The sequence below is a fragment of the Mycobacterium sp. IS-1496 genome, assembly GCF_001499995.1.
Taxonomy (GTDB): domain Bacteria; phylum Actinomycetota; class Actinomycetes; order Mycobacteriales; family Mycobacteriaceae; genus Mycobacterium.
In genome coordinates this window covers 1-102,409 of record NZ_LQIU01000010.1, presented here as the reverse complement: position 1 = coordinate 102,409, position 102,409 = coordinate 1, and the positions used below count along the sequence as shown (strand labels likewise).

Here is a 102,409-nt window from a genome sequence, read left to right as displayed (position 1 = left end):
ATGCCGGCGCTGATGTTCTGCGCGGCACCCAACTCGTTGCCGACGGCTTTTTCCGGGTCGACGAACCACGCGTCGCGGTCTTCGGGGGTGTCCAGGTCGGTGGCGCGGCCGAACAGCTCGGCCATGGTGGCCTGCTTACGCGCGGCCGCAGCCGGCTCCACCCGCGCCCACCCCGCCGCCGCCGACACCAACGCCGCATAGTCCAACCCGCGCAGGTCGGCAATCTCGGGCAGCGATCCATCAAACACACCACCGACACTCCCCACCACCCCCGACACAAACCACCGCCGAGAACCCCACCCAGAGAAACCCTGTGGATGAACTAGCCGCTGTGGACAACCCTCAGATCTTGAGATAGCCCTTGTCGGCCGGGATCTGTGCGGCGGTCACCAGCGACGAGGCGTCACTCGCCAGCCACACCACGATGTCGGAGATGAGGTCCGGCGCCGCGAGCGAGTCGGTCGGCAGCGCCCCGGGAGAGAAGCTGTGGATGTACGTCGGGTGGTCGGCGAACACCTGGTACATCGACGTGTCATTGCCCATCGGCGTGTCCGTCCCGTACGGATGCACCGAGTTCACCCGAATCCCGAACTCGCCCAGCTCGACCGCGAGCGAGTTCGTCAGGCCCACGACGCCGAACTTGCTCGCGCAGTAATGCCCGCAGCCCGGCACGGCCTTGATACCCGCCGCCGAACTGATGGTGATGATCGAACCACCGTTGCCCGCGGCGATCATCGGCGGGACCACCGCTCGCACGGTGTTCCACAGTCCGGTGAGGTTGATGTCGAGGGTGTCCTGCCATTGCTGCGGCGAGATCTCCCAGAGCCGGCCCCAGTTGAGCACTCCCGCGTTGGCGACGACGATGTCGAGGCGCCCGAACTGTTCCACTGCCTCGGACACGACGCGCTGCTGACCTTCGGCGTCGCGCACGTCCATCTGCTGCGCCAGGATCTTTCGGCCCTCACCCTCGACGAGCCGCACGGTCGCGGCCAGATCGTCGGGTTCGGCGGGCGGGTAGCCGTTGGCATCGCACACCGGCGCGCAGGCGTCGATCGCGACGATGTCCGCGCCCGCGCGGGCCAACCGCACCGCGTGCGAGCGGCCCTGCCCCCTGGCGGCACCCGTCACGTAGGCGACGCGGCCGGCGAGCGGGAGGTCCTCGTGTGTCATGCGGTGAGCTCCTCGCCGAAGGCGGGACGGGTGGTGAACTCGTAGTCCGACAGCGGCGAATTCCGGGCGAAGCGTCTGGAGCCGGCGATGGTCTGCGGCCGGTGGTAGACCGTCTCGTGCTGGGAGTTGACGAAGTAGGAGCTCAACCCCGGGTTGCAGGCGGTGAAGTACAGGTGGGCGACGCGGCCGGCCCGGCGCATCCGTTCGTTCCACCGGTTGAACGCGTCGTCGCTGACGGCGACGACCGGCGTGGTCCGGCGCCGCGCCTCGGTGATCATGCGCACCGCGTGGGCGGCCATGGTCTCGACGAAGTCCGGCCACGCGAAGCCGACGAATCCCAGCGGCCCCACGATCTCCCACCGGTTGGGCAGTCGTGGATGGGCGGTCCCCGCGTACGCGCTGAGGCCGTGGGCGCGATAGAACTCCGCCAGGTCGAAACCGTTGCCGCCTAGCACCGTTCCGGGCCGGTACGTCTCCGGATCGGTCCAGAGCTCGTAGCCGGTGGCGAGTACGAGCAGATCGGCGGGATGCTCCACGCCGTCGACGGTGCGCACCCCGGACCTGGTGACACGGTCGATCGGCGTGGTGATCAGGTGCGTGGTCGGATCGTTGAGGGCGGGCAGGAAACTGCTGGAGATGACGGGCCGTTTGGCGAGGATCCCGTAGCGGGGCACCAGGGCCCTGCGGGTGACCGGATCGCGCACCACCGCGCGCAGCAGCAGGCGGTACAGGGCCCGGCAGTAGGCGTCGTAGGCCGGCATCGCCCGGATCAGTACGCGGTCCGGCCGGCGGGAGAACAGGTGCACGATCGGTGACACCATGAACGCGTCCATCACGAAACGCCCCGCCCAGTTGACCGCCGGGACCACCCCGGGGAGGCGCAACGCCCGACGCATGGCGGCCGGGATGTCGAAGTCGACCTTGGGCAGCACCCACGCCGGCGTGCGTTGGAAGACATCGAGATTGGCGGCCTGACCGGACAACGCGGCGGCGATCTGCACACCGCTGGACCCGGTCCCGATGACCGCCACGCGCTTCCCGCGTGGGTCGTAGTCGTCGTCCCACGCGTTCGGCCTCAGGATGGTGCCGGCGAAGTCCTCGACGCCGTCGATGTCCACCCGCGGTTTCGCGTTGACGTAACCGCCGACCGAACTGACCAGGAAGCGCGTCGACACCGACTCGCCGGTCGCCAGCGTCAGCCGCCAGAGGCCCGCGGTGTCGTCCCACTGCTGGCAGGTGACCTCGCTGTTCGGCCGCAGGTGCGGGTAGAGGCCCAGCCGGCGCGCGGTGTCGCGCAGGTACCCGTAGATCTCCGGTCCGGGTGCGAACAGCCGTGACCAGTCGGGGTTCACGGCGAAGGACAGCTGATACCACAGCGTCGGAATGTCGACCGCCAGTCCCGGGTAGTGGTTGTCCCGCCACGTGCCGCCGAAGTCATGGCTGCGTTCGAGGATGACGAAGTCGTCGATTCCGTTCTGCCGCAACAGGTGTGCGGTCGCGATTCCGCCGGGGCCTGCGCCGATGACGACGACCTCGTGATCTGGTCCGGTCATGCCCGTCCTCCCAGTCCGGCGACGATGTGGTCGCAGAGGAACCTGCGCACCGCGCGTGGGTTGTCGATGTTCACGCCCATCGGTGGCAGCAGTTCGAAGCTCAGCAGCATCCGCACGATCCATTCACCGGCCCGCAGTGGGTCGACGTCGGGGCGCACTTCACCGCGAGCCTTCGCCGCTCGCACCAGTGGGCGCCACAGTTCCAGCGAGCGTGCCATCAGGTCGTCACCGATGTTCCGCAGGAGCAGGACGAGGATGCTCTCGTTGATCCCCCGTGGCGCAACGGAATCCGAGCCCTGGCGGTGCGCGCACACCAGCACTCCGGCGGCCGCCACCTGCTCGGCGAGTGTCTCCTGCCGGTCGACCTCGGCGGCCATGGCCTCGATGAACACCGACGCCAGGTGGTCCAGCGCCGTGCGGATCGCGTTCTCGCGGCTGCCCAGTGCGTTGTGGACGGTGCCGCGCGACACGCCGGCTTCCTCGGCGACGGCCGTCAGCGTGAACTGCCGGGGGCCGAGGCGGCGCAGCGTGGTCGTGGTGGCGGCGAGCAGCGCCGGGGAGACCGAACGGTCATCGGCGGGCATTTGAACACATTAGCGATATGTGTTCAATGTGGTCAATGCTCGTCGACGTCCCACGCGTGGTGCACCACGTCGTGCACGTGGTACAGGGCGATCGAGGCGACGGTGAACTCGCTGCCGTTGCTGCGCAGCCCGCGTCGCGACCATCCGTCCTGCGGCACCGAGGCGTACGTATCGGCGACCGTCACCGCGGCGTCGAACAGCTCACCGGCCACCACAGCCGGGTTCTGCCCCGCGTAGTCGTCGTCGAGCGCCGTCTGGTCCTGATCCCAGTTCGCGAACAGCGGTTCGTACTGGGTCAGCATCTGCGTCACCCGGTCGTTGAAGATCCGGTGCACATCCCGCACGTGGCAGCCGTATTCGAGTGTCGACCACACACCGGGGCGCGAACGGACCGTCGCACCCGGCGCCTCGAGCCGGCGGATCCATTCGTCGGCGTCGCGGCGGATCACCTCACCGACCTCGGTGTGGTGCAGTGCCGACGCGTCGAACCCGCACTCCGGGCACGGCCGCGACAACACCCAGGTCCAGTCCTTGGTGTCCGGTTCGATCGGATCGCCCTCGGGTGTCACGCGAGCTCGCCCACCAGCGCCGAGCGTAGTACGTCGAGCGGCAGACCCCCGAGATCCAGTGCGCGACTGTGGAATTCCTTGAGCGGCATGCTGCGCGCCACCATGGTCTCGCGCAACTGCTCCCAGATGCGTTGCCCGACCGCGTACGACGGGGCCTGACCCGGCCAGCCGAGATAGCGGTCGAGTTCGAAGCGCCGCGTCTTCTCCGACTGAGCGCAGTGCTGGGCGAGGAAATCCCATGCCCGGTCGGCGTCCCACGTCCCGCCGTCGGGCGCGGTGAGCTCACAGTGCAGGCCGATGTCGATCGCCACCCGCGCGGCACGGAACCCCTGGGCGTCGAGCATGCCCATGCGCGCGCCGTCGTCGTCGAGCCATCCCAGTTCGGCCATCAGCCGCTCGGCGTAGAGCGCCCAGCCCTCACCGTGGCCGGACACCCAGCAGCCCAACCGGCGCCACCGGTTGAGCCGCTCGGCCAGCACGACGGCGCGACCGATCTGCAGGTGATGCCCGGGCACCCCCTCGTGGAAGACCGTCGTCGTCTCCTGCCAGGTGTGGAAGGTCTCCTTGCCGCGCGGCACCGACCACCACATCCGGCCGGGCCGGGTGAGGTCTTCCGACGGGCCCGTGTAGTAGATGCCGCCGGTATGGGTCGGCGCGATCCGGCATTCCAGATTGCGCAGTGCGGGGTCGATGTCGAAATGCGTGCCCGCCAGGGCGTCCACCACACGGTCGGACAGATCCTGCATCCAGGCCTGCAGCGCGTCCGTGCCATGCACCTGATAGCGGGGTTCGTCGTCGAGACGGCGGATCGTCTCGGCCACGCCGGCACCGGGGTAGAGCCGTTCGGCGACGGTCGCCTGTTCGGCCACGATCGCCTCGAGGTGTTCGAGACCCCACGCGTAGGTCTCGTCGAGGTCCACTTCGGTGCCGAGGAACGACCGCGACATCAGGCGGTACGCATCGCGGCCGAACGCATCGCGCTCACGGGCGTGCGGGGCGATGTCGTCGCGCAGGATCTGCTCGAGATCGCGGTAGGCCGCCGCGGCCGCGGCGGCGTGCCGGTCGAGGTCGGCCTGCAGCGCCGGTGCTTCGGGCGCGGCGCCGGCGACCATGTCGACGAACAACTGCTCGATCTGCGCGGCCTGTTCGATGCCCCGCTGCACCTGCCTGATCGCCGGGGGGTGTCCCTCGGCGACGGCGGCGCGCAGCGCCTCGGCGTAGCCGGGCACCCGGTCCGGCAGCTTCGCCAGCCGCCGGTTGATCACCGTCCAGTCCTCGGCGGTGTCGGTGGGCATCAGGTCGAACACGTCTCGCATGGTCTGCAGCGGTGAGGCGATCACGTTGAGCTCACCGATGTCGAGTCCGGCCTCGTGGATGTCGATGAGCACGCCGAGCCGTTCGCGCATCGCGGCGGCGGTCACGGCGTCGGTCTCGTCCGCCGCGACGACGCCGCGCAGTTCCTTGAGTGCAGTGCGGGCGGCTTCCGCGCGGGCGGCGACGGCGTCGGGGGAGTAGTCGGTGATGTCCTCGTCGTAGTTGCGGTCACCACCGCTGATGCCGAGTTCGGTTGCGGTGCAGGGGTCGAGGGCGGCGAGGGTGTCGAGGTAGCGTTCGGCGACGGCATCGACCGCCGTGGGTTCCCTAGCCAAGGTCGTTCGTGGCGAACGTGTCGCACTTCGTCGGGTCGCCGGTCTGGTAGCCGACCGTGAACCACTTCTGCCGCTGCTCGGACGAACCGTGGGTCCACGACTCGGGATTGACGCGGCCCGTCGCGGCCTCCTGGATGCGGTCGTCGCCGACCGCCGAGGCGGCCGACAGTGCGTCGGCGATGTCCTTGTCGGTCAACGGTTCGAGGAACGGGACGCCGGTGCTCTCCTGCGTGGTGACTGCCGCGTAGTGCGCCCACACGCCCGCGTAGCAGTCGGCCTGCAGTTCGGTGCGCACCCCGCCACCGGTGGGCCCCTCCGGATCCTCCTGGGCGCGCGCGAGCGAACCCTGCAGTTGCTGCACGTGGTGGCCGAATTCGTGGGCGACGACGTACTCCTGGGCGAACGGTCCACCGCTGGAACCGAATTGATCCCTCAGGACGTCGAAGAAGTCGGTGTCGAAGTAGGCGGTCTGGTCGGCCGGGCAGTAGAACGGGCCGACCGCGCTCGTGGCCGGACCACAGCGCGTGTCCACGCTCCCGGAGAAGATCTCCACCTGCGGCCGGGTGTAATCCGGTTTCAGCTGCGACCACACCGCATCGAGGGAGTTGCCGGTCGCCACCACGCGGCACTGTACGAACTCGTTGGCGTCGGCGCCGGTCTTGCACTGGCTCAGGTCGAAGCCCGGCGTCTGGACGCCCTCGGTGCCGATCTGCTGTTGCTCCGGCAGGACCGTGCCGGGGTCCACCCCGAGGAACAGCGCGATGACCACGATCAGCAGGCCGCCGACCCCACCGCCGACGGCGATGCCGCGGCCACCGCCTCGGCCACCGCCGCTGCTCGAGCTGGTGCTGGTGTCGATCTGCATGCCCTCGTTGAAGGTCATCGCACACTCCATCCGCGCTCGGTGCGGCGCGGGTCAGCGCCGGTGTCCAGAGTCCCACACTACGATTCGGGTGTGTCCGCCGTCGTCGAAGTTCAAACCGTCGCGAACACCACGCTCGGGCGGTTGAACGGCACCCGGGAGGGCGGCGTCGGGGTGTGGCGCGGCGTCCCCTACGCCCGCCAGCCGTTGGGCGAGCTGCGATTCGCCGCTCCCGTCGCGCCCGAACCGTGGACTGGGGTGCGGGACGCACTCGAGCACGGGCCGATACCGCCGCAGGGGAAATCGTTCGTGGGCGGCGGTCGTGACGACCCGAAGAACCGTGACGAGGCGTGTCTGACGCTGACCGTCTGGTCGCCGGACACCACGGCCGCGCTGCCGGTGATGGTGTGGCTTCCCGGAGGCGCGTTCGTCTACGGGGCGGGCCAACTGCAGCTGTACAACGGTTCGCGTCTGGCCGCGAACGGCCGCGTCGTCGTCGTCAACGTCACCTACCGCATCGGGGTCTTCGGTGGGCTCGACCTGAGCGCGCTGGGCGAGGGCTTCGCCGACAACCTGGCGCTTCGCGACCAGATCGCGGCGCTGCGGTGGGTGCGGGAGAACATCGCCGCGTTCGGGGGCGACCCCGGCCGCGTCACCGTGTTCGGTGAGTCGGCGGGTGCGACGTCGGTGTTGGCGTTGCTCGCGAGTCCCGCCGCCGACGGGCTGTTCGCCAGGGCGATCGCGCAGAGTCCGGCGCTGCCGCTGATCGCCGACCGCGACACCCGCGCGGACCGGGCGACACGCTTCCTCGAACTGCTCAACCTCCACCCCGAGCAGGTCAAGTCGGCACCGCAACGGTCGTTGCGCCGGGCGGCGGGTCTGCTGCAACTCGAAAGCGTCGCCGAGACCCCGACGCTGGCGTACGGGCTGACCCACGGCGTCGATCTGCTGCCCAGCCACCCGATCGAGGCGGCCCGCGCCGGTGCGGTCCGGCCGGTGCCGTTGATCATCGGCACCAACAGCCACGAGGCGTCCATGTTCGCGTGGGGGAAGCCGCCGATGCTGCCGACGACCCTCGCCGGTGTGGATTCCTGGTTCGACAGGTGCGCGCCGGAGGCCCGCGACCGCATCCTGTCCGCATATCCGGGGTATCCCCGGCGGCAGGCGCTGGTGGCCATCGGTTCGGACGTCATGTTCGGTGCGCCGGCGTGGGCGTTCACCGACGCCTACAGCGCGCAGGCCTCCACCTACGCCTACCGCTTCGACCACACCGCGGTGGCGCTGCGGGCGCTGGGGCTCGGCGCCACCCACGGCAGCGAGATCGTGCACATCCACCACAGCTATGCGTCGTACCTCGGCCGCAAGCTCCATCCGCTCGGCAGGCACCTGCCGCCCTCGGTGGGCCGGCGGATGCAGCGCACCTGGCTCGATTTCGCCACCCGCGGGTGGGCGCCCGGCGAGAAGTGGCGCGACGACTGGCCGCGCTACGACGCCGACCGCCGGCGCACCCGGGTGATCCGCTCGATGCGCGACGAGTCCGTCGACGATCCGGACGCGGTCCGCCGCAGTGCGTGGACCGGGGTCTACTAGCCGGCGAACCGCTGGTCGGTGTACCGGCGCAGGTTGTGCAGGAACCGCTGGAACAGCCGGCCCATGATTGGCCGGCCGAGCGACATCCCGATCCGGGCTGCGGCGCCACGGGGTTTCATCGCCATCACCCAGGTCAGGTGGCAGCCACCCGGTGTCTCGACCACGCGGTAGTCCTCGGCGAACGCCGCGATACTGCTCGTCGACGCGTCGTTGAAGCGAAAAGCCATGTGGCGGAACGGTTCCCAGGCAAGGAACTGCTCGTCGCCCACGATGCCACCCCGCATGTGCACGGTGCGGGTGGTGCCGATGCCGCGCGGTTCGGGACTGGTCCACGTCACCTTGGTGATCACCGTCGCCCAGTGCGGCCACGATTCGGCGTCGGCGAGCACTTCGAAGACCTGCTCGGGGGTGATGGCCAGGTCGACGGTGCTGACGAAGCGGTACGGCGCGGAGTCGACGAACGACAGGTCGACGCGCTCGCAGGCGTGCATGGGCATACACCGTAGCCGACGGTGTCCACCCGTCAGCCCGGGCCGTCTCCGGACGCGGCGAGCAGCGGCACCACGATGTCGCTGATCGGGGTCGCGATGCCGTGGGCGGCCCCCTTGCGGGCGATCACCCCGTTGCGGATGTCCCATTCGAGGGCGCGCCCGGCCTCCCGGTCGGTGAGTATCGAGGTGGTGATGTCGGGCGGCGACGCGGCCAGCATCCCGATGACCTGGTCCACGACCTCGTCGCCGAGGGCGGCCCCCTCGGCGCGGGCGACCGCCAGGCACTCGGCGAGGTAGCGACGGCCGAGTTCGGCGATGTCGTCGCGGCGGAACATCCCCGAGCGGCGCCCCGTCAGCACCATCAGGCCGACGACGGCGTTGACCAGCAGCTTGTGCCACGCCGCGGTCAGGAAGTCGGGATCGCACTCGACGCGCAGATGTGGGGTGGCCAGCGTGTCGGCCAGCCTTTCCGCGGCATCGGTGGCGGGCAGCACCAACCGGGCGTCGGTGCGCAGGCGCACGAAGCCCAGCGGGTCGGTCTCGGCGGACATCCACACCGCGGCGGGGACCACCGTCGCGCCGGGGCAGAACCGGCCGACCCGCTCGGTCTGCTCGACACCGTTCTGCAGCGCGCAGACCACGGTGTTCTCGTCGCACAGCCGCCTCAGCCACGGTGCGGACGCCTCGTTCTGGGTGTCCTTGACCGCCAGCAGGACCACCTCGACGGGGCCGTCGACCTCCCCGGGGTCGGTGTGCACCGGCCCGGCCACCAGGATCGGCTCCCGGTCGTCGGGCCGGACCTCCAGGAAGTCGCGGGCGGTGCGACCGCACAGCAGCACGGGCCGGCCGGCCTCGTGGAGCAGCGCGGCCACCGTCGCGCCGATGGCGCCTGGGCCGACGAGGGCGATGCGGGTGGCCATGAGCGCCCAAAGTACGCCGAGGGCGACCCCACTAGACTGTGGCGGTTGTCCTCGTCCCCTCCCTCAGGAGTTCTTTGTGCTGCGCAGTCATGCCGCCGGATCGCTGCGACCCGCCGATGCCGGTCAGAACGTGACGCTGGCCGGCTGGGTGGCTCGTCGGCGCGATCACGGTGGTGTCATCTTCATCGACCTGCGCGACGCCTCCGGGGTGTCCCAGGTGGTGTTCCGCGAGGGTGCGGTGCTCGAGGCGGCCCACCGGTTGCGCGCCGAGTTCTGCGTGGCGGTCCAGGGTGTCGTGGAGGTGCGTCCGGAGGGCAACGAGAACCCCGAGATCCCGACCGGCGGCATCGAGGTGAACGCCACCTCGCTGACGGTGCTCGGGGAGAGCGCCCCGCTGCCGTTCCAGCTGGACGACGAGGCGGGCGAGGAAGCCCGGCTGAAGTACCGCTACCTCGATCTGCGCCGCGAAGGTCCCGGCAACGCGATCCGGTTGCGGTCGAAGGTGAACGCCGCCGCACGGGAGGTGCTGGCGCGCCACGACTTCGTCGAGATCGAGACCCCGACCATGACGCGGTCGACCCCGGAGGGCGCGCGCGACTTCCTGGTGCCCGCGCGTCTGCAGCCCGGTTCGTTCTACGCGCTGCCGCAGAGTCCGCAGCTGTTCAAACAGCTGCTCATGGTCGCGGGCATGGAGCGGTACTACCAGATCGCGCGGTGCTACCGCGACGAGGACTTCCGCGCCGACCGCCAGCCCGAATTCACCCAGCTCGACATGGAGATGAGCTTCGTCGACGCCGACGACGTGATCGCGGTGTCGGAGGAGATCCTCGAGGCGCTCTGGGCGCTGATCGGCCACGACCTGCCCACCCCGCTGCCGCGCATCACCCACGCCGAGGCGATGCGCCGGTTCGGCTCGGACAAACCGGATCTGCGTTTCGGCCTCGAACTCGTCGAGTGCAAGGAGTTCTTCGCCGACACCACGTTCCGAGTCTTCCAGGCACCGTACGTCGGCGCGGTCGTGATGCCCGGCGGGGCGTCGCAGCCGCGCCGCACTCTCGACGGCTGGCAGGAGTGGGCCAAACAGCGCGGCGCCAAGGGACTGGCCTACGTGCTGGTCGGTGACGACGGCACGCTGGGCGGGCCCGTCGCCAAGAACCTCACCGACGCCGAACGCGACGGCCTGGCCGCCCACGTCGGCGCCGACCCGGGTGACTGCATCTTCTTCGCTGCGGGTGGCGCGAAGGCGTCGCGCGCGCTGCTCGGTGCGGCGCGCATCGAGATCGCCAAGCGGCTCGACATGATCGACCCGAACGCGTGGGCGTTCACCTGGGTGGTCGACTGGCCGCTGTTCGAGATGGCGGAGGACGCCGCTGCCGCCGGCGACGTCGCGGTGGGATCCGGTGCGTGGACCGCGGTCCACCACGCGTTCACCGCACCGCAGCCGCAATCGCACGACGATTTCGACACCGACCCCGGCAGCGCCCTGGCCGACGCCTACGACATCGTCTGCAACGGCAACGAGATCGGCGGCGGTTCGATCCGTATCCACCGCCGCGACCTCCAGGAGCGGGTGTTCGCGATGATGGGGATCGAGCACGACGAGGCGCAGGAGAAGTTCGGATTCCTGTTGGACGCGTTCACGTTCGGTGCCCCACCGCACGGCGGTATCGCCTTCGGCTGGGACCGCATCACCGCCCTGCTGGCCGGGATGGACTCCATCCGCGAGGTGATCGCGTTCCCGAAGTCCGGTGGCGGCGCCGACCCGCTGACCGGTGCGCCCGCGCCGATCACCCCGCAGCAGCGCAAAGAGTCGGGCATCGACGCCAAGCCGAAGAAGGACAGCGACTAGTCAGCCGCCGCCGCGCACATCGCGCTGCTCGATCAGGCTGCGGTACAACGATTTCGGGGCGACCTGCGCGGCCGCGCCCGGATCCGCCGGTGCGGTCGCGTCGCGGTAGGCCGAGCGCGCGCCACGAGCGGCGGGGGAGTCCACCGGCCCCGCCGGCCGTTCGGCGAACGGGCCGGCACCGGGGCGGAACCGGTCGATCGCACTGCTCCAGCGGTCGGGTGGCGGCATCGGACCCTGCGGCGCCCGTCCGACATCCAGCCCGCCGACGAGGTCGCGGAACGGCAGACCCACGGTGCCCCAGTCGTTCTCGGGTGGCCTGATGACCTTCTGCATCTGCGCGCCCTGCTGGGTGGGGGGGTGCGCCGAGCCCCAATAGTCTGCGGGCGGCCGGTATTCGTACTCGGGCGGTTCCTTCGGTCCGGACGACGACGCCTGAGTGGTCGCCTGCCCGCCCTCCGGTTGGTGGCCGCCCGACTGTTGTGGGGCGGCCTGCGCCGTCGCGCCCGCAGCGCGCTCCAAATGCTCGCGCCAGGCCTGCAGGGAGCCGAACAGCTGCTGGGTGTAGTCGGCCGGTGCGGGCGCCGCGGCTCCGCCCGGGGCGCCCGGCGGTGCGGGCATCGGGTACGGAGAACCCACGCCGGGTAGCGAAGCGGCCAAGGCCGTCCACTGCTCGAGGAGTTGTCGCCACGCCTGCAGGTAGGCGAGCAGCTGCTGGTTCAGGTCGAACGGCGGTGTGGTCATCGGACTACCTCCTGTGGGTGCGACGAGTGCGTCGAGCGGATGTGGCAGCGACCGCTCGGAGAAGCGCGAATCGAGGACGCGCAGCGCGCGGGTGTCGGGCGGCTCCCGGTTCTCGATGTCGAAGACATAGCAGTAGTCACCGGCCGGCGTGGGCATCCGGATCGGGGTCGACTGGCCCTGGTCGAGGAACCCGTAGGGGAAGAGCCATTTGAGCGTCGTCTCGTCGCGCCGATCGTGGCCGTCCGACTCCACCCAGATGTAGTGATCGAGGATCGCGTTGACCGCGTGCCGTCCGGATTCGCACGCCGCTTCCATCGACGTCATCCTGGTGAACGTCTTGGCCCACGTGCCGGCGAAGACGAGCGAGTTGTTGTGCACCTGATAGCCGCCGTGGCGGGCCTGCCACACGTTGCGCCGCTCGAGGTCCTCGAGCCAGGTGTCCTCGGGCGGCACCCCGACGTAGGAGGTGCCGTGCGGATTCCACGGGTCACCGCCCGGACGGTTCTCCCAGTCGCCGATGATCGGGACGAGATAAGGCGTTTCGTTGAGCACCGGTGGGCCCGTACCCTGTCCCGGCCCGTCGGCCATGATCAGTCCCCGGTCGAGCGCGTACCAGGCCGGTGTCGGCAGGAGCGACTTCGGCGGGCTCTGCACGTTGTTGGTCAGCGCCGTGACGATCTGCCGCCACACCTCGGCGGCGATCTCGTCGGCCGTGCAGTCGCGCGCGGCCTTGGGCCGGCCCGCCGCGTCGACGAGATGCTCCGACGGGGCGTTGAAATCGCCGATGTCGACGGACAAGACGGAGACATGGCCGTCGCGGGCCAGGGTCGGTCTCCGCTCCCACATGCCGTGCTGATTGATCGACGACAGCGCCCATTCGCTGCCGGAGTAGTACATGTGTCCGCGCAGCAGCTGGAATTCGGTGTCGAAGAAGTACTGGATGCCCCCGAGAGTCTGGAACCGGTCCCACGGCACTCGGCCCATCTCGGCCAGCGCGTAGGGATTGCGGCTGCCCGCGGGACGGGTCGCCGCGGGTTCGAGGGGGCCGGTCGCCGGTGGGATCGACGTGGTGAAACCCTCCAGTTGCGAGACGGTCCCGCCGGAGGCTCCGGTCCGCAGGGGTGCGGTGATGCGCTCGGCTTCGGGGGCGTCGACGGCGACGACGACGTAGTCGGGAGTCAGCCGCGTCCCGTCGGCCAACGTGAGGCGAACCCGCGCCCTGCGGTGCGGCGGCACACCCGGCTCGACAGGCGAGGCGTCGATCCGGTCGGCGGCCGCCTGGACGAAACGCACACCGAGCGAGGTGAGGTGGCGGTACCAGTGGTCGAACCACGCCTCGGTGGTCGGACCGTTGAGCACCCCGTCGGCCTTGTTGTCGCGGCGGTCCATCCGCAACTGGAGTTGCAGGTATGTGGTGAGGTTGGTGCGGGCGTCACCCCAGTTCGAGTCGAACGCCGCGAGCACCTTGGGCATCTCTCGCAGCACCACGTCGAACTGCGGCGTGTAGGAGAACCGCGCGGCGCCTCCGGCGCGGTCTCGTCCGACGAAGAAGTCGTAGGCCGAGATGTTCTGCAGTTCCTCGGCCCGTCGGCGTGGGCTGGTGACCAGGTAGCGCAGCAGCCTGCCCATGAACGTCGCCACGTCGCCACCGGTGAAACCCAGTTCTCTCAGTTGGTTCACGGTGCCGAGGAACTCGGCGAGGCTGCGGGGGGCTTCGCGCGGGAACACCAGCGACGGTTTGCCTTCCACAGTGGTGCCCTGGGTGACGACTCGGCGGACGTTGTCGAGGACGGTGCGGGAGGTCGGCAGGAAACGGATGTCGCCACCGGGCAGCTCGACGCGGTCATGAACCGGGATGCGCTGGAACAGATCCCAGATGTGCAGGTAGTACGCCGGGAAGAAGCGGAACCCGTGTTCCCCCGCGACGGCGCGTCCTGGGTCACGGGGCACCCCGGGCCGGCCGGGGAACGGCCTCAGTTCGGCGTTGCTGCCATCGTGGGTGCCCGCCGTCGAGTACTGCGACGCCGCAAGACCGCCGAGCTTCACCGGCGGGTAGCACGCCGGCGGTTCGGGGCCCAGCCCGGTGCGTTCGTCACCGCGCGGCTCGTAGACCGTGACGTCGAAACCGCGGTCGGCGAGTTCATGCGCCGCGGTCAGACCCGCGACGCCACCGCCGAGCACGGCGACCGTGCGGCGCCGTCGGCAGGAGGCCGGAGTCGGAATGTGCCCGGTCACGGTGCCCCAGTACGCAGTTCGGCCAGCAAGGCGGGCTGCGACGGCGCCCGGACCGCGGCGTGCACGTAGGCCAGCAGGGTGTCATGCGCGCGCAGCACGTCCGCCAGGGCGCCTCGGACGCGGACGGCGCCTGCCTCGACGGCTTCGTCGAGTCCGGTCCGGGCGTCGATCAGGTCGAGAATGGCGGTCCGCGACGTGTTCACCCAGGCACCCGGTTGACGCGCCGGACCGTCTGACACCTCGAGCCGGTTCCCGCCGTGCATCGTGAACCGTTCCCCGTCGACGTCGAGTTCCACGACCAGCGGGCCGAGCCTGTCGAGCAGCAGCCGGTAGCTGTCGGGCACCTCGTCGGCGAGGTGGTCGACGGAGCGGCGCAACAGAGACGAGATGCGTTCAGCCATGGAGGAACTCGAATACACCGGCGCCGACGACGTCGAAGTCCGCACCGCCGACCGATCCGGTCACGTGGGCGGTGCCGCTCGTCTCACACAGGACGGTCGCACCGTCGAGGCGGACCTCGCTCGGTTGCGCCAGCCGTACGAAGGAGTGTGGGCGGAACTCGGCGTGCACCGTGTCGCCGGCCCGGTCCGCGGTGATGTCGACACGTTCCGGTACCCCGGGTGACCGCCCGTCGAGGAGTAACCGCATGGCAGGCGGCAGGGTGCAGTCCGGGCCGCGGTCGAGGATGCCGTGGTGGTGCGTGCCGAGCGCGCCATGCCGGAAGATCGCCGCGGGTTCGTCGCGGTGCCACACGTACAGCGCCTGGGACAGGCAGCGCAGCCGCGCCCGGTCGGTCATCTGCAGGAAGACGAACGACCACGGATCATCGGCGTCCGTCGGCAGCAGTGTTCCCCACGTCCAGCCGAAGTCGCCTCCCCACCGGAACCGGCCCCAGTTGTGGTCGTGGTAGGCCGGCGCGGCGAGGACGCGGTGGTCGCGGTCGCCGATCCGCAGCCATCCGTCGGCGCGCAGCCGCGGCACGAACAACCAGCACATCGTGCCGTCGCCCACCGGCTGGTTGTTGACGACGAACGGCCTGCTCACCGATGTCAGGCGCAGTTCGCCGTGCATGCCGTGCGCGGGCAGGTCGATGGTCACGTCGTAACCGTCAGGGCGCACGGTGAGGCGGTTGCCGCCGAGCGACAGCGCGCCGAGGTCGGACGAGACGTCCAGGTCGGAGGCGTCGAACCGCTCGACGGCGCCGGTCCACCGGCGGTCGTGCGCGATCACGATCACCCGCGGCGCGAGCCGTGCACCCCTCGTCGGCGACGTCTGGTCGGTGAGGCTGAAGTTCACCAACAGCCGCAGATCGGGTCCGTGGACGACGAAGTGGTGCCATTCTTTGAATCCCTCGGGGCGCGCGGCGGCGTGTACGGGGGTGCGGAGGAAGTCGCTGACGGTGAGCGCCGCGGTCATCGGAGCCACCGGATCTGTTCCGGGGTGTGCGGTGTGTTCCGCGCGGATGGGTGCACGGGCACGGCGAGGTGCTCGATGCTGCGCCCGAGGCTCGCCAGTCCGAGCAGACCGTAGACGAAGTCGTCTGCCGGAGAGCAACTCTGGGCGCGGGGTCCGTCGGTCAGGGCGCGGACGACGTGGGCGGCGCCGGCCAGGCCCGTCAGATAGCCGATGAAGCTGCTCTGTTCTGCCAGCGCCCGGCGCGGGTCGGTGAGCGTCATGCGAATCCCTCCGGGCGCAGGGGGGCCAGGAGCGCATCGTCGAGGCCGTGCCCGATGACCGCGTCCGCGAGCAGATCGGCCCACGCGTCCGGTACGCCGTCGGCGCCGGCGGGCCCGTCGAGAACGTTGAGGCTGACCGTCTCCCAGATGCGGCGCAGGTTCTCGACCGCCTCGGAGGCGACGAGCCCGTCGCGCAGTCGCGCTCCGGCCGGTGTGTCCGCGTAGCGCCGGCCCTCCGCGACGAGCAGGTCGTGCACCTCGCGGGCGGCTGCGGGGTTGCCGAGAACCGCGCGGCGCGCCCCGAGGAGCAGGTCGAACACCGCGCGGGCGGGTTCGCCGGCGTCGTCGGGTGGGGCGGGTTGCAGTGCGGGCGTGCTCTTCTCGACCAGATCCAGGGTGAGGGTGCGGATCCGCTCGAGTTCGGCGAGCAGCCGGACCAGGGTCTCGGGGGTCATCGGGTCCGCCCGTGCACGTAATCGACGAGCTGGGTCAGTGCTTCCCGGTGGCGGCTGGGTGGCAGCCAGTCGAGACCGGCGAGTACGGCCGCGGCGTGGCGTGCGTGTCGCGCGGCCACCTCACGGGCATGCCGCAGTGATCCGACATGGTGCATCAGGTCGTACAACCACTGGATGTCGTCCAGGTTCTTGGTCTGCGCGGTGTGGAACCGGGCCGCGATCTCGGCCCGCCCCGCCGGGGACAGGTCCCCGCGGGCGGTCAGCTTGTCGAGCAGGCCGGCGAGTCCCGTCTCGGTGTCGGTGGCCGGACGCCGCCTGCCCAGGATCTCCAGGGCGCGCCTGCGGTCATCGGGTTGGGCCGAACGCAGGGTGTGCAGCAGCATCAGCGTGCGTTTGCCCTCCCACAGGTCGCCGCCGATCTCCTTGCCGTACTCCTGCGGGTCCGCGCGCAGATTCAGCAGGTCGTCGGTGATCTGGAAGGCCGCCCCGAGGTGCCGCCCGAGCGCCTCCAGTGCCGCCAGCCGGTCCGGTTCGGAGCCGGCGGCGATCGCGCCCGCCTGCAGGGGTGTGATGAAGGAGTACCAACTCGTCTTCAGCTCGACCATCTCGAGGTAGTCGGCGTCGTCCAGGCGCCACGCGTTGGACCGCACCCACTCGAGCTCGATCGCCTGGCCTTCCACGGTTTTCCGGGTCATGTGGGCGACGGCCCGCAGGATGCGCAGGGCCGGTCCGAGCCCGATGCGTTCGACGTTGTCCAGCAGCGGTTGCAGCGACATCGAGAGCATGGCGTCACCGACATTGACCGCGATCGGGACGCCGTGGTCGATGTGCATCGTGGGTTTGCCGCGGCGCCACCAGGATTCGTCCTCGATGTCATCGTGGATGAGAAAGGCGTTGTGGTAAAGCTCCAGGGTCGCCGCGGTCGGCAGCACCGCGTCCAGGTGTCCGCCGAGGCCGAGGCAGACCGCGATGCTCAGCGCGGGCCGCAGCGCCTTGCCGCCCCGGCGGGGGTAGTCGAGCAGCAGCGCGGCGAAGCCCGTCCCGCGTTCGTCGGACCCGTACAACCGCTCGATCTCACGGTCGCAGGACTCCTTGCACAGCGCGAGGTAGTCCTCGAGCGGGTGCACCACGACGTGGCGGTCGGAGACGGTCGACGTCATGGTCCCTCGTGCAAGGTGACCACGCCGGTGTTGTCGGTGACCCGGGTGGCGAACGAGATCCGCACCACGGCCTCGATTTCGGCGGCCGCCTTCGCGCCGATGACTTCGAGGCTGGGCATCACCCTGACCGCGAGATCCACGGGCTCCTCACCGCATGACGCCTCTGCGGCGGCGCCGTGCGCGATCCGCTGTCGCCTGCCGAGCATGACCATCGCGGCTTTCCCCGCCACCAGGTCCAATTGGGAGCACCGGTGCAGCGAGTTGACGTTGGCGGCGGCCAGTACCAGATCCGTCACCGGGTAGCTGCCGCTGAAGGCGCTGAGGTCCTGGTATCCCTTGGTGTTGGTGAGCAGGCACGACGGGGCCCGAAAGCCGCCGTCCTCGAGTTTCGCCCGGCCGGCGATGAGCGTCTTCATGATGTTCTGCGGGTCGGTCCCGGCGAGTTCGAGGTCGTCGATCGGGTCGGTGAGAAGTGCGGTGATGACCGTGGCGTCGACGTCTGTGGCGAGCGCGGTGGCGGCGGCCACCGCAGTCGCGATCATCGAGTCCGGTGTCGGGGCGGCGATCTGGGCCAGAGCGAGATCGGACGGCTTCTCGCGGTCGGTGAACTTCAGCGACGTCGGGGAACCGGGCGGGTTCACCGTGTCGCTGCGCACCCTCGTGGCACCGGGATCGCCGATGTCCCAGTGCGGGATCGCCTGCCAGGCGACGCAGGTCTGCTCGAAGGTCCGCTGAATGGCGTTGTCGGACAGGTTCAACCGATCGGCGCTCACATGCATGTGCGTTTCCCCCTCTTGTTGTCCTACTTGTGGATGAGCACGATGTCCTGGCCGGGGGACATCTCCCCGTGGGTCACCGCATCGCAGTGGGTCAGGTGCAGCGGTGCGATCGGGTCGCCGGGCAGCAGATCGCGGCAGTGCTCGAAGGCCGCGCGCGCCTCGTCGGTGCGGCCGGCGTCGAACAGCGCGAAGGCGCGGTCGAACGCGGGCTGGGCCCGGCGTTTGGCCTCACGCAGCGGTGCCGGGTCGTCGTCGTAGACCTCGGAGATCGTCACCGGCCTGCGCCGGTTGACCACCATCACGCGCTCCATCCGGCGGATGTCGAACTGGCTTGGGTCGGTCAAGCGGGCGCACGTGGCGTCGGAGACGAGCAGCGCCGAACCGTAGCGTTTGTTGGTGCTCTCGATGCGCGCCGCCAGATTCACCGCATCGCCGATGATGGTCAACACCATGCGGTTCACCCCGCCGACGAGCCCGACACCCACGACGCCGGTGTTGATTCCGATGCCGACCCGCAGTTCCTCGGACCCGTGCGCCACCCGATCCTGGTTGTGGTCCCGCAGCGAGCGCAGCATCGCCAGGCCCGCGCGCACCGCGCTGTCCGGGTCGGAGTCGAAGACCGCGACGATCTCGTCACCACGGACGTCCTGGATCATGCCGTTGCACGAGATGATCGGCACCTCGACGGCCCGCATGAACCCCATGGCGAGATTGCTCGCCTCGGAGACGCTCATGTCCTCGAGCATCGTGGTGTAGCCACGGATGTCGGAGATGAGCACCGTCATCGTCCGCTCGACGCGGTATCCGCTGCGGACGCGGCGCAGGTCGTCGATGTCGAGGATGCGCAGCAGTTCGTTCGGCACGAACTTGGACTGCACGTCGATCAGCGAGCGTCGGTGTTCGTCGGCGGCTCGCAGACGCTGTTCGAGCTGGAAGTTCCACAGGGGCGCGGCGGCCTGATCGCAGACGAACGCGACGGCCTCCTGCTGGACCGGGGTGAAATCGTGGCCCGGTTCCCGATGTTCGGCGTAGACGATGCCGATCACCCTGTCCTGCACCAGGATCGGGGTGGCCAGGACGGCGCTGACCCGGCGGGCGGCGTCAGACGGGACCCGTAGCGGCGCGCCACTGTCCGTCGCGCGGCGGACGACGCTCCTGTCGTAACGGACCTCCGTCCACGGCCCGTCGACGATCTCGGTGGTGTCACCCTCGCGGACGGCGCGCACCGCGAGTCCCTCGCCCTCGCCGGTGAGCAGCAGGATCCGGCCTGCGTCGGTGAGGTCGGCGACCGTCCCGAGAACGACGGTCGCGAGGCGATCGGCTGTACGAGCCCCCGACAACGCGCGCATCACGTGGTGTGCCGCGGAGGGGTCGACGCCGTCGGACTCCGCCGGGACCAGTTCGCGACTCAGCAGCCAGGGATGGGTGCGGGCGAGCTTGGTGGCGCGCAGCGTCATGCCCTGGCGCAGCCATCGCTGGTGCGCGGTGCGCAGCAGGTGCTCGGCGAGGGAGCGCCGCCCGACGTCGGTGTAGTGGGTGGCGGCTTCTTCATGGGCGAGCGCCGCGATCAACGGCAGCTGATGGCGGTCCGCGAGCGTCATCGCGCGCTCGAGGTGCAGTTCCGCCTTGCGGTGATGTCCGCCCGCCCGCGCCCACACCCCCTCGAGCAACTCGCAGGGTGCCGCATAGTTGGCCGGCGCATCGACGGCCCATTTGCGGTGCAGCTCCAGGGCCCGGTGCACGCACTGGCGGGTCGCACGGTCACCGGGGGCGGCGTGGATCATGCTCAGCGCCGCGATCAGGTGATCGAGCTGGAAGATGGCCGTGCCCGCCATACCGCCCGCGTGCGCGAGGGTTTCGCCGGCGGCGTCGGCGGCGCCGGCGTAATCCGCGCACCAGAAGTACAGGCCCAGTTTCATCGTGGCGACGGTGCTCAGCGCCACCTCGTCGCCCTCGCGCCGGGCCGCGGCCAGCGCCTCGCGCTCGTCGTAGCCGCTCTCGCCCGCGAGCAGGAACGGGTCACCGCTGCGGCCCATCAGGTTCAGGCAGATCTGCTGGACGGCCTGGCACAGCGCGCTGGGCACCGGTTGGGAACGGATCTCGGGGATCAGTGAGCGCGCCAGCGCGTCGATCTCCGTCAGCGGCCTGCCGATCCAGAACGACTGGGAGAGCAGCGCGGCCGCCAGGAAACCCGCGTATTCGTGATCACCCTGGTCGAGCGCCTCGGTGACGGCGTCGCGGAGCCGGCTCAGACCGTCGCGCAGCGGGTGACGCCAGTGCCGGATGAAATTCAGGCACATGAACACCGTCTGGGGGCGCGCCTCGAGGAACTCGTCGCGGTCGGCGAGGCGCATACTCACCTCTCCGAACCGCTGACTGCCTGCGCGGTCGCCGGTCATCACCAGCAGCAGACCGAAGCTCACCAGAACGAGCGGTGAGCTCGAGGTGTGGCCATGGGCCAGGGTCAGGTCGAGTTGTCTGCGCACGATCAACGGGAAGAGGTTGGGCGCGACGATGTAGGACAGGCTGCGCAGTTCGGTGAGGATCCGCTGCGTCTCGATGACGCAGCGGTCCTCACAGTGGGGGAGCGCCAGGAGCCGTTCGTCGGGCCAGCGGCTCATCGTGAGTTTCATCCGCAGCACCGCCGCGGCCATGCGGGGTTTGCCCGCGGCGGCGGGCAGGGGTGCACCGAGTTCGTCGAGGGCACGCAGTCCGGTCTCCAGCGCCTCCTGCAACCGGTTCTGCGCTACGCAGCCCTTCAGACGGAGGTACGCGAGCCGCGCGCGGTCGGCCGGCTCGACCAGCATCACCTCGGCTTCGTCGAGCAGCGCATGCAGCCGGATCGCATCACCGACGAGCAGAGCGGCGTTCGCGCCGTCGAGGTGCAGCTGCCGCGCGAGGGCGAAATGCGCGGCCCAGCGGTCGTCGCCGAGAAGGTCCAGCGCGTTGCGACAGCATTCGAGAGCCAGCGGAAAGGACGTCTGCGCCTTGGCTTTTCGTGCCGCTCGCTGCAGTACGTCGACGAACGCTAGGCGCTCCTGCTCGTCGGCGACACCGTGACCGCCTATGCCGAGGTGTCGCGCCGCTTCGAACAGCCGGTCGTCGCCCTGGCGCATCAGTCGCCGGCCGATCCGCAGGTGGATCTGCCGTTTGTCCTCGGCGGACAGGCCCACCCGCGCCGCCTCGGCCACCCGGTCATGGCTGAAGCGGTATCGCGCGTCGCGACTGATCGCGTTGGCGATGCGGCGGCCCCCGCCGTCGACGGCCTCGAGCAGGCGGAGTTCGAGCGCCGACCAGAGCGCGTGGGCCACCACGTCCGCCGGACGTCCCGCCGCCGCCGTCGCGTCGTCGAGGTCGAACTCCCCGCCGAAGCACGACAGCGAACCCAGCACCGCGCGGTCGATCGGGCGCAGTTGGCCGAGGAGGTGGCCGAGGAATTCCGCCGTCGTCGCGGTCACCTCGATGGAGGCGAGAACCCGCAGATCCCAACAGGATCGACTGCTCGCTTCGGAGGTGGTCAGTGCGCCGTCACGCTGAGCGCGGTGCAGGAGTTGCCGCACCTGCAGCGGATTGCCGCCGGTGCGGTGGTGGAACTCGGCTGCGACATCACCCAGTTCCAGCCCCCGGCCGCACACCCCGGCCAGCAGTTCCTCGAGGTCTTCGCGGGTCAGCGGTGCGAGTTCGAGGGTGCGCATCCGCGCCGAGGCGAGCCCGGCCCCGGCCGGGTCGAACGTCCCGGCCCGGTGCGTGCCCAGGACCAGGACGTTGCGAAGCGACGTCGTCAACAGTTCCGACAGCAGGAGCAGGGAATCCCGGTCCGCCCACTGCAGATCGTCGATCGCCAGGGCCACCGGCCGGAACGACGCCGTGTCGGAGATCAGGCGGATCGCGGCGCGGTGCAGCCGGCTGCGGGCCTCGGCGGCGTGGAGGTCGGCGACCTTCGCGGTCTCGCCGAGGACCCGGGCCACGTCGGGCACGAGGTCGCCGAGGACGCCCGACAGCGCCGACATCCCGGAGGTCAGTTCGGCGCGCCACCTGTCGCGCTCGGGTGGGGCCGTGGCCTCCATGAAGCGCACGATCGCGCCGAGGCCGTCGGCCAGCGCCGCGTACGGCGCGGGTTGGCCGTCGCGGCACCGACCGTAGGCGAAGACGCAGCCGTGCTCGGTGAGCTCCGCGCCGAACGCCTGGACGAGGGTTGACTTGCCCACGCCCGGCGCTCCGCTGAGCAGGACGCACCCGCCGCCCTCGCGTTCGGCGGCCTCCACCTCCGAGCGCAGTTCGGCGAGCAGGGGGCCGCGGCCCACCACGCGGCCGTCGAGATCGAGCAGGGGAGCCGTCACGGCACCCGGCACGCCGTCGCGCGCGGCGTTTGCCAGCCGGCGCGCCACGGGGTTCGCCAGGTGATGCACATGTTCCGTCCTCCGCTGAACAGGGCAGGTCATCATCGTATTGACCGGCTCGTCAGCACGCAGCCGGGACACGGAACAGGGGATGCGCGTATTTGCGCTGTCAATCAGTGTCGGCCACGCCAGCTAACCGGCCGCGCCGCGGGAATAAGTCGGGGACGGTATGACGCTGGTCACGGCATGACCCGACCTGACTCAGCTTCGCTCAACGACTTCAACAAGGCCATCGTCGAGGAGTTCCGGAACAACGACGGTGTGGTGGGCGGCCCGTTCGAGGGTGCCACGCTGCTGCTCCTGCACACCGTCGGCGCCAAGTCCGGCGAACCGAGGTTGTCGCCGCTGGCATACCTGACCCTCGACGGCAAGATGCTCATCGTCGGGTCGTACGCCGGAGCGCCCAAGGATCCGGCGTGGGTGCACAACCTGCGGAAGAACCCGAGGGCCCACATCGAGGTCGGGACCGAGGCCTACGACGTCGCGGTGCGGGAACTGCCGCGCGAGGAACGCGACTCCGTGTACTCCAGGATCGTCGAGATGGCGCCCACGTTCGGTGAGTATCAGGCGAACACCGACCGCGTGATCCCGCTGTTCGAACTCACCCGGGTCTGAGACCCGGCGTCGTCCCACTCTCACTTTACGGCCGGGGTGGGGGCTTGCGGCAAGGCCCCTGACCTGCTGCACAATCGCCGTCCAGCTACTACGGACGGGGGTTGTCGTGCTCAAACCTTTCGAGATCCACGAGTCGGGTGCGTACCTGCACGGCACCAGGGCCGACCTCGCGGTGGGCGACCGGTTGGTGCCGGGGCGCCCCGTCGAATTTCGAGGACGGGCGCGTGTCGAACCACGTGTACGTGACGCAGACCCTCGACGCGGCGGTGTGGGGCGCCGAACTCGCCAAGGGTGCGGGCCGGCCCCGCATCTACCTCGTGGAACCCGAGGGCGAGCTGGAGGACGACCCGAACGTGACGGACAAGAAGTTTCCCCGGCAACCCGACCCGCTCGTGTACCGGACCCGTGAACCCGTCACCGTCGTCGGCGAGCTGACGGACTGGGTGGGGGGCATCCGCCCGAACAGCTCCAGGCCATGCGGGACGGGCTTGCCGAGATGCAGCGCAAGGGGCTCGCCGTCATCTACGACTGACTCCGGGTGCTTCCGCTAGAGGCGTTCGACGATCGTGGCGTTGGCCATGCCGCCCGCCTCGCACATCGTCTGGAGCCCGTAGCGGCCGCCGCGCTGTTCGAGCGCGTTGACCAGCGTGGTCATGATCCGCACGCCGCTGGCGCCGAGCGGATGTCCGATCGCGATCGCGCCGCCGTTGACGTTGGTCTTGGCGAGGTCCGCCCCGGTGTCGCGGGCCCAGGCCAGCACCACCGGCGCGAAGGCCTCGTTCACCTCGAACAGGTCGATGTCCGACAGCGCCAGGCCGGCGCGCGTGAGCACCTTCTCGGTGGCCGGAATGACCCCGGTCAGCATGTAGAGCGGATCCGAGCCGACGGCGGTCGCGGTGTGGATACGTGCCAGCGGGCGCAGCCCGAGCCGGGTGGCGACCTCGGTCGTGGTGATCATCACCGCGGCGCTGCCGTCGGACAGCGGTGACGAGTTGCCCGCGGTGATCTCCCAGCCGATCGCAGGGAAGCGCTCCTCGTAGGCCGGGTGGTAGAAGGCCGGCTTGAGCCCGGCCAGGGTCTCCGCACTGGTGCCGGGACGGATGATCTCGTCGGTGGCGAGCCCGGCGATCGGGGCCAGCTCCTGGTCGAACAGCCCCGCCTTGGTCGCGGTGGCGGCCTTCTCGTGGCTGCTCGCCGAGAACTCGTCGAGCTGGGCGCGCGAGAGCCCCCACTTCGCGGTGATCAGTTCCGCCGAGATGCCCTGCGGCACAAGCCCGTCAGGGTAGCGACGGGCGAAGTCGTCGCCGAAGGGGTGGCTGCCCGGCAGCACCGCCGAACCCATCGGGACACGGCTCATCGACTCGACACCGGCGGCGATCACGATGTCGTAGGCGCCCGAGACCACGCCCTGGGCCGCGAAACTGATGGCCTGCTGGCTGCTGCCGCACTGGCGGTCGACGGTGGTGCCGGGAACCGACTCCGGAAAGCCCGCGCCCAGAAGCGCGTTGCGGGCGATGTTGACGGCCTGGTCGCCGACCTGGGTGACCGCGCCGGCGATGACGTCGTCGATCTGCGCAGGGTCGACGCCGGTACGGACGATCAGTTCGCGCAGGCTGTGGGCGAGCAGGTCGGCGGGCAGCACCCCGTGCAACGCGCCACCCGGTTTGCCCTTGCCGATCGGCGTCCGGACCGCCCCGACGATGACGGCGTCGCGCCCGGTGAATCCGCTCATGACTGCTCTCCTCTGAGTATGGTTACGGCTACCTAGATGTGTCTACCACCTAGGTATAGTGAGAACAACTCAGAGATGGGGATGATTCCGTGGCCGTGCTGCAGGGGCCGTTGGCCGATCGCGACGCCTGGTCGGCGGTGGGGCAGTGCCCGATCGAGAAGACGATGGCGCTGCTGGGCACCAAGACGACGATGCTGCTCATGCGCGAGGCGTTCTACGGCACCACCCGGTTCGAGGATTTCTGGCGACGGGTGGGCGTGACCAAGGCCGCCGCCGCGGCGCGGCTGGCCGAACTGGTCGACGCCGGCCTGCTCGAGCGCAGGCCCTATCAGGAACCCGGTCAGCGGCGCCGCGACGAATACGTGCTGACCGACGCCGGTCGTGACTTCATGCCGGTGGTGTGGGCGCTGTTCGAGTGGGGCAGGCGTCACATCGACGACAGCAGGCTGCGGTTGACCCACCTCGGCTGCGGCGAGGAGGCGACCGTGGAGATCCGCTGCGCGGCAGGCCACGAGGTGCCCGCCGACGAACTCGGTATGAGCCTGATCAGACGCAGTCGGCCGAACACGCCCTGACGCCACCCGGGTGGGCGCTACTGTCGGCCCGTGCTGCATCTGCGGGTCGTCGCACCGGAGGATCTGCGGGATCCGGTGCTCGACGTGCTGCGCCGCGAAGTCGGCGTGGCGAACATCCTGCTGTATCCCGGCGTCTCCCTGGATCCGGCCGGTGACGAGATCACCGCGGACATCGCGCGCGAATGCGCCAACGACGTCATCAAGCACCTCAAGGATCTCGACGTGCACCATCGCGGCGCCATCACCCTGGAAATCCTCGACACCGTGCTGTCGACGCGGGCGCATCGCGCCGAGGACGAGGCCGACGGAGATCCCGCCGACGCGGTGATCTGGGACGAATTGATCGGGCGCACAAGGGAAGAAGCCACCCTGAGCGTCACCTTCCTGATGTTCCTCACACTGGCCTGTCTGCTCACCGCGATCGGTGTGGTCACCGACTCCACGGTCACCGTCGTCGGCGCCATGGTGCTGGGTCCGGAGTTCGGCCCCCTTGCGGCGCTGGCCGTCGCGCTGGTGCAGCGCAGGGCCACTCTCGCGCGGCGCGCGGCCCTGGCCCTGATCGTCGGGTTCCCCGTCGCGATGGGGGTCACCGCGGTGTGCACCATGGCGGCCGAGGCGATGGGCTGGTTGACGGTGGAGGCGGTCGCGAACGTCGACGAGGTCGACTTCATCTTCAAGGTCGGCCCGATCTCGTTCATCGTGGCGCTGCTGGCCGGTGCGGCGGGCATGCTGTCGCTGGTGTCGGCGAAGGCCACCGGTCTGGTCGGCGTGTTCATCTCGGTCTACACCGTGACCGCGGCGGGGTTCGCCGTCGTCGCGGCGACCGTCGGGCAGTGGGACGTCGCGGGCAAGTCGGCGCTGCAACTGCTGGTGAACCTGGTCGGCATCGTGGTGGCCGGCGTGCTCGTCCTGAAGCTGCGGCCGAAGGGCACGCTCATCCCGCGCGTCGCGCAGACCTGAACGCCACGGGGCGTGCGGCCCCCCGCACCATGTGATGGGATCAGCGGATGGACACCCCCGGCTCTGCGTCGGGTGCGTACCGTGCTGCGGTGATGGTCCTGCCTGCCGAGGGTTCGTCCGGGCCCGCCGATGTCGACGGCGTGCTCGCCGAGTACCGCGCCGCCCGCGCCCAGCAGGCGCTGTTCGACGTGCGGGGCGGCGCCGGTTCCGGATACGACGAGTTCGTCGACGCGGCGGGGGAGATCAGGCCCGCGTGGCGGGAGCTGGCGCAGTGTGTGGTCGAGCGCGGCCGCGGCGGGCTGGACCAGTTGCGGGCGGTCGTGCGCAGCCTGGTCGACAACGACGGCATCACCTACATCCACGTCGACCAGCACGGTGACGCGGTAACCGACGACGACGCCGTACCCGGTCCGTGGCGCCTCGACGGCTTGCCGCTGGTGATTTCCGCCGACGACTGGAACCGGCTGGAATCCGGTCTGGTGCAACGGTCCCGACTGCTCGACGCGGTGCTGACCGACCTGTACGGCCCGCAGCGGTCGATCACCAGCGGGGTGCTGCCGCCCCAGCTGGTCTTCGGCCACCCCGGCTACCTCCGCGCGGCGCGCGGCATCGAGATCCCCGGCCGCCATCAGCTCTTCCTGCACGGATGCGACGTCAGCCGCACCGCCGGCGGCTCGTTCCACGTCAACGCCGACTGGACCCAGGCGCCGTCCGGCGCCGGTTACGCCCTGGCGGACCGCCGCGTGGTGGCCCACGCCGTTCCCGAACTCTACGAACAGCTCGGGCCGCGGCCGGCGTCACCGTGGGCCCAGGCGCTGCGGCTGGCGCTGATCGATGCGGCGCCGGAATCGGCCGAGGACCCGGTCGTCGTGGTGCTCAGCCCGGGCATCCACTCCGAGACCGCCTTCGACCAGGCGTATCTCGCAAGCGTGCTCGGCTTCCCGCTGGTGGAGAGCGCGGATCTGGTGGTGCGCGACGGCAAGCTGTGGATGCGATCGCTCGGCACCCTCAAACGCGTCGACGTCGTGCTGCGCCGGGTGGACGCGGACTACGCCGACCCGCTCGACCTGCGTGCCGACTCCCGGCTCGGGGTGGTCGGTCTGGTCGAGGCGCTGCGGCGCGGCACGGTGACGGTGGTCAACACCCTCGGCAGCGGCATCCTCGAGAGCCCCGCGCTGCTGCGCTTCCTGCCCGAACTCGCCGAGGAACTGCTCGGTGAGACGCCGCTCCTCGCCACCGCGCCGGTCTACTGGGGCGGTATCGACCTGGAACGCTCACACCTGCTCGGCAAGGCCGGGTCGTTGTTGCTCACCCCGGTCACGGGCGGCGACACGATCGTCGGGCCTGCGCTGTCGCGACGTCAGCGCGACGACCTGGTCGCGCGGATCGACGCGGCCCCCTGGCAGTGGGTCGGCCGGGAACTGCCGCAGTTCTCCTCGGCGCCCACCGTTCACCGCAGGGGCGGACTGTCGGCGGCCGGTGTCGGCATGCGGTTGTTCACCGTCGCGCAGCGCGGCGGGTACGCGCCGATGGTGGGCGGCCTGGGCTACCTCCTGGCGCCGGGCAGCTCCGCATACACGTTGAACAGTATTGCGGCCAAGGACATCTGGATCCGGACCCCGGCCCGCGTCACCGCCGAGCGCGCGGTGCCGGTCGAACCGGTCGTCGTCGCACCCCCGGCACCGACCACCCCGGGCCGCACCTACGAGATCAGCTCTCCGCGTGTGCTGTCGGACCTGTTCTGGCTGGGCCGGTACGCCGAACGCGCCGAGTACACCGCCCGGCTGCTCAACGTCACCCGCGAGCGTTACCACGAATACCGGTACCGACAGGAGATGGACGGCAGCGCCTGCGTCCCGGTGCTGCTCACCGCGATCGGGGCGCTCACCGGCACCGACACCGGCGCCGAAGGCGATCACCCCGAGATGATCGCGATCGCGCCGACCACGCTGTGGGCGGTCACCGCCGACCGGCACCGCGCCGGTTCCCTGGCCCAGTCCGTCGAACGGCTCGGGCTGGCAGCCCGGTCGGTGCGCGACCAGATGTCGAACGACACCTGGATGGTGCTCGCGGCCGTCGAGCGTGCGGTGCTCCGGTCCTCCTCGGCGCCACCGGAGTCGAAGACCGAAGGTGATGCCTACCTGGCGTCGGCGCACAGCGCGACGCTGGCCGGGATGCTCGCACTGTCCGGGGTCGCCGCCGAATCGATGATCCGCGACGCCGGCTGGACGATGATGGACATCGGCAAGCGCATCGAGCGAGCCCTCGGGCTGACCGCGTTGCTGCGCGCCACCCTCGTCGAGGCACGCACCCCGGACGCCGAGCAGACGATCACCGAATCGACGTTGGTGGCGTGCGAGTCGTCGGTCATCTACCGCCGCCGGATGCTGGGCACGATCAGGGTGGCCGCCGTGGCCGACCTTCTGCTCTTGGACGCGGAGAATCCGCGCTCGCTGGTCTACCAGTTCGACCGGCTGCGGGAGGGATTGCGCGCACTGCCGGGATCGTCGGGTTCGTCGCGTCCGGAGCGGCTCGTCGACGACCTCACCACCCGGTTGCGCCGCGTCGATCCGGCCGACCTCGAGGACGTCTCCGCCGACGGTCACCGGAGCGAACTGGCCGAGCTGCTCGACGTTGTGCACCGCGACCTGCGCGCGCTGTCGAGGGTGATCACCGCGACGCACCTGTCGCTGCCGGGCGGCATGCAGCCGCTGTGGGGTCCCGCCGAACGGCGGCTGGTCCCGTGACCGACGCGGCCGCGGGCACCCGCACCTACCGGGTGACCCACCGCACGGTGTACCGCTACTCCGATGTGGTCACCAGCTCCTACGGCCGCGGCTTCCTCACCCCGAGGGATTCGCCGCGCCAGCGCTGCCTGACCCACGAACTGCTGATCGACCCGGAGGCCGCCGACAGCTCCACCAGCCGCGACACCTACGGCAACGTCAGCTCGTATTTCCATGTCACCGAACGCCATCGGACGTTGAGCGTGGTCAGCAGATCGGTCGTCGACGTGGACCCGCCGCCGGAGAACGTCTACGCGGGCGGATCGGCCAGGGCGCCGTGGGAGATCGCCCGGCCGGTCGGCGCCGACGGCGCACTGGCCACCGAGTTCACGCTCGACCTGCAGCCGCCGGAGATCACCGCGGCCGTACGTGACTACGCCGCACCGAGTTTCACGCCGGGCCGGCCGTTGATCGAGGTGCTGGCCGACCTCGCCTCGCGGATCCACCGCGACTTCACCTACCGGTCCGGGTCCACCACCGTGTCCACCAAGGTCAGCGAGGTTTTGGCGGCGCGCGAAGGGGTATGCCAGGACTTCGCCCGGCTGGCGATCGCCTGCCTGCGCGCGAACGGTCTGGCCGCCAGCTACGTCTCGGGTTACCTGGCGACCGATCCCCCTCCCGGAAAGGAACGCATGGTGGGCATCGATGCGACGCATGCCTGGGCTTCGGTGTGGACACCGCAGAACCAGTGGCTCGGACTGGATCCCACCAACGACCAGATGGAGGACGAGCGGTACATCGTGGTGGGCATCGGCCGCGACTACGCCGACGTCCCGCCGCTGCGCGGCATCATCTACACCGACTCCGACAGCAGCGAGATCGAGGTGTCGGTCGACGTGGCGCCTGTGGAGTCCGCAACCGGGGGTGTGCGCTGATGCGGGACTTCAACTGCCCCAACTGCGGTCAGCGGCTGGCCTTCGAGAACTCCCTGTGCCTCAACTGCGGAAGCGCGCTGGGGTTCTCGCTCGACGACATGGCACTCCTGGTGATCGCACCGCCGAAGGAGAGCGAGCACGCGGGTGCGGTATCGGCACGGCAGTACCGGTTGTGCGCCAATATGCACCTGGCGGAGTGCAACTGGCTCGTGGAGAAGGGGCCGGTCGCCCAGCTGTGCGAGGCCTGCGCACTGACCCGCACCCGGCCCAACGACGCCGACGCCAAGGCGCTGGCGGCGTTCGCCGTCGCCGAGCGGGCCAAACGCCGGCTGATCGCCGAACTGCGCGAACTCAAGCTGCCGATCGTCGGCCGTGACGAGGACCCGGACTACGGACTGGCCTTCGACCTGCTCTCCAGCAGGGACGAGAAGGTGTTCACCGGCCACGCCAACGGGGTCATCACCCTGGATCTCGCCGAAGGCGACGACGTGCACCGCGAACAACTGCGGGTCGCGATGGACGAACCGTACCGGACCCTGCTCGGCCACTTCCGCCACGAGATCGGGCACTACTACTTCTACCGCCTGGTCGGCCCGTCACCCGACTACCGCGAGAGGTTCGGCGAACTGTTCGGCGACCCCGACCTCGACTATCAGGCGGCGCTGGACCGCCACTACAGCGAGGGCGCCCCGGCGGGCTGGGAGGAGAACTACGTCTCCTCGTACGCGACCATGCACCCGGCCGAGGACTGGGCCGAGACCTTCGCCCACTACCTGCACATCCGCGACACGCTCGACACCGCCGCGGCCTTCGGGTTCGCCCCGGCCGGCGCCACCTTCGAACGACGGGTGCTCGGCCCCAGCGGATTCGACACCATCATCGAGATGTGGCTGCCGCTGTCGTGGGCGCTGAACATGGTGAACCGGTCGATGGGCCGCGACGACCTCTACCCGTTCGTACTGCCGCCACCGGTGCTCGACAAGATGCGCTTCATCCACAACGTCATCGACGAGGTGACCGCGGACCCGACCAAACTCGCCAGCTCCGTCGCCTCCCAGCAGCAACAGCAGGGATAGCCGGGCAACACGCGGGGCGGCGTTCGGCCGCCGGCACGGTCCCCGTCCCTACGATCACCCGGTGACCGATCGCTACGGCCGTGACGTGCTGGCCCGCAACCCTCATGCGCCCAAGCGGGCGCGCTCCACCGAACACCCCGTGGAACCGGGAATGGTGGTGGAGGACGCGCAATCCGGTTACGTCGGCGCCGTCGTGCGCGTCGAGACCGGGCGGGTCGAACTCGAGGACCGCCACGGCACGGTGCGGGCGTTCGCGCTGGGTCCCGGATTCCTGCTCGACGGGCGGCCGGTCATCCTGACGGCGCCACGCCGTGCCCCCGCGGCACCGGCGCGCACCGCCTCGGGTTCGGTCGCGGTGGCCGGTGCCCGCGCGAAGGTGGCGCTGGCCGGCCGCATCTACGTCGAAGGCCGGCACGACGCCGAACTCGTCGAACAGGTCTGGGGTGACGATCTGCGGATCGAGGGTGTGGTGGTCGAGTATCTCGGTGGCGTCGACGATCTGGCCGCGATCGTCGAGGAGTTCCGACCAGGCCCCCGCCGCCGGCTCGGCGTGCTCGTGGACCACCTCGTCACCGGCTCGAAGGAATCCCGTATCGCCGAGGCAGTCGGCCGCGGGCCGTACGGTGCGCACACGCTCGTGGTCGGCCACCCCTACATCGACATCTGGCAGGCGGTGAAACCCGCCCGGCTCGGTGTGGCGGCGTGGCCGACGGTGCCGCGCGGCGTGGACTGGAAGCATGGTGTGTGCGCGGCGCTGGGCTGGCCGCACGACACCCAGGCCGATATCGCCAGGGCGTGGCAGCGCATCCGCGGCAGCGTCCGGGACTGGACGGATCTGGAGCCCGAACTCATCGGGCGCGTCGAGGAACTCATCGATTTCGTCACGGCGCCCCCGTCGCCGTGACGTGGTAAGCACGAGACGTGTCCGACTCGCTGTTCGATCTGCCGGCTGACGGACCCGACACGCCGACCGGTTCGGCGGCCGGCGTACCGGTCTCGGCGCCGCTGGCGGTGCGGATGCGTCCGGCGAGCCTCGACGAGGTGGTCGGCCAGCAACACCTGCTCAAACCCAATTCGCCGCTGCGCCGCCTGGTCGAGGGTTCCGGCGCCGCGTCCGTGATCCTCTACGGTCCGCCCGGCACCGGGAAGACCACGCTGGCCTCGCTCATCTCGCACGCGACCGGCCGCCGCTTCGAGGCGCTGTCGGCGCTGTCGGCCGGGGTCAAAGAGGTGCGCGCCGTCATCGAGACCGCTCGCCAGGGCATCCTGCGCGGGCAGCAGACCGTCCTGTTCATCGACGAGGTGCACCGGTTCTCCAAGACCCAGCAGGACGCGCTGCTGGCCGCGGTCGAGAACCGGGTGGTCCTGCTCGTGGCGGCGACGACGGAGAACCCGTCCTTCTCGGTGGTGGCGCCGCTGCTGTCGCGCTCGCTGATCCTGCAGTTGCAGCCGTTGACACCCGACAGCATCGCCGCGGTGGTCCGCCGCGCGGTCGCCGATCCGCGCGGGCTGGGCGGCACCGTGGAGGTCAGCGACGAGGCGGTGGACCTGATCGTGCAGCTCTCGGCCGGCGACGCGCGCCGGGCGCTGACGGCGCTGGAGGTCGCCGCCGAATCCGCCGCGGCGGCCGACGGCCGGGTGTCCGTCGACATCGTCGAACAGTCTCTGGACAAGGCCGCCGTGCGCTACGACCGCGACGGTGACCAGCACTACGACGTCGTCAGCGCGTTCATCAAATCCGTGCGCGGGTCGGACGTCGACGCCGCGCTGCACTACCTCGCGCGGATGCTGGTGGCGGGGGAGGACCCCCGGTTCATCGCCCGCCGGCTGATGATCCTCGCCAGCGAGGACATCGGCATGGCCGATCCGACGGCCCTGCCCACCGCGGTCGCGGCCGCGCAGACGGTGCAGCTGATCGGGATGCCCGAGGCGCAACTGACGTTGGCGCATGCGACCGTGCATCTGGCCACCGCCGCGAAGTCCAATGCGGTCACCACGGCACTCGGGGCGGCCATGAACGACGTCCGCAGCGGCAAAGCCGGTCAGGTGCCCGCACACCTGCGCGACGGCCACTACTCCGGTGCGGCCGAGCTCGGTAATGCCGTCGGCTACGTCTACGCCCACGACCACCCGGACGGGGTTGTGCCGCAACAGTATCCACCCGATGAACTGGTGGGCGTGGACTACTACCGACCCACCGGGCGCGGCGCCGAACGGGAGATCGGCGGCCGCCTCGACCGATTGCGCGCCATCATCCGCAAGCGGCGCTGATCCAACCCTTGACACCCGCACCACACGCGCCTACCGTTGTAATCAACAAAAGAGTTGATCAAGGATATGGTTTACCAATGGCGGGTGGTGCGAGCGACGAGCAGTTGGACCGGGCGTTCATGGCGCTCGCTGACCCCGTGCGGCGGGCGATCGTGGCGCGGCTGTCCCGAGGACCCGCCACCGTCAACGAGCTCGCCGCACCGTTCGACATCACCAAACAGGCTGTGTCCAGGCACATAGGGGTGCTCGAGCAGGCGGGGCTGGTCACCCGCACCCGCGACGCACAGCGCCGCCCGGTGCATCTGGACGCCGCCGCCCTCGAACGGCTCACCGGCTGGATCGACCGCTACCGGCTCGACGCCGAGCGCAGCTACCGCCGGCTGGACGCCCTGTTGGTTCAGACGACCGCGAAGACAACCGAAATTCCAGAGGAGGGACGATCATGACCAAGGCACTCGATCTCGTCGCGCCGGTGGACACGCTGGCCATGGACTACACCCGCGACTTCGACGCACCCGTCGCGGCACTGTTCCGCGCACATGCCGAACCTGATCTGGTTCGGCAGTGGCTCGGCCCGCACGGCCTCGAGATGTCCGTCGAGCGTTGGGATTTTCGCACCGGCGGCGGCTATCGCTACCTGCATTCTGATGAGAACGGCACCTATGCGTTCAACGGTGTCTTCCACACCGTGCGCGAGGATCTGGTGATCCAGACCTTCGAGTTCGAGGGCGCGCCCGACATGGTCAACATCGAGTTCCTCTGGTTCGAGGATCTCGGGGACGGCCGCAGCAGGCTGCGGGGCAGGTCGATCTGCCGAACACCGAGGCCCGCGACGCACTGCTGTCCTCGGGCATGGAACGCGGTATGACGGAGGGCTACGAACGTCTCGACGCGCTGCTGCCGTCGCTGTAAGGCTCCTGCGCAGAGAACGCGGCGCTGGGATACGGGAACACGCAGACGGAAGCGACGGTAGGCCCGCGCACGCCCTTCTGATGAGGGACGATATCGCCGTGCCCCCGCGAGGCGTACTGGCCCGCATCGCGGCCGTCTCCATCGCCGCGCCGCGGCGAATCATCGCGGCCGCGATTCTGGCCGCGGTGGCCGCCGCGGTGTTCGGCATCCCGGTCGCCGGAAAACTGTCGGCCGGTGGCTTCGAGGATCCCGCCGCCGAATCCTCCCGCGCCGCAGCGCTACTCGCCCAACGGTTCGATCAGGGTGACACCCAGTTGCTCATCACCGTCGCCTCACCGCGGGGAGCGACCACTGATCCGGCCCGTGCCGTCGGCACCGACATCGTCGACACCCTGCGCCGCTCACCGCACGTCGTGTCGGTGACGTCGGCCTGGACCGAGACCGGTCCCGCCGCCGAGAGGCTGCTCAGCGAGGACGGCGACACCGGGCTGGTGGTCGCCGGCGTCACCGGTGGGGACGAGGCCGCCCGTAACGCCGAGGAACTGGTGGAGACCGTCGGCGGCGACCGCAGCACGCATGACGGGGTGACGGTGCGGGCCGGGGGCGTGGCGATGGTCGACAGCCAGATCACCGCCCAGACCGAGCGAGACCTGTTGCTGATGGAGTCGATCGCGATCCCCTTCAGCTTCCTCGTCCTGGTCTGGGTGTTCGGCGGGCTGCTGGCCGCGGCGGTTCCGGTGGCCGTGGGGCTGATCGCCATCGTCGGCTCGCTCGCCGTGCTGCACGTCATCACGTTCGTCACCGACGTGTCGATCTTCGCCTTGAACCTCTGCATGGCGATGGGCCTGGCGCTCGCCATCGACTACACCCTGCTGATGGTCAGCCGCTATCGCGACGAACTGGCCGCCGGCCACGATCGCGACACCGCACTGACCCGGATGATGGTCAGCGCCGGCCGGACGGTGGTGTTCTCCGCGACGACGGTGGCGCTGCCGATGCTCACGATGGTGCTGTTCCCGATGTACTTCCTCAAGTCGTTCGCGTACGCCGGGGTGGCGACGGTGGTGTTCGCGGCCGTGGCCGCCCTCGCGCTCACCCCGGCCGCGATCGCCGTGCTCGGCGACCGGATCGATGCGTTGGACGTCCGGCGGCTCGGTCGGCGCCTGCTGCGTCGCCCCGAACCCGCCCCCCAACCCGTGCAGCGCCAGTTCTGGTACCGCAGCACGACTTTCGTCATGCATCGGGCGGTGCCGATCGGCTTGGCCGGCATCGCGGTGCTGGCCGTGCTCGGTCTGCCGTTCCTCGGGGTGCGGTGGGGGCTGCCCGACGATCGTGTGCTGCCGCAGTCGGCGTCCGCTCACGAGGTCGGTGACCAGCTGCGCACGGAGTTCGCCGCCGATCCGGCGACGGCGGTCACCGTGGTGATCCCCGACGCGCGCGAGGTGACCGAATCCGCGCTGAGCAGCTACGCCGCCGACCTGTCACACGTCGAGGACGTGGCGTCGGTGTCGGCGCCGACGGGCACCTACGTCGCCGGGCGGCGGGTCGGACCGCCGGCGGCGGCGACCGGGGTGCGCGACGGCAGCGCGTTCCTCACCGTCTCCACCGACGCGCCGCTGTTCTCGGATCGGTCGCACGCACAACTCGACCGATTGCATCACATCGCCGGACCAGCTGGGCGCCCGGTCGAACTGGCCGGTGTGGCTCCGAGCAACCGCGACAGCGTCGCCGCGATCACCTCACGCCTTCCGCTGGTGCTCGGGCTCATCGCGGTCTCGACGTTCTGCCTTCTCTTCATGCTGACCGCGAGCGTGGTGCTGCCGCTGAAGGCATTGGCGCTCAACGTGCTCTCGCTGAGCGCGGCGTTCGGCGCCATGGTCTGGATCTTCCAAGACGGACACCTCGGCGGGTTGGGCACCACAACCACCGGGACACTGGTGGCCAACATCCCGGTGCTGCTGTTCTGCATCGCATTCGGGTTGTCGATGGACTACGAGGTGTTCCTGATGTCGCGGATCCGGGAGTTCTGGCTGGCCTCGGCACGCACCGCGGCCGATGTGACCGAGAGTGTCGCGCTCGGGTTGGCGCGGACCGGACGCGTGGTCACTGCGGCCGCACTCGTGATGTCGATCAGCTTCGCGGCGCTCATCGCCGCGAACGTGTCGTTCATGCGGATGTTCGGCCTGGGGCTGAGCCTCGCAGTGCTGGCCGACGCGACGCTCGTGCGGATGGTGCTGGTGCCGGCGTTCATGCGGGTGCTCGGGCGGTGGAACTGGTGGGCCCCGAAACCCCTGGTACGTCTGCACCGCCGGATCGGGCTCAGTGAGAGCCGGCTCCCGGATCCTGTGTGAGCGCGCGACCCTATATAGACGCTGGCGTCAAAAAGTGCCCGGCGACTGCATTCACAGGCAAAGGCCCGCGGAAAAGGCGCTCGGGGTGGCTCGGGATTTCGCCGCTGAATGTGACGGGCGTCACGTCGGATATGGCGGGCGGGCGGGGCTTCGTCCATGCGCACTCGGTGCAGGTGTCGCGCCGGCGAACTGGCTAGCCGGGCTTTGTTCGATGCCCGGATGTGAGACGGTGCGACCGCATGAGGTGGGTCGGTGTCAAATGTCCACGCGGGCAAGGCCTCGCGGTGCGGACCGGGATCGCCGCACACCGGTGGGAGCATCCTCGAGCCCGACACCGTTAACTCCTCGCCGCGAAATCGCCGACGTCGCGGCGGTGTCCTCGAATTGCATGGTCCGGGTGGGGAAATGCATTGCTTTGTCCACCGACAAATGCGGCGCGTCCGATTCGCGATCAAGATCGTGTAATTCGACAGCAAATAGCATAAACGGCGTGGAAAACGATCCATGAAAGAATGTTCTGGCAAATTCGCTCAACGGCCGCGTAGGCTGGGCGATTCCCCGGGTCGGGCGCCCTGCGATGTCCGTTCCCGGAGGCCGCGGAGTGCACCGCCACGGACGGACACTTCGGTGATCTGTGCAGGTCAACCGGATCTCTATGGGATCTCTTCGCGGCGCCGGGCTGTCACGATCTCTGCCGCCGATGGTTCGTCGGGCGCCGATCGGAGACCGATGCCCCGGTGGTGAGGCACGCGGTTGTATCCGTAAAGCAAAGCGTTGATATTTCCATGAGAACGGCTTCTCCGATGATTCGAGGCGCACAGATCGGGGTAGCTTGATATCTACCGGTTGAATACCGAAACGTCAGATGTGGAGCGGCCGAATGACCGACCCGTCGGGAGCGAGGAGAGGACATCATGGCCAACGGAGCGAAAGTGGCACTGGCGGTCGGCGCGGGATATTTCCTGGGCAGAACCCGCAAGATGCGGTTGGCGCTGATGCTCGCAGGCGCCGGGCTCACCGGAAAGTTCCCCTCCGGGCCAACAGAACTCGCCGCACAGGGTCTGAAATCGCTGGGGGCGTCCGCGGACGTGACCCAGCTGAGCGAGCAGCTTCGCGGTGAGCTCCTCGGCGCAGCCAGGGCGGCCGCGCTCGCCGCCGCGACCAATCGGGTCAACGCGCTCAACGACCGTCTTCAAGACGTCACGTCGGCCGTCGACACCGACGAGGTGCTCGACGACGTCGGAGGAACCGTCGGGGACGTCGGAGGGACCGTCGGGGACACCGTGACCGGTGTGGGCGACCAGCTCGCACCGGCGGCCGGGTTGAGGCGCCGTCGCAAGGCGGCGAAAGAGCCGGAACCCGAGGACTACGACGACGAGGACATCGAGGACGAGTCCGACGACGAGGCACTGCTTGTCGACGACGACGCCGACGAGGAGGACCTCGACGACACGGATCTGGACGAGGAGGACACCGACCTGGACGAGGAGCTCGACGAGGAACCGGAACCGGAACCGGCGCCGAGACGGCGTCGTGTCACCCGTCAACCCACCGCGGCGAAGACCGCGATGCGTCGGTCCTCCCGGGCCACCGCCGCCGACGAGCCGGCGACATCGGCGGCGCGGCACGGGCGTTCGTCCACCAGGCGGGCACCTGTACGGCGAGGACGGTGAGAACCATGGCGCAGAAACAAGACGGCGCGCCCAAGGGCGCGAGCCCGTTGCAGGAGTCGTTGCAGACCCTGGCCGGCACGTTCGCCCAGCGTGCGGTCACCTCCGCGTCGAATCGCATGAGCGGCACGACACAGCGGCTGACCGACTATGCGCAGAACGGCGGCGGAAGCGGTCTCATCGCGGCCGCGACCGGCACCGACAAGCTGCTGTCGGGTGACTCGCCCGTGAAAGCGGCAGTGGCCGGCGGCCTCTCCGGTGCGAAGGAGAAGGTGAAGGAGACGGTGCAGAACGTCACCGGAGCCATCACCGGCAAGAGCAAGGGCGGCGGTAAGGGGCTCAAGGTCACCAACATCGTCGAGCAGATCGACGTCGGAGTGCCGGTGGAACTCGCCTACCGCCAGTGGACGCAGTTCGCCGATTTCCCGAAGTTCATGAAGAAGGTCGAACAGGTCGAGCAGGTCTCCGACGAGAAGCTGACCTGGAAGGCGCAGATCTTCCTCTCCCACCGCAGTTGGGAGTCGACCATCACCGAGCAGGTGCCCAACGAGCGGATCGTCTGGCGTTCGAAGGGCGACAAGGGGTATGTCGACGGCGCCATCACCTTCCACGAACTGGCGCCGAGATTGACGCGCGTGATCGTCGTCCTGGAATACCACCCACAGGGCCTCTTCGAGCGCACCGGCAATCTGTGGCGGGCCCAAGGCCGACGAGTCCGTCTGGAGCTGAAGCACTTCCAGCGTCACGTGATGGCATATGCGGTGCTCAACGCGGAGGACATCGACGGCTGGACGGGCGAGATCCGCGACGGGGAGGTCGTCTCCGACGGGGCCAGGGAACCGGAGGAGCGGGAAAGCGAGAGCCCGGCAGCCGTGAACCCGGAACCCGATAACGAGGAGAGTCCGCCACCCAAGCGACGGCGGACCGTGAGCCGGAAACGGGACGCGAGCAACGGCGGATCGCCGGCACGGCGAGCCGCAAAACCACAAAGGAGCCGAGCATGACCACAGCGATCCAACCCGCAGGCGCCGCAGGCGGGGGTTCGGATTCCAGCGGCCTGGCCGACGTGATCGACACGATCCTCGACAAGGGACTCGTGCTCGACGCGTACGTCCGCGTGTCGGTGGTCGGAATCGAGATCCTCACGATCGACGCCCGTGTGGTGGTCGCCAGCGTCGACACGTATCTGCGCTTCGCGGATGCGGTCAACCGCCTCGACATCGCCAACGAAGACCCGAAGTCCGACCTCGGCGGTTTGGTCGGAGACGTGGCGGAGGGCGCCACCAGTGGTGTGGCGAAGGGCAAGACCCAGGGTGTCCTGGACGCGGCGGGGGAGAAGCTCGGCGACCTCCTCAACCAGAACCAGCAGCCGCGGAAAGCCACCAGAGTTCGGAGCCGAAGAGAAGACCGATGACCGCTGAGGATTTGGAGAACGCGGTGTACATATACGGCATCGTTCCCGCCGACGTGCAGGTCGAAGACGACGCCGAGGGCGTCGGCGACCCACCGGGCAAGGTCTCGACGGTACGGGAGGGCAAGATCGCCGCGCTGGTGAGCGAGGTGCCGACCGACCACGCTCTGGGCACACCCGACGACCTGCAGGCACACGCCCACCTCCTGGACGGGGCGGCGGCCGTCGCGCCGGTGCTCCCGTTGCGCTTCGGGGCGGTGATGACCGACGCCGCCGCGGTCGCCGAGGAGCTGTTGCGCGCCCACCACGACGAATTCCACGAGACCCTCACCAAACTCGAAGGGCACGCCCAGTACATGGTCAAGGGCCGGTACGACGAGCAGACGTTCCTGCGTGACCTCCTCGAGGAGAGTGAACAGGCTCGCATGCTCCGCGACGACATCAGAGCCAAACCCGAAGAGGCGTCCCGTGACTCGCGGATGGCGCTCGGCGAGCTGATCGCGAACACGATCGAGGCGAAACGGCAGGCGGACACCGCCACGGCGGTCGACGCGCTCAACACCGTCGCCCGGTCGGTCAACGTGCGCGAGCCGACCCACGAGTGGGATGCGGTGAACGTCGCGGTGCTCATGGAGGTGGCGCGGGAAGAAGAACTGGAGGCCGCCGTGGACAAACTCGCCGAGAACGCCCAGGGACGGGTCGAGTTGCGGCTTCTCGGACCGATGGCGGCGTACGACTTCGTCGTGACCGCCAACCCGGCGGGATGAGTGATGGGTCTGTTCTCCGCGATCTTTCTGGCCCCGCTGCTTCCGGTCCGCGGGGTGATCTCCCTGGCGGAGGTCATCCAGCGGCAGGTCGAGCAGGAGATGAACGACCCGGCGCGGACGCGCAGGCAGCTGGAGGCTCTCGCGGAGGCCCGCGAGAGTGGGGAGATCTCCGCCGAGGAAGAGAAGGCGGCACAGCAGGAGATCCTGAAAGCTCGGGTGACCCCGGCGTCGCCCGAACCGCCGCCTGAGAGTGGGTGAGGCACATGGCAGAACGCTCGCGCGCACGGCCCGGTGACGACGGCGAGCCCGAACTCCCGCCCCTGATGGCGCGGGAAGCGGTCGATCTCGCCCGGGAACACATCACGGGCATGACCGGTCGCGAATCGGTGCAGACCACCTCGGTGGCGCCGACCCGCGGCGGCGGCTGGTTGGTCGAAGTGGAGGTGGTGGAGGACCGCCGGATCCCGTCGTCGTCGGACATCCTCGCGCTCTACGAGGTGGAACTCGACGTCGACGGAGAACTGCTCACCTACCGGCGGACCCGCAGGTACATGCGCGGGCAGACCGGTAACGGCAATGGGGGTGGTGGCTAGTGACGCTTGCGGGCGACGACGGTTATTCGCCGGCACCACGCGGCTACGGATCCCCCATGAGCAGCCCGCAGTCGACCAACCTCGGCGACATCCTGGAACGGGTGCTCGACAAGGGCATCGTCATCGCCGGGGACATCCGGGTCAACCTGCTCGACATCGAACTGCTGACCATCAAGCTGCGGCTGGTGATCGCGTCTCTGGACACCGCGCGGGAGGTCGGCATCGACTGGTGGGTGAACGATCCGTGGCTGTCCAGTAAGGCATCGAACCTGGAACTCGAGAACGACCGCCTGCGCGCCCGGATCGAAGCGCTCGAGACCGGCAACGGCGAGCGCAAAGTGGTCGAGGCCCAGTACACGGAGCTCGAGGATGACTTCTGAGGGCACCGGCGTATGGGTCTACGCGATCGTCGCCGGCGATCAGGCCGGCGAGCGCATCGCCGGCCTGCGCGGCGTGGCCGACGAACCCGTTCGGGTGGTGGCCGCCGGCGACCTCGCCGCCGCCGTCGGCACCGTCGCGCTGGGCGAGTTCGGCCAGGATGCGCTGCGCAGGAACCTGGAGGATCTGGACTGGCTGGGCGCCAAGGCGCGCGCCCACGATGCCGTGGTGTCGGCCATCGCCCGGTCCGGACCCGTCATCCCCGTCCGGATGACCACGGTCTATCTCGGCGACGACCGGGTGCGGGCGCTGCTCGAGAGCCGACGCCCTGAGTTCCACGCGGCGCTGTCCCGGGTCACCGGCCGGATAGAGCTCGGCGTCCGCGCGCACGCCGATGCCAAAGCGCTGGTCGCCCAGGAGGATCCGCAGCCCGAGTCGGGTGCGCGGCGATCGGGTGCGGCCTACCTGATGCGCCGCAAACGCGCACTCGAACATCAGGAGCTCGCGCACGGGACGGCGGCGGCCGCGGCCGACCGGATCCACGCCGCCCTGCTGCGGTTCGCGACCGACGGCAAACGGAAACCGGTGGCGGACAACAGCCTCTCCGGACGGGCCGGCTGGACGGTGCTCAACGGCACCTACCTGGTCGACGACGACCGGGCCGGCGAATTCCGTTCGCTGGTCGACGAACTCGAGCAATCCACCGCCGGCATCGAACTGGAGATCACCGGACCGTGGCCGCCGTACTCCTTCGCGGGGGATGTGGTCGCCGATGACTGACGTGGCGCCCACCGACAACACCCGCGAGATCGCGCTGGTCGATCTGCTCGACCGCGTGCTGGCCGGCGGAGTGGTCATCAGCGGCGACATCACCCTGTCCATCGCCGACGTCGACATGGTGGTCATCTCGCTGCGGACACTGATCTCCTCGGTCGGCACACTGCTGGGTCCTGCCGTCGACGGTGATCGATGACCGATCCGGAACCGGCGCGCCGGCAACGCATCAACTCCGATCCGGAGAGCGTGGAGCGCGGTCTGGTGAGCCTGGTGCTGACGCTGGTCGAACTCCTGCGTCAGCTGATGGAACGGCAGGCGATCAGACGCGTGGACAACGGTGACCTCACCGACGAACAGATCGAGCGCATCGGCACCACGCTGATGCTGCTCGAGGAGAAGATGGAAGAACTGCGGGAACACTTCGGGCTCGAACCCGAGGACCTCAACATCGACCTCGGTCCGCTGGGCCCCCTCTTACCCCGAGAGCCCGGCTGACGGTTGTCAGCCGGGCTCGCCGGGGTTCGGTGTCGATCGGGATGCGCGGTTACCGCATCATCGTGCGCCGCCGGCCCGTCACGCCGCCGTGGCGACGACCCATCAGCGCGGCCACCAGGGCCACACCGATCACCGCGACCACGACCTGGACGAGCAGTTCCATCCAGTCGATGCCGCTGGTGGCGGTCGGGATGCCGATCGCCCGCGCGATGGCCGTTCCGATGAACGCCGACACGATGCCGACCGCGATGGTGATCAGAATGCCGATGTTCTGCTTGCCCGGCAGCAACAGACGGCCGAGTGCACCGACGACTATGCCGATGAGAATTGCGCTGATAATGCCGGTGATTGTCATGGTTCCTCCAAGAGGTGTAGGTGCTGCGGAGATACCCTGGCTCCGCCTCGAATAAACGCGCGCGTCAATCGCGTGCGCGTCAGGCCATTTCGGGCACGCGCAGGCTCGCGATCGTCAACTCGAACTCGCCCACGTCGAGCTGGTCGGCCCCGAGGTCGCGCAACCGGGCGGTGCGCAGCGCGCGGGCCTGGTCGCGGGTGCGGTTCATCGCCCCCATGGAGTCGAACGACACCGAGGAGACCGCCCGGCCGGAGGCGCGGTCGATCATCAGGCTGGCGCTGCAGAACCCTTCGAGTTGCTCGATCGACGGCAGCACCTCGGAGCGGTAGAACGCGATCGCCTGGTCGAACTGTTCGGGACGGGCCCGCAGCCAGGTCGCCCGCACCCCGGCCCCCGCGCCGGCGCGGTGTTCGCGGTGCAGCACCGCGATCTCCCATTCGTCGACCACCGGAGTGCCGCCGAACACCTCCGCGGCGCGCTCGCGCACCGGGCGCACCCGGTCGGCGGCGGCGTGCATCGCTTCGGCGGATTCCCAGGCTGTGGTCGCGATGCAGCGGCGCGACTCGCGATCCACCAGCAGGGACAACCCGACGCAGCCGTCGATGTCACGCAGGGCGGGCATCACCTCGTTGCGGATGTGCGCGATCCCGGCGTCCACCGCGTCCGGTCGTGCCTCGATTGTGGTTGTGCGTGCGAACACAGCCTCACCCCCTTCGGGTGACGGGGCAGCGCCCCGGTGGCGCCACCGGTTCACCTATCACTGTCCTCCGCCGGATCAGGCCGGGCAATGGTCTGAGCGCGGCTCGTACGCTGGCGACATGGACACCGATCTCCTCGACGTCGACACCTCACGGCGGCGCATCGTCGACCTGACCGACGCCGTCCGGTCGTTCTGCGGACCCCGCCGGGACGGCCTGTGCAACGTGTTCGTGCCGCACGCCACCGCCGGTGTCGCGCTCATCGAGACGGGATCAGGCTCCGACGACGACCTGCTCGACACGCTCGAGCGGTTGCTCCCGCGCGACGATCGCTACCGCCACGCGCACGGGTCACCGGGGCATGGCGCCGACCACGTGCTGCCCGCGCTGATCTCCCCGTCGGTCACGGTGCCGGTGCAAGACGGGGAACCGCTTCTCGGGACGTGGCAGAGTGTCGTGCTCGTCGACCTCAACAGGGACAACCCGCGCCGCTCCGTGCGGCTGAGCTTCCTCGGGACGTGAGCGCGATCGTCGTCGTGACGGCGCGAGGATGGCGGCGGGTACTGTAGATCGGTCGAATTACCCGACCTGATAAGGATGCCTCAGACGTGCAGACACACGAGATCAGGAAGCGCTTCCTCGATCACTTCGTGAAAGCGGGCCACACCGAGGTGCCGAGCGCCTCGGTGATCCTCGACGACCCCAACCTGCTGTTCGTCAACGCCGGCATGGTGCAGTTCGTCCCCTACTTCCTGGGCCAGCGCACACCGCCGTGGGACCGCGCCGTCAGCGTGCAGAAGTGCATCCGCACCCCCGACATCGACGAGGTCGGCATCACCACCCGGCACAACACGTTCTTCCAGATGGCGGGCAACTTCTCGTTCGGCGACTACTTCAAGAAGGGCGCCATCGAATTCGCCTGGACACTGCTGACCAATCCGCAGGACCAGGGCGGTTACGGTTTCGACCCCGAAAGGATCTGGGCCACCGTCTATCTCGACGACGACGAAGCCATTCAGCTCTGGCAGGACGTGGCGGGGCTGCCGCTCGAGCGCATCCAGCGCCGCGGGATGGCCGACAACTACTGGTCGATGGGCATCCCCGGGCCGTGCGGCCCGTCATCGGAGATCTACTACGACCGCGGGCCCGACTACGGCGTCGAGGGCGGACCCGAGGCCAACGAGGACCGTTACATCGAGATCTGGAATCTCGTGTTCATGCAGAACGAGCGCGGCGAGGGCACCTCGAAGGAGGACTTCGAGATCCTCGGGCCGTTGCCCCGCAAGAACATCGACACCGGCATGGGTGTGGAGCGGGTCGCATGCCTGCTCCAGAACGTCGACAACGTCTACGAGACCGACCTGCTGCGCCCCGTCATCGACCTGGTCGCCGGAATCGCGCCGCGCGGATACGGCAAGGGCAACCACACGGACGACGTGCGGTACCGGATCATCGCCGACCACTGCCGCACCGCGGCGATCATCATCGGGGACGGCGTCAGCCCCGGTAACGAGGGACGCGGTTACGTGCTGCGCCGCCTGCTCCGCCGCATCATCCGCGCCGCCAAGCTGCTCGGTGTCGACCAGCCGGTCATGGCGGACCTGATGGTGACGGTGCGCGACGCGATGGCCCCGTCGTACCCGGAACTGGGCACGGACTTCGACCGCATCCAGCGCATCGCCGTCGCCGAGGAGACCGCGTTCAACCGGACACTCGCCTCCGGGTCACGGCTGTTCGACGACGCCGCGCGCGCGACCAAGGCATCGGGTGTCGAGAAGCTGTCCGGCCGCGACGCGTTCACCTTGCACGACACCTACGGTTTCCCGATCGAGCTCACCCTCGAGATGGCGGCCGAGGCCGACCTGAGCGTGGATGAGGAGGGCTTCCGGGCCCTGATGGCCGAACAGCGCCAGCGCGCCAAGGCCGACGCCGCCGCCCGGAAGCAGGCGCACACCGACCTCAGCGCCTACCGCGATCTGGTGGACACCCATCCGACTCAGTTCACCGGATTCGACGAACTGACCACCGAGGCGCGCATCCTCGGGATCTTCGTCGACGGCCGGCGGGTGCCCGTCGCCGGGCATGACACCGTCACCGCCCAGCACCGGATCGAGCTGGTTCTGGACCGCAGCCCGTTCTACGCGGAATCCGGCGGGCAGATCGCCGACGAGGGCACCATCACCGGAACCGGCGCGTCCGAGACGTCCAAGGCCGCGGTGTCCGACGTGCAGAAGATCGCGAAGACGCTGTGGGTGCACCGCGTCACCATGGAGTCCGGCGAATTCGTCGAGGGCGACACCGTCGTGGCGGCGGTCGACCCGCGGTGGCGCCACGGCGCCACCCAGGGCCACTCGGGCACTCACATGGTGCACGCCGCGCTGCGGCAGGTCCTCGGCCCGAACGCCGTCCAGGCCGGTTCGCTCAACCGGCCCGGCTACCTGCGCTTCGACTTCAACTGGCAGGGCGCGCTCAGCGAGGAACAGCGCACACAGATCGAAGAGGTCACCAACGAGGCCGTCGAGGCCGACTTCGAGGTGCACAGCTTCACGACGAACCTGGAGAGGGCCAAGTCGATGGGCGCGATGGCGCTGTTCGGCGAGGCGTACCCCGACGAGGTGCGGGTGGTCGAGATCGGCGGCCCGTTCTCGCTGGAACTGTGCGGCGGCACCCACGTGCGCAGCTCCGCGCAGATCGGGCCCGTGACCATCCTCGGCGAATCGTCGGTCGGCTCCGGCGTGCGCCGGGTCGAGGCGTATGTCGGCCTCGACTCGTTCCGCCACCTGGCCAAGGAGCGCGCCCTGATGGCCGGGCTGGCCTCGTCGCTGAAGGTGCCGTCCGACGAGGTGCCGGCCAGGGTGGCCGGTCTCGTCGAGCGGCTGCGGGCGGCGGAGAAGGAACTCGACCGGATGCGGCTGGCGAATGCGCGCGCCGCGGCGGTCAACGCTGTCGCGGGGGCGGAGCTTGTCGGTAAGGTCCGACTCGTGGCGCAGCGGATGGCCGGCGGGATGTCGGCGGGCGATCTGCGCACTCTCGTCGGTGACATCCGCGGCAAGCTGGGCAGCGACCCGGCCGTGGTCGCGCTGATCGCCGAGGGCGAGAACGACACCGTGCCCTTCGTGGTGGCCGTCAATCCGGCCGCCCAGGATCTGGGCCTGAGCGCGAACGAACTGGTCAAACAGTTCGGTGCAGCGGTGAACGGCCGTGGGGGCGGCAAGGCCGATCTGGCGCAGGGTTCCGGTAAGGGGGCGGCGGGCATCGACGCGGCATTGGCTGCGTTGCGTGCCGAGATCGACAGGAGCTGACCCCGTGACCGACAGCGACCACCGCCTCCCGGACCGCCCCGGCGAGGGCGACCCGGGCCGCGGGCGGCGACTCGGCATCGACGTCGGCAGCGTGCGGATCGGCGTCGCCACCAGTGATCCGGACGGTGTGCTGGCCACCCCGGTGGAGACCGTGCGCCGCGAGAAGAACTCGGACCGGCATGTCCGCCGGCTGGCGCACCTGGTGACCGAACTCGAGGCCGTCGAGGTCGTGGTGGGGCTGCCCAGGACGCTGGCCGACAGGACGGGGCCTGCCGCACACGACGCCATCGATGTCGCCGAGGCGCTGGCCCGGCGGATCGCGCCCACCCCGGTGCGGATGGCAGACGAACGGCTCACCACCGTCTCCGCGCAGCGTTCCCTGCGCGAGGCCGGTGTCCGCGCGAAAGGGCAGCGCGCGATGATCGACCAGGTCGCGGCGGTGGGCATCTTGCAGAGTTGGCTGGACCAGCGGCGCGCGGCCCTGGCCGCGCCCGGAGAGGGCGGGCATGGCTGAGGACTGGCGTCACGACCGTGCGGAACCCGTCGCGGTGGGACCACCGCGACGCGGCATGAGCCGTTCGGACCGGATGCGTCTGGAACGGGGCCGCAGGAAGCGCCGGATGGCCGGTGCGGTGTCGCTCGCGCTGCTGATCGCCGTCGTCATCGGAGCGGTGTTCCTCGGTTCCAAGCTGTGGCACGGCATGTTCGGCAGCGACAGCAACGACTTCGCCGGCGAGGGTGTCAGCGACGTGGTGATCCAGGTGCACGACGGCGACTCGACCACGGCCATCGGCCAGACGTTGCACGACAACAACGTCGTGGCGACGGTCAAGGCGTTCGTCGACGCGGCGGAGGGCAACTCCGGCATCACGGCCATCCAGCCCGGCTTCTACAAGGTCCGCACCGAGATCCCGGCCGCCAACGCGGTCGAACGGCTCATCGATCCGCAGAGCCGCGTCGGCAAACTGGTGATCCCCGAGGGCCGCCAACTCGACGACGTGTCCGACGTCAAGACCAACGCGGTGACAGAGGGCATCTTCACCCTCATCTCCAAGGCCACCTGCGTGGACCTCGACGGGCGGCAACAGTGCGTGTCGGCCGACGAGCTCAAGCAGGTCGCCGAGACGGCGGCGCCCTCGGCGTTGGGCGTCCCCGAATGGGCGGTGCAGCCCGTCACCGCGATGGGCGACGACTCCCGCCGCCTCGAGGGTCTGATCGCCCCCGGCAGCTGGAACATCGACCCGTCGGCCGCACCGCAGGAGACCCTCGCGACGCTGATCCGGGCGAGCGCCAACCAGTACGCGCAGAGCGGTCTGCTCGAGACCGCCAATGCCATGAACCTGTCGCCCTATCAGGTGCTCACGGTCGCATCGCTGGTGCAGCGGGAGTCCAAGCCGGAGGACTTCGCGAAGGTCGCCCGCGTGATCTACAACCGGCTGGCCGAGAACCGCACCCTCGAATTCGACTCGACGGTGAACTATCCGCTGGACCGCATCGAGGTCGCCACCACCGACGCCGACCGCGCCCAGATGACCTCGTGGAACACCTACGTGCGGCCCGGGCTGCCCGCCACGCCCATCTGCTCGCCGAGCAAGCCGGCGCTCGTCGCGGCCGAACAACCCGCGGACGGGGACTGGCTGTACTTCGTCACCATCGACCTGCAGGGCACCACGCTGTTCACCCGGGACTACAACGAGCACCTGGCCAGCATCGAACTGGCGCGGCGCAACGGTGTCCTCGACAGTGCCCGTTAGGCCGTGCACGGTAAGGCCCGCAAGGCGGCCGTCCTCGGCTCACCGATCGCCCACTCGCGGTCACCACAGTTGCACCTGGCGGCCTACCGCGCGCTGGGCCTGACCGGCTGGACCTACGAGCGCATCGAGTGCACCGCCGAGCAGCTGCCCGGGCTGGTCGGCGGATTCGGCCCGGAATGGGTCGGGGTCTCGGTGACGATGCCGGGCAAATTCGCCGCGCTGCGCTTCGCCGACGAGCGCACCGACCGCGCGCAGCTGGTCGGGTCGGCCAACACGCTGGTCCGCACACCGAACGGCTGGCGGGCCGACAACACCGACGTCGACGGTGTGACCGGGGCGCTCGGGGCGGTCGACGGCCCGGCGATCGTCGTCGGCTCCGGCGGGACCGCGCCGGCCGCCGTGGTGGCGCTGGCCGAACTCGGCGCCGCCCCCCTCACGATCGCCGCCCGAAACCCGGACAAGGCGGCGCCGCTGGTCGCCCTGGCGGACCGTCTCGGCGTCCGCGCGCACTGGTGCGGCCTCGACGACGCGGCATTGGTTGGGCTCGCGGCCGCTGCCGGCGCGGTCGTCAGCACCGTCCCCGCCGACGTGGCCGCGCGGTACGCGGGGACGCTGGCCGGCACGCCGGTGCTGCTCGACGCGATCTACGATCCGTGGCCGACACCGCTGGCGGCGGCCGTGCAGGCGGCGGGCGGCCGGGTGGTCAGCGGCCTGCAGATGCTGTTGCACCAGGCCTTCGCGCAGGTCGAACAGTTCACCGGCCTGCCGGCTCCGAAAGAGGCGATGAGGGCGGCCCTGCAGGGCGCTTAGCCTCGACGGGTGGAGGCACTCGCGTTGACCGGCGTGGCCGGCTGGCTCGTCACGCTGAGCGTCTACGACGTCCGGTCGCGCCGACTGCCGAACTGGCTCACGCTGCCCGGCGCCGCGGTGATCCTGCTCGGCGCGGCACTGGCAGGCCGAGGCGCGCCCGCCGCGCTCGGCGCCGCGGCGCTGTTCACCCTTTACGGAGTCATCCACCTGGCCGCGCCCGCGGCGATGGGCGCCGGCGACGTCAAACTCGCCGCCGGTCTCGGCGGGCTCACCGGCGCGTTCGGGGCCGACGTCTGGTTGCTGGCCGCCCTCGGTGCGCCGCTGCTGACCGCGGCGTGGGCGCTGATGTCGCTCGCGCGCCGGGAGACGACCGTCGCGCACGGCCCGTCGATGTGTGCGTCGAGCGCCGCCGCGGTCGTCCTGGTGCTGGTCTGACACGCGCCGACCGCACGGCCGTCAGTCGCTGACCCGGACGAGCGCCTTGCCGGTCACCCGCTCTCGACCGCATCGTGAGCGGCCGCGGCCACATCCTCGCGTCCAGTGCCCGCGAACCCGGAGGTCATCGCGTGGGTCGCCGGATTTAGTCGCGACCGGCGCGCCATGGGAAGATGGGACGCGTGTTGCGTTGGACCACTGCCGGTGAATCCCATGGCCGCGCGCTCGTGGCCGTGCTCGAGGGCATGGTCGCGGGCGTCTCGCTGACGACCGAGGACATCGGCGATCAGCTCAGGCGCAGGCGGCTCGGCTACGGCCGCGGCGCCCGCATGAAGTTCGAGCAGGACGAGATCACGATGCTCGGCGGGGTGCGGCACGGCGTCACCCTCGGCGGTCCGATCGCGATCCAGATCGGCAACACGGAGTGGCCGAAGTGGGAGACGGTGATGGCCGCCGACCCCGTCGACCCCGCGGAACTCGCCGAGATCGCCCGCAACGCACCGCTGACCCGGCCGCGGCCCGGCCACGCCGACTACGCCGGCATGCTCAAGTACGGATTCGACGACGCCCGACCGGTGCTGGAGCGGGCCAGTGCCCGCGAGACCGCCGCGCGCGTCGCCGCGGGGACCGTCGCACGGGCGTTTCTGCGCCAGGCGCTCGGCGTCGAGGTGGTCTCGCACGTCATCTCCATCGGTGCGTCCACCCCCTACGACGGCCCGCCGCCGGAACCGGCCGATCTGGCCGCGATCGACGACAGCCCCGTACGGGCCTTCGACGAGGCGGCCGAGAAGTCGATGATCGCCGAGATCGAAGCGGCCAAACGCGACGGCGACACGCTCGGTGGCGTCGTCGAGGTCGTGGTGTCCGGGTTACCGGTCGGCCTCGGGTCGTTCACCAGCGGCGAGGACCGCCTCGACAGCCAACTGGCCGCCGCGGTGATGGGCATCCAGGCCATCAAGGGTGTCGAGATCGGCGACGGTTTCGAGACCGCACGGCGGCGGGGCAGTGTCGCGCACGACGAGATCTACCCCGGCCCCGGCGGAGTCATGCGGTCGACCAACCGGGCCGGCGGGCTCGAAGGCGGGATGACCAACGGTCAGCCGCTGCGAGTTCGCGCGGCCATGAAACCCATCTCCACGGTTCCGCGCGCACTGGCGACCGTCGACATGACCACCGGTGACGAGGCGGTCGCGATCCACCAGCGCTCGGATGTGTGCGCGGTGCCCGCGGCCGGCGTCGTCGTCGAGACCATGGTGGCGCTCGTGGTGGCGCGGGCGGCCCTGCGCAAGTTCGGGGGCGACTCGCTGACCGAGACCAGGACCAACGTGGAGTCGTACCTGCGGGCCGTCGCCGCCCGCGAACCGGCCACCGCGCAGCGGGCGCAGGCGTCGGGCTGATGGCGCCGCGGGCGGTTCTGGTCGGCCTGCCCGGTTCGGGTAAGTCGACCATCGGCCGTCGCCTCGCCAAGGCGATGGGGCTGACGCTGCTCGACACCGACGCCGCCATCGAGGAGACCACCGGACGCACGATCGCCGACATCTTCGCCACCGACGGTGAACAGGAGTTCCGGCGCATCGAGGAAGAGGTCATCCGCTCGGCGCTGCAGACCCACGACGGGGTGCTCTCGCTCGGCGGCGGGGCCGTCACCACCCCCGGTGTGCGCGACGCCCTGGCCGGACACACCGTGATCTACCTCGAGATCAGCGCCGCCGAAGGGGTGCGTCGCACCGGCGGCAGCACCGTGCGCCCGCTGCTGGCCGGGCCCGACCGCGCCGAGAAGTACAAGGCCCTGATGGACGCCCGCGTCCCGCTGTACCGGCGAGTGGCCACCATGCGGGTGAACACCAACCGCCGCAACCCCGGGGCGGTGGTCCGCCACATCGTCGCCCGCCTCGAGAAGTCCACTGCCGACGCCACACCCGCGAGCGCCGCGCCGAACCGGCCGCGGCGGCGTCGTCGCCCACCGTGGCGCAGGGACGCGGCGAAGGACCAGCAGGAGTCCGACGGGCCACCGACACCGGCGATGATGGCCGCCCGCCGGGTGCCGCGGACGCCGAAACCCGACAGCGAGACAACCTTGGAGAAGAACACGTGAGCGAGCCGGTCACCGTCGACGTCCTGGTCGACCCGCCCTACCCGGTGATCATCGGCACCGGGCTGCTCGGGGAGCTCGGCCGGCTGCTCGAGGCCAGGCACAAGGTCGCGATCCTGCATCAGCCGACGCTGTCGGTGACCGCGGAAGCGGTGCGGAGTCATCTGGCGGACAAGGGAATCGACGCACACCGCATCGAGATCCCGGATGCCGAAGCCGGTAAGGACCTGCCGGTGGTGGGGTTCATCTGGGAGGTGCTCGGCCGGATCGGGGTGGGGCGCAGGGATGCGATCGTCAGCCTGGGCGGGGGAGCGGCCACCGACGTCGCCGGATTCGCCGCGGCGACGTGGTTGCGGGGTGTCGACATCGTCCACGTCCCGACCACACTGCTCGGCATGGTCGACGCCGCGGTCGGCGGCAAGACCGGCATCAACACCGATGCGGGGAAGAACCTCGTCGGCGCCTTCCACCAGCCCGCTGCCGTGCTGATCGACCTCGCGACCCTGGAGACGTTGCCCCGCAACGAGATCGTCGCCGGCATGGCCGAGATCGTCAAAGCCGGGTTCATCGCCGACCCGCACATCCTCGACCTCATCGAAGCCGATCCGGACGCCGCCCTCGACCCGTCGAAAGACGTTCTGCCGGAGCTGATCCGGCGCGCGGTCGCGGTCAAGGCGGAAGTGGTCGCCGCCGACGAGAAGGAGTCGGCGCTGCGCGAGATCCTCAACTACGGCCACACCCTGGCCCACGCGATCGAACGCCGCGAGCGCTACCAGTGGCGCCACGGCGCGGCGGTGTCGGTCGGCCTGGTGTTCGCCGCCGAACTCGGCCGTCTCGCAGGACGTCTCGACGACGAGACCGCCGACCGGCACCGATCGGTCCTCGAAACGCTGGGGCTCCCGGTCACCTACGACCCCGACGCGCTGCCGCAACTGGTGGAGTACATGGCGGGCGATAAGAAGACCCGCTCCGGGGTGCTGCGGTTCGTGGTGCTCGACGGGTTGGCCAAACCCGGCCGGCTCGAAGGGCCCGACCCGTCACTGCTCGCCGCGGCCTACTCGGTGGTGGGAGGGACGCGGTGAGCGCCAGCGCCACGGTCAACGTGATCAACGGGCCGAACCTGGGCCGGTTGGGACGCCGCGAACCGGCCGTCTACGGCAGCACCACCCACGCCGATCTGGTGTCGATGATCGAGCAGGAGGCGGCAGGTCTCGGGCTGAAGGTATCGGTGCGGCAGAGCGACAGCGAGGCCGAACTGATCGGCTGGATCCACGCGGCCGCCGACGCGGGCGAACCGGTCGTGCTCAACGCCGGGGCGCTGACCCACACCTCGATCGCGCTGCGCGACGCGTGCGCCGAACTGAGCGCACCGCTGATCGAGGTGCACATCTCGAATGTGCACCGCCGCGAGGAGTTTCGGCACCACTCGTATCTGAGCGGGGTCGCCACCGGGGTGATCGTCGGCCTCGGCGTGCAGGGCTACCTGCTGGCGCTGCGCTACCTCGCGGGCGGCTAGAGCCGGTTCTCGGGCGGCGTCGACCGTTCGGTCCCGCCGCCCTGCGACGCGACCGGGGTGGTCTGGTGGTTCGAATCGTCCTGCCCGCCCGGGCGGACCGCGGCGAACACGTCGGTGTCGGCGCGGTCGTCGTCCTCACCCTCGCGGCGGCGCGGCTCATCGGGCGCCTTGCGGTCGACGAGCCAGCGGCCCAGTGCCACCCCGATGATCGCGAGGACGAACGTCAGCAGCGCGGTGAACGCCGCGAACGTGGTGAGCTCGTTCAGCAGTGCCTCGACGTAGAGGTTCTTGTAGAACACGCCGATCAGCCATGCGACGAACCCGCTGACGATTCCGGCGAACAGGCCGGTCAGCAGCCACGTCATGGCCAGATCCCCACGGCGGTCGGGGTCGGGGTTGCGGCGCGCGTCCTGCCGGCCGTCGACGAATCCCCACAGGAAGGCGGCGAGGGCGTACAACGAGACGAGGACGATGCTGATCGTCGCCGCCCTGGTTTCCCACGCGTTGATCATCGCTCCCTGCAGCAATCGGACGATCACCATCAGGGCCGCGAACACCAGTCCGCGCAGTAACCACTTGCTCATGGCGCAACAGCGTAGCGAGTACCGTCAGCGGCTGTGACTCTTTCCCAGCGTAGAGACCGACTGCGCGAGCGTCTGGAAGCCGCCGAACTCGATGCGATGCTGGTCACAGACCTGGTCAACGTCCGATACCTGTCGGGATTCACCGGTTCGAACGCCGCGCTGCTCATCAGCGTGTCCCACACCACCCCGATCCTGGCCACCGACGGCCGGTACCGCACGCAGGCCGCCAAACAGTCACCCACCGCCGAGGTCGTGATCGAGCGGGCATGCGCCCCCCATCTCGCCGGCCGGGCCGCCGCCGACGGTCTGCGCCGCGTCGGCTTCGAAAGCCATGTGGTCACCGTCGACGGCCACCGCGGCCTGCAGAAGGCCGCCGGTGACGTCGAATTCGTCCGCGCCCCCGGCATGGTCGAGGCCCTGCGCGAAGTGAAGGACGCCGGTGAGGTCGCGCTGCTGCGGCTGGCCTGCGAGGCCGCGGACGCCGCGCTCGAGGATCTCATCGCGGCGGGTGGCCTCCGTCCGGGCCGGACCGAGAAGCAGGTGCGCCGCGATCTCGAGGCCCTGATGCTCGACCACGGCGCCGACGGCCCCTCCTTCGAGACCATCGTGGCGACCGGACCCAACTCGGCGATCCCGCACCACCGGCCCACCGACGCGGTGCTGGCAGCCGGCGACTTCGTCAAGATCGACTTCGGCGCGCTGGTCAGCGGCTACCACTCGGACATGACCCGGACGTTCGTGCTGGGCCGCGCCGGCAAGATCGACGACTGGCAGCGCGACATCTACGACCTGGTCGCCACCGCGCAGCGGGCCGGCACCGAGGCGCTCAAGCCCGGCGTCACGCTGTCCGAGGTCGACGCGGCATCGCGGCAGGTCATCGCCGACGCCGGGTACGCCGAACACTTCGGCCACGGCCTCGGGCACGGCGTGGGACTGCAGATCCACGAAGCGCCGGGAATCAATTCCGCGGCCGCCGGTACACTGCTTGCTGGCTCTGTGGTGACCGTGGAGCCCGGTGTCTATCTGCCCGACCGGGGCGGCGTCCGCATCGAGGACACGCTGGTCGTCGGCTTCGAGAGAAGCGCAGGAACAGACACCCCGGACTTGCTCACCCGGTTCCCCAAGGAACTGGCCATCATCGATTAGGAGATTCACCCAACGTGGCATCGACCGCCGACTTCAAGAATGGGCTCGTCCTGCAGATCGACGGCCAACTGTGGCAGATCACCGAGTTCCAGCACGTCAAACCCGGCAAGGGTCCGGCGTTCGTGCGTACCAAGCTCAAGAACGTCGTATCGGGCAAGGTCGTCGACAAGACCTACAACGCCGGGGTGAAGGTGGAGACCGCGACCGTCGATCGGCGCGATGCGACCTACCTGTACCGCGACGGGTCCGACTTCGTGTTCATGGACTCCGAGGACTACGAACAGCACCCGCTGCCGGAGGCGCTGGTCGGCCGGCTCGCCGGCTTCCTGCTGGAGAGCATGCCGGTGCAGATCGCCTTCCACGACGGCACCCCGCTGTACCTGGAACTGCCGGTGACCGTCGAACTCGAGGTCACCCACACCGAACCCGGTCTGCAGGGCGACCGCTCGAGCGCGGGCACCAAGCCGGCGACGCTGGAGACCGGCGCCGAGATCCAGGTCCCGCTGTTCATCAACACCGGGGACAAGCTGAAGGTCGATTCCCGCGACGGCAGCTACCTGGGTCGCGTCAACTCCTAGTCATGTCCGACCGCAAACCGGATCGGGGCCGCCATCAGGCCCGTAAACGCGCCGTCGACCTGCTGTTCGAGGCGGAGGCGCGCGGACTGACCGCCGCCGAGGTCGCGACTTCGCGCAACAAGCTGGCCGGTACGCAGCCCGATGTGACGGCGCTGAACCCGTACACCGTCACCGTCGCACGCGGGGTGACCGACCACCGCCCGCACATCGACGACCTGATCTCGGCGCATCTGCAGGGCTGGACGCTCGACCGACTGCCCGCGGTGGACCGCGCCATCCTGCGCGTGGCGGTGTGGGAACTGCTGCACGCCGAGGACGTCCCCGAACCGGTCGCGGTCGACGAGGCGGTCGAGCTGGCCAAGCAGCTGTCCACCGACGACTCACCCGGATTCGTCAACGGCGTGCTCGGCCAGGTAATGCTCGTGACGCCTCAGATCCGCGCAGCGTCGCAGGCGGTCCGTGAATCCGCGCAGGGGCCGTCGGAGGGCTGAGTCAGGTCGCTTCTGAGAAGTGACATCGCCGGCGATATCAGATATCAACGGCCCGCACGGGGATGCTCCGTCAGAAGCCCATGGTCGACAAATCCGGCATCATCGGGCTCGAGCGGTACACCCCTACGCCTTCGCCGTCGGTGAGGACGTAGACATTCACGTTCTCGCTTTCCTTGCCCTGCCGTTGCACCGAGGCGAAGCCCTCGTACTGGCGACCCTCTTTCCATGTCAGGTGGACGCCGAGCACCCGCACGTCGGAAGTGTCTGCGTCGGAACGGTAATCCTCTTGTAGCGAGAACTTCAGTTCCCTGGCGAGGTCCCCGGCGTCAGGCCGCCCGATGCCGAACGGCAACGGTGGAAGCGACGAGTAATTCGCCATTACGGTCACCGATAGAAGCAGTAGAGCTATAAGCGTGATGCCGACACGGTAAGCAACCAATTCTCTACCTCTCGAGTGGTTGGGCGCGGGTGCTCAGTCCATATGGGATAAGCGTCCGCGCAGCGCGCGCCGTTACCTCTCGCTCAGGAAGTGAAGTTGCTCGGGATAGTCCGGTAGCGTGATCGCGTCCGCCGTGCGGAACCACAGGCGCGAGGCGACCGGGCGCAGCGGCCAGCGCTGCATCCACTTCATCGCGGTGGCGTTGTCGGAGATCTCCTTCTCCGTCATCGGGGCGTACCGGTCGAGGGTGTTGTTCAGCTTCTGGCACCGGGTCACGTACGGACGCATCACCGTCTGGTACCTGCGGAACACCGCGCGCAGCCGGTCGACGGTCAGACCGGTTCCCGCCGTACCCAATTCGCCGGCCAGCACGTACGCGCCGACGAGGGCGAGGCTGGTGCCCATCCCGGACAGGGGGGACGCGCAGTACCCGGCGTCGCCGACGAGGGTGACCCGCTGCGACGACCACGACGGCATCTTCACCTGGGTCAACGAGTCGAAGTAGAAATCCTCGGCCCGCTCGGCGGCGTCGACCAGGGCGTCGCACTGCCAGCCTGCGCCGGTGAACCGGTCACGCAGGATGCGCCGCTGGCTGTCGAGGTCGTGCCGGTCGTAGGTGATCGGGTCGGACCGGAACGACAGGCCGGCCTTGACGGTCGACGGATCGTGCGACGGACGCATCGACGCGTTCAGCCCGCCGGGGGCCTGATACATCAGGTACCAGCCGTCCAGGCCGACGGTGTCCGGCGCGGAGAACCACGCGTTGTAACCACCGAGTGGCGTGACGAACCGGTCCTCGGGCCCGAACACCATGCGGCGCACCGCCGAATGCGGTCCGTCGGCGCCGACGACGAGGTCGGCCCGCATCTCGCTGCCGTCGGTGAACGTGACGTCGGCCCCCGCCTCGTGTTCGGTCAGGGTGTCGATTCGCGTGCCGAACCGGTAGTCGCACACGTCCTTGGTGGCCCCGTACAGGACGTCGACGAGGTCGCCGCGCAGGATCTCCAGCTTGGACACCGGACCGTTGCCGTCGAAGGCGGTCACCGGCATCTCGGCGCGTCGGCTGCCGTCGGACCGCAGCCACGCGATACCGCGCTGGAACAGCGCACGCCGCTCCATCTGGTCGAGCAGCCCCATCCGCGCCACCACATCGGCGCCGGCGCCACGCAGGTCGACGGTCTGCCCGCCGGGCCGCACCCCGCCGGCGGTCTCCGCCACCACCACGCGATACCCGTTGCGGGTCAACCAGAATGCCAGTGCGGGGCCGGCGATCCCGGCGCCGCTGACGATGACGGTCGGCGCAGACATGGCGACAGGCTAACCGCGCCGGCGCCGTCGGGCCGTCAAATGCCGAGCGCGGAATAGGTGCGTCGCACGAACTTCGGTTGCACCGACTGCAGTTTCATCAGCGACGTGTTGCCCGCGACCGCGGCCGCGGCGTCGGCGCCGAAGTTCGGCAGGTTCTGGATGAGGTAGACCAGGATCAGGTCGGCGCTCGGGTCGGCCTGCCACCACGTGCCGTAGGCGCCGGGCCAGCTGAACGTGCCCGGGCCGCCGGGCCCGAACAGCTGACGCGACTTGGCGGGGTCGGTGACGACCGACAGGTTCAGCCCGAAACCCCGTCCGAGCCAGAACGGCATCCCGAGGAACGGGTGCTTCTTCTGGTCGGGGGTCAACCGGTCGGTGCGCATCGACCGCACGGACTCCTCCGAGAGGACCCGCACGCCGTCCACCTCGCCGCCGGCGAGCAGCATCCGGGCGAAGCGCAAATAGTCGTCGGCGGTGGAGAACAGGTTCGCCCCGCCCATGCAGAACGGCGGCGGGGTCGTGGGCGGCGGACCCATCGCGTCGTGGCTCAGCGTGTCGTCGCTGGTGAGCTTGTACATCGTCGCGACCCGCCCTCGGTTGTGCGGCGCCACGTAGAACGCGGTGTCGGCCATGCCGAGCGGCCCGAGGATGCGGTCGGTGAGCACCTCCTGCAGCGGTTTTCCCTCGATGCGCTCGAGCAGGATGCCCAGCACGTCGGTGGCGTTGCTGTAGGTCAACCGGTCACCCGGCTGGTGCTCGAGCGGCAGCGCGCCGATCTCCGCCAGCCACGCGTCGGGGTTCTGTTTGGCCGAGATCCGCCCGTAGGCGCGCGCCAGTGGCCCCGCGACGGAGAAGAAGTAGGCCAGCCCGCTGCGGTGCGTCATCAGGTCGTCGACGGTGATCGCCCTGCGGGCGGGATGGGTGCGGTCCAGCGGGCCGCCCGGCGTGTCGAGCACCTGCATGTCGGCCAGCTCCGGCAGCCATCTGGTGACCGGATCGCTCAGCGCGAACCGGCCCTGCTCGAGCAGGCTCATGGCCGCCGCCACCGTCACCGGCTTCGTCATGGACGCGATGCGGAAGATCGTGTCGCGCCGCATCGGCAGGTGCGCGCCGATGTCGCGGTGGCCGAGTTCGTTCACCTGCACCACCCGGCCCGCCTGCCACACGAGGGTGACGGCGCCGGACAGCAGCCCGGCGTCGATGGCCTCACGGATGGATGCCTGGTTGCCGTCGAGGTTCACCGAGCCAGGCTAACCACTGCCGGGGCGCAGCCGCTCGACTGGTAGGCTTTGCGCAGTTTGACATCCTTTAACGATCCGTCCGGCGAGGCGGAGAAGGAGGTCCGGATCGCGCGTGGGCAGTCCTGACAACCCCGACCGGGAATTGATGACCGCGGCGGACGTGGCTCGCACCGTTTCCCGTATCGCCCACCAGATCATCGAGAAGACCGCCCTCGACGGCCCCGACGCACCGCGGGTGGTGCTGCTCGGCATCCCGACCCGCGGGGTCACCCTGGCGGCCCGGCTGGCCGAGAGGATCAAGACCTTCTCTGAGGTGACCGTCCCGCACGGCGGTCTCGACATCACGCTCTACCGCGACGACCTGGACACCAAGCCGCCGCGGCCGCTGGAGGACACCTCGATCCCCGCGGGCGGCATCGACAACGCCCTGGTGATCCTTGTCGACGACGTGCTCTACACCGGGCGTTCGGTGCGCGCCGCACTGGACGCGCTGCGCGACATCGGCCGCCCGAACGCCGTGCAGCTCGCGGTGCTCGTCGACCGCGGCCACCGCGAACTGCCGCTGCGCGCCGACTACGTCGGCAAGAACGTGCCGACCTCGCGCAGCGAGAACGTCAAGGTGCGCCTGGCCGAGACCGACGAGGTCGAGGGCATCTGGATCGCACCGCACGGTGGGCCGCGGCGATGAGCGCTTGCGCGAAGAGCAGAGGGCCGGCGATGAGCGCGTGCGCGCAGAGCAGAGAGGCCGAGGAATGACGAGACACCTGCTGACCGCTGCGGACCTGACCCGCGACGAGGCCACCGCGATCCTCGACGACGCCGACCGGTTCAGCCAGGCGCTGCTGGGCCGAGAGGTCAAGAAGCTGCCGACACTGCGCGGGCGCACCGTGATCACGATGTTCTACGAGAACTCCACCCGCACCCGGGTGTCGTTCGAGGTCGCGGGCAAGTGGATGAGCGCCGACGTGATCAACGTCAGCGCATCGGGTTCCTCTGTGGCCAAGGGCGAGTCGTTGCGTGACACCGCTCTCACCCTGCGCGCTGCCGGGGCGGATGCACTGATCATCCGGCACCCGGCGTCGGGGGCCGCCCAGCAGCTCGCGGAGTGGACCGCCGAAGAAGGCGGCCATGGTCCGTCGGTGATCAACGCCGGCGACGGCACGCACGAACACCCGACCCAGGCGCTGCTCGACGCGCTGACCCTGCGCCAGCGTCTCGGCGGCATCGAGGGCAGGCGGGTGGTGATCGTCGGCGACGTCCTCCACAGCCGCGTCGCCCGCTCCAACGTCCTGCTGCTGCACACCCTCGGGGCGGAGGTGGTGCTGGTGGCGCCGCCGACGCTGCTCCCGGTCGGTGTGCACCAGTGGCCGGTGACGGTGTCCCACGAGTTGGACGCCGAACTGCCCGCCGCCGACGCCGTACTCATGCTGCGGGTGCAGGCCGAGCGGATGAACGGCGGATTCTTCCCGTCCGCCCGCGAATACTCGGTCCGCTACGGCCTGTCGGAGAAGCGTCAGGCGCTGCTGTCGGATGCCGCGGCGGTGCTGCACCCCGGGCCGATGCTGCGCGGCATGGAGATCTCCTCGTCGGTCGCGGACTCCTCGCAATCGGCTGTGCTGCAACAGGTTTCCAATGGTGTGCACGTCCGCATGGCGGTGCTCTTCCATCTGCTCGTCGGTGCGGAACAGGAGGCGATCAGCGCATGACTTCATCCATCCCCGGGTCGCTCCGCTCCTGCCCGCCGGTGCTGATCCGCGGGGTGCGTCGCTACGGCGAGGGTGATCCCGTCGACGTGCTCGTCGAGAACGGTCAGATCGCCGAGATCGGGGCGGGGCTGCGCGTACCCGAGGACGGCGACGCCGTCGACGCGCACGGCCAGATACTGCTGCCCGGGTTCGTCGACCTGCACACCCATCTGCGCGAGCCCGGCCGTGAATACGCCGAGGACATCGAGACCGGTTCGGCGGCAGCGGCGCTCGGCGGCTACACCGCCGTCTTCGCGATGGCCAACACCACACCGGTGGCCGACAGCCCGGTGGTCACCGACCACGTGTGGCACCGCGGGCAGCAGGTCGGGCTGGTGGACGTGCATCCGGTCGGCGCGGTCACGATGGGACTCGAGGGCCGCCAACTCACCGAGATGGGCATGATGGCCGCCGGTGTCGGCCAGGTGCGGATGTTCTCCGACGACGGGGTCTGCGTCGACGATCCGTTGATCATGCGCCGGGCCCTCGAGTACGCGTCCGGGCTGGGCGTGCTGATCGCCCAGCACGCCGAGGAACCCCGGCTCACCGTCGGCGCCGTCGCGCACGAGGGGCCCAACGCCGCCCGGCTCGGCCTGGCCGGCTGGCCCCGCGCCGCCGAGGAGTCGATCGTCATCCGGGACGCACTGCTGGCGCGCGACGCCGGTGCCCGCGTGCACATCTGCCACGCGTCGACCGCGGGCACGGTCGAACTGCTGCGGTGGGCCAAGGACCAGGGCATCGCGATCACCGCGGAGGTCACCCCGCACCACCTGCTGCTCGACGACAGCCGCCTGGCGACCTACGACGGCCGCAACCGCGTCAACCCGCCGCTGCGTGAGGCCGGCGACGCCGAGGCGCTGCGCCGGGCGCTGGCCGACGGGGTGATCGACTGCGTGGCCACCGATCACGCCCCCCACGCCGAGCACGAGAAGATGTGCGAGTTCGCCGCCGCCCGGCCCGGGATGCTGGGCCTGCAGACCTCGCTGTCCGTGGTGGTGCGGACCATGGTCGAACCCGGCCTGCTGACCTGGCGCGACGTGGCGCGGGTCATGAGCGAGGCCCCGGCCCGCATCGTCGGGCTCCCCGATCAGGGCCGTCCGCTGGAGGTCGGGGAACCGGCCAACCTCACCGTCGTCGACCCCGACGCCACCTGGACCGTCAACGGTTCCGCGCTGGCCAGCCGGTCGGACAACACCCCCTTCGAGGAGATGACCTTGCCGGCCGCGGTGACGCTGACCCTGTTGCGCGGCAAGGTGACCGCCCGCGACGGCAAGAGCCCGGCGCCGGCGGGCACAAGCGACGGGGGTACCTCCCACGCGGAGCGTAGGGGGCCGACCGGGGGATCGGCGCTGTGAACACCGGGACGCTCGTCACGTCGCTCGTCATGGCGGCCGTCGTCGTCGTGGCGATCGGGCTGCTGATCCGGGCGATGATGCGCGGGTGGCGCAGACGGGCCGAACGGCAGGTCGAGCTGATCGGCACGCTGCCGACGCTGCCCGATATCGTGGGTCAGGCCGTCATCCCGGCGATGAAGGGGATCTACGTCGGCAGCACGCTGGCGCCGAACTGGCACGAACGCGTCGTCGTCGGTGATCTCGGCTACCGCACGAAGGCGGTGCTGACCCGCTATCCCGAGGGGATCATGGTGCAGCGCAGCGGCGCCCGCCCGATCTGGATTCCCGCCGAATCGGTGACCGCGATCCGCACCGAACGCGGCATGGTGGGCAAGGTGGTTCCCGGGGGCAGGAGCGCCGCGGGCAAGGCGCCGTCCCACGAGGGAATCCTCGCCATCAGATGGCGGCTGCCGTCGGGTATCGAGATCGACACCGGATTCCGCGGCGACGACCGCACCAAGTACGACCGCTGGCTGGAGGAAATAGCGTGACCAACAAAGCCGTTCTCGTCCTGGAGGACGGGCGGGTCTTCACCGGGGTGCCCTACGGCGCCGTCGGGCAGACGCTCGGTGAGGCGGTGTTCTCGACCGGGATGTCGGGATACCAGGAGACCCTCACCGACCCGAGCTACTACGGCCAGATCGTGGTCGCGACCGCACCGCAGATCGGCAACACGGGCTGGAACCATGAGGACGCCGAGAGCCGCGACGACAAGATCTGGGTCGCCGGCTACGCCGTCCGCGACCCGTCGCCGCGCGCCTCGAATTGGCGCGCCACCGGCACCCTCGACGACGAACTGGTCCGCCAGGGCATCGTCGGCGTCGCCGGCATCGACACCCGCGCCCTGGTGCGGCACCTGCGCACCCGCGGCGCGATGAAGGCGGGCATCTTCAGTGGCGATGAGGCCGCGGCGCCCGTCTCCGAACTGCTCGAGCGGGTCCGTAGCCAACCGGGGATGCTCGGCGCCAGCCTGGCGGAGAAGGTCAGCACCGACGAGGTCTACATCGTGGAACCCGAAGGCGCACATCGCTTCACCGTCGCGGCCATCGACCTCGGCATCAAGACCAACACCCCGCGCAACTTCGCGCGCCGCGGCATCCGCAGCCACGTGCTGCCGGTCGGGGCGACGTTCGAGCAGATCGCCGACCTCGAGCCCGACGGGGTGTTCCTGTCCAATGGGCCGGGCGACCCGGCCGCGGCCGACCACGTCGTCGAGGTGACCAGGGAGGTGCTGGGCGCCGGGATCCCGCTGTTCGGCATCTGCTTCGGCAACCAGATCCTCGGCCGGGCGCTCGGCCGTGACACCTACAAGATGGTGTTCGGACACCGCGGCATCAACGTGCCGGTGATGGACCACGCCACCGGTCGCGTCGCGATCACCGCGCAGAATCACGGCTTCGCCCTCGAGGGCGAAGCGGGTGAGCGGTTCGACACCCCGTTCGGCGAGGCGGTCGTCAGTCACACCTGCGCGAACGACGGGGTCGTGGAGGGCGTCAAACTCGTGAGCGGACGGGCCTTCTCGGTGCAGTACCACCCCGAGGCCGCGGCCGGCCCGCACGATGCGAACTACCTGTTCGACCAGTTCGTCGACCAGATGGCGGGGGAGAAGTGAGCGCGAGCGTGCGCAACTGCAGGAATTTTGGCGGCATGTCGTGTGCAGACACGCACGCTCGCGGTGAGGAGAAGTAATGCCACGTCGGACAGACCTGCGCCACGTCCTGGTGATCGGCTCCGGGCCGATCCTGATCGGACAGGCCGCCGAATTCGACTACTCCGGCACCCAGGCCTGCCGCGTGCTGCGCGCCGAAGGCCTCACCGTCACGCTGATCAACTCCAACCCGGCGACGATCATGACCGACCCGGAGTACGCCGACTTCACCTACGTCGAACCGATCACACCGGACTTCGTCGAGCGGGTGATCGCCCAGCAGGCCGAGCGCGGCAACAAAATCGACGCGCTGCTGGCCACCCTCGGCGGACAGACCGCGCTCAACACCGCGGTCGCGCTGTCGGAGAACGGTGTGCTCGAACGCTACGACGTCGAGCTGATCGGCGCCGACTTCGAGGCGATCCAACGCGGGGAGGACCGGCAACGGTTCAAGGACATCGTCACCAAGGTGGGCGGCGAATCCGCGCGTAGCCGTGTCTGTTTCACGATGGAAGAGGTCCGCGAGACCGTCGAGGAACTGGGCCTGCCGGTGGTCGTGCGGCCGTCGTTCACGATGGGCGGTCTCGGCTCCGGCATGGCGTACTCCGCCGAGGACGTCGAGCGGATGGCCGGGCACGGGCTCGCGTCGTCCCCCTCGGCCAACGTGCTGATCGAGGAGTCCATCTTCGGCTGGAAGGAATACGAACTCGAGCTGATGCGCGACCGCCACGACAACGTGGTGGTGGTGTGTTCGATCGAGAACTTCGACCCGATGGGCGTGCACACCGGCGACTCGGTGACCGTCGCCCCGGCGATGACGCTGACCGACCGCGAGTACCAGACCATGCGCAACCTCGGCATCGCGATCCTGCGCGAGGTCGGCGTGGCGACCGGCGGGTGCAACATCCAGTTCGCGGTGAACCCGGACGACGGCCGGCTCATCGTCATCGAGATGAACCCGCGGGTGTCGCGGTCCAGCGCCCTGGCGTCGAAGGCCACCGGCTTCCCGATCGCGAAGATCGCGGCCAAGCTGGCGATCGGCTACACCCTCGACGAGATCCTCAACGACATCACCAAGGAGACCCCGGCCTGCTTCGAGCCGACGCTGGACTACGTCGTCGTCAAGGCGCCGCGGTTCGCGTTCGAGAAGTTCCCTGGCGCCGACGCCACCCTGACCACGACGATGAAGTCGGTCGGCGAGGCGATGTCGCTGGGGCGCAACTTCATCGAGGCGCTCGGCAAGGTGATGCGCTCTCTGGAGAGCGGTCGTGCCGGCTTCTGGACCGCCCCGGACCCGATCGCCACCGTCGACGAGGTGCTGGAGAACCTGCGCACCCCGACCGACGGGCGGCTCTACGACATCGAATACGCGCTGCGGCTCGGGGCATCGGTCGAGCAGGTCGCACAGGCCTCCGGGGTGGACCCGTGGTTCGTCGACCAGATCGCCGGGCTGGTGTCGCTGCGCACCGAGATCCTCGATGCCCCGGTCGTCGACGGCGCCCTGCTGCGGCGGGCCAAGTACAACGGGTTGTCCGACCGCCAGATCGCCGCGCTGCGCCCCGAACTCGCCGGTGAGGTCGGCGTGCGGGCGCTGCGTCAGCGCCTCGGCATCCACCCGGTGTTCAAGACGGTCGACACCTGCGCCGCGGAGTTCGAGGCCAAGACGCCCTACCACTACAGCAGTTACGAACTCGACCCGGCGGCCGAGTCGGAGGTGGCGCCGCAGGCCGAGAAACCCAAGGTGCTGATCCTGGGCTCCGGCCCGAACCGCATCGGTCAGGGCATCGAATTCGACTACAGCTGTGTGCACGCCGCGACCACGCTGAGCGAGGCCGGCTTCGAGACCGTGATGATCAACTGCAACCCCGAGACGGTGTCGACCGACTACGACACCGCCGACCGGTTGTACTTCGAGCCGCTGACGTTCGAGGACGTCCTCGAGATCTACTACGCCGAATCCGCCTCCGGCGCGGGCGGTCCGGGCGTCGCCGGGGTGATCGTGCAACTCGGCGGGCAGACGCCGCTCGGGCTGGCCGAACGGCTCGAACAGGCGGGTGTCCCGATCGTCGGCACCAGCCCCAAGGCCATCGACCTGGCCGAGGACCGCGGGGCTTTCGGCGAGGTGCTGACCACCGCGGGGCTGCCCGCCCCGAGGTTCGGCCTGGCCACCACGTTCGACCAGGCCCGCCTGATCGCCGCCGACATCGGCTATCCCGTGCTGGTCCGGCCGTCCTACGTGCTGGGTGGTCGCGGTATGGAGATCGTCTACGACGAGCAGACCCTCGAGGGCTACATCACCCGGGCCACCCAGTTGTCGCCCGAGCACCCGGTGCTGGTGGATCGCTTCCTCGAAGACGCCATCGAGATCGACGTCGACGCACTGTGCGACGGCACCGAGGTCTACATCGGCGGGATCATGGAGCACATCGAGGAGGCCGGGATCCACTCCGGCGACTCGGCGTGCGCGCTGCCCCCGGTGACGCTGGGCCGCAGCGACATCGAATCGGTGCGGCGGGCCACCGAGGCGATCGCGCACGGCGTCGGGGTGGTCGGGCTGCTCAACGTGCAGTACGCGCTCAAGGACGATGTGCTCTACGTGCTGGAGGCCAACCCGCGGGCGAGCCGCACCGTGCCGTTCGTGTCGAAGGCCACCTCCGTGCCGCTGGCCAAGGCGTGTGCGCGGATCATGCTCGGCGCCACGATCGCCCAGCTGCGCGAGGAGGGTGTGCTGGCCGCGACCGGCGACGGGGGCACCACCGCCCGCAACGCCCCTGTCGCGGTGAAGGAAGCGGTGCTGCCGTTCCACCGGTTCCGCAAAGCCGACGGCGCCCAGATCGATTCGCTGCTCGGCCCGGAGATGAAGTCGACCGGTGAGGTGATGGGCATCGACCACGACTTCGGCAGCGCGTTCGCCAAGAGCCAGACCGCGGCCTACGGTTCGCTGCCCAGGTCGGGCACCGTGTTCGTCTCGGTGGCCAACCGCGACAAGCGGTCGCTGGTGTTCCCGGTCAAACGGCTGGCCGACCTCGGCTTCACCGTGCTCGCCACCGAGGGAACCGCGGAGATGCTGCGCCGCAACGGGATTCCGTGCGACGAGGTGCGCAAGCACTACGAGGGTCTGAGCGGGGCCGACGACAAGCGGCGCTCAGCGATCGAGGCCATCCGCGCCGGTGACGTCGCGATGGTGATCAACACGCCGTACGGCAACTCCGGTCCGCGCGTCGACGGCTACGAGATCCGTTCGGCCGCGGTGTCGATGAACATCCCGTGCATCACCACCGTGCAGGGCGCCTCGGCCGCGGTGCAGGGCATCGAGTCGAGCCTGCGCGGCGACATCGGGGTGATGAGCCTGCAGGAGCTGCACAGCGAGCTGGAGCACTGACCATGCGCGGCTTCGGGCGCCGGCTCGCCGAGGCGGTGTCCGAACGGGGTCCGCTGTGCCCAGGCATCGATCCGCACCCGGAGCTGCTGACGACCTGGGGGCTGTCGGTCGACGCCGACGGGCTGCGCCGCTTCTGTGACATCTGCGTGAGCGCATTCGCGGGCTTCGCGATCGTCAAACCGCAGGTGGCCTTCTTCGAAGCCCACGGTTCGGCGGGGTACGCGGTGCTCGAAGGAACCATGGCCGCCCTGCGTTCCGAAGGCGTGCTGGTGCTGGCCGACGCCAAGCGCGGCGACATCGGCTCCACGATGGCCGCCTACGCCCAGGCGTGGGCGGGGGAGTCGCCGCTGGCCGCCGATGCGGTCACCGCGTCGCCGTACCTGGGCTTCGGGTCGTTGCAGCCACTGCTCGACACCGCCGGCAGACACGGGACGGGCGTGTTCGTGCTCGCCGCCACGTCCAACCCCGAGGGCGCGGGTGTGCAACGCGCCCGGATCGAGGGCGCCACCGTCGCCCAGTCGATCGTCGACGCCGCCGCAGCGGTGAACCGCGACGCCGAGGGGCCGGGGTCGGTCGGCGTCGTCGTCGGCGCCACGGTGGCCGAACCACCCGATGTGAGCGCGCTGGGCGGCCCGGTGCTGGTGCCCGGTGTCGGCGCCCAGGGCGGCCGTCCGGAGGCGCTCGGGGGCCTGGGGGGCGCCCGTCCGGGACAGCTGTTGCCCACGGTGTCGCGGGAGGTGTTGCGCGCCGGCCCCGACGTCGCGGCGCTGCGCGGTGCCGCGGAGCGGATGCGCGACGCCGTGGCGTACCTCGCGTGACCGCCTACGGATCGACTGTGAACCCAGGGCGGGAAACCGGCCAGCGGAGCGCCGGCGTGGCGGACCGTCCGACGACGGCCCGCCCCGTCGCGGTGCGTCCTACAACCGGATCCACTGCCCGAGGAACCAGAAGCCCCATCCGTCGCCGTTGCCCGCGCGCATCGGTGTCACCGGTTGACCGTGCCAGTTGAACGGCCGGTGGTCCTGGCGGGCCTGGTCGGGTCCGCGCTGCCGCCAGTCGCTGGGTGCATCGGCCCGGTGTGAGGCGCACGCCGACGCACCGGGCCGGTCGCAGGCCGGGCCGGGGTCGGCGCCTGCGGTGCCGGTTCCGGCGCCCAGCAGGCCGGCGATGCCGATCCCGGCCGCCAGTGCCGACGTGCCCACAGCCTTCTTGACGTTCATCGCTCGCTCCGTTCGTCGTCTGCTCGGACGAGGCGGGTTCGCCTCGCCCGAGCGACGCTAGGGCCGGTACGTGGGTCGACCGTGTGGTGACCTTGTGCGGGCGCTGTGCGCTGTCGTCGCACGGTCGCGTCGGCCCCCTCGACACGCCCGACACGCCGTGACCAGCGAAAATTTAAGTTCCGGCGGACCCCCGCCGAACCCTCTACCTGCACTTCAGACCCGGCCGCAGGCGCCCGCGGGCGTGCAGTGGGGGCAAAACCCCTGCTGGACAGGGGGATCGGCGGTTTCGGTGACGTTGCCGAGTGCGCGACGCGCCGACCCCGAACCGCCTCGCGCACCACTACACGCTGGGCTTTTGATCGAGAAACGCGGGGGTGGGGTTAGCTTTCGTCGGGATGCGTGGGTACGGTCGTCGTCGCTGGCTGGTTCTACCAGCCGAGACAGAAAAAGATGGCCGAGAGAAATCGCCAGAGACGGAGGAACCCCGTGGCCCTTCCCCAGTTGACCGACGAACAGCGCGCGGCAGCGTTGGAGAAGGCTGCTGCCGCACGTCGAGCGCGTGCCGAGCTCAAAGATCGGCTGAAGCGCGGCGGCACCAACCTCAAGCAGGTGCTCAAGGATGCCGAGACCGACGAGGTCTTGGGCAAGATGAAGGTCTCCGCGCTGCTGGAGGCGTTGCCGAAGGTGGGCAAGGTCAAGGCGCAGGAGATCATGACCGAACTCGAGATCGCCCCGACCCGCCGGCTGCGCGGGCTCGGCGACCGTCAGCGCAAGGCTCTGCTCGAGAAGTTCGATCAGTCCTAGGACGCACACGTTGAACACCGGCCGAGGGGTCGGACGGGTCGTAGTCCTGTCCGGCCCCTCCGCTGTCGGGAAGTCCACCGTCGTGCGGTGCCTGCGGGAGCGGATCCCCAACCTGTACTTCAGCGTCTCGGCCACCACCCGGGCGCCGCGGCCGGGCGAGGTGGACGGGGTCGACTACGCCTTCGTCACACCCGAGGAGTTCCAGCAGCTCATCGACGACGGCGCACTCCTGGAGTGGGCCGAGATCCACGGCGGCCTGCACCGCTCCGGCACCCCGGCCCAGCCGGTGCGCGAGGCCACCGCGGCGGGCCGGCCGGTTCTGATCGAGGTCGACCTGGCCGGCGCCCGGGCGGTCAAGACGGCCATGCCCGAGGCGCTCTCGGTGTTCCTCGCCCCGCCCAGTTGGGAGGTGCTGGAGCGCCGGCTGATGGGGCGCGGCACCGAAACGCCGGAGGTGATGAGCCGGCGGCTGGCCACGGCGCGCACCGAGTTGGCCGCGCAGAGCGACTTCGATGCGGTGGTCGTGAACAGCCAGTTGGAATCTGCCTGCTCAGAATTGGTATCCTTGCTGGTGGGCCACACGTCGGCCGGCACGAATCCGGCCTGATCCGCCCCAAGCAGAGGTGAACCTCTCACCTTCCGCACATCGCCAGGAGATTTTTTACGTGAGCACCCCGCACGCCGACGCGCAGTTGACCGCCGTGGACGACCTGACCATCGACGCGGCCGCCGCCGGCGCCTACGACACGCCGCTGGGCATCACCAACCCGCCCATCGACGAGTTGCTGGACCGGGCGTCGAGCAAGTATGCGCTGGTGATCTACGCCGCCAAGCGCGCCCGCCAGATCAACGACTACTACAACCAGCTCGGTGACGGCATCCTCGAGTACGTCGGCCCGCTGGTCGAGCCCGGCCTGCAGGAGAAGCCGCTGTCGATCGCCATGCGCGAGATCCACGAGGACCTGCTCGAGCACACCGAGGGCGAGTAGCTCAGGCCTTCCGCAGTGGACCGCAAGCGGATCATCGTCGGCGTCGCCGGAGGCATCGCCGCGTACAAGGCGTGCACGCTGGTTCGCCAGCTGACCGAGGCCGGTCACGACGTCCGCGTCCTGCCCACCGAATCCGCGCTGCGGTTCGTCGGCGCCGCCACCTTCGAGGCCCTGTCCGGCCATCCCGTGCACACCGGTGTCTGGGATGACGTCCACGAGGTGCCGCATGTGCGCATCGGGCAGGAAGCCGATCTGGTGGTCGTCGCGCCGGCCACCGCCGACCTGCTGGCCCGTGCGGTCGCGGGCCGCGCCGACGACCTGCTGACCGCCACGCTGCTGACCGCCAGGTGCCCGGTGCTGTTCGCCCCGGCGATGCACACCGAGATGTGGTTCCACCCCGCGACCGTCGACAACGTCGCGACCCTGCGCCGCCGCGGCGCGGTCGTCCTCGAACCCGCCTCCGGGCGCCTCACCGGCGCCGACAGCGGTGCCGGAAGGCTGCCCGAGGCCGAGGAGATCGCCACCCTGGCCCAGCTGCTGCTCGTGCGCGGTGACGCGCTGCCCTACGACCTCGCCGGGGTGAAGGCGCTGGTGACCGCCGGCGGCACCCGCGAACCGATCGACCCGGTCCGCTTCATCGGCAACCGCAGTTCCGGCAAGCAGGGCTACGCGATGGCGCGGGTGATGGCCCAGCGCGGTGCCGACGTGACGCTGATCGCGGGCAACACCGCGGGACTCGTCGACCCGGCGGGCGTCGAGGTGGTCCACATCGGGTCTGCCGCCCAACTGCGCGATGCGGTGTCCAAACACGCCCCCGACGCGCACGTCCTGGTGATGGCGGCCGCGGTCGCCGACTTCCGGCCCGTGCACACCGCGACAGCCAAGATCAAGAAGTCCAGCGATCCGAATGAGGACGCGCCCACCATCGACCTCACGCGCACCGACGACATCCTCGCGGGGACGGTCCGCGCGCGCTCTGACGGACAGCTGCCCAACATGAGGGCGATCGTGGGGTTCGCCGCCGAGACCGGCGACGCCAATGGCGACGTGCTGTTCCACGCCCGCGCGAAGTTCAAGCGCAAGGGCTCCGACCTCCTGGTCGTCAACGCGGTGGGCGACAACCGGGCGTTCGAGGTGGACAACAACGACGGATGGCTGCTCGCGGCCGACGGTACCGAGACCGCACTGGAGCACGGTTCGAAAACTCTGATGGCCAGCCGTATCGTGGACGCGATCGTCGCCTTTCTGCAGAACAGCAACGGGTGACCGGCGGGGGATTCGGCTGCATCAAAGGGTTGCGTACGGTTCGGGTACGCGCTTGGGTGCAACTGGGCACCGATACGATTTGACGGGCTAAGTAAGCATGGCGGAATTCAGTACAACGTTCGATACAAGTGAGGATCACACGTGAGTAAAGGTCGGCTGTTTACCAGTGAGTCGGTGACCGAGGGACACCCCGACAAGATCTGTGACGCCATCAGCGACTCGGTCCTCGACTCGCTGCTCGCGCAGGATCCCCGGTCGCGTGTCGCGGTCGAGACCCTCGTCACCACCGGCCAGGTGCACGTCGTCGGCGAGGTGACCACCTCGGCGAAAGAAGCGTTCGCCGACATCACCAACACCGTGCGGCATCGCATCCTCGAGGTCGGCTACGACTCGTCGGACAAGGGTTTCGACGGCACCACCTGCGGTGTGAACATCGGCATCGGCGCGCAGTCCCCGGACATCGCCCAGGGTGTGGACACCGCCCACGAGACCCGCGTCGAGGGTGCCGGTGATCCGCTGGACCTGCAGGGCGCCGGTGACCAGGGCCTGATGTTCGGCTACGCCATCAAGGACACCCCCGAGCTGATGCCGCTGCCGATCGCGCTCGCCCACCGGCTGGCCCGCCGGCTGACCGAGGTGCGCAAGAACGGCGTGCTCGACTACCTGCGGCCGGACGGCAAGACCCAGGTCACCGTGCAGTACGACGGTGTCACCCCGGTGCGGTTGGACACCGTGGTGCTGTCCACGCAGCACGCCGAGGGCATCGACCTCGAGGGCACTCTCACCCCGGACATCCGGGAGAAGGTCGTCAACACCGTGCTGTCGGATCTCGGCCACGACACCATGGACACCTCCGATTTCCGGCTCCTGGTCAACCCGACCGGCAAGTTCGTGCTCGGCGGCCCGATGGGTGACGCCGGTCTGACCGGCCGCAAGATCATCGTCGACACCTACGGCGGCTGGGCCCGCCACGGCGGCGGCGCCTTCTCCGGGAAGGATCCGTCCAAGGTGGACCGCTCCGCGGCGTACGCGATGCGCTGGGTGGCCAAGAACGTCGTCGCGGCGGGTCTGGCCGAGCGTGTCGAGGTCCAGGTGGCCTACGCCATCGGCAAGGCCGCACCGGTCGGATTGTTCGTCGAGACCTTCGGCACCGAGACCGCCGACCCGGCGAAGATCGAGAAGGCCATCACCGACGTGTTCGACCTGCGCCCCGGCGCGATCGTGCGAGACCTGGACCTGCTGCGCCCGATCTACGCGCCGACCGCCGCGTACGGCCACTTCGGCCGCACCGACATCGACCTGCCGTGGGAGCGCACCGACAAGGCCGACGCGCTGAAGACGGCCGTCTAGGCCGAGTACTCGTAGTCGTCGAGGGGGAACCGCCGGCTGCGCCAGTACGTCTCGAGTGTGCTGGCCGGCCGTAGCGGCACGTCGCCGTTGCGGTCGAAGTAGTAGCTTCGGGCGTCGCGGCAGCTGTCCTGCCAGAAGATCTGCCGGTGCCGTTTGCGCATCATCTCGTCGAAGTAGCGGTCGTTGGCGGCCCGGCTCACCTCGACCCGTTCGGCCGAGCGGTGCCGCGCCTCCCGCAGGCACCGCACGATGTGGCGGGTCTGAGTCTCGATGAGGGCGAAGTACGACGAGCCGACGTACCCGTAGGGGCCGCTCACCGAGAACAGGTTCGGGAACCCCGGCACGCTGACACCTTCGTAGGCCTGCAGCCGGTGGGTGTCCCAGAACTGCGCGAGCGACATGCCGCCGGCACCGTGTATCGCGAAGGTCTGGGCATCGCTGTCGGCCACCTTGAAGCCGGTGGCCAGGATCAGCACGTCGACGTCGTGGCTCTCGCCGTCCGTGGTGGCCACACCGGACCCGGTGATCTTGTCGATCGGCTCGGTGATCAGCCGGACGTTGTCGCGGTTGAACGTGGCGAGGTAGGTGTTGTGGAAGCCGGGGCGTTTACAGCCCACCGCGTAGCGCGGTGTCAGCTTCTCCCGCGTCACCGGGTCCTCGACCTGCTTGCGCAGGTACGACCGGCCCGCCCGGTCCATGCGCTGGGCCATCGGGTTGACGGTGAAGTACTGCGCGGCCAGCGGGAACGTGAACTCGACGAAGGCCTGACTGAGCAGCCGCTGCACCGCGTTCCCGCCCGGCAGACGCATCGCGGCGCGCACCGCCCGCGGCAAGGGCACGTCGAACTTCGGGAAGCACCAGATCGGTGTCCGCTGGAACACGTCGAGCCGCTCGACCAGCGGGGCGATCTCGGGAATCACCTGGACGGCCGACGCGCCGGTGCCGATGATCGCCACGCGTTTACCGCGCAGGTCCACCGACGGGTCCCACCGGGCGGTGTGCACGGTCGTTCCCGCGAAGGAGTCGACGCCCGGGATGTCCGGCATGTTCGGCACCGTCAGCACCCCGGTCGCGTTGACCAGGAACCGTGCGGTCACCTCGTCGCCGGAGTCCAGTCGCAGCCGCCAGGCGTTGTCGGTCTCGTCGAACGTCGCCGCGAGCACCTCGGTCCCGAACCGGATCCGGTCCCGCAGGCCGTATTTGTCGACGCAGTGTTCGGCGTAGGCCCGCAGCTCGTGACCCGGCGCGTAGGTGCGCGACCAGTTCGGGCTCTGCTCGAACGAGAACTGGTACGAGAACGAGGGGATGTCGACGGCGATGCCCGGGTAGGTGTTCCAGTACCAGGTGCCGCCGGGGGCGTCACCGGCCTCGATGATGCGATAGTCGGCCAGCCCCGCCCGGTCCAGTGCGATCGCCGCCCCGATTCCGCCGAACCCGGCGCCGACGATGAGGGTGTGGTGGTCGGGCATCGTGCCGCCTTCCGTTGCGGGCCTCGTCTGCCGTTCTAGCCGACACCGCGGCGATCGGTCAAAGGTCCCCAGTCGACGGTCGATCGGTCAGCGGTGCAGTGCCGCGCGCAGCGCGGCGAACCCCAGGTCGGCCGCCGCCGTCGCCGCAGGCACCACACCCGCGTAGCCGAGGTACCCGTGCACCAGCGTCTCGGCGTGGTGCAGCTCGACGGGGACGCCGGCGGCGGTGAGCAGTTCGGCGTACCGGATGCCGTCGTCGCGCAGCGGGTCGTGCCCCGCGACCGCGATGTAGGCCGGCGGCAGCCCGGTGAAGTCGCTCGCCCGGCCCGGCGCCAGCCCCGGCGGCAGGTCCGCCAGGTCCGCCGGATCGTGGGCGCCGGCGTACCAGCCCGCGAAGCCGGCGACCGCGTCGCGGTCGAGGATCGGCGCATCCGCGTTCTCGGTGACCGAGGGCAGCGAGAGGTCCCACAGCGTGCCCGGGTACCACAGCAGCTGGAACGCGATCGGCGGTCCACCGTGGTCGCGCGCGCGGTGGGTCATCACCGCCGACAGGTTGCCGCCCGCGGAGTCGCCGGCCACCGCCAGGCGGCTCGCGTCCACCGACAGTTCGGCGCCGTGCCCGGCGACCCACGTCAGCGCCGCCCACGCGTCCTCGACCGCGGCCGGATACGGGTGTTCGGGCGCCAACCGGTAGTCCACCGACACGACGACCGCATCGGCCGCCACCGCGTGGTGGCGGCATTCACCGTCGTGGGTGTCGAGGTCTCCGGCGGCGAAGCCGCCACCGTGGAAGAAGACGACGACCGGCGGCGCGGGCTCCGAGGTGGCGGGCCGGTACACCCGGATCGAGATCTCACCGGCGGGGCCCGGGATCGTCCGGTCCTGCGCCTCGACCTCGGGATGGACCTCCCGCCGGGGCAGCTCCCGCAGCTTGCGGCGGGCCACCTCGACGCCCTCGTCGACCGAGAGCTGGAACGGCACCGCGTCCAGTACCTTTCTCAGAATGGCGTCGATAGGCGGTTTCTCGTCAGCGACAGACACGACCTCACCGTACGCACACCGGCGGACCGCCCGGTTGTGGGCCGCCGCCGCGGTCGTCGCCGCCGGCTACGGCGTTTTCCTGATCGTGACGGCGCTGCGGGTTCCGCAGGGAGCCGAGCTCACCGGCCAGTTCGTCGCCCAGCCCGCGGTGAAGGCGCTGGCCGCGGTGCTGTTGGCCATCGGGGCGGCCGGCCACCCGATCCGACGCGAGCGCCGCTGGCTCGTGCCTGCGCTGGTGTTCTCGGCGTGCGGCGACTTCCTGCTGGCGATCCCGTGGTGGGAGCCGTCGTTCGTGCTCGGCCTCGCGTCGTTCCTCGTCGCCCACCTGTGCTTCCTGGCCGCGCTCGTCCCGCTGGCCGCCCGGTCGGCTGCGCGGTCGGTGGGCGTCGCGCTCACCGTGGTGGCGTGCGGCGCGTTGCTGGTGTGGTTCTGGCCGCGGCTCGTCGAGGACGGGATGGCCGTCCCCGTCACCGCCTACATCACCGTGCTCGGGGCCATGGTGTGCGCCGCACTGCTGGCCCGGCTGCCGACGCCGTGGACGGCGCTCGGCGCGGTCTGCTTCGCGGTGTCGGACGCCATGATCGGCATCGGCCGGTTCGTCCTCGGCTCCGAGGCGCTCGCGGTGCCGATCTGGTGGGTCTACGCGGCGTCACTCCTGCTCATCACCGCGGGTTTCTTCTTCGGTCGCACGGTAAACCGCGACGAAACCTGAGTTGACCGGACCGAAACGTAGCGTGGCTAACGTCGCGCCATGAGCGGAACACACGGCTTCGGACGCAGAGGATTCCTCCAGACGGCAGTGGTCGGTGTCGGGGCCGGCGCAGTGGTCGCCGCCTGCACCAAGAACACGTCGTCGGCCACCGCGTCCGAACTGCCGTACTCGTCGATTTCCGTGCTGCAGCCGGGCCAGGGCGACCGCAGCGGCGACCACTACCTGTCCTCGCTGCCCGACCAGGTGCTGTGGGGTTACGTGCCCACCGTGCACGCGACGCCGGTGCTCCGGATGCGGTCGGGGCAGACCGTCACCATCGACGCCGTCTCCCACGAGGGGATCCTCGAGGACCAGGGACGCGACCCGGTCGAGTGGTTCGGCGGCCTGGGGGTCAGCGAGTCGGATGTTCTGGAGGATGCGAAAGCCATTGCGGCCGAATACAACCGGACCCCGCGGAATTTCGCCAAGGACGGCCCGCACGTGGTGACGGGACCGATCTTCGTCGAGGGTGCCGAACCCGGCGACGTGCTGAAGATCGAGACGCTCGAGACGGCGCCGCGGGTGCCCTACGGGGTCGTGTCGAGCCGGCACGGCAAGGGTGCGCTGGGCCTGGCCGCGGACAAGGCCGCGCCTGCGGGTATCTCGCTCGCCGAGGTGATGCCGCCCCCGGACACCGACGGGCGGTCGGATCCCGACCCAATGAAGTGGGGTGACGTCTCGGTGTTCACCCCGGTGGAGCAGGGTCGCGGCGTCATGCCCGTCGGCGCGGGCGGTTCGGTGCGGTTCCCGCTCAACCCGTTCATGGGCATGATGGGCGTCGCCTTCGCCAGGGACGAGGGCCTCAACGCCCCCAACGCCAACTCGATCCCGCCGACGATCGGCGGGGGCAACATCGACATCAAACTGCTCGGCGTCGGATCGACGTTCTACCTGCCGGTGTTCGCTCCCGGAGCGCTGTTCTACGTCGGGGATCCGCACATGGCGATGGGTGACGGGGAGGTGGCGCTGACGGCGATGGAGGGTTCGCTGCGCGGCACGTTCCGGCTCACCGTGTGCAAACCGGGCTCCGGCGATGCGCCCAGCGTGTCCTACCGCTACCCGTTCGCCGAGACCGAGCGGGCCTGGATACCGATCGGGCTGTCCGATCCCGACGGCGCCGTCGGCGGCCAGGGCAGCGATCTGGACGTCGCGATGCGCCGCGCCGTGGTCAACGCCCTGGACTACCTCGAGCGGGACCGCGGGATGGACCGTGCCACCGCCTACGCGTACCTGTCCGCGGCGGGCGACTTCACCATCTCCCAGGTGGTCGACCGCACCGTCGGCGTGCACGGGCAGATCTATAAGGACCACTTCGCGTCCTGATCCGGTACGGCCCTTGCGAAGGCGTGTCCGGGCCGTCTGCTAGAGGTGTCGGGTGACCAAAACCCGGCAGCCGGCCGAACACGAGCCGATCGCGCGCGTGCTGCCGATGCTGTCGGTGCCGCATCTCGACCGGGAATTCGACTACCTCGTGCCGGCCGAGTGTTCCGACGACGCCCAGCCCGGCGTCCGGGTCCGGGTGCGTTTTCACGGCCGGCTGGTGGACGCGTTCCTGCTCGAGCGGCGTTCCGAGACCGACCACGCGGGGCAGTTGGGCTGGCTGGACCGCGTGGTCTCGCCGCAGCAGGTGCTGACCCCCGACGTGCGCCGGCTCGCCGATGCGGTCGCCGCACGCTACGCCGGCACCCGCCCGGACGTGCTGCGCCTTGCCGTACCCCCGCGGCACGCCGGCGCCGAGAAGAAGCCGGCCCCCGATCTGCCCCCCGCCGAGGTCCCGGCGATCGACCTCGCCCCCTGGCGGGCCTATCCGCGCGCCGAACAGTTCCTCGGTGCGGTCGGCGAGGGGCGTGCCGCCCGTGCGGTCTGGCAGGCGCTGCCCGGCGAACGGTGGGCGGCCCGCCTCGCGGAGGCCGCGGCGCTCACGGTCGCCAGTGGCCGCGGTGTGTTGGCGATCGTCCCGGACCAGCGTGACGTGGACGCCCTGCACGCCGCCGCGGTGTCGCTGCGCGCCGGCGACCGGGTGGTCGCGCTGTCGGCGGGGCTCGGTCCGTCGCAGCGGTACCGGCGTTGGCTGTCGGTGCTGCGGGGCGGCGCCCGGTTCGTGATCGGCACCCGCAGTGCTGTGTTCGCGCCGGTGTGCGACCTGGGTCTGGTGATGGTGTGGGACGACGGTGACGACAGCCTGGCCGAGCCGCGGGCGCCCTATCCGCACGCGCGCGAGGTGGCCATGCTGCGCGCCCACCAGTTGCGCTGCGCGGCCCTCATCGGGGGCTACTCCCGCACCGCCGAGGCCCAGGCGCTGGTTCGCAGCAGGTGGGCCCACGACCTCGTCGCGCCGCGCCCCGCGGTGCGGGCGGCGGCCCCGCGCGTGATCGCATTGGAGGACAGCGGGTTCGAACAGGAGCGTGACCCGGCCGCGCACACCGCCAGGCTCCCGTCGGTGGCGCTGCGGAACGCCCGCGCCGCCCTGCAGGCGGGCAGACCCGTACTGGTGCAGGTACCCCGGCGGGGCTATCTGCCGGCGCTGGCGTGCGCCCGGTGCCGGGCGATTGCCCGGTGCAGACACTGCACCGGGCCCCTGTCGCTGCTCGAGCGCGGCGGTGCGGCGATGTGCCGGTGGTGCGGACGCGAGGACGTCGGATTACGTTGTGGCCGTTGCGGATCGGATTCGGTCCGGGCGGTCGCGGTGGGGGCGAGGCGCACCGCCGAAGAGCTCGGCCGCGCGTTCGCGGGCACACCGGTCGTCACCTCGAGCGGCGAGGCGATGGTGGATGCCGTCGCCGACGAACCCGCACTGGTGGTCGCCACGCCGGGCGCCGAACCCGAGCCCGCCGCCGGCTACGGGGCCGCACTGCTGCTCGACGGCTGGGCGCTGCTCGGGCGGCAGGATCTCCGGGCGGCCGAGGACACGCTGCGCCGGTGGATGGCGGCCGCCACGCTGGTGCGCCCACGCTCGGACGGCGGTGTGGTCACCGTGGTCGCCGAATCGGCGATCCCGACCGTGCAGGCGCTGATCCGCTGGGATCCGTTGGGCCACGCGGAATCCGAACTCGACTCCCGATCCGAGGTGGGGCTGCCGCCCGCCGTGCACATCGCCGCGGTCGACGGGGCGTTCCCGGCGGTGACGGCGTTGCTCGAGACCGCCGACCTGCCCGACGACGCCGAGGCGCTGGGGCCGGTCGATCTGCCCGTCGACGCCAGGCGGCCGCCCGGCACACCGGCCGACGCCGCGGTGAGTCGGATGCTGGTGCGGGTGCCCCGCGACCGCGGGCTGGCGCTGGCGGCGGCCCTGCGGCGGGGGACCGGCGTGCTGAGCGCCCGCCACGACACCGATCCGGCTCGCGTACAGATCGACCCGTTGCACATAGGGTGAGGCGAACCCACCGGACAGGAGGACGGCATGCGGCGGTTGCTCGCGTGGTCGATCACCTTGTTGCTCATCGCCATCGGACTGCTGTGGCCGCTGGTGTTCGACGGCGGATCCGGCGACGCAGGCACCGTCGACGACCCGATGGTGATCCGGGACTACCGGGCCGACTTCACCGTCGCCGCCGACGGTGAACTGACCGCGGTCGAGACCATCACCGGCGAGTTCCCGTCGGATCGGCACGGCATCTTCCGCTACTGGGATGTGACCAACCCGAACAACGACCGGATCCGGCAGCCGCCCCACGTCGAATCCGTCACGCGCGACGGCGAACCCGAACCCTACGAACTGCAGTGGGAGAACGGCAAGAGGTTCCACGTCGCCAAGGTCGGCTCCGCCGACGTGACGCTCACGCCGGGCGAGCACGTCTACGAGATCCGTTACCGCATCCCCGGTGTCCTCGATCCGGGGGACACCGGCGCCGACCGCCGCTTCGCCACCACCACCGGCGATCCGGACGCACCGTCGACGTTCTTCTGGAACGTCATCGCCCCGTCGTGGAACAACCGGATCGACCGCGCGCAGATCAGCGTGACCCTGCCCGCCGACGTCACCGGCGTTCAGTGCAGCGTCGGATACGGCCTCGGCCGGGCGTGCGACGAGGTGACCGTGACGGACCGCACGGTGCGCATCGAGGCGCGTGACCTGCCGCCACGCACCCCGGTCACCGTCCGCACCGGCGTGGACGCCGACCCGCCGCCGCGCGCCGAACTGCCCTGGCCCCACCGCTGGGACCGGATCCTCGGCAGCTCGGTCGACGGCCTCGCGTGGATGCTCGGGCTCAGCGCCCTGGCCGCGCTCGGCGGATACCTGTGGACCAGGTCGGCCATCGAACGCGCGCCGGCGTTCCCGCTGCAGTACGCCCCGCCGCCCGGCATCGGTCCCGTCCAGGCCGAGTACCTGCGCACCGAGAAGGTGCCCGGGCACGGGCTGACCGCCACGCTGTTCCACCTCGCCGAACAGGACCTCGTCACGCTGCGCCAGGTGAACTCGAAACAGTGGGAGGTGCGCGGCACCGCGGGCAAGAGCCGCTGGGCCGATGCCGACCCGGTCGGTGTCGCGGTCGGATCGGCCCTCAAGGTCATCGGCACCGGCACCGAGTTCGAGGCCAAACACACCGCGAGGAGCGGGGAGAAACTCAGCAAGGCCCGCACCGATATGGCTGCCGCCGCGAAGAAGTGGGTGCTCGACGAGGGGCTGATGGTCACCCGCCGACGTGAGGGCTGGCTGCAGACCGCGAACATCGCGGCCGCGGTGCTCGCGGTGTGCGGATTCCTGGGCTGGGGTTTCGCGACCACCATGGCGGGTCTGCCGTTCGCGGTGTTCTTCGTCGTGACCATCCCGGCGTGGTTCGGCGGGCTCGGCACCCGCCGCACCCCCGAGGGCCGCAAGTTGTGGTCGCAGGTCGGCGGATTCCACCGGATGCTGTGCACCGACTCCGCCGAAGCCCGCTTCGACTTCGCGGCGCGCAAGGACCTCTACACCGCGTACCTGCCGTTCGCCGCCGCCGCCGGCGTCGCCGCCCTGTGGGCCAAGAAGTACGAGATGGTCATGGGAGTGCCTGCACCGCAACCGGTGTGGTACCAGACGTCGTCCCCGTCGGGATCGGGATACACCGGCGGTTCCGGCACAGGCGGCGCGTTCGACAGCTTCGAATCGTCGCTGTCGTCGTCGATCAACGCCTACACGGCATCGCAGGCGGCGTCGTCGTCGAGCAGCGGGAGCAGCAGTGGGAGCAGCTTCTCCAGCGGTGGCGGCGGAGGCGGCGGCGGAGGAGGAGGGGGCGGTTCATGGTGAGCTTCGTGCTGGTGCTCGTGCTGGTGCTCGCGGTGCTCGCGCTGGCCGGGTTCGTGATGGGTTACAACAAACTCCGGGCGGCCGACGTCCGGGTCGCCGAGGCGTTGGCCGGTATCGACGTCGAACTCACCCGGCGGGCGTCGCTGATCCCCAGCCTGGTCCACACCGTGCAGACCTTCGCCGCCCACGAGAAGGCGATCCTCGACCATGTCAGCACCGCGCGGGCGGCCGTGACGTCGGCGACGGCGGGCCGGTCGGTGGCACAGCGCAGCGCCGCGGAGAAGGAACTCGACACCGCCGTCGGCCAGGTGCTCGCGCTCGGCCAGGCCTATCCGAAACTCAGCTCGTCGGGCAACTTCCTCGATCTGCAGCGCAACCTCGCCGACACCGAGAACAAGCTCGCCTTCGCGCGGCAGTACTACAACGACGCGGTCGCCACGCTCAACCGGCTCACCACCACGATCCCGTGGATGTTCGTGGCGGGCCCGGCCGGGGTGTCCGAGCGCGAGTACTACCAGACCCCGCGATGAGCCCTCCCTAGACTGTCTCGGTGCGTCTCGTCTTCGCCGGTACCCCCGAACCCGCCCTGCCCTCGCTGCAGCGGCTGATCGACTCACCCCATCACGAGGTGGCCGCGGTGCTGACTCGCCCCGACGCGGCGGCGGGCCGTCGCGGTAAGCCGTCCCCGTCACCGGTCGCACGACTCGCACTCGACCACGGCATCCCGGTGCTGCGGCCCCCGAAGCCCAACTCCGAGGAGTTCGTCGCCGAACTGCGCGAACTGGCGCCGGACTGCTGCGCCGTCGTCGCCTACGGCGCGCTGCTGTCGGAGCGGTTGCTCGCCGTCCCCGCCCACGGCTGGATCAACCTGCACTTCTCCTTGCTGCCGGCCTGGCGGGGCGCCGCTCCGGTACAGGCGGCGATCGCCGCCGGTGACGCGGTGACCGGCGCGACCACCTTCCTCATCGAGCCGGCACTGGACTCCGGCCCGGTGTACGGCGTGGTCACCGAGACGATCCGCCCGGCCGACACCGCGGGCGACCTCCTCAGCCGGCTCGCCGACTCCGGTGCGCGTCTGCTCGAGAGCACGCTGGACGGGATCGCCGACGGCCGTCTCCAGGCGGTGCCGCAACCCGCCGACGGCGTCACCGTCGCCCCGAAGATCACCGTGGACGAGGCCCGGGTCCGGTGGGATCTGCCCGCCCACGTCGTGGACCGCCGGATCCGCGCCGTCACCCCGAATCCGGGCGCCTGGACGGTCATCGGTGACGTACGGGTGAAGCTGGGACCGGTCACCGTCGAACCATCAGAATCGTTGGCCCCGGGCGCGCTGCGCGTGCTGAAGAACGCGGTGCTGGTCGGCACCGCCTCCGACCCGGTGCGCCTCGGCACCGTCCAGCCGCCGGGCAAGAAACCCATGAACGCCGCCGACTGGGCCCGCGGCGCCCGCCTCGACGCGTCGGTGGCGGCGCAGTGACCCGCCCGCCGCACCGCCCACAACGCAACCGGCCCCAGCGGCGCAAACCGCTGGACCCCGCCCGCCGCGTCGCGTTCGACGTGCTGCGCGCGGTGTCCGAACGCGACGCCTACGCCAACCTCGCGCTCCCCGCGATGCTCAACGAGCGCGGCCTCGAGGGCCGCGACGCCGCGTTCGCCACCGAACTCACCTATGGCACGTGCCGCAGCCGCGGCCTGCTCGACGCGGTCATCGAGAGCGCCGCGGGGCGTCCGGTGGACCGGATCGACCCGGTGCTCCTCGATCTGCTGCGCCTCGGCACCTATCAGCTGCTGCGCACCCGGGTCGAACCGCACGCCGCCGTGTCCACGACGGTCGAACAGGCGGGTATCGAATTCGACACGGCGCGCGCCGGTTTCGTCAACGGGGTTTTGCGCAGGATCGCCGGGCGGGACGAGGCGTCGTGGGTCGCGGAGCTCGCGCCGCCCGCCGGCACCGACCCTGTCGGGCACATCGCGTTCACCCATGCGCATCCGCGATGGGTTGCCCAGGCCTTCACCGATGCGCTCGGCGCCCGCGCCGGTGAGCTGGAGGCACTGCTCGCCAGCGACGACGCACGCCCGGTGGTGCACCTCGCCGCGCGCCCCGGCGTGCTGAGCGCCGAGGATCTCGCGACGGCGGCCGGCGGCGAGGTGGGGCGGTATTCGCCGTACGCGGTGTACCTGCCCGGCGGCGACCCGGGCCGTCTGGAGCAGGTCCGCGACGGCCGCGCGCTGGTGCAGGACGAGGGCAGCCAGCTGGTGGCGCGCGCGCTCACCCTGGCACCCGTCGAGGACGACCGCGGCCGCTGGCTCGACCTCTGTGCCGGCCCGGGCGGGAAGACCGCGATGCTTGCCGCGCTCGCCCCCGGTCCGGTCACCGCGGTCGAACCCGCCCCGCGTCGCGCCGAGATGGTCGAGGAGAACACCCGCGGCCTCGACGTGACGGTGCTGCGGGTCGACGGCCGCGACCCCGGTGTGGAACCCGGCTTCGACCGGGTGCTCGTCGATGCGCCGTGCACCGGGCTGGGTGCGCTGCGGCGGCGGCCGGAGGCGCGGTGGCGCAGGCAACCCGGGGACGTGCCGGGGCTGGCCCGCCTGCAGCGCGAACTGCTGGCCTCGGCGATCCGGCTCACCCGCCCCGGCGGCGTGGTGCTGTACGCGACGTGTTCCCCGCATCTGGCCGAGACCGTCGGCGTGGTCGCCGACGCGGTGCGCCGTCACCCGGTCACCGTGCTGGACACCCGGCCGTTCTTCGACCCGGTCGACGACCTCGGCGACGGACCCCACGTCCAGCTGTGGCCGCACCGGCACGGTACGGACGCGATGTTCGCCGCAGCGCTGCAAGTAATCTGATCCGCATGGCGCACCCCCTCATCGCACCGTCGATCCTGTCCGCCGACTTCGCCCGGCTCGCGGACGAGACCGCCGCGGTCACCGGCGCCGACTGGCTGCACGTCGACGTGATGGACAACCACTTCGTGCCGAACCTGACCCTCGGGCTGCCCGTCGTGGAATCGCTGCTCAAGGTGACCGACATCCCGATGGACTGCCATCTGATGATCGAGAACCCCGAGCGGTGGGCGCCGCCGTACGCCGAGGCCGGCGCGCACAACGTGACGTTCCACGCCGAGGCCACCGACAACCCGGTCGCCGTCGCCCGCGACATCCGCGCGGCCGGCGCCAAGGCCGGGCTGTCGGTGAAGCCGGGTACCCCGATCGACCCCTACCTGGAGATCCTGCGAGAGTTCGACACCCTGCTGATCATGTCGGTCGAACCGGGTTTCGGCGGCCAGAAGTTCATCCCCGAGGTGCTGCCGAAGGTCGGCATCGTGCGGCGACTGGTCGATGCCGGTGAGTTGACGGTGCTCGTGGAGATCGACGGCGGCATCAACGAGGACACCATCGCCGAGGCCGCCGAGGCCGGGGTCGACTGTTTCGTCGCGGGATCGGCCGTGTACAGCGCGGAGGACCCGGCCGCGGCGGTGCGTTCGCTGCGCAACCAGGCTGCCGCCGCCTCCAAGCATCTGTCCTGATGACCCCCGAGGCCGCGATGGCGCTCGCCGTCGAACAGGCCGACCGCGTCAAGGGCGGCACGTATCCGAATCCGCCTGTGGGAGCGGTCATCCTGGACGCCGACGGCGAGGTCGCCGGTGTCGGCGCGACCCAGCCGACGGGCGGCCCGCACGCCGAGGTGATGGCGTTGCGCCGCGCAGGCCGGAAGGCGGCGGGCGGCACCGCGGTGGTCACGTTGGAGCCCTGCAACCACCACGGCCGGACCCCGCCGTGCGTGGACGCGCTGGTGGCGGCCGAGGTCTCGGCCGTCGTGTTCGCGGTGCCCGATCCGAATCCGGTGGCGGCCGGGGGAGCGGTCCGGCTCGGTGACGCCGGTGTCGCGGTGACCGCGGGAGTGCTCGGCGACGTCGTCGCCGGCGGGGTGCTGCGGGAGTGGCTGCACAAGCAGCGGACCGGCAAACCCCACGTGACCTGGAAGTTCGCGACGAGCGTGGACGGCCGCAGCGCCGCCGCCGACGGCAGCAGCCAGTGGATCACCAGCGAGGCGGCCCGCCTCGACGTGCACCGCCGCCGCGCCGTCGCGGACGCCATCGTGGTCGGCACCGGCACGGTGTTCGTCGACGATCCGGTGTTGACCGCACGGCTTCCCGACGGGAGTCTCGCCGAACGGCAACCGCTGCGGGTGGTGGTCGGCGAGCGCGAGGTCTCCGCGGATTCCCGTGTGATGAACGACGATTCGCGGACCATGGTGATCCGCACCCGCGACCCGCAGGAGGTGCTCAGGGCGCTGTCCGACCGCACCGACGTCATCCTCGAGGGGGGTCCGACGCTGGCGGGTGCGTTCCTGCGGGCCGGCGTGATCGACCGGATCGTGGCCTACGTCGCACCGATCCTGCTCGGCGGGCCGGTGACCGCCGTCGACGATGTGGGCGTGCTGAGCATCGCCCACGCCCAGCGGTGGCGATTCGACGGGATCACCCCGATCGGGCCCGACGTGCTGCTGTCGCTGGTTCCCGGCTGATCACGCTTCCTGGCGCCCGCCCACCTGCCTGACAGCCGACACGCGGCGTTTTCCCAGTTCGGAGACCCACTCCGGGGGCCCTGCTTCGGTACACTCGTACCGAAGCGCTTTCACCGACGATGTGCGCGCGATGAGCACGAACAAAGGACGTCAAGCGTGACCGCACTACAGGACTGGCTCAGTATCCCGGCCGCCGCGCCCCGTGCCATGGGGTCGTTCGTCTGGGGTCCGCTTCGCAGCGTGCTCCCGGGCCGCCCCGACGCCCGGGAGGACTACCGCCTGATCCGGCCGGGTATCGAGCGCTGCTGACTCACCCCTCGGTGCGGTGCCTGCCGGGCGGCGTCTGCCGCGGCATGCGGGTGGTCTGATCACCGCTGCCGGTGCCGAACGCCTGCGTCGGCGCGTCCCCCGCATGTCCCGAGACGTTGATGAACTCGGTGGGCGCCTCGTCTTCGGCGTCACCCGCGCTGTCGGGCGCGGTGGGTTCGTCGGCATGCTCGTGTCGACCGCTGATCAGCAGACCGAGCAGCGCGCCGATCACGCAGACGACCGCGGTGACGACGAAGATGTCCGCGTACTGCAGCACGTACGCCGCGCGGTAGCGGTCGGCCTCGGCGGCCAACCGTTCGGCCAGCGTGTCCGCTCCTGGCGGGAACGGCAGCGTCTGCAGGTGCTGGTTGAGCCGGTACAGACCCCATGCCGACAGGGCCGCGAGCCCGATCAGCATGCCGACCATGCGTGACACCACGACGGCGGCCGACGCGATGCCGTGCTGGGCGGCCGGCACCACACGCAGCGACGCCGACGTCAGGGGACCGATCACCAGGCCGAGACCGATTCCGGCGATCACCAGGTCGGTGTCGAGGACCGGAAGGCTGATGAAGCCCAGATCGTGCCGTGCCGACAGCAGGTCGACCGGCCACCTGGAGATCAGCAGGTATCCGCCGGCGGCGATCAGCAGACCGGCGAACGTCACCAGCCGGTCACCGATGCGGCTGGCGATCCAGCCGCCGACCACCGCACCGATCGGCAGGGCGATCAGGAACCGCAGAAGGAGCAGGACGGCCTCGGTCTGATCCTTGCCGAGCACGCCCTGACCGAACAGCTCCACGTTGACCAGGGTGACCATCAGCGCCGCACCCGCGCACAGCGAGGCGCCCAGCGCCGCGAGGAACGGCCGGAAGTGCACACCGGCCGGTTCGATCAGGCGGGTGCGGGCGAACCGCTCCCAGACGAAGAACGCGACGAACGCGGCCGCGGCGCCGATCAGCGTCGGCGGACCGTAGTCGGGCAGGATCTGTTTGCCGTCCGGCGCCGGGTTGTACAGGCCGATCACGGCCAGCCCGAGCGCGACGGCCAGCAGGAGGCCGCCGACGACGTCGACCTTCTCCGGTCGCTCCGGTTTCAGTCGGGCGGGCAGGCTGAAGTGGATCAGCACCATCGCGATCGCCGCGAGCGGCACATTGATCCAGAACACGTCACGCCAGGTGCTCAGTGCCGCCACCACGGCGATGCCGTACAGCGGCCCGAGGACGCTGCCCAGTTCCTGAGCGGCGCCGATGCCGCCGAGCACGGAGGCGCGGTTGCGGGTGGCCCACAGGTCGGCCGCCAGCGCCAGGGTGACCGGCAGCAGGGCGCCGCTGGCGACACCCTGGATGAAGCGGCCGATCACCATGGGGGTCAGGTCGTTGGACAACGCGGTGACCACCGAGCCGAGGGCGAACCCGGCCAGGCTGAGCTGCAGGACCAACTTGCGGCCGAACCGGTCGGATGCCCGGCCCAGCAGCGGCATCGCGGCGATGTAGCCGAGCAGGTAGCCGGTGATGATCGGCGTGACGCGCTGGATCTGGTTGATCGCGATCCCGATGTCGAACATGATGTCGCGGATGATCGCGATCACGACGTAGGTGTCGAGCGCGCCGAGCAGGACCGCGAGGCTGCCCGCGCTGATCGCGATCCGGCGGCTCCGGCTGCCCGCCGGCGCGGTGGCCTGTCCGAACGTGTCGGTCGGCATCACACCGCGGGCTTTGTGACGGTGACCTGCTTACCCCAGTCCGACAGCGTCATCGTGACGCTGTTGCCCGCGCTCGGCTCCAGCTTGACCTGCGCCAGATTGTGGCTGCCCTCTTCTTCGATCCAGGCCGTCGCGGGCACCGGGCCCGTCGCGCCGATCTGGGGGGCGATCGCGTTGACGGCCTCGGCGCTGACGGTGCCCGTCACCCGCACGGTGTCCAGACCGCTGACGTTCTCGCGGCCCTCGGACTTGGGATCGCTGAAGTTGGAGAGCACGTTGGCCAGGCCCTTGTCGGGGCTGAGGATGGCCGCGACGTCGTAGATGTCGGCGGCGGGGCCGAAGTCCTGGAAGCTGCCCGCGCTGATGGCCCCGTACAGGTTGCCGTCGGCGACCACGAACTCGACGCCGTCGAGGCGCTGGCCGAGGAAGACGATGTTGGCCTTACCCGCGGCGGCCACCGCGGGGGTGTTGGTCAGGTCGCCTTCCAGCGATTCGATCGGCAGTTCCTCGATGGAGCCCTGCACCGTCAGGTTCAGGTGCACGCTCTGCAGACCGCGGGTGGTCTCGGTGGATTGCTGGAGCAGTGTCGCGGCGTCGGGTAGCGGTTTGTCGGAGTCCTCCGAGGACGAGGAGCAACCGGCGACGAACATGGCGGCGGCAAGGAGGACGGCGATGAGGGCCTGGGCGGCATGGCGAGGGCTCGTCGGCATGACTTGCATCGTAGAGGGTGGCCCGCCGGGGATCCGGTTGCGCGGTCGGCGCGGACCCGGTTCCGCGGGGACTAGCCTGGTCGGGTGTTCACGGGAATCGTCGAAGAAGTGGGCGAGGTCGTCGGCAAAGAAGACCTCACCGACGCGGCGCGGTTGGTGATCCGCGGGCCGGTCGTCACCGCCGACGCCGGCCACGGTGACTCGATCGCGGTCAACGGGGTGTGTCTGACCGTGGTCGAGATCCAGCCCGGCGGCGTGTTCAGCGCCGACGTGATGGGCGAGACGCTCGACCGTTCGAGCCTGGGCGACGTCGGCGTCGGCAGCCGGGTCAATCTCGAGCGCGCCGCCGCGGTCAACAGCCGCCTGGGTGGGCACATCGTGCAGGGCCACGTCGACGGCACGGGTCATGTGATTGCGCGCACACCCTCGGAGCACTGGGAGGTGGTGCGGATCGCGCTTCCGGCGGCGTTGGCGCGCTACGTCGTGGAGAAGGGTTCGATCACCGTCGACGGGGTGTCGCTGACCGTGTCCGGGCTGGGCCGCGACGAGGAAAACGACTGGTTCGAGGTGTCGTTGATCCCCACCACGCGCGAGTTGACCGTCCTCGGTACCGCGCCCATCGGCACCCGGGTGAATCTGGAGGTCGACGTCATCGCCAAGTACGTCGAGAGGCTGATGAGCCGTCCCGCTGACTAACACCGGCAATATTCGACGCGCTCCGGTGGTTCATACTGAAGCGAGGACGATGATTTTTCCTGGTTCCGCGTGTCCGGGAACCGGTAAGGGTGGCAGACAATGACCAGGCTCGACTCGGTCGAACGGGCGATCGCGGACATCGCGGCCGGTAAGGCCGTCGTCGTGATCGACGACGAGGACCGCGAGAACGAGGGCGACCTCATCTTCGCCGCCGAGAAGGCCACCCCGGAACTCGTCGCGTTCATGGTCCGCTACACCTCCGGCTACCTGTGCGTCCCGCTCGACGGCGCGATCTGCGACCGGCTCGGGCTGCTGCCGATGTACGCGGTCAACCAGGACAAGCACGGCACCGCCTACACGGTCACCGTGGATGCGAAAAACGGTGTGGGAACCGGTATCTCGGCTTCCGACCGGGCCACCACGATGCGTCTGCTCGCCGATCCGACCTCCCACGCCGACGAGTTCACCAAACCCGGCCACGTGGTGCCGCTGCGCGCGAAAGACGGTGGGGTGCTGCGCCGTCCGGGCCACACCGAGGCCGCGGTGGATCTGGCCCGCCTCGCCGGCCTCCAGCCCGCCGGCACGATCTGCGAGATCGTCAGCCAGAAGGACGAAGGCGCGATGGCGCAGACCGACGAGCTGCGGATCTTCGCCGACGAGCACGACCTGGCGCTGATCTCCATCGCTGACCTCATCGAGTGGCGGCGCAAGCACGAACGCCACATCGAGCGGATCGCCGAGGCCCGCATCCCCACCCGCCACGGCGAGTTCCGCGCGGTCGGCTACACCAGCATCTACGACGACGTCGAACACGTGGCGCTGGTCCGCGGCGACATCGCCGGCCCCCACGGGGACGGTCACGACGTGCTGGTGCGGGTGCACTCCGAATGCCTGACCGGCGACGTCTTCGGATCCCGGCGCTGCGACTGCGGCCCGCAACTCGACGCCGCGATGGCGATGGTCGCCCGCGAGGGCCGCGGCATCGTGCTCTACATGCGTGGTCACGAGGGCCGCGGCATCGGCCTCATGCACAAGCTGCAGGCCTACCAACTGCAGGACGCCGGCGACGACACCGTCGACGCGAACCTCAAGCTGGGGCTGCCCGCCGACGCCCGCGACTACGGCATCGGTGCGCAGATCCTCGTCGACCTGGGTGTGCGGTCGATGCGCCTGCTGACCAACAACCCCGCCAAACGCGTCGGACTGGACGGCTACGGGCTGCACGTCATCGAGCGGGTTCCGCTGCCGGTCCGGGCCAACGCCGAGAACATCCGCTATCTGATGACCAAGCGGGACCGGATGGGTCACGACCTCACCGGACTCGACGAGTACGACGAGGCCAACAGCATGGACGACTACGACGAAGGCGTGTACCTGCTCGGCGAGCGCCGCCCGACCGACCTCGGTGGCGCCCGGTGAGCGGTGGCGCGGGTGTGCCGGATCTGCCCCAGCTCGACGCGGCCGGGATGAAGGTGGGCATCGTCGCGAGCACGTGGCACTCCACGATCTGTGACGCCCTGCTCGACGGTGCCCGCAAGGTCACCGAGGCGGCCAACGTGAGCGACCCGACCGTGGTGCGGGTGCTCGGTGCCATCGAGATCCCCGTCGTCGCCCAGGCGCTCGCGGCGGACCACGACGCGGTGGTCGCGCTCGGTGTCGTGATCCGCGGGCAGACACCACATTTCGACTACGTGTGTGATGCGGTGACCCAGGGCCTGACGCGGGTCTCGCTCGACGCCTCGACACCGGTCGCCAACGGCGTCCTCACCACCGACACCGAGCAACAGGCGCTCGACCGCGCGGGGCTGCCCGGCTCGGCCGAGGACAAGGGCGCGCAGGCCGCGGCCGCGGCGCTGTCGACCGCGCTCACGTTGCGGGGGCTGCGCGGACGCTCATGAGTGACTGGGAAGTGGTGATCCGGCCGCACCTGACGCCGTATTTCGCCTACGCCGCGGCGGCGGTCATCGTGGCCGCGCACGTCACCGTCGGGTTCCTGCTCAAGATCGGTTCGAGCGGTGTCATCTTCCAGACCGCCGACCAGGTGGCGATCGCGCTGCTCGGCGTGATCATCGGGGCGGTGGTGACGCTGTTCGCGCGCCCGCGGGTGCGGGTCGGCCCGCGCGGTCTGTCGGTGCGCAACCTCTGGGCGGACCGCGTTCTCGAGTGGTCCGACGTGGTCGGCGTGTCGTTCCCGGTCGGCGCCCGGTGGGCCCGGGTGGACCTGCCCGACGACGAGTACATCCCGCTGATGGCGATCCAGGCCGTCGACAAGGAGCGCGCCGTCGAGGCGATGGAGCAGCTGCGGGAGGCGCTGGCGCGCCACCGTTCACACACCCAGTGACATAGCCAGCTCGTGGCGCGGCCCCACGGTCGCCGCCGAGATCCGGAACCCGACGCTCTCGTACACCGCACGCGCCACCGCGTTGTCCGCGGCCACCCGCAGCGTCACGGTGTGCGCCCGTTGGCTGCGCGCCCAGTCCACTGCCGCCTCGACCAGGGGGCGGGCCAGCCCGTTGCCGCGCGCATCCGGGTCCAGCCACAGCGAGTACAGGTACACCGACCGCGAATTCTCACGCTGGGCGCTGATCAGCCCGGCCGGGCGACCGTCGACGAGGACCGCGAACTGCGCGTGCTCGCGCAGCCGGCGGCGCCACTGCGCGGCGGTGAAGGACGATTCGTGCCGGTACTGGGGATCGTCGACTCCGAGCGAATCGTTGAGCGCCCGTAACCGCACCACGGCGAACTGCCGCCAATCGGCTTCGGTCAGCCGGGTGACGTGCGGTGCGGTCACTCGGTCCGATTCCCCAAGTCGCTACGCTCCCGCCCGCCGGCCGTCGCCCATGACCATCCCCTCACGGCGCGGGTCGGCGCCGCCGATCCAGCCGGCGTCGTCGCGGACGATCGCCGACAGCCCACTGGACTGGTCGGCGAGATCGACGCGGTGACCGAGTCTGCGCAGACCCGTCACGAGCGGATCGTGGTCACCGTTGTCGGCGATGTCGATGTTGGGGTGTTCACCGCCCACGTTGGTCTCCGGGGTGTTGTCGGCCCCGAAATCCACCATGCCCACCGCCTGCTGTGGGTCCAGGCCCCAATCCAGCAGGCCGACAAGGGTCTTCACCACGAATTGGATGATGACCGCGCCGCCGGGGGAGCCGAGCACCGCATAGAGCGGGCCTCGGGTGCCGGGTGGGGCGGGAGGGCCGGGCGGTGCGTCGAACACCAGCGTCGGGGACATGGTGCTGCGGGGGCGCTTACCGGGTTGCAGCCGGTTGGCCACGGGCACGCCGTCGGGGCCCGCCGGTTCGGCCGAGAAGTCGGTCAGCTGATTGTTCAGCAGGAACCCGTCGACCATGTGGAACGACCCGAACTGCGACTCCACGGTGGTGGTCAGCGACGCCGCGTTGCCGTAGGAGTCGACGATGCTGACCTGGCTGGTGCCGTGCTCGGGGGGCTGCGGGGTGGGGGGGGCGGGCGGCCCGAACTCACCGGGTCGGGCGGTGCCCATGCTGCGCTTCTCGTTGATCAGCGCGGCGCGGCCGGCCAGGTAGGCGGTGTTCAGCAGCGTGTCCGCCGTGCCGCCGGGAAGCGGCACGAAGGCGGTGTCGGCGACGTAGCGGTCCCGGTCGGCGTAGGCCAGCCGCTCGGCCTCGGAGATCAGGTGCACCCCCATGGCGTCGGGCCTGCCGCCGTTGCGGTCGATGTCGTCGGGGCGGTGGTCGGCCATCGGGAACCGCTCCAACATCCCGAGCGTGGCGAGCACCGCGATACCGCCCGACGACGGCGGCGGCATCCCGCAGATCTCCTTACCGCGGTACGGCCTGCACAGCGGCCGGCGGACCTCGACCCGGTAGTCGGCCAGATCCTGCAGCGTCAGCGCGCCGGGGGTGCGTCCGCCCGAGGCGTCGGCGGCGGCCTCCACGACGGCCTCTGCGATCGCGCCGCGGTAGAACGCGTCGGCGCCGTCGGAGGCGATCGCGCTCAGGGTCTTGGCGTAGGCGGGGTTGGTCAGCCGGCTGCCCGCGGGCTTCGGCTTGCCGTCGGCGTTGAGGAAGTATCGGCTCGCCGCGGCGTCGACCCGCAGTTCCTCCCGGCTGTCGGAGATGGCCGCCGCCAGCCGCGGGCTGACGTCGAAGCCGTCGTCGGCCAGCCGGACGGCCGGTTCGAACAGCTCCCGCCACGTGGTCTTGCCGTGGGCGTCGTGGGCGGTCTGCAGCATCCGCACGATGCCGGGGACGCCGATCGATCGGCCGGACGCGCGCGCATCCGGTTTGGGTGGCGTGCGGTCGGTGTCGCTGACCCAGCGCAGGTAGTTCTCGGTCGCCGCCGCGGGCGCGACCTCGCGGCCGTCGTAGGCCTGCACCGCTCCGGAGGCCGCGTCGTAGTACAGCAGGAAGCCACCGCCCCCGACGCCGGAGGACTGCGGTTCGACCAGCCCGAGCATCGCCTGGGCGGTCACCAGGGCGTCGGCCGCGGTGCCGCCGCTGCGCAGCACCCGGCACGCGGCCTGGGTGGCCAGCGGGTTCGCCGTCGACACCGAGTAGCGGGCGGTGACCACCGCCGTCATGTCCTTGCGGTAACCGGTGCCCACCTCCGGCTCGTTGGCCAGGTCCTCCTCGCCCTGGCCGGGCGGCGCGGCTTCGGGGGTCTTGGGGGTGGGAGTGCCGTTCGACACCATTTCGCAGGGCACCGGCGGCGGGGTGGGCGGGGCCTGCTCGGCGTCGGAGCATCCGGCCATGAGCAACACCACCCCTGCGAGCAGGGCGGTCACCCTCTGCACCGACGCCGGTATCCGCACCCTTCGACGGTAGCGGAGTCACTCGCGACCTGTCCGTAGGTCACGCCGTGGCTTGTTCAGCGGGTCGCGCGGCTCCGAGCCGCGTCGGTCGCGGCAGTAACCTGGGAGCGTGCCCGATCCATCGACGTACCGGCCCGCGCCCGGGTCGATCCCCGTCGAACCGGGCGTCTACCGGTTCCGGGACCCGCACGGCCGGGTGATCTATGTCGGTAAGGCCAAGAGCCTGCGCAGCCGCTTGAATTCCTACTTCGCCGACCTGTCCGGTCTGGCGCCGCGGACCAGGCAGATGGTGATGACGGCGGGCAAGGTCGAGTGGACCGTCGTCAACACCGAAGTCGAGGCGCTGCAACTCGAGTACAACTGGATCAAGGAGTTCGACCCGCGGTTCAACATCCGCTACCGCGACGACAAGTCCTACCCCGTGCTGGCCGTCACCCTCAACGAGGAGTTCCCGCGGCTGAAGGTGTACCGCGGTCCACGGAAGAAGGGTGTGCGCTACTTCGGGCCGTACTCGCATGCCTGGGCGATCCGCGAGACCGTCGATCTGCTCACCCGGGTCTTCCCGGCGCGGACCTGTTCGGCCGGAGTGTTCAAGCGGCACAACCAGATCGACCGTCCGTGTCTGCTCGGCTACATCGACAAGTGCTCAGCGCCGTGCGTCGGGCGGGTCAGCGCCGACGAGCACCGCCAGATCGTGCTCGACTTCTGCGACTTCCTGTCGGGTAAGACCGACCGGCTGGTCCGCGACCTGGAACGGAAGATGAACGCCGCCGCCGAGGACCTCGACTTCGAGCGGGCCGCCCGGCTGCGTGACGACATCGGCGCGCTGCGCAGGGCGCTGGAGAAGCAGACGGTCGTGTTGGGCGACGGTACGGACGCCGACGTCGTGGCCTTCGCCGACGACGATCTCGAGGCGGCGGTACAGGTCTTCCACGTGCGCGGCGGGCGGGTGCGCGGTCAGCGCGGCTGGGTCGTCGAGAAGTCCGGGGAGCCCGGCGAATCCGGCGAGGGTCAGCTGGTCGAACAGTTCCTCACCCAGTTCTACGGTGATCAGGCCGAACTCGGCGGGGCGAGCGACAACGGCCTGGACGAGGCGACGAATCCCGTGCCGCGTCAGGTGCTGGTCCCGTGTCTGCCCGACAACGCCGACGAGTTGACCGAGTGGCTGTCCCAGCTGCGGGGCTCCCGGGTGGCACTGCGGGTACCGCAGCGAGGCGACAAGAAGGCGCTCTTCGAGACGGTGCAGCGCAACGCCAAGGAGGCGCTGGCGCAGCACAAACTCAAGCGGGCCGGCGACTTCACCGCGAGAACCGCTGCGCTGCAAAGCATTCAGGACACGCTCGGATTGGCCGACGCGCCGCTGCGGATCGAGTGCATCGACATCAGCCACGTCCAGGGCACCGACGTGGTCGCGTCGCTGGTGGTGTTCGAGGACGGGCTGCCCCGCAAATCGGACTACCGGCACTACGCGATCCGCGAGGCCGCGGGCGACGGCCGCAGCGACGACGTCGCCTCGATCGCGGAGGTCACGCGCCGCCGCTTCTACCGGCACCTGCACGACACCCAGCATCCGACCGAACTGTCCGCCGAAGGCAAGTCGCGCAAGTTCGCCTATCCGCCGAACCTGTTCGTCGTCGACGGCGGCGCACCGCAGGTCAACGCGGCGCAGGCGGTGCTCGACGACCTGGGGATCAGCGACGTGGCGGTGATCGGGTTGGCCAAACGCCTCGAGGAGGTGTGGGTGCCGTCGGAGCCGGATCCGCTGATCATGCCGCGCAACAGCGAGGGTCTCTACCTGCTGCAGCGGGTGCGTGACGAGGCGCATCGCTTCGCCGTCGCCTACCACCGCAGCAAGCGGTCCAAGCGGATGACCGCCTCGGCGCTGGATTCGGTGCGCGGGCTCGGCGAACACCGGCGCAAAGCGCTGGTCACGCACTTCGGTTCGGTGGCGCGGCTGAAGGAGGCGACGGTCGAGGAGATCACCGCGGTGCCGGGTATCGGGGTCGCGACCGCCCGTGCGGTGCTGGAGGCGCTGGGGGTGCCGGAGGCCGCACCGGCCGATTCCGGCGCGGACACCGGCGCCATCGACGATGATCAACGCAGGGTGACGGGATGACAGAGTCGGACATGAGCGAACAGCTGCGGGGGGATGTCGATCGCACGGGTATCGACGTCGTCCTGGTCACCGGGCTGTCCGGCGCCGGCCGGGGAACCGCGGCGAAAGTGCTCGAGGACCTCGGGTGGTACGTCGCCGACAACCTGCCGACGGAGCTGATCGCCCGGATGGTCGAGCTGGGGCTCGCCGCCGGTTCGCGCATCACCCAGTTGGCGGTCGTCATGGACGTGCGGTCACGAGGGTTCACCGGCGACCTGGACTGGGTGCGCCGCGATCTGGCGACCCGTGACATCACTCCGCGCGTACTGTTCCTCGAGGCCAGCGACGACATCCTGGTGCGCCGCTACGAGCAGAACCGGCGCAGCCACCCGCTTCAGGGCGGGCAGACGCTGGCCGAGGGCATCGCGCGGGAACGGGCGCTGCTCGCCCCGGTCCGCGCCTCGGCCGATCTGGTGATCGACACGTCGAAGCTGTCGGTGCACGCGCTGCGGGAGAGCATCGAGCGGGCGTTCGGCGGCGAGGTGGCCGCGGAGACCAACGTGACGGTCGAATCGTTCGGCTACAAATACGGCCTGCCGATGGACGCCGACATCGTCATGGACGTGCGCTTCCTGCCCAATCCGCACTGGGTCGACGCGTTGCGCCCGCACACCGGGCAGCATCCCGACGTCCGCGACTACGTGTTGGGTCAGCCCGGCGCGGAAGAGTTCCTCGACACCTACCATCGGCTCCTGAACGTCGTCATCGACGGATACCGGCGGGAGGGGAAGCGTTACATGACCGTCGCGATCGGCTGCACGGGCGGCAAACACCGCAGCGTGGCGATGGCCGAGGCGCTGGCGGGGCGGCTGCAAGGCGGTGACGAGCTCACGGTGCGGGTGCTGCACCGGGATCTGGGGCGCGAATGAGCCTGCCCGCACGCGAGGAGGGCAGATGAGCCCTCGCATCGTCGCACTCGGCGGCGGACACGGGCTGTACGCGACGCTGTCCGCGGCGCGACGGCTCAGCCCGCACGTCACCGCTGTGGTCACGGTCGCCGACGACGGTGGGTCGTCGGGCCGGCTGCGCAGCGAACTGGACATCGTGCCGCCGGGAGATCTGCGAATGGCGCTGGCCGCGTTGGCCTCTGACAGTCCGCACGGCCGGCTGTGGGCGACCATCATCCAGCACCGGTTCGGTGGCAGCGGGGCGCTGGCGGGCCATCCGATCGGCAATCTGATGTTGGCGGGTCTGTCCGAGGTGCTGGCCGACCCGGTCGCCGCGCTCGACGAGCTGGGCCGCATCCTCGGCGTCAAGGGACGGGTGCTGCCGATGTGCCCGATCGCGCTGCAGATCGAGGCCGACGTCGCCGGCCTGGAATCCGATCCGCGGATGAGCCGCGTGATCCGCGGTCAGGTGGCGATCGCGACGACCGTGGGCAAGGTGCGCCGGGTGCGGTTGCTGCCGGGTGATCCGCCGGCCACCCGCCAGGCCGTCGACGCGATCATGTCGGCCGACCTGGTGGTGCTGGGGCCGGGCTCGTGGTTCACCAGCGTCATCCCGCACGTGCTGGTACCGGAACTCGCCGCCGCGTTGCGTGCGACGTCGGCGCGCCGGGCACTGGTGCTCAACCTGGCCGCCGAACCGGGGGAGACGGCGGGTTTCTCCGTCGAGCGGCACATCCATGTGCTGTCGCAGCACGCGCCGAACTTCACCGTGCACGACATCATCGTGGACGCCAGCCGGGTGCCCAGTGATCGGGAGCGGGACCAGCTGAGCCGGACAGCGAAGATCCTCGATGCCCGAGTAGAGTTCGCCGACGTCTGCCGACCTGGTACACCTTTACATGATCCGGCGCGACTGGCCGCGGCACTGGAAGGTGTCCGGCTTCGCGGGACGGCGGGGGGCCGCGACGAGGTGCCGACGGCGGCGACCCCGACTTCCAACCGACCGAGAGGTGACGACTCGTGGCGATGACAGCCGAGGTCAAAGACGAGCTGAGCCGACTCGTGGTGAATTCGGTGAGCGCTCGCCGCGCCGAGGTCGCGTCGCTGCTGCGCTTCGCCGGGGGGCTGCACATCGTGTCCGGCCGGGTGGTCGTCGAGGCCGAGGTGGACCTCGGCATCATCGCGCGCCGGCTGCGCAAGGACATCTACGACCTGTACGGCTACAACGCCGTCGTACACATGTTGTCGGCCAGCGGTATTCGCAAGAGCACGCGATACGTGGTGCGGGTCGCCAAGGACGGCGAGGCGTTGGCGCGCCAGACCGGACTGCTCGATCTGCGGGGCCGTCCGGTGCGTGGGCTACCCGCCCAGGTGGTGGGCGGCAGTGTCGCCGACGCGGAGGCGGCCTGGCGGGGCGCGTTCCTGGCGCACGGTTCGCTCACCGAACCGGGACGGTCCTCGGCGCTGGAGGTGAGCTGCCCGGGGCCCGAGGCGGCGCTGGCGCTGGTCGGCGCCGCCCGCAGGCTCGGTGTCAGCGCCAAGGCGCGGGAGGTGCGCGGCAGCGACCGGGTGGTGGTGCGCGACGGCGAGGCGATCGGTGCGCTGCTGACCCGGATGGGTGCTCAGGACACGCGGCTGACGTGGGAAGAGCGCCGGATGCGGCGGGAAGTCCGGGCCACCGCCAACCGGTTGGCGAACTTCGACGATGCCAACCTGCGCCGCTCGGCGCGCGCCGCGGTCGCGGCGGCCGCCCGGGTGGAGCGGGCGCTCGAGATCCTCGGTGACACGGTTCCCGACCATCTGGCGTCCGCGGGCAAGCTGCGGGTCGAGCACCGCCAGGCCTCGCTCGAGGAACTGGGCCGGTTGGCCGACCCGCCGATGACGAAAGACGCTGTCGCCGGCCGCATTCGGCGGCTGCTGTCGATGGCCGACCGCAAGGCCAAGCAAGACGGCATCCCGGACACCGAATCCGCCGTGACGCCCGACCTGCTCGAGGACGCCTAGCCGGACCCGCTGCCCGCCAGGGTGATTCGCATCAACCGCGAGCGTGCGCAAACTGCTGTGCAATCGGCGGCGCGTCGCGTGCAGACATGCACCCTCGCGGCTACGACTGGTCGGTCGCGGCGGCGATCACCGTCTTCGCGATCTGGCGGCCAGTCGTGGATCGACGCCGGCGGTTGTCCCGCAGTTTCATGGCCAGTTCTCCGGTGAGCACCACCAGCACCGACTCGGCCAGTCCGTCGGGGTCGGCGCAGGGGAGTCGGGAAGCCAACTCGCGCAACCTTTCTCGGAGGTAGTCCGTGTCGCGTCGCACGGCCTCGGCGATCTCTGCCGGCGGGTCGGCGTATTCCGCGGCGGTTCCGAGGAAGGCGCACCACCGCGCTCCGTCCGGCCGCCGGGCGAAGTCGTCCACCGCGTCGAAGACCGCCAGTAGCCGCTCCTCGTCATCGGCCGCAGCGGCGACGGCCCGGTCCCACACCATGCGCCACCGCTCGTGGCGGCGTTCCAGGGCGGCCGCGATCAGCGCCTCCTTGCTCCGGAAGCCGCGGTACAGCGTCGCCGCCGACACGCCCGCCCTGGCGAGGACCGCGTCCACCGGAGTGGATTCGATTCCGCGGGAGAACACCAGGTCATCGACTGCGTCGAGCAGTTTGTCCTCGGAGCTCTTGCGCACCGGCATGGTCATCAGCCTAAACTCGCAGAAGTGAAACGATCGTTTTCGTTTGTCGGCGGCCGCGAGGCCCTCGTCATCGCCTTCGGGACCAGCTTCATCGCCGCGACCTACGGACTGGTGCGGTTGGCCTACGGGCTGTTCCTGCCCGACATCCAGGCCGAACTCGGTCTGGATGCGGCCGTGGCCGGGTACATCTCGTCGGCGTCGTCGCTGTTCTACTGCGTCGCTGCCGCAGTCGGTTTCGCTCTCGGCCACCGGCTCCCGCGGCCCCTGATCATGTCGGCGGCCGCAACGGCATGCGTGGGCGTGTGGGGGATGTCCGCCGCCCACGGCATCCTGGCCTTCGGCGTCTTCGCGGTGCTCAGCTCCGCCGGCGCGGGTATCGCCTCGCCGGCCATGGTGAGCATCGTCGCCCGCAACATAGAGCCTCGCCGAGTCGACGGCGCACAGGCGATGGTCAACGGGGGCACCGGACCCGGTCTGGTCGTCGCGGGAGTGCTGGCGCTGCTGCTCCTGCCGCAGTGGCGTCTCACCTGGGTCGTGATCGGCGCGGTGACCGCCGCGTGTGCCGCGGCAGTGCTCGCGGTGGACCGAGCCGCCCGGACCTCATCACAGGACCACCCGCGCAGGCCCTCGACCGCATGGGTGAGGCAACACGTCGCAGCCATCGCCGCGGCGGTCCTCATGGGCGCCGCGTCCAGTGCGGTGTGGACCTACGGCCGGAGTCTGCTCGTCGAGACGGGCGCCGTCTCACAGCGCGGCACGATCACCGCATGGATCGTCCTCGGCGTCGGCTCGGCCGCGGTGATCGTCACCGCCAAGCCGCTCGCCAAGCTCACACCCGTGACCGCGTGGACATCGACGTGCGCGGTGATGACCGGCGCCATCCTGCTCCTCGCGGCGGTCCCGGACGTCACACCCGCCGCACTGCTGGGTTGCGTCGCCTTCGGGTGGGGGTTCACCGCCGCCACCTCGTCACTCATCTTGTGGACCACCGCGATCGATCCCGCGAACGCCGCGGCGGGCACCGCGATGTTGTTCGTCGCGCTCATGTTCGGACAGGCCGTCGGCGCCACCGTCCTGGGCGCCGTCATCACCAGCGCGCAGTTCGCACCGGCGTTCGCCGTGGCGGCGGCACTGTCGGCGGTGTCGATCGCCGTCGCGGCGTACGGGCGGCGCCGCAGCACCGCCGAGCGCGCCGAGGACGCGGTGGCCATCGGATGACGCCGACGAGCTCTTTCCAAAGCGTTTGAAAACGCGCTGACCTGGGCTGATCCTGCACAAACCGGCTTCGGGCGGAGGTAGCTTGAGACCCATGCCGCTGCGTTACGTCGACCCGTACAAGAAACACAGCCGCTGGTACACGGCCATCGAGAGCTTCAGTCGGTCGCCTCGGGGGCAGTTCCTCGCACACCACCTCTTCTCCCGCGTCGACCCGTGGCTGTACCGCGCGACCGGCGGCCGCTATCCGTCGATCTTCGGGGGGCCGTCCACCGCACCGCTGCTGACCACGGGCGCGAAGTCGGGTCAGCCCCGACTGCACCAGATCACGTATTTCCACGACGGGCCGAACCCCATCGTGACCGCCTCCAACTACGGCGGACCGCGACATCCGCAGTGGTACCACAACCTCAAGGCGCACCCCGAATGCGAATTGGGCGACGAGAAGTTCGTCGCGGCGGAGATCACCGACCCCGATGACTACGCACGTGTCTACGGGCTCGCCGAGCAGGTCTACGCCGGTTGGAGCGACTACCGCTCGAAGACCGAACCGATCGGCCGTCACATCCCCGTCTTCCGGCTCACGCCGCGCTAGGGGTCGCGTCGACCCTGCGCGACTACGGTGGGCGTCAGTGTCAGGGTGAGGTAGCCGCTATCGCGGTGGTTGGATGCTTTGCATCTGGTGTTTGGCTCGTACGGTGGCTGCCGCCTTCGGGTTGGCGAGCATGCGTTTTGCCGACATCAGGTGTGAAGGACCGGCCGGC

97 protein-coding genes and 4 pseudogenes are annotated in these 102,409 nt (G+C 70.1%); 69 read left to right on the top strand and 32 right to left on the bottom strand.

Annotated elements, in window-relative coordinates:
- From AU195_RS07020 to ypfJ, 7 genes and pseudogenes are all read right to left on the bottom strand, one after another.
- Positions 1–248 (bottom strand): annotated as a pseudogene (locus tag AU195_RS07020) (HNH endonuclease signature motif containing protein); the annotation flags it as partial.
- Positions 249–342: 94 nt separating this feature from the next.
- A complete protein-coding gene (locus AU195_RS07015; protein ID WP_059158342.1) occupies positions 343–1,170 on the bottom strand; it encodes a mycofactocin-coupled SDR family oxidoreductase in 828 nt (275 codons plus the stop codon).
- Positions 1,167–2,723 carry a flavin-containing monooxygenase gene (locus tag AU195_RS07010; RefSeq protein WP_059158341.1) on the bottom strand — a complete coding sequence of 519 codons (1,557 nt, stop codon included), beginning with the start codon at positions 2,721–2,723 and terminating at the stop codon, positions 1,167–1,169. The genes AU195_RS07015 and AU195_RS07010 overlap by 4 nt, the downstream gene beginning before the upstream one ends.
- Positions 2,720–3,307 carry a TetR/AcrR family transcriptional regulator gene (locus AU195_RS07005; protein WP_059158340.1) on the bottom strand — a complete coding sequence of 196 codons (588 nt, stop codon included), beginning with the start codon at positions 3,305–3,307 and terminating at the stop codon, positions 2,720–2,722. The genes AU195_RS07010 and AU195_RS07005 overlap by 4 nt, the downstream gene beginning before the upstream one ends.
- 32 nt (positions 3,308–3,339) lie before the next feature.
- Positions 3,340–3,876 carry a DinB family protein gene (locus tag AU195_RS07000; protein WP_059158339.1) on the bottom strand — a complete coding sequence of 179 codons (537 nt, stop codon included), beginning with the start codon at positions 3,874–3,876 and terminating at the stop codon, positions 3,340–3,342.
- The gene (locus tag AU195_RS06995) at positions 3,873–5,525 is read right to left on the bottom strand and encodes a DUF885 domain-containing protein (protein WP_059158338.1); all 1,653 of its coding nucleotides are present in this window, start codon (positions 5,523–5,525) and stop codon (positions 3,873–3,875) included. Before AU195_RS06995 ends, AU195_RS07000 begins: the two co-directional genes overlap by 4 nt.
- Complete coding sequence (gene ypfJ, locus AU195_RS06990; RefSeq protein ID WP_059158352.1) at positions 5,518–6,408, bottom strand: KPN_02809 family neutral zinc metallopeptidase; 891 nt, start codon at positions 6,406–6,408, stop codon at positions 5,518–5,520. The genes AU195_RS06995 and ypfJ overlap by 8 nt, the downstream gene beginning before the upstream one ends.
- Positions 6,409–6,480: 72 nt before the next feature.
- Here ypfJ and AU195_RS06985 point away from each other — a divergent pair, with 72 nt between their 5' ends.
- Positions 6,481–7,977, top strand: a complete 1,497-nt coding sequence (locus AU195_RS06985) for a carboxylesterase/lipase family protein (RefSeq protein ID WP_059158337.1) — start codon at positions 6,481–6,483, stop codon at positions 7,975–7,977.
- Here the strand turns inward: AU195_RS06985 and AU195_RS06980 are convergent.
- Positions 7,974–8,474 (bottom strand): SRPBCC family protein, encoded by a 501-nt coding sequence (locus tag AU195_RS06980; protein WP_059158336.1) that lies wholly within the window; start codon positions 8,472–8,474, stop codon positions 7,974–7,976. The two genes, AU195_RS06985 and AU195_RS06980, sit on opposite strands and share 4 nt — an antisense overlap.
- Before the next feature lie 26 nt (positions 8,475–8,500).
- Complete coding sequence (locus AU195_RS06975; protein WP_059158335.1) at positions 8,501–9,388, bottom strand: oxidoreductase; 888 nt, start codon at positions 9,386–9,388, stop codon at positions 8,501–8,503.
- 76 nt (positions 9,389–9,464) lie between these two features.
- On the opposite strand from AU195_RS06975, the gene aspS reads away from it, so the two are divergent.
- Positions 9,465–11,237, top strand: a complete 1,773-nt coding sequence (gene aspS / locus AU195_RS06970; RefSeq protein ID WP_059158334.1) for an aspartate--tRNA ligase — start codon at positions 9,465–9,467, stop codon at positions 11,235–11,237.
- Here the strand turns inward: aspS and AU195_RS06965 are convergent, their stop codons facing one another.
- The 8 genes from AU195_RS06965 to AU195_RS06930 are packed head-to-tail and all read right to left on the bottom strand — an operon-like array spanning position 11,238 to position 22,611.
- Positions 11,238–14,213: an FAD-dependent oxidoreductase gene (locus AU195_RS06965; RefSeq protein WP_059158333.1), complete on the bottom strand. Its 2,976-nt coding sequence runs from the start codon at positions 14,211–14,213 to the stop codon at positions 11,238–11,240. It lies immediately after the preceding gene.
- On the bottom strand, positions 14,210–14,614 hold the full coding sequence (locus AU195_RS06960; RefSeq protein WP_059158332.1) for a hypothetical protein: 405 nt from the start codon (positions 14,612–14,614) through the stop codon (positions 14,210–14,212). Before AU195_RS06960 ends, AU195_RS06965 begins: the two co-directional genes overlap by 4 nt.
- Positions 14,607–15,629, bottom strand: coding sequence for a hypothetical protein (locus tag AU195_RS06955; RefSeq protein ID WP_059158331.1), 1,023 nt, complete (start codon positions 15,627–15,629; stop codon positions 14,607–14,609). The genes AU195_RS06960 and AU195_RS06955 overlap by 8 nt, the downstream gene beginning before the upstream one ends.
- The gene (locus tag AU195_RS06950; protein WP_059158330.1) at positions 15,626–15,889 is read right to left on the bottom strand and encodes a hypothetical protein; all 264 of its coding nucleotides are present in this window, start codon (positions 15,887–15,889) and stop codon (positions 15,626–15,628) included. Before AU195_RS06950 ends, AU195_RS06955 begins: the two co-directional genes overlap by 4 nt.
- A complete protein-coding gene (locus AU195_RS06945) occupies positions 15,886–16,344 on the bottom strand; it encodes a hypothetical protein (protein ID WP_059158329.1) in 459 nt (152 codons plus the stop codon). Before AU195_RS06945 ends, AU195_RS06950 begins: the two co-directional genes overlap by 4 nt.
- Complete coding sequence (locus tag AU195_RS06940; protein ID WP_059158328.1) at positions 16,341–17,504, bottom strand: polyprenyl synthetase family protein; 1,164 nt, start codon at positions 17,502–17,504, stop codon at positions 16,341–16,343. Before AU195_RS06940 ends, AU195_RS06945 begins: the two co-directional genes overlap by 4 nt.
- A complete protein-coding gene (locus AU195_RS06935; protein ID WP_059158327.1) occupies positions 17,501–18,283 on the bottom strand; it encodes a hypothetical protein in 783 nt (260 codons plus the stop codon). Before AU195_RS06935 ends, AU195_RS06940 begins: the two co-directional genes overlap by 4 nt.
- A 23-nt stretch (positions 18,284–18,306) precedes the next feature.
- The gene (locus AU195_RS06930) at positions 18,307–22,611 is read right to left on the bottom strand and encodes an AAA family ATPase (RefSeq protein WP_286149152.1); all 4,305 of its coding nucleotides are present in this window, start codon (positions 22,609–22,611) and stop codon (positions 18,307–18,309) included.
- A 258-nt stretch (positions 22,612–22,869) separates the two neighbouring features.
- On the opposite strand from AU195_RS06930, the gene AU195_RS06925 reads away from it, so the two are divergent.
- Positions 22,870–23,298: a nitroreductase family deazaflavin-dependent oxidoreductase gene (locus AU195_RS06925; protein ID WP_059158326.1), complete on the top strand. Its 429-nt coding sequence runs from the start codon at positions 22,870–22,872 to the stop codon at positions 23,296–23,298.
- 106 nt (positions 23,299–23,404) lie between these two features.
- A pseudogene (arr, locus tag AU195_RS06920) lies at positions 23,405–23,830 on the top strand (NAD(+)--rifampin ADP-ribosyltransferase).
- A 15-nt stretch (positions 23,831–23,845) separates the two neighbouring features.
- Here arr and AU195_RS06915 read toward each other — a convergent pair.
- Positions 23,846–25,030: a thiolase family protein gene (locus AU195_RS06915; protein WP_059158325.1), complete on the bottom strand. Its 1,185-nt coding sequence runs from the start codon at positions 25,028–25,030 to the stop codon at positions 23,846–23,848.
- Between the two features lie 89 nt (positions 25,031–25,119).
- Between AU195_RS06915 and AU195_RS06910 the strand changes: the two genes are divergently transcribed.
- The 20 genes and pseudogenes from AU195_RS06910 (at position 25,120) to AU195_RS06815 (ending at position 42,927) form a co-directional block, all read left to right on the top strand.
- Positions 25,120–25,605 (top strand): winged helix-turn-helix transcriptional regulator, encoded by a 486-nt coding sequence (locus AU195_RS06910; protein WP_059158324.1) that lies wholly within the window; start codon positions 25,120–25,122, stop codon positions 25,603–25,605.
- Positions 25,606–25,635: 30 nt separating this feature from the next.
- Positions 25,636–26,565, top strand: a complete 930-nt coding sequence (locus AU195_RS06905) for a DUF389 domain-containing protein (RefSeq protein WP_059158323.1) — start codon at positions 25,636–25,638, stop codon at positions 26,563–26,565.
- Positions 26,566–26,657: 92 nt separating this feature from the next.
- Positions 26,658–29,312 (top strand): circularly permuted type 2 ATP-grasp protein, encoded by a 2,655-nt coding sequence (locus tag AU195_RS06900; protein WP_059158350.1) that lies wholly within the window; start codon positions 26,658–26,660, stop codon positions 29,310–29,312.
- Positions 29,309–30,226 carry a transglutaminase family protein gene (locus tag AU195_RS06895; RefSeq protein ID WP_059158322.1) on the top strand — a complete coding sequence of 306 codons (918 nt, stop codon included), beginning with the start codon at positions 29,309–29,311 and terminating at the stop codon, positions 30,224–30,226. Before AU195_RS06900 ends, AU195_RS06895 begins: the two co-directional genes overlap by 4 nt.
- A complete protein-coding gene (locus tag AU195_RS06890; RefSeq protein WP_059158321.1) occupies positions 30,226–31,302 on the top strand; it encodes a zinc-binding metallopeptidase family protein in 1,077 nt (358 codons plus the stop codon). Before AU195_RS06895 ends, AU195_RS06890 begins: the two co-directional genes overlap by 1 nt.
- A gap of 61 nt (positions 31,303–31,363) precedes the next feature.
- Positions 31,364–32,206 (top strand): DUF3097 domain-containing protein, encoded by an 843-nt coding sequence (locus AU195_RS06885; RefSeq protein ID WP_059158320.1) that lies wholly within the window; start codon positions 31,364–31,366, stop codon positions 32,204–32,206.
- 17 nt (positions 32,207–32,223) lie between these two features.
- Positions 32,224–33,573: a replication-associated recombination protein A gene (locus AU195_RS06880; protein WP_059158319.1), complete on the top strand. Its 1,350-nt coding sequence runs from the start codon at positions 32,224–32,226 to the stop codon at positions 33,571–33,573.
- A 77-nt stretch (positions 33,574–33,650) separates the two neighbouring features.
- Positions 33,651–34,019, top strand: a complete 369-nt coding sequence (locus tag AU195_RS06875; RefSeq protein WP_059158318.1) for an ArsR/SmtB family transcription factor — start codon at positions 33,651–33,653, stop codon at positions 34,017–34,019.
- Positions 34,016–34,485 (top strand): annotated as a pseudogene (locus AU195_RS06870) (SRPBCC family protein). The gene AU195_RS06875 and the pseudogene AU195_RS06870 overlap by 4 nt, the downstream one beginning before the upstream one ends.
- An 80-nt stretch (positions 34,486–34,565) precedes the next feature.
- Positions 34,566–36,836 (top strand): MMPL family transporter, encoded by a 2,271-nt coding sequence (locus AU195_RS06865; RefSeq protein ID WP_059158317.1) that lies wholly within the window; start codon positions 34,566–34,568, stop codon positions 36,834–36,836.
- Between the two features lie 914 nt (positions 36,837–37,750).
- Positions 37,751–38,509 carry a hypothetical protein gene (locus tag AU195_RS06860; RefSeq protein ID WP_059158316.1) on the top strand — a complete coding sequence of 253 codons (759 nt, stop codon included), beginning with the start codon at positions 37,751–37,753 and terminating at the stop codon, positions 38,507–38,509.
- 5 nt (positions 38,510–38,514) lie between these two features.
- Positions 38,515–39,510 (top strand): SRPBCC family protein, encoded by a 996-nt coding sequence (locus AU195_RS06855; protein WP_059158349.1) that lies wholly within the window; start codon positions 38,515–38,517, stop codon positions 39,508–39,510.
- Positions 39,507–39,920, top strand: coding sequence for a gas vesicle structural protein GvpA (locus tag AU195_RS06850; protein WP_059158315.1), 414 nt, complete (start codon positions 39,507–39,509; stop codon positions 39,918–39,920). The genes AU195_RS06855 and AU195_RS06850 overlap by 4 nt, the downstream gene beginning before the upstream one ends.
- Positions 39,917–40,684: a GvpL/GvpF family gas vesicle protein gene (locus AU195_RS06845; protein ID WP_059158314.1), complete on the top strand. Its 768-nt coding sequence runs from the start codon at positions 39,917–39,919 to the stop codon at positions 40,682–40,684. Before AU195_RS06850 ends, AU195_RS06845 begins: the two co-directional genes overlap by 4 nt.
- A gap of 3 nt (positions 40,685–40,687) precedes the next feature.
- Positions 40,688–40,942: a gas vesicle protein GvpG gene (locus tag AU195_RS06840; RefSeq protein ID WP_059158348.1), complete on the top strand. Its 255-nt coding sequence runs from the start codon at positions 40,688–40,690 to the stop codon at positions 40,940–40,942.
- 5 nt (positions 40,943–40,947) lie between these two features.
- The gene (gene gvpO / locus AU195_RS06835; protein WP_059158313.1) at positions 40,948–41,277 is read left to right on the top strand and encodes a gas vesicle protein GvpO; all 330 of its coding nucleotides are present in this window, start codon (positions 40,948–40,950) and stop codon (positions 41,275–41,277) included.
- A 56-nt stretch (positions 41,278–41,333) separates the two neighbouring features.
- Positions 41,334–41,657, top strand: coding sequence for a gas vesicle protein GvpJ (gene gvpJ / locus AU195_RS06830; RefSeq protein ID WP_172800491.1), 324 nt, complete (start codon positions 41,334–41,336; stop codon positions 41,655–41,657).
- Complete coding sequence (locus AU195_RS06825; protein ID WP_059158311.1) at positions 41,647–42,435, top strand: GvpL/GvpF family gas vesicle protein; 789 nt, start codon at positions 41,647–41,649, stop codon at positions 42,433–42,435. The genes gvpJ and AU195_RS06825 overlap by 11 nt, the downstream gene beginning before the upstream one ends.
- Positions 42,428–42,628 (top strand): gas vesicle protein, encoded by a 201-nt coding sequence (locus tag AU195_RS06820; RefSeq protein ID WP_059158347.1) that lies wholly within the window; start codon positions 42,428–42,430, stop codon positions 42,626–42,628. Before AU195_RS06825 ends, AU195_RS06820 begins: the two co-directional genes overlap by 8 nt.
- Entirely contained in the window at positions 42,625–42,927 is a 303-nt protein-coding gene (locus AU195_RS06815; protein ID WP_059158310.1) for a gas vesicle protein K, read from the top strand. The genes AU195_RS06820 and AU195_RS06815 overlap by 4 nt, the downstream gene beginning before the upstream one ends.
- A 49-nt stretch (positions 42,928–42,976) precedes the next feature.
- On the opposite strand, the gene AU195_RS06810 is transcribed toward AU195_RS06815, so the two are convergent.
- Together AU195_RS06810 and AU195_RS06805 are read right to left on the bottom strand one after the other, a co-directional pair.
- Complete coding sequence (locus tag AU195_RS06810; protein ID WP_059094095.1) at positions 42,977–43,282, bottom strand: GlsB/YeaQ/YmgE family stress response membrane protein; 306 nt, start codon at positions 43,280–43,282, stop codon at positions 42,977–42,979.
- A 79-nt stretch (positions 43,283–43,361) separates the two neighbouring features.
- A complete protein-coding gene (locus AU195_RS06805; RefSeq protein ID WP_059158309.1) occupies positions 43,362–43,982 on the bottom strand; it encodes an antibiotic biosynthesis monooxygenase in 621 nt (206 codons plus the stop codon).
- A gap of 118 nt (positions 43,983–44,100) precedes the next feature.
- Here AU195_RS06805 and AU195_RS06800 point away from each other — a divergent pair, with 118 nt between their 5' ends.
- The 10 genes and pseudogenes from AU195_RS06800 (at position 44,101) to aroQ (ending at position 53,889) form a co-directional block, all read left to right on the top strand.
- The gene (locus AU195_RS06800; protein ID WP_059158308.1) at positions 44,101–44,502 is read left to right on the top strand and encodes a secondary thiamine-phosphate synthase enzyme YjbQ; all 402 of its coding nucleotides are present in this window, start codon (positions 44,101–44,103) and stop codon (positions 44,500–44,502) included.
- Between the two features lie 86 nt (positions 44,503–44,588).
- Positions 44,589–47,282: an alanine--tRNA ligase gene (gene alaS / locus AU195_RS06795; RefSeq protein ID WP_059158307.1), complete on the top strand. Its 2,694-nt coding sequence runs from the start codon at positions 44,589–44,591 to the stop codon at positions 47,280–47,282.
- Between the two features lie 4 nt (positions 47,283–47,286).
- Positions 47,287–47,796: a Holliday junction resolvase RuvX gene (ruvX, locus tag AU195_RS06790; protein WP_059158306.1), complete on the top strand. Its 510-nt coding sequence runs from the start codon at positions 47,287–47,289 to the stop codon at positions 47,794–47,796.
- A complete protein-coding gene (locus AU195_RS06785; RefSeq protein ID WP_059158305.1) occupies positions 47,789–49,036 on the top strand; it encodes an endolytic transglycosylase MltG in 1,248 nt (415 codons plus the stop codon). The genes ruvX and AU195_RS06785 overlap by 8 nt, the downstream gene beginning before the upstream one ends.
- A 3-nt stretch (positions 49,037–49,039) precedes the next feature.
- Positions 49,040–49,846: a shikimate dehydrogenase gene (locus AU195_RS06780; protein ID WP_059158304.1), complete on the top strand. Its 807-nt coding sequence runs from the start codon at positions 49,040–49,042 to the stop codon at positions 49,844–49,846.
- Between the two features lie 9 nt (positions 49,847–49,855).
- On the top strand, positions 49,856–50,281 hold the full coding sequence (locus AU195_RS06775; RefSeq protein ID WP_059158303.1) for a prepilin peptidase: 426 nt from the start codon (positions 49,856–49,858) through the stop codon (positions 50,279–50,281).
- Between the two features lie 182 nt (positions 50,282–50,463).
- The gene (gene aroC, locus AU195_RS06770; protein WP_059158346.1) at positions 50,464–51,678 is read left to right on the top strand and encodes a chorismate synthase; all 1,215 of its coding nucleotides are present in this window, start codon (positions 50,464–50,466) and stop codon (positions 51,676–51,678) included.
- Positions 51,678–52,178, top strand: a pseudogene (locus AU195_RS06765) (shikimate kinase); the annotation flags it as partial. The gene aroC and the pseudogene AU195_RS06765, both read left to right, overlap by 1 nt.
- 194 nt (positions 52,179–52,372) lie before the next feature.
- Positions 52,373–53,455 (top strand): 3-dehydroquinate synthase, encoded by a 1,083-nt coding sequence (gene aroB / locus AU195_RS06760; RefSeq protein ID WP_059158301.1) that lies wholly within the window; start codon positions 52,373–52,375, stop codon positions 53,453–53,455.
- Positions 53,452–53,889: a type II 3-dehydroquinate dehydratase gene (gene aroQ, locus AU195_RS06755; protein WP_059158300.1), complete on the top strand. Its 438-nt coding sequence runs from the start codon at positions 53,452–53,454 to the stop codon at positions 53,887–53,889. Before aroB ends, aroQ begins: the two co-directional genes overlap by 4 nt.
- On the opposite strand, the gene AU195_RS06750 is transcribed toward aroQ, so the two are convergent.
- On the bottom strand, positions 53,886–54,473 hold the full coding sequence (locus AU195_RS06750; protein ID WP_059158299.1) for a B-4DMT family transporter: 588 nt from the start codon (positions 54,471–54,473) through the stop codon (positions 53,886–53,888). The genes aroQ and AU195_RS06750 overlap by 4 nt on opposite strands.
- Positions 54,474–54,506: 33 nt before the next feature.
- Here AU195_RS06750 and AU195_RS06745 point away from each other — a divergent pair, with 33 nt between their 5' ends.
- Genes AU195_RS06745 through nusB form a run of 3 tightly spaced genes read left to right on the top strand, consistent with a single transcriptional unit; the run spans position 54,507 to position 56,688 of the window.
- Positions 54,507–55,619 carry an aminopeptidase P family protein gene (locus AU195_RS06745; RefSeq protein ID WP_059158298.1) on the top strand — a complete coding sequence of 371 codons (1,113 nt, stop codon included), beginning with the start codon at positions 54,507–54,509 and terminating at the stop codon, positions 55,617–55,619.
- 14 nt (positions 55,620–55,633) lie between these two features.
- Positions 55,634–56,197, top strand: coding sequence for an elongation factor P (gene efp, locus AU195_RS06740; protein ID WP_059158297.1), 564 nt, complete (start codon positions 55,634–55,636; stop codon positions 56,195–56,197).
- A 2-nt stretch (positions 56,198–56,199) separates the two neighbouring features.
- Positions 56,200–56,688, top strand: a complete 489-nt coding sequence (gene nusB, locus AU195_RS06735) for a transcription antitermination factor NusB (RefSeq protein ID WP_059158296.1) — start codon at positions 56,200–56,202, stop codon at positions 56,686–56,688.
- A 70-nt stretch (positions 56,689–56,758) separates the two neighbouring features.
- On the opposite strand, the gene AU195_RS06730 is transcribed toward nusB, so the two are convergent.
- From AU195_RS06730 to AU195_RS06720, 3 genes are all read right to left on the bottom strand, one after another.
- Complete coding sequence (locus tag AU195_RS06730; RefSeq protein WP_059158295.1) at positions 56,759–57,067, bottom strand: hypothetical protein; 309 nt, start codon at positions 57,065–57,067, stop codon at positions 56,759–56,761.
- A 132-nt stretch (positions 57,068–57,199) separates the two neighbouring features.
- Positions 57,200–58,435, bottom strand: coding sequence for an FAD-dependent monooxygenase (locus AU195_RS06725; RefSeq protein WP_059158294.1), 1,236 nt, complete (start codon positions 58,433–58,435; stop codon positions 57,200–57,202).
- Between the two features lie 35 nt (positions 58,436–58,470).
- Positions 58,471–59,676 (bottom strand): serine hydrolase domain-containing protein, encoded by a 1,206-nt coding sequence (locus AU195_RS06720; RefSeq protein ID WP_059158293.1) that lies wholly within the window; start codon positions 59,674–59,676, stop codon positions 58,471–58,473.
- 112 nt (positions 59,677–59,788) lie between these two features.
- On the opposite strand from AU195_RS06720, the gene pyrR reads away from it, so the two are divergent.
- From pyrR to pyrF, 7 genes are all read left to right on the top strand, one after another.
- Positions 59,789–60,364, top strand: coding sequence for a bifunctional pyr operon transcriptional regulator/uracil phosphoribosyltransferase PyrR (gene pyrR, locus AU195_RS06715; protein WP_059158292.1), 576 nt, complete (start codon positions 59,789–59,791; stop codon positions 60,362–60,364).
- A gap of 64 nt (positions 60,365–60,428) precedes the next feature.
- Positions 60,429–61,382, top strand: a complete 954-nt coding sequence (locus AU195_RS06710) for an aspartate carbamoyltransferase catalytic subunit (RefSeq protein ID WP_059158291.1) — start codon at positions 60,429–60,431, stop codon at positions 61,380–61,382.
- Positions 61,379–62,776, top strand: coding sequence for a dihydroorotase (locus AU195_RS06705; protein WP_059158290.1), 1,398 nt, complete (start codon positions 61,379–61,381; stop codon positions 62,774–62,776). The genes AU195_RS06710 and AU195_RS06705 overlap by 4 nt, the downstream gene beginning before the upstream one ends.
- A complete protein-coding gene (locus AU195_RS06700) occupies positions 62,773–63,306 on the top strand; it encodes a PH-like domain-containing protein (protein ID WP_059158289.1) in 534 nt (177 codons plus the stop codon). The genes AU195_RS06705 and AU195_RS06700 overlap by 4 nt, the downstream gene beginning before the upstream one ends.
- Positions 63,303–64,427, top strand: coding sequence for a glutamine-hydrolyzing carbamoyl-phosphate synthase small subunit (carA, locus tag AU195_RS06695; protein ID WP_059158288.1), 1,125 nt, complete (start codon positions 63,303–63,305; stop codon positions 64,425–64,427). Before AU195_RS06700 ends, carA begins: the two co-directional genes overlap by 4 nt.
- Before the next feature lie 76 nt (positions 64,428–64,503).
- On the top strand, positions 64,504–67,845 hold the full coding sequence (gene carB, locus AU195_RS06690) for a carbamoyl-phosphate synthase large subunit (RefSeq protein ID WP_059158287.1): 3,342 nt from the start codon (positions 64,504–64,506) through the stop codon (positions 67,843–67,845).
- A 2-nt stretch (positions 67,846–67,847) separates the two neighbouring features.
- Positions 67,848–68,663, top strand: coding sequence for an orotidine-5'-phosphate decarboxylase (pyrF, locus tag AU195_RS06685; RefSeq protein ID WP_059158286.1), 816 nt, complete (start codon positions 67,848–67,850; stop codon positions 68,661–68,663).
- A 99-nt stretch (positions 68,664–68,762) separates the two neighbouring features.
- On the opposite strand, the gene AU195_RS06680 is transcribed toward pyrF, so the two are convergent.
- Positions 68,763–69,065 carry a hypothetical protein gene (locus tag AU195_RS06680; protein ID WP_059158285.1) on the bottom strand — a complete coding sequence of 101 codons (303 nt, stop codon included), beginning with the start codon at positions 69,063–69,065 and terminating at the stop codon, positions 68,763–68,765.
- A 486-nt stretch (positions 69,066–69,551) separates the two neighbouring features.
- Between AU195_RS06680 and mihF the strand changes: the two genes are divergently transcribed.
- From mihF to metK, 5 genes are all read left to right on the top strand, one after another.
- Positions 69,552–69,869, top strand: coding sequence for an integration host factor, actinobacterial type (mihF, locus tag AU195_RS06675; protein ID WP_003889986.1), 318 nt, complete (start codon positions 69,552–69,554; stop codon positions 69,867–69,869).
- Between the two features lie 10 nt (positions 69,870–69,879).
- Positions 69,880–70,476 carry a guanylate kinase gene (gmk, locus tag AU195_RS06670; protein WP_059158284.1) on the top strand — a complete coding sequence of 199 codons (597 nt, stop codon included), beginning with the start codon at positions 69,880–69,882 and terminating at the stop codon, positions 70,474–70,476.
- A 58-nt stretch (positions 70,477–70,534) separates the two neighbouring features.
- Positions 70,535–70,858 carry a DNA-directed RNA polymerase subunit omega gene (rpoZ, locus tag AU195_RS06665; RefSeq protein ID WP_059094121.1) on the top strand — a complete coding sequence of 108 codons (324 nt, stop codon included), beginning with the start codon at positions 70,535–70,537 and terminating at the stop codon, positions 70,856–70,858.
- Positions 70,859–70,873: 15 nt separating this feature from the next.
- Complete coding sequence (gene coaBC, locus AU195_RS06660; RefSeq protein ID WP_059158283.1) at positions 70,874–72,124, top strand: bifunctional phosphopantothenoylcysteine decarboxylase/phosphopantothenate--cysteine ligase CoaBC; 1,251 nt, start codon at positions 70,874–70,876, stop codon at positions 72,122–72,124.
- A gap of 141 nt (positions 72,125–72,265) precedes the next feature.
- Entirely contained in the window at positions 72,266–73,474 is a 1,209-nt protein-coding gene (metK, locus tag AU195_RS06655; RefSeq protein ID WP_059158282.1) for a methionine adenosyltransferase, read from the top strand.
- Here the strand turns inward: metK and AU195_RS06650 are convergent.
- Both AU195_RS06650 and AU195_RS06645 read right to left on the bottom strand, forming a co-directional pair.
- On the bottom strand, positions 73,471–74,943 hold the full coding sequence (locus AU195_RS06650; RefSeq protein WP_059158281.1) for a flavin-containing monooxygenase: 1,473 nt from the start codon (positions 74,941–74,943) through the stop codon (positions 73,471–73,473). The genes metK and AU195_RS06650 overlap by 4 nt on opposite strands.
- Positions 74,944–75,030: 87 nt before the next feature.
- Entirely contained in the window at positions 75,031–75,984 is a 954-nt protein-coding gene (locus tag AU195_RS06645) for an alpha/beta hydrolase (RefSeq protein ID WP_172800490.1), read from the bottom strand.
- On the opposite strand from AU195_RS06645, the gene AU195_RS06640 reads away from it, so the two are divergent.
- From AU195_RS06640 to AU195_RS25630, 10 genes are all read left to right on the top strand, one after another.
- Positions 75,947–76,696 carry a lysoplasmalogenase gene (locus AU195_RS06640; protein WP_059158279.1) on the top strand — a complete coding sequence of 250 codons (750 nt, stop codon included), beginning with the start codon at positions 75,947–75,949 and terminating at the stop codon, positions 76,694–76,696. The genes AU195_RS06645 and AU195_RS06640 overlap by 38 nt on opposite strands.
- Positions 76,697–76,807: 111 nt before the next feature.
- The gene (locus AU195_RS06635; protein WP_059158345.1) at positions 76,808–78,058 is read left to right on the top strand and encodes an acetamidase/formamidase family protein; all 1,251 of its coding nucleotides are present in this window, start codon (positions 76,808–76,810) and stop codon (positions 78,056–78,058) included.
- Positions 78,059–78,110: 52 nt separating this feature from the next.
- Positions 78,111–80,108 (top strand): primosomal protein N', encoded by a 1,998-nt coding sequence (locus tag AU195_RS06630; RefSeq protein ID WP_059158278.1) that lies wholly within the window; start codon positions 78,111–78,113, stop codon positions 80,106–80,108.
- Between the two features lie 27 nt (positions 80,109–80,135).
- Entirely contained in the window at positions 80,136–81,959 is a 1,824-nt protein-coding gene (locus tag AU195_RS06625; protein ID WP_059158277.1) for a DUF2207 domain-containing protein, read from the top strand.
- The gene (locus tag AU195_RS06620; RefSeq protein WP_059158276.1) at positions 81,953–82,489 is read left to right on the top strand and encodes a LemA family protein; all 537 of its coding nucleotides are present in this window, start codon (positions 81,953–81,955) and stop codon (positions 82,487–82,489) included. Before AU195_RS06625 ends, AU195_RS06620 begins: the two co-directional genes overlap by 7 nt.
- A 20-nt stretch (positions 82,490–82,509) precedes the next feature.
- Positions 82,510–83,436, top strand: a complete 927-nt coding sequence (gene fmt, locus AU195_RS06615; RefSeq protein WP_059158275.1) for a methionyl-tRNA formyltransferase — start codon at positions 82,510–82,512, stop codon at positions 83,434–83,436.
- Positions 83,433–84,809: an RsmB/NOP family class I SAM-dependent RNA methyltransferase gene (locus AU195_RS06610; RefSeq protein WP_059158274.1), complete on the top strand. Its 1,377-nt coding sequence runs from the start codon at positions 83,433–83,435 to the stop codon at positions 84,807–84,809. The genes fmt and AU195_RS06610 overlap by 4 nt, the downstream gene beginning before the upstream one ends.
- A 5-nt stretch (positions 84,810–84,814) precedes the next feature.
- On the top strand, positions 84,815–85,489 hold the full coding sequence (rpe, locus tag AU195_RS06605; RefSeq protein WP_059158273.1) for a ribulose-phosphate 3-epimerase: 675 nt from the start codon (positions 84,815–84,817) through the stop codon (positions 85,487–85,489).
- Positions 85,489–86,490, top strand: a complete 1,002-nt coding sequence (gene ribD, locus AU195_RS06600; RefSeq protein WP_059158272.1) for a bifunctional diaminohydroxyphosphoribosylaminopyrimidine deaminase/5-amino-6-(5-phosphoribosylamino)uracil reductase RibD — start codon at positions 85,489–85,491, stop codon at positions 86,488–86,490. Before rpe ends, ribD begins: the two co-directional genes overlap by 1 nt.
- A gap of 156 nt (positions 86,491–86,646) precedes the next feature.
- Positions 86,647–86,799, top strand: a complete 153-nt coding sequence (locus AU195_RS25630) for a hypothetical protein (protein ID WP_157531050.1) — start codon at positions 86,647–86,649, stop codon at positions 86,797–86,799.
- A 1-nt stretch (position 86,800) separates the two neighbouring features.
- Here the strand turns inward: AU195_RS25630 and AU195_RS06595 are convergent, their stop codons facing one another.
- Both AU195_RS06595 and AU195_RS06590 read right to left on the bottom strand, forming a co-directional pair.
- Entirely contained in the window at positions 86,801–88,504 is a 1,704-nt protein-coding gene (locus AU195_RS06595; RefSeq protein ID WP_059158271.1) for an MFS transporter, read from the bottom strand.
- Entirely contained in the window at positions 88,504–89,214 is a 711-nt protein-coding gene (locus tag AU195_RS06590; RefSeq protein ID WP_059158270.1) for an LppX_LprAFG lipoprotein, read from the bottom strand. Before AU195_RS06590 ends, AU195_RS06595 begins: the two co-directional genes overlap by 1 nt.
- A gap of 84 nt (positions 89,215–89,298) precedes the next feature.
- On the opposite strand from AU195_RS06590, the gene AU195_RS06585 reads away from it, so the two are divergent.
- The 4 genes from AU195_RS06585 (at position 89,299) to AU195_RS06570 (ending at position 92,251) form a co-directional block, all read left to right on the top strand.
- The gene (locus tag AU195_RS06585) at positions 89,299–89,910 is read left to right on the top strand and encodes a riboflavin synthase (protein ID WP_059158269.1); all 612 of its coding nucleotides are present in this window, start codon (positions 89,299–89,301) and stop codon (positions 89,908–89,910) included.
- Between the two features lie 99 nt (positions 89,911–90,009).
- Positions 90,010–91,329, top strand: coding sequence for a bifunctional 3,4-dihydroxy-2-butanone-4-phosphate synthase/GTP cyclohydrolase II (locus tag AU195_RS06580; RefSeq protein WP_059158268.1), 1,320 nt, complete (start codon positions 90,010–90,012; stop codon positions 91,327–91,329).
- Positions 91,326–91,808, top strand: coding sequence for a 6,7-dimethyl-8-ribityllumazine synthase (ribH, locus tag AU195_RS06575; RefSeq protein WP_059158267.1), 483 nt, complete (start codon positions 91,326–91,328; stop codon positions 91,806–91,808). The genes AU195_RS06580 and ribH overlap by 4 nt, the downstream gene beginning before the upstream one ends.
- A complete protein-coding gene (locus AU195_RS06570) occupies positions 91,805–92,251 on the top strand; it encodes a PH domain-containing protein (RefSeq protein ID WP_059158266.1) in 447 nt (148 codons plus the stop codon). The genes ribH and AU195_RS06570 overlap by 4 nt, the downstream gene beginning before the upstream one ends.
- On the opposite strand, the gene AU195_RS06565 is transcribed toward AU195_RS06570, so the two are convergent.
- Positions 92,237–92,701, bottom strand: a complete 465-nt coding sequence (locus tag AU195_RS06565) for a GNAT family N-acetyltransferase (RefSeq protein WP_059158265.1) — start codon at positions 92,699–92,701, stop codon at positions 92,237–92,239. The genes AU195_RS06570 and AU195_RS06565 overlap by 15 nt on opposite strands.
- Positions 92,702–92,722: 21 nt before the next feature.
- Positions 92,723–94,648 (bottom strand): gamma-glutamyltransferase family protein, encoded by a 1,926-nt coding sequence (locus AU195_RS06560; RefSeq protein ID WP_059158344.1) that lies wholly within the window; start codon positions 94,646–94,648, stop codon positions 92,723–92,725.
- 169 nt (positions 94,649–94,817) lie between these two features.
- Here AU195_RS06560 and uvrC point away from each other — a divergent pair, with 169 nt between their 5' ends.
- From uvrC to whiA, 4 genes are read left to right on the top strand one after another with little or no spacing between them, the layout of a single operon-like run.
- A complete protein-coding gene (uvrC, locus tag AU195_RS06555) occupies positions 94,818–96,824 on the top strand; it encodes an excinuclease ABC subunit UvrC (RefSeq protein WP_059158264.1) in 2,007 nt (668 codons plus the stop codon).
- Positions 96,825–96,835: 11 nt separating this feature from the next.
- The gene (rapZ, locus tag AU195_RS06550) at positions 96,836–97,732 is read left to right on the top strand and encodes an RNase adapter RapZ (RefSeq protein ID WP_172800492.1); all 897 of its coding nucleotides are present in this window, start codon (positions 96,836–96,838) and stop codon (positions 97,730–97,732) included.
- Positions 97,733–97,757: 25 nt separating this feature from the next.
- Positions 97,758–98,780: a uridine diphosphate-N-acetylglucosamine-binding protein YvcK gene (gene yvcK / locus AU195_RS06545; RefSeq protein WP_059158262.1), complete on the top strand. Its 1,023-nt coding sequence runs from the start codon at positions 97,758–97,760 to the stop codon at positions 98,778–98,780.
- Complete coding sequence (gene whiA, locus AU195_RS06540) at positions 98,777–99,754, top strand: DNA-binding protein WhiA (RefSeq protein ID WP_082702985.1); 978 nt, start codon at positions 98,777–98,779, stop codon at positions 99,752–99,754. Before yvcK ends, whiA begins: the two co-directional genes overlap by 4 nt.
- Before the next feature lie 100 nt (positions 99,755–99,854).
- Here the strand turns inward: whiA and AU195_RS06535 are convergent, their stop codons facing one another.
- Complete coding sequence (locus AU195_RS06535; protein ID WP_059158343.1) at positions 99,855–100,430, bottom strand: TetR/AcrR family transcriptional regulator; 576 nt, start codon at positions 100,428–100,430, stop codon at positions 99,855–99,857.
- Between the two features lie 24 nt (positions 100,431–100,454).
- On the opposite strand from AU195_RS06535, the gene AU195_RS06530 reads away from it, so the two are divergent.
- Complete coding sequence (locus AU195_RS06530; RefSeq protein ID WP_059158260.1) at positions 100,455–101,648, top strand: MFS transporter; 1,194 nt, start codon at positions 100,455–100,457, stop codon at positions 101,646–101,648.
- Positions 101,649–101,739: 91 nt separating this feature from the next.
- Entirely contained in the window at positions 101,740–102,240 is a 501-nt protein-coding gene (locus tag AU195_RS06525; protein WP_059158259.1) for a nitroreductase/quinone reductase family protein, read from the top strand.
- Positions 102,241–102,409: the final 169 nt, after the last annotated feature.

Bases quoted from the DNA above. Each gene is read 5' to 3' on its own strand.
- AU195_RS06640 (WP_059158279.1), top strand. From the start codon at position 75,947: ATGGCGTCGATAGGCGGTTTCTCGTCAGCGACAGACACGACCTCACCG.
- AU195_RS06825 (WP_059158311.1), top strand. From the start codon at position 41,647: ATGACTTCTGAGGGCACCGGCGTATGGGTCTACGCGATCGTCGCCGGC.
- nusB (WP_059158296.1), top strand. From the start codon at position 56,200: ATGTCCGACCGCAAACCGGATCGGGGCCGCCATCAGGCCCGTAAACGC.
- AU195_RS06750 (WP_059158299.1), bottom strand. From the start codon at position 54,473: ATGAGCAAGTGGTTACTGCGCGGACTGGTGTTCGCGGCCCTGATGGTG.
- AU195_RS06875 (WP_059158318.1), top strand. From the start codon at position 33,651: ATGGCGGGTGGTGCGAGCGACGAGCAGTTGGACCGGGCGTTCATGGCG.
- AU195_RS07015 (WP_059158342.1), bottom strand. From the start codon at position 1,170: ATGACACACGAGGACCTCCCGCTCGCCGGCCGCGTCGCCTACGTGACG.
- gvpJ (WP_172800491.1), top strand. From the start codon at position 41,334: ATGAGCAGCCCGCAGTCGACCAACCTCGGCGACATCCTGGAACGGGTG.
- AU195_RS06845 (WP_059158314.1), top strand. From the start codon at position 39,917: ATGACCGCTGAGGATTTGGAGAACGCGGTGTACATATACGGCATCGTT.
- AU195_RS06900 (WP_059158350.1), top strand. From the start codon at position 26,658: ATGGTCCTGCCTGCCGAGGGTTCGTCCGGGCCCGCCGATGTCGACGGC.
- rapZ (WP_172800492.1), top strand. From the start codon at position 96,836: ATGAGCGAACAGCTGCGGGGGGATGTCGATCGCACGGGTATCGACGTC.
- rpe (WP_059158273.1), top strand. From the start codon at position 84,815: ATGGCGCACCCCCTCATCGCACCGTCGATCCTGTCCGCCGACTTCGCC.
- AU195_RS06580 (WP_059158268.1), top strand. From the start codon at position 90,010: ATGACCAGGCTCGACTCGGTCGAACGGGCGATCGCGGACATCGCGGCC.
- carB (WP_059158287.1), top strand. From the start codon at position 64,504: ATGCCACGTCGGACAGACCTGCGCCACGTCCTGGTGATCGGCTCCGGG.
- AU195_RS06590 (WP_059158270.1), bottom strand. From the start codon at position 89,214: ATGCCGACGAGCCCTCGCCATGCCGCCCAGGCCCTCATCGCCGTCCTC.
- AU195_RS06980 (WP_059158336.1), bottom strand. From the start codon at position 8,474: ATGCCCATGCACGCCTGCGAGCGCGTCGACCTGTCGTTCGTCGACTCC.
- AU195_RS06925 (WP_059158326.1), top strand. From the start codon at position 22,870: ATGACCCGACCTGACTCAGCTTCGCTCAACGACTTCAACAAGGCCATC.
- AU195_RS06535 (WP_059158343.1), bottom strand. From the start codon at position 100,430: ATGCCGGTGCGCAAGAGCTCCGAGGACAAACTGCTCGACGCAGTCGAT.
- AU195_RS06935 (WP_059158327.1), bottom strand. From the start codon at position 18,283: ATGCATGTGAGCGCCGATCGGTTGAACCTGTCCGACAACGCCATTCAG.
- AU195_RS06890 (WP_059158321.1), top strand. From the start codon at position 30,226: ATGCGGGACTTCAACTGCCCCAACTGCGGTCAGCGGCTGGCCTTCGAG.
- AU195_RS06800 (WP_059158308.1), top strand. From the start codon at position 44,101: ATGGACACCGATCTCCTCGACGTCGACACCTCACGGCGGCGCATCGTC.
- AU195_RS06820 (WP_059158347.1), top strand. From the start codon at position 42,428: ATGACTGACGTGGCGCCCACCGACAACACCCGCGAGATCGCGCTGGTC.
- gvpO (WP_059158313.1), top strand. From the start codon at position 40,948: ATGGCAGAACGCTCGCGCGCACGGCCCGGTGACGACGGCGAGCCCGAA.
- AU195_RS06865 (WP_059158317.1), top strand. From the start codon at position 34,566: ATGAGGGACGATATCGCCGTGCCCCCGCGAGGCGTACTGGCCCGCATC.
- AU195_RS07010 (WP_059158341.1), bottom strand. From the start codon at position 2,723: ATGACCGGACCAGATCACGAGGTCGTCGTCATCGGCGCAGGCCCCGGC.
- AU195_RS06960 (WP_059158332.1), bottom strand. From the start codon at position 14,614: ATGGCTGAACGCATCTCGTCTCTGTTGCGCCGCTCCGTCGACCACCTC.
- AU195_RS06940 (WP_059158328.1), bottom strand. From the start codon at position 17,504: ATGACGTCGACCGTCTCCGACCGCCACGTCGTGGTGCACCCGCTCGAG.
- AU195_RS07005 (WP_059158340.1), bottom strand. From the start codon at position 3,307: ATGCCCGCCGATGACCGTTCGGTCTCCCCGGCGCTGCTCGCCGCCACC.
- AU195_RS06945 (WP_059158329.1), bottom strand. From the start codon at position 16,344: ATGACCCCCGAGACCCTGGTCCGGCTGCTCGCCGAACTCGAGCGGATC.
- AU195_RS06725 (WP_059158294.1), bottom strand. From the start codon at position 58,435: ATGTCTGCGCCGACCGTCATCGTCAGCGGCGCCGGGATCGCCGGCCCC.
- AU195_RS06810 (WP_059094095.1), bottom strand. From the start codon at position 43,282: ATGACAATCACCGGCATTATCAGCGCAATTCTCATCGGCATAGTCGTC.
- AU195_RS06850 (WP_059158315.1), top strand. From the start codon at position 39,507: ATGACCACAGCGATCCAACCCGCAGGCGCCGCAGGCGGGGGTTCGGAT.
- ypfJ (WP_059158352.1), bottom strand. From the start codon at position 6,408: ATGACCTTCAACGAGGGCATGCAGATCGACACCAGCACCAGCTCGAGC.
- AU195_RS06855 (WP_059158349.1), top strand. From the start codon at position 38,515: ATGGCGCAGAAACAAGACGGCGCGCCCAAGGGCGCGAGCCCGTTGCAG.
- AU195_RS06915 (WP_059158325.1), bottom strand. From the start codon at position 25,030: ATGAGCGGATTCACCGGGCGCGACGCCGTCATCGTCGGGGCGGTCCGG.
- ribD (WP_059158272.1), top strand. From the start codon at position 85,489: ATGACCCCCGAGGCCGCGATGGCGCTCGCCGTCGAACAGGCCGACCGC.
- AU195_RS06705 (WP_059158290.1), top strand. From the start codon at position 61,379: ATGACTTCATCCATCCCCGGGTCGCTCCGCTCCTGCCCGCCGGTGCTG.
- AU195_RS06815 (WP_059158310.1), top strand. From the start codon at position 42,625: ATGACCGATCCGGAACCGGCGCGCCGGCAACGCATCAACTCCGATCCG.
- AU195_RS06955 (WP_059158331.1), bottom strand. From the start codon at position 15,629: ATGACCGCGGCGCTCACCGTCAGCGACTTCCTCCGCACCCCCGTACAC.
- AU195_RS06625 (WP_059158277.1), top strand. From the start codon at position 80,136: ATGCGGCGGTTGCTCGCGTGGTCGATCACCTTGTTGCTCATCGCCATC.
- AU195_RS06595 (WP_059158271.1), bottom strand. From the start codon at position 88,504: ATGCCGACCGACACGTTCGGACAGGCCACCGCGCCGGCGGGCAGCCGG.
- AU195_RS06560 (WP_059158344.1), bottom strand. From the start codon at position 94,648: ATGGCCGGATGCTCCGACGCCGAGCAGGCCCCGCCCACCCCGCCGCCG.
- yvcK (WP_059158262.1), top strand. From the start codon at position 97,758: ATGAGCCCTCGCATCGTCGCACTCGGCGGCGGACACGGGCTGTACGCG.
- AU195_RS06710 (WP_059158291.1), top strand. From the start codon at position 60,429: ATGACGAGACACCTGCTGACCGCTGCGGACCTGACCCGCGACGAGGCC.
- AU195_RS06950 (WP_059158330.1), bottom strand. From the start codon at position 15,889: ATGACGCTCACCGACCCGCGCCGGGCGCTGGCAGAACAGAGCAGCTTC.
- AU195_RS06730 (WP_059158295.1), bottom strand. From the start codon at position 57,067: ATGGCGAATTACTCGTCGCTTCCACCGTTGCCGTTCGGCATCGGGCGG.
- whiA (WP_082702985.1), top strand. From the start codon at position 98,777: ATGACAGCCGAGGTCAAAGACGAGCTGAGCCGACTCGTGGTGAATTCG.
- AU195_RS06975 (WP_059158335.1), bottom strand. From the start codon at position 9,388: ATGGCCACCCGCATCGCCCTCGTCGGCCCAGGCGCCATCGGCGCGACG.
- AU195_RS06650 (WP_059158281.1), bottom strand. From the start codon at position 74,943: ATGCCCGACCACCACACCCTCATCGTCGGCGCCGGGTTCGGCGGAATC.
- AU195_RS06680 (WP_059158285.1), bottom strand. From the start codon at position 69,065: ATGAACGTCAAGAAGGCTGTGGGCACGTCGGCACTGGCGGCCGGGATC.
- AU195_RS06840 (WP_059158348.1), top strand. From the start codon at position 40,688: ATGGGTCTGTTCTCCGCGATCTTTCTGGCCCCGCTGCTTCCGGTCCGC.
- pyrF (WP_059158286.1), top strand. From the start codon at position 67,848: ATGCGCGGCTTCGGGCGCCGGCTCGCCGAGGCGGTGTCCGAACGGGGT.
- AU195_RS06570 (WP_059158266.1), top strand. From the start codon at position 91,805: ATGAGTGACTGGGAAGTGGTGATCCGGCCGCACCTGACGCCGTATTTC.
- AU195_RS06525 (WP_059158259.1), top strand. From the start codon at position 101,740: ATGCCGCTGCGTTACGTCGACCCGTACAAGAAACACAGCCGCTGGTAC.
- AU195_RS06620 (WP_059158276.1), top strand. From the start codon at position 81,953: ATGGTGAGCTTCGTGCTGGTGCTCGTGCTGGTGCTCGCGGTGCTCGCG.
- AU195_RS06860 (WP_059158316.1), top strand. From the start codon at position 37,751: ATGGCCAACGGAGCGAAAGTGGCACTGGCGGTCGGCGCGGGATATTTC.
- AU195_RS06785 (WP_059158305.1), top strand. From the start codon at position 47,789: ATGGCTGAGGACTGGCGTCACGACCGTGCGGAACCCGTCGCGGTGGGA.